The organism is Methylobacterium hispanicum (genome assembly GCF_022179285.1).
In the GTDB taxonomy this organism is placed as follows: domain Bacteria; phylum Pseudomonadota; class Alphaproteobacteria; order Rhizobiales; family Beijerinckiaceae; genus Methylobacterium; species Methylobacterium hispanicum.
In genome coordinates this window covers 1-110,329 of the sequence record NZ_BPQO01000015.1, presented here as the reverse complement: position 1 = coordinate 110,329, position 110,329 = coordinate 1, and the positions used below count along the sequence as shown (strand labels likewise).

Here is a 110,329-nt window from a genome sequence, read left to right as displayed (position 1 = left end):
CGCCGCTCGATCCGCTCCACCTCGAAGCCCTCCCCTTGGGCCTGCACCGAGAGGAAGAAGCGGTCCTCGCTCGCGCGCAGGAAGCCCGGGATGTTGAAGGCCGGGTGGTTCAGGCGCGGCAGCCGGTTCAGCACCAGCAGGGCGAGGTGGATCGCCACCACCCCGCTCATCATCGCGAAGGCGAAGCTCGGCACCACGAAGGAGGGCCAGGAGAAGCGCGGCCGCCCGCCGATCAGGAAGACGTAGTGGTAGGCGCTGGCGTAGACGCACATCCCGTAGAAGCCGAGCCCGCCGAGGAGGGCTCCGCCGAGCGCGTAGGGCCGGATCGTGCGCCCCTCCAGCCCGAGCGCGCGGGTGACGCGCGGCATCGGCACCGGTCCGTGCCCGTCGAGATGGACGTCGCCACCGTTGCGGGCGGCCGTGAGGCTGGCCACCGCCTGCGCGGCGGCGGCGAGTTCGGCTTCCGTGGCAAAGCGCGCGCTGATGCCCCAGAGCGGGGTGCCGGGCTCCATCGCCTCCGGGTCCGGCTCGGGCCGGTCCGAGGCGGTCTCGCGCCCGGTCCGGGCGCCGGCCGCGAGCGCGAGGCGGCGCGTCTCGGTGATCGAGACCGCGGGCAGGTAGCGCAGGAACAGCAGCAGCAGCACGAGGAACAGGCCGACCGAGCCCGCGAAGGTCGCGATGCCCCAGACCGTCTCCCGGAAGGGCTCGTGGGCGGCGGGTAGGAAGTTCTGGCCGAGGGTGACGAGCAGCACCATCACGTGGTCGGCATAGGCCCCGACCGCCACGAGGATGCCGACGCCCGCGACGGCGAGCGGCGCGCGCCGCGCCCGCGTCGACCAGAACACCTGCGCGGGCAGGAGCAGGCAGACGAGCACCGTCCAGAAGGCGGCGGCGTGCTCGCCGGTGACGCGGCGGGCGAGCACGCCGCGCTCGTAGGGATCGCCGTGCAGCGCGGTCGAGAAGAACTCGGTGGCGTAGCAGTAGAGGCTGGCGCAGCCGAGGCCGAGCAGGAGCCGGGCGATCAGGCCGAGATGGCGCTCCGTGACGAGCCCGTCGAGGCCGTAGACCGCCCGGATCAGCACCACGATCGCGCCGGTCAGCCCGACGCCGGAAAAGACCGCGTTCACCAGGAAGGTGACGGGCAGGATGGTGTCGTGCCAGCCCGGCATCACGGAGCCGGCGAACATCACCGAGGCGCCGGTCTGCACGCAGACCACCAGCATCACGCCGAGCAGCGCGATGGTGCGGTAGCCCTGCAGCCAGAGCTGCCAGTGGGCGGCCGAGCCCCGCCAGCCGGAGGCGAGCAGGCCGTAGGTCCGCGCCCGCATCATCGCGAGGCCGCGGGTCAGGGCGCGCGCCTCGCGCTGGCGCATCGCCTCCGTGAAGGCGCGGTCGCGCAGAGCCGCGAGATCGGGGAGCAGCCCGACATACCAGAGGCTCACGCAGACCACGAGGAACGAGACGATGTCGACAGCGTCCCAGACCAGGGCCGAGCGGAACTGCGGCCAGAGCGAGAAGGTGTTCGGGTAGGGCAGGTTCCAGTAGAAGTACCAGGGCCGGCCGAGATGGATGATCGGGTAGAGCCCGGCCGCGCAGGTGCAGAGCAGGGCGACCGTCTCGGCGACCCGGTTGATGGCGCCGCGCCACTCGGCCCCGAGCAGCAGCAGCGTGGCGGAGACGAGCAGGCTGCCGCAGGCCGCCCCGATCCACCAGTCGTAGCTCGCGATGTCGAGCGCCCAGACGACGGCGTTGTTGTTGCCCCAGACGCCGACCCCTTCGAAGAGCAGCCAGAACAGGGCGACGGCGAAGACCGCGAGCAGAGCCATCGCCCCCGCGAAGGCGATCCACCAGCGGCGGTTGAGCGGGTGGCGGATCGGCACGGCGGTGACCGCGCGGCCGATGCCGGCAAGGGTCTCGCCCGGGGGGATCAGGCTCGCGCCGGCCACGCCTCAGCCCTCCTTGCCGGGCGATTGCCCGGAGGACGCGGGTGCCTTCTGCCCGTCGGCGGGCGCGAGGCCCGCGAGGTAGGTGGTGCGGGGGCGCGTGTTGAGCTCGGCGAGCAGCGCGTAGTGCCGCCCCTCCGCGCGGGCCTGGGCCACGCGGCTCTCGGGATCGGCGATGTTGCCGAACACGATCGCCCGGGTCGGGCAGGCGTTCTGGCAGGCGGTCTCGACCGCGCCGTCGGGGATCGCGGCGTGGGCGTCCTTGGCCGAATCGATCCGCGCGGCCGCGATCCGCTGGATGCAGTAGGTGCACTTCTCCATCACCCCGCGGGCGCGCACCGTCACCTCGGGGTTGTTGCGCTGCTGCAGGATGGCCGGCTGGTCCTCGGTGTAGTCGAGGTAGTTGAAGCGCCGGACCTTGTAGGGGCAGTAGCTCTGGCACGTGCGGGTGCCGACGCAGCGGTTGTAGACCTGCAGGTTCAGGCCCTCGCTGTCGTGCAGCGTCGCCTCGACCGGGCAGCCGACCTCGCAGGGCGCCTGCTCGCAGTGCATGCAGGGCACCGGCTGGAAATGGGTCGCGGGCTCGTCGAGGCTGCCCGCGTAGTAGCGGTCGATCCGGATCCAGCCCATCCAGCGGCCGCGGGCGACCTCGTCGCGCCCGACCACCGGGATGTTGTTCTCCGACTGGCAGGCGGTGACGCAGGCGTTGCAGCCCGTGCAGGCGTCGAGGTCGATCACCATGCCCCAGGCGGCCTTCGCGCCCCGATCCTCGGAGGACGGGCCGTAGAAGCTCGGCGGCTTGTCGGCCTCATCGTCGCCCACGGGCCCGGCGCCCTCCGGCTGCACGCGCACGACGTCGTGCCCCTGCATCGTGCCGAGATCCTGCGTGGTCGCGGGCATCCGGCGCGCGCCGGTCTTGGCGAGCTTGGTGCCCTGGAGCCGCCAGGGCGTGGCGGCCGGGCGCAGGCGGTTGGCGTCGTAGCCGAGGCCGCGGGAGAGGTGGTCGGGCACGTTGCGGCCGTAGCCGAGGGTGAGCGTCACGGTCTCCTCGGCCTGCCCCGGCAGGATCCAGGCCGCGCCCTCGATCCGGGCCTCGCCCGCCGCGACCGCCACGACGTCGCCGGTGGCGATGCCCTCGCGCTCGGCGAGTGCGGGAGAGATCAGGACCACGTTCTCCCAGACCACCTTGGTGAGGGGCTTGGGCAGTTCCTGGAGCCAGCTCAGATCCGCGTGCGTCCCGTCCCACACGGTCGGGTCGGGCCGGAACACCACCTCGATCCCTCCGGCCGGCGCGGGCGCCGGGGCCGGCGCCGCCCCGGTGAGCGCGACGGTCTCGGGGGGGCTCGCGCTGTCGGGCAGGAAGCCCAGGCGCAGGGCTTCCGCGAAGCGGGCCTCGAAGGCGGCCTCGTCCTCGTCCGGGCGGCGCAGATGGGCCTTGAGGAGGCCGAGCCCGTCGCGCATCTCGCCTTCCAGCAGGAAGGAGAGCAGCTCGTGGACCGTGCGGCCCTCGTGGAGCGGCGCGATGGTCGGCTGGATCAGGCCGACCGTGCCGTCGAGGGAGCGCGCGTCGCCCCAGGATTCGAGCGGGTGGGCGAGCGGCAGGTGCCAGTCCGCGTGCGCGCCGGTCTCGTCGTAGTAGAGGCCGGCATGGATCTTGAGCGGGACGCGCTCCATCCGGCGGGCGAAGTCGAGGCCGCCGGGCGCCTCGTAGACCGGGTTGGAGCCCAGCACGATCAGGGTCTCGACCGCGCCCCGCTCCATCGCCTCGGCGAGGTCCGCGAGCGTGCCGGCGCCGCCGGGCGAGAGGGGCGCGATGTGGCGCAGCGTCGAGCCGGTATTGCCGAGCGCGCCGTTGAGGCGGTGCACCAGGGCGTGCAGCTCCGGCGAGGCGGCGAGCCCCGTCGTCACGATCGAAGCGCCCCGGTTCGCGTCGAGCGCGGCGGCGGCGCGGCGGAGCCAGTTGCCCGCCCGCGCGCCCGAGGCGCCGCCGCTGCCCCCGTCAGTGAGGCTGAGGAGGTCGCGGGCCAGCGCCTCGATCCCGCCGGCCGAGAGGCTGAGGCCGTAATCGGCCTTGGCGCTGGTCAGCGTCGGCGTCGGGGCGACCGCGTGGAGCGCGGGCAGGTGCCCGGCCGCGTGGCCGGCGCGGCGCGCCTCGATCCAGGCGCGCGACAGCCCGACCTGACCGGGACCGAGATCGAGGAAGTCGCCGTCGAGCGACACGACGGCCCTGGCACCCGCGAAATCCGGCAGGGTCTCGACCGGGCGGCCATAGGCCTGGGCCGCGCCCGCGTGGAGGCTCTCGCGCGTGGCGCCGGCCGCCTCGTACCAGCCCATCTCCGGGTAAAGCTCGCGCAGGCGCGCGACCATCGCGGCGAGCGCGGGCGAGGTCGCGGGGGCGGAGAGCAGGGCGAGGCCCCGCCCGCGTCCCTCGCGCCAGCCGGCCAGCCGCGCCAGCATCTGCCCGCGGAAGGCCGCCCAGGAACTCGGCCGCCCGAGATGCTGCACCGCCTGGGAGCGGAACGGGTCGTAGAGCCCGAGCACCGAGGCCTGGGCCAGGATGTCGGTGCCGCCGCGGCTGAAGGGATGGTCCGGGTTGCCCTCGACCTTGATCGGCCGCCCGTTGCGGGTGGTGACCAGGATGCCGTTGGCGAAGCCGTCGAACAGGGCCGAGCTGGCATAGGAGAGGGACGCGCCCGGCACGATCCGCTCGGGCTGGTTGACGTAAGGAAGCTCGTAGTCCCGCCCGCTGTCGGCACCGCAGGCGGTCAGCCCGGAGAGCGCGAAGGAGGCCGCCATCAGCCGGAGGAAGCCGCGCCGGTCGGGCGCCCCCGCCAGCCGGGCGGCGGCCGGAAATTCCGACTCGACGTAGGCGCGGAAGGCCGGCGTGTCGGCGACCGCCTCGAGGCTGCGCCAGAAGGTCGGGCCGTCGGCGCCGGAGAGGCGGGCGCGGATCTGCGCGATGTCGGGGTCGCGGCTCATCGGTGGCAGATCCCGCATTCCATCAGGCGCTGGCCGCCGCGGATGTGGTTCTGCGCCACGAGCTGCGGGCCGAGCGTCGCCTGGTTCGGGGGCGGGCTCCACGTCATGTTCCAGACCTGATCGGGGGTGCGGACGTACTTCTCCGGGTTGCGGTGGCAGTCGAGGCAGAAGCCCATCTCGAAGGCGTTGGCCCGGTAGGTCATCTGCATGGCCGTGACCTCGCCGTGGCAGGTGGAGCAGCCGATGCCCTTCGTCACGTGGACCGAGTGATTGTAGTACACGTAGGACGGCAACTTGTTCAGGCGCCGCCATTGCAGCGGCTCGCCGCTGGCATAGCTGTCGCGCACGGGCTTCAGCATGTCCGAGCCCGACCAGACCTGGGAATGGCAGGTCATGCAGGTATGGGTCGGCGGGAGGCCGGCGGTCGCCTCCTTCTCCACCGTCGTGTGGCAGTAGCGGCAATCGATGCCGAGCTCGCCCGAATGGTGCTTGTGGCTGAACGGCACCGGCTGCTGGGGCGCGATCCCGACGCCCGTCACGTAGTCCGAGCGCACGATGCCGGCCGCCACGATCGGCACACCCGCCAGGCACGCGACCCCGGTGAGGAGGACGAGGCGGTAGATCGCGTCCGCGCCGGGCGTGAAGAGCTGCGCCATCAGCCCTCCTTCCGCGTCGGGAACGCGCCCACCGTCGCGCCGGTCGGCTCTCCGGTCCAGGGTCCTGGCTGCGTCAAACGATCGGTCCGTTCTTCGACTGGCCGCGTACCGGTCGGCGGGGCAGTGCCGGCCCGCGCCGCAGCAGAAGAGAGGGCACGGGGGCCGGGCCGGCAATGCGACCGCGGCGCGCTGCGGCCTGGAATGCGAAAAATTCCAGCGCGCGGGCTTTCCCGACCCCTTCGCCTACTCCCTCTGCGCCCGAGGGTGTGCTGCCGCGCTTTGCCGCGCGCGCCGGGTCCACTATGCGCGGATCGGGGGACCGGAGGTTTGATCCGGCACCGTGGGCGGGCAGCAACGAGGCGGCATGGAATCGGACCCGATCCACCTGAGCTGGCGCGCCGCCCGGCGCCAGCACGCCGCGGCCCTGGCGCTCGGACTGGGGGCCGGCGCGCCGCTCTGCGCCCTGGCCCTGCTCTGCCTGCGCGACCTCTTGGCCACGATGCTGCGCGACGAGGCGGCCGTCCTCCCCTTCCTGCGCGTCGTGGTCCCGTTGCAGGATACGCGGCCGGACCTCGTCCTGGCGCCGGGCTGGCTCCTGACGCCGCCCCAGCTCGAACTCGCCGCCTTCCTGTCCCTCGCCGGCACGGCGCTGGCGCTCGCCGGGATCGGCTGGATCGTGGCACGGCTCTGCTTCTCCGCCCAGGCGCGGGCGACGGGGCGCCTGCGCGGGGCGGTGACCGAGGCCATCCTCGAGGCGCCCGCGGGCGCCCGCGAGGAGGCGCGCGGGCTCGCCGACCTCAGCGGCCGGACGCTCGCCCAGCTCGACGGGCTGCTCGCGGTCGGCCTGGTCCTGCCGGGATTCGCGGCGGGCGCGGCCCTGCTCAGCCTCGCCCTCGCGGCGCTCGCCGCCCCGCGCCTCGTGCCCGTGGCGGGGATCGGGCTCGTCGCGCTCGGCCTCGCCCACGCTCTGATCCTCGCCCGCACCCGGCGCCGCAGCGCCCTGCGCCAGGAGGCGGGCGCGACGGCGCAGCACACGCTCGTGGACCTCGTGCGCCGCCTGCCCGCGATCCGCCGGCACGGGGCGGCCTCGCTGGAGCGGGCGCGGCTCGCCGCCAAGGTGCGGCGCGGGCGCGACCGGCTCGGCGAGGCGGAAGCGCGCCTCGCCTACGCCCGCGCCCCCGCGGTGGCGCTCGCGGTGCTGCTGCCCGCACTCGCGGTCGGCACCGCGCTCTGGCGCGGCGGCGGGCCCGGCACGCCGCCCGCGCAACCCGTCGATCCGGCCGCGCTCGCGGCCGCCGTGGGCGGCTTCGCGCTCGCCGCCGTGCTGCTCGCCGCCGCCCTCGACCTCTGGGCCCTGCGCGACGCCCTCGTGCCGGCCTTCCGCGACATCGCCCGCTCGGTCGCCTCCCTGCGCACGCGGTCCGGGATCCGGCCGGCGGCCGAGCGGCCGCCGCTGCCCGGCTCCGGCCCGCTCGTGGCCCAGGGCGTCGGCGCCTTCGACGCGGCGACCGGCGAGCGCCTCGCGGGCGTGGACGTCGCGCTCGCGATGCCCGGCCACGTGGCGATCGCGGGCGGGCGCGGCGGCGGCGCCCGCGTGCTCGCGGCAGTTCTCGCGGGCCAGGTCGAGCCGAGCGCGGGCGCCGTCACCTTCGCGGGCCAGGACCTGCGCGCCTTCGACCCGGGCGAGCGGGCGCGCCGCATCGCCTACGCCTCGGGCGAGGCGATCCTGGTCGAGGGATCGCTCCGCCAGAACCTGCTCTACGGCGCGGAGCGGGCGCCGGACGCCGCCGGCTTCGCGGAGATCCTCGGGCTCACCGGGCTCGACGCCTTCGTGTACGCCCGCGGGCTGACCGGGCGGGTGGATTCCGCCGCCGACCCGGAGCTCGCCAGCGCCGTGGTGGCGGCGCGGGCGAGCGTGCGCGCGCGGCTGCGGGCCGAGCAGGCCGAGCGCCTCGTCGAGCCCTTCGACCCGGCGCTCTACAACCATCAGGCGGATCTGGCCGAGAACATCCTGTTCGGCGAGGCCGTCGGCCCCGCCTTCGCCCCGGCGCGGCTGGCGCGCCAGCCCTACCTGCGGGCGGTGCTGGAGGCGGAGGGGCTGACCCGCCCGCTCACCGAGATCGGGCTCGCGGTCGCCCGCAACTCGGTCGAGATCTTCGCCGACCTGCCGGCCGACCACCCGCTCTTCGACGCCTTCTCGCTCTTCCCGGCGGCCGAGCGCGGCTTCTTCGAGGATCTGGTCGCCCGCCAGACCGACGCCATCCTGCGCCGCGGCCCCGCGGGGCACCGCGACCGCGAGGCGCTGATCGGCCTGGCGCTGCGCTACAACGAGACCCGCCACCGCTTCGGCCTGATCGACGCGGCGCTGGAAGCGCGCATCGTGGGCGCGCGCCACGCCTTCGCGCGGATGCTGCCCGCCCCCTTGCGCGGCGCGGTGGAGTTCCACGACCCCGCCCGGGTCAACCCGGCCGCGAGCCTGGAGGAGAACCTGCTGTTCGGCCGGATCAGCTACGGCGAGGCCGGCGCCGAGCGGCGGGTGCGCGCGCTCGTGCGCCGCGTCCTGGCGGAGGAGGGCCTGGAGGACGCGGTCTACCGGCTCGGCCTGGACAGCCGGATCGACCCCGCCGCGACGGGCGCCCTGGCCGAGGGTGCGCCGGGCCCGCGCGAGCGCGTCGCCATCGATCTCGCCCGCTGCCTCGTCCGGGAGCCGGACATCCTCGTGGTGGCGATCCTGCTGGAGGAGCGCGCACCCGCCAACTTCGAGGAGCGCCTCGCCCACCTGCGGGCGGCGCGCGCCGGCCGCGGCCTCATCGTCTGCCTGCCCGAGGCCGCCGACCCGGCGGCGCTACCGCCCTTCGACGCGGTGGTCCGGGTGGCGGGGAACACGGTGGCGGCGTAGGGCGCGCGTCTCCCCTCCCCCCTCTGCGGGGGGAGGGAGAGCGCGGGTTCTACCGCGGCGGCTGGCCGCCCTGCCCCTGCCCTTGCCCCTGAGCCTGCCCCTGCTGGATCAGCGGCGTGATCCGCCGCACGGTCACCCGGCGGTTCTCGCGGGAGGCGTTCTGGGTGTTCACCTTGAGGTACTGCTCGCCGTAGCCCTGGGTCGTCAGGTTCTCGGGCGGCACCTGGAACTGCTGGGTCAGCACGGTGGCGACCGACTGCGCCCGGCGGTCCGAGAGCGAGAGGTTGTCCACGTCCGAGCCCACCGCGTCGGTGTAGCCCTCGATCAGGAACACCTCCTGGGGGTTGGCCCGGATCGCTTGGTTGATCGCCGCCGCGATGGTCGAGAGCCGCGCCGCCTGGTCCGGGGTCACCGTGAAGGAGCCGGTGTCGAAGGTGATGGTGTCGATGTCGACGCTGCGCATCCGGGCGCGCAGCTGCGGGCTGTAGCGCACCTGATCGAGCGTGTAGCGCCGCTCCACCGGCACCACCGGCGGGGCCGAGAGCGCCTCGTAGACGGTGCGCTCGTCGGCGCCGTCGTAATCCACCACGTAGCGGTCGCGCGGGATGCGGATGTCGGGCGGCGGCAGATCGACCACGTCCTCGTAGATCGGGCGGCGCGGCCCGAAGCCGTTGTCGATGATCACCACCTCGCGCCCGTCGCGGAAGCGGCGGGTGCGGCGCAGCAGCCGGCCGTCGTCGTCCACGATCGTGACGATCTGCTCGCCGCCCGGCCGGTCGAGGAAGGTGTAGGTCTCCTGGCCCCGCCGCTCGCTGCGGAAGCCGCGGCGGTCGAGATCGCGGAAACGCTCGTTCTCGTCGTGGCGGATGAAGTAGCCGTCGCGGTCGCGCACGATGATCCGGCCGGGCTCGCGGATGTAGGTGCGCCCGTCCTCGTTGAACTCGCGCCGGTCCCGGCGGACGCGCTCGTAGTCGCGCACGTCCTCGTCGTCCTCCCGGAACCCGCCCGGGATGTAGCCGGGGCGGCCCGGCACGTTGAAGCCCCGCCGGTCGCCGTCGCGGCGGTCATCGTAGCCGCGACGGTCGTCGGCGCGGCCGGGCGGCAGGTCGCCGCGCCCGTCCCGGTCGGCCCCGGGGGGCTGGACCGGACGGCCCGGGATGCCGGGCGCCTGGTTCGGCGGGGTCGGCGCGCCGGGCTGCACGGCACCGGGTGCGGGCATCTGGGCGGGCGGCGCGGCGGGCTGCGGCGCGGCGGGCTGCGGCGTGGCGGGCTGCTGCGCACCGGGTGCGGGCGTCTGCGCGGGCGGCGCGGCGGGCTGCTGCGCCCCGGGCTGGGGCGCGCCGGGGGACTGGACCGGGCGGCCGGGGACGCCCGGGGCCTGGTTCGGGGGGGTCGGCGCGCCGGGCGCGGCATCCGGGCGCTGGACCGGACGGCCCGGCACGCCGGGGGCTTGGTTGGGAGCCGGGGGTGCCGCCGGCTGCGGAGCGCCGGGCGCCGCGCGCGGGGCGCCGTCCGGACGGTCCTGCCGCTCCTGGCGATCCTGCCGCTCTTGGCGCTCTTGGCGCTCTTGGCGCTCTTGGCGATCCGGCCGATCTTTGCGGTCCTGACGATCCTGACGGTCCGGCTGCCCGGGCGAGCCGGGCTCGGGCCGCGGCGCCGGCCGCTGCGGCGTGTCGGCATCGGGTGCCCGACGCTCCGGTGCCGCGGGACGATCCGGCGCGGTCTGCCGCTCGGGCGCGGTCTGTCGCTCGGGCGCGGTCTGTCGCTCGGGCGCCCGCTCGCGGGCCGGCGGCGCCGCGCGCTCGGCCGGCTCGCGGTCCGGCCGCTGCGGGCGCTCGGGCTGGCGCTGGGCAGGTGCGCGCTCTTCGCGGGGCTCCGGGCGGGGTTCCGGGCGGGGCTCGGGCCGCTCGCGGGCGGCCGGCGGTTGCGGCCGCTCGGGGGGTGCGGCGCGCTCGGGGCGCGGCTCGGGGCGCTCGCGCTGGGCCGGGGGCGTGGCCCGCTCGGCGGGTGCCCGCTCGGCGGGTGCCCGCTCGGGACGCTCCGGACGTTCCGGGCGCTCAGGACGATCGGGGCGCTCCGGTCGGGGCGCTCCGCCCCGCGGACCGTCACCGCCGCCCCGCGGCCCCTCACCGCCACCCCTCGGGCCCTCTCCTCCGCCACGCGGGGCCCGCTCCATGTCCGGGCCGCCCTGGGCCAGGAGCAGGCGTGCGCCCGGGTCGTCCGGGCGGGCGGAGACGGGCGCGGCGAGGAGGCCGGGCATCACGGTCCCGGCGAGGAGGAGCAGGCGGAGCTTCCGCATCGATCGGCCTTCGCGGCGCGCGGACACCGGAGCGGTGGCGGCGCGTGAGAGGTTCGACCCGCGCCCGGCCGCGATCCGCTGGACCGCCGGGCAGGACGGGGCATTCGGCCGGTTCGAACTTTCGCAGGATGGGTTTGGTTCCCGGCGCCCTCAGCGCGCCGGGGCGACGCCCGGCGCCGGAGCGGCGGAGAGCGCGACCGGCAGCGCCGAGGCCGGCACCGCGATCCGGTCCGGCGCGATGATGCGCACGGTCGTCCGCTCGGCGACCGGCGGGGTCGCGCCGGCCTCGCCCGGCACGGCGCCGCTGCGCCCGGCGGCGTCGGCGGCGAGCTCGGCCGCGGTCTTGTCGGCCCGGCCGACCAGGGTCAGGCGGATCTTCGGGCGCGACAGGGCCTCGGCCTGCATCGGGGTGACGAAGATGTCGCCCTTGTGCCGCACCAGCATGCTCTCGGCCTTCACGAGCGACTGCGCCCAGGTCTTGTCGGCGGGCTTGCAGGAGCAGTTCGGCACGAAGGTCTTCTGGAACTTGAAGGCGTTGGCGAGCGACGCGTAGGCCCGGCTGCCCCGCACGGTCGCGGCGTGCTTCAGGGCGTCGTCGCCGTTCGGCATCGAGTAGGCCACGGCCTCGGTGCCGGGGCAGAGCGCCTGGCACATGTCGTCGGCGCTGGCGCGGCCCTCCGGCAGGTTCTTCATCGGGAAGTAGCCGCCGTCGCAGGTGCGCACGCAGATCACCTGGGCGCCGCCGCGGGCGTGGAGCTCGCCGCCCTCCGCCCGCGCCACCGTCGGGCAGGTCTGCGCCACCAGCGCCTGGAGTTGGCGGCGGCGGCCGGAATTGTCGTCGGTCGCCGCGCCCCCGTAGGTCGCGTTGAGCGCACGGATGCGCTGCTCGACCGCGCCGCACTGGGGCGGCCGGGTATCGAAGAACAGGAAGCGCCCGCCCTCGCAGTTCAGGCTGCGGTGATAGGCCTCCAGCCGGCCGATCTCGCCCTGGAGGGCGCGCATCACGCTCGCCCCGTCCGCCGGCAGGGCGGACAATTCGGCCCGGTAGCGCAGGCAGGCGGCGCTGGGCGCGGCCGGCGGGACCGGGGTGGCGGCCGGCTCCTGCGCCGCGGCGAGGCCGGGCACGAGGCAGGCCGCGGCCGCGGCGAGCGCGCGGACGGTCCGGCGGATCGAGGAACGCGACGGCAGCATGGGCGACCGGGGGCCTTGGGAACCGGGAGACATCGAGACGCGAGCGAACGCCCGGCGCGGCCTTGAGACTCGCGCCGGGGACAACATTTTTAAACGCCCTCGCGCCGCGGCGACACCCCCACTACATGCCCGGCACCGCTTCGACAGGGGAATGCGTGGACGATGTTGTTTCGGGGTCTCACAGCCGCCGCCCTCGCGCTGGCGGCGCTCGCCGCGCCGGCCTCCGCCCAGGAGCCGGACCGGATCTTCGACAAGTCGACGGTCTGGCGCCCGCTCACGCCCAACGACAAGCTGGTGGTCTACGGCGTCGATGACCCGGCGGTGTCGGGCGTGGCCTGCTGGTACACCCAGCCCGAGAAGGGCGGCATCAAGGGCACGCTGGGGCTGGCCGAGGACGTCTCGGACATCTCGCTCGCCTGCCGGCAGGTCGGCCCTGTCCAGTTCAAGGACAAGTTCAAGCAGGGCGAGGTGGTGTTCAGCGAGCGCCGCTCGCTGATCTTCAAGTCGATGCAGATCGTGCGCGGCTGCGACGCGAAGCGCAACACGCTGATCTACATGGTCTATTCCGACAAGGTCATCCAGGGCTCGCCGAAGAACTCGACCTCGGCGGTGCCGCTGATGCCCTGGGGCACGGAAGCCTCGCAGAAGTGCGGGGACTTCCTGCGGTAGCGCCGCTCAGTCCCGGCAGGTGATGCGCAGCGGGCGCTCGGAGGGCTTCGAGACCGGCAGGTCGACCGAGCCGGTATACTCCTCCGGCGCCGCGATGCCGAAGGAGCCGGCGGCGGCGAACCCTTGGGCCTCGCACCAGGAATCGGCCACCGTCTGGCCGCAGGCGCTGCCGGGGGTCGTCAGGCAGTCGGCGACGCCGTAGCCCTCGCTCGACGGGATCAGGAAGGTCTTCTCGACGGAGCGGGCCGGGGTCTCGCTGCCCGCCTGCGCGCCGAGCGCGAGCGTCGTGGCGAGGACGGTGGCGAGGAGGGCGCTGACGGCGGTCGAGGCGCGCATGAACGAATCCTTGGAGGCTCGGCGGGGCAAGCAGGAAGACCTGCGGCGAGGGTCCATCGGTGCGGTAAACAAAACCTTTCCGGTTCCGTCCGCGGGCCGGGCGCGGGCTTGCGCGTCCGGCGTTGTCGATTGCATCACGGTTTTGGGTTAGCCCGATCCGGCCGGCCGCACCGTCGCCGATCCGCAACAGGCCTGCGCGCCCGCGCCGCGGTGCAGCGAAGCTTGGCCGGAGGTCGCGCGGGGCCGCGCCGGCCGGCAGGTCCTTGAGGGGCCAAGCGAGTTTCCGGCCGGTCGCGGCACGCGACCGGGGCCGGCGCGGGGCTCGGACGGGGCGGGAGAGGATGGGTTTCATGGCGCCGATGTTGCGGCTCTACAACACGCTGACCGGCACCAAGGACGTGTTCGCGCCGATCGAACCCGGCAACGTGCGCATGTACGCCTGCGGCCCGACGGTCTACGACGCGGCCCATATCGGCAACGCGCGCCCGATCGTCGTCTTCGACCTGCTCTTCCGGCTGCTGCGCCACCTCTACGGGCCGGGCCACGTCACCTACGCCCGCAACGTCACGGACGTGGACGACAAGATCAACGCGCGCGCGGCCGAGCGCGGCATCACCATCCGCGAACTCACCGACGGCACCCTGGCGCAGTTCCACCGGGACATCCGCGACCTCGGCGTGCTGATGCCCGAGGACGTGAACCGGCCGGGCGAGCCGCCCCGCTTCGTCGAGCCGCGGGCCACCGATCACATCCGCGAGATGTGCGCGATGATCGAGGGCTTGGTGAAGGCCGGCCACGCCTACGTGGCGGCGGACCACGTCCTGTTCGACGTGCCCTCGATGCCCGATTACGGGAGGTTGTCGAAGCGGCCGCTCGACGAGATGGAGGCCGGCGCCCGGGTCGAGGTCGCGCCCTACAAGCGCTCGCCCCTCGACTTCGTGCTCTGGAAGCCCTCGAAGCCGGGCGAGCCCTCCTGGGACTCGCCGGCCGGCATCGCGGTACCGGGCCGGCCCGGCTGGCACATCGAGTGCTCGGCGATGTCGGCCAAGCACCTGGGGGAGACCTTCGACATCCACGCGGGCGGCATCGACCTGATCTTCCCCCACCACGAGAACGAGGTGGCGCAGTCCCGCTGCTGCTTCGGCACGCCCGTGATGGCCAACTGGTGGCTGCACAACGGCTTCCTGCAGGTCGAGGGCGAGAAGATGTCGAAGTCACTCGGCAACTTCATCACCATCCGGGACGTGCTCGAGGACTGGCCCGGCGAGGTCGTGCGCCTCAACATGCTCAAGACGCACTACCGCCAGCCGATCGACTGGACGGCGCGCGGGCTCGAGGAATCGAGCCGGATGCTGGAGCGCTGGTACGCCGCGGTCGGCGATGCGGCGCCCGCCGCGGAAGCGCCGCCGAGCGTGCTGGAGCCGTTGCTCGACGACCTCAACACCGCGGCGGCGCTCGCCGAGATCCACCGGCTCGACGACCCGGCCCGGCTGAAGGCGGGGGCGAACCTGCTCGGCCTGCTCGGCCAGACGGCGAGCGCGCGCGCCGAGGCCAGCGTGCAGGCTGCCGGGATCGACGTCGCGCGGGTCGAGGGGCTGATCGCCGAGCGCAAGGCCGCCCGCGCCGCCAAGGACTGGGCCGCCTCCGACCGCGCCCGCGACGCGCTCACCGCCCTGGGCGTGGCCGTGAAGGACAACAAGGACGGCACGACGACCTGGAGCGTGGCGCGCTGAGGCCGGCTCATCGCGCAGCGCCTCCGCGCGGCGCCTCACGGAAGGGCCCGACCACCCCGGCGCCGGCAGATCGCCGCGAGATCCGCCGGCACGGCGCCGCGACGGCACGTCGATGCTCCCGGGCCCATGCGCGCTCCCGGGTCGTCCACCCGATCCCGAAGGACCGAGACCGCGACGATCGGATGATCGGCCGGCGGAGCAGGACGGGCGGCCCGCCCCGAGCCCCTCAGGCCGCGGTGGGCGCGCCGGCCTGCCCCAGGATCAGGCGGGCGATCATCTCCGGCTCGACCGGCTTCTCGCAGTGGGGCGCGTCGGCGAAGCGCTCGGGGATCGTGGCCGCGCCGTAGCCGGTGGCGAAGATGATCGGGATGGCGCGGGCCCGCAGGGCGTCCGCCACCGGGAACGCCATCTCGCCGTGCAGGTTGATGTCGAGCACCGCGGCGTCGATGCGCGGCGCGCGCTCGACCAGCGCGAGGGCGTCCTCGACGCTGCCGACCGGCCCGAGCACCGTGGCGCCGCTCCGCTCGAAGCTCTGCCGCAGCTCGTCCATGATGAAGTAGTCGTCCTCGACCACCAGCACGTGCCGGCCGGTCAGGGATCGTGCCGCGTCCGCCATCGCCGCCTCCTTCGCGCCGCCGGAACGCCGTCCCGGCCGCGCTCCGCGCAACACCCCATGGACCCCATCACCCTCGTCGGCAAAGGCAACGCGCCGGAGCGGCCGTGGGTTCGTCCCTCGCAAGGCCGGCAGCGCCCCCGCCGCACCGGCCCGAACCGGCCGCGCGCGCACATGCACGCAGTAGACCGGAGGCAATTCCCAGTACATTCACAACATAGATCAGTCATTCCGATAGAAATCGGCCTTCCGGCGCCGGAACTTAGCCGTCCGAGGCGCGGTTCAGCCCAACGTATCTTCGACGTGCACCGAGCGGACGTACCGCGGGACGTACAACCTCCCGCGGCCGGCCCACGGTGACGTGCGGGGACAGGCTCCGACCATCCAAGATCCGGCCCCGACAGCGTCTTCAGGCGCGTCCGAGGGGAAGCCGGTGCGGGACGAGCCCCGAATCGCCTGCCTGCGTGCACCCGAGAGCTGAGGACCAGCCCATGTATTACCACGACAAGCGCCTGCAATATCCGGTCCGCGTCGAGAGCCCGGATCCCGTCTTCGCCCGCATGCTTCAGCAGGCGATCGGCGGCGTCGAGGGCGAGATCCGCGTCTGCATGCAGTACTTCTTCCAGGCCTGGGGCGCGCGCGGGCCGACCACGAAGTATCGCGACATGCTCCTCCATACGGCCACCGAGGAGATCGGCCATATCGAGATGCTGGCGACCGCGGTCGCGATGAACCTCGAGACCGCCCCGACCAAGGTCCAGGAGGCGGGCGCGGCCGACAAGGTGGTGGGCGCCGTGATGGGGGGCGAGAACCCGCGCCACATGGTCGAGGGCATGCTGCACCGGCACATCCTCTCCACCGGCATGGCGGCCTTCCCGGCCAACTGTGAGGGCGTGCCCTTCGACATGAGCCACATCTACGCCAGCGGCAACCTCGCGGCGGACATGTACTGCAACGTCGCCGCCGAGGCGACCGGCCGGACCCTGGCGGTCCGCCTCTCTAACGCCACCAACGACCCCGGCATGAAGGACATGCTGCACTTCATGATCGCCCGCGACACGATGCATCAGGAGCAGTGGCTCGCGGTGATCGAGGAACTCGGCGGCCCCGCGGGCGCGCTGCCGATCCCGAACTCCTTCCCGCAGAGCGAGGAGCACCAGAAGTTCAACTACAACTTCTTCGCCACGGCCCGCGACGGCACGCCCCCGCCCGCCGGGCGCTGGACCAGCGGGCCCTCCCTCGACGGCAAGGGCGAGTTCAGCGTGGTGCAGAACGAGCCGATGGGCGAGGAGCCGGTGCTCGGCCCGGCCCGGCCCGACAGCGGCGCCCAGAACGAGCAGATCGGCTGAGGCCCGCGACCGGGCGCCCCTCGGTGCCGGGCCCATCCGGAGCGGCTCTCCGGACCTGCCCTTCAGAAGACCGACGCCCCGCGCGAGGCCGGCCCCGGGACCGGGGCCGGCCCGTCGGGCGTCCCGCGGGAGGAGACGAACGGGATGAAGCGGGGAGTGGGGCTGCGTTTCGGCGACCTGGGCGAGCGGACGGCGCATGTCTGCGTGGACGTCCAGCGTCTGTTCCACGAGAAGACCGACTGGCACACGCCCTGGCTCGGCCGCATCCTGCCGCAGGTGGAGCGCATCACCGCGGCGCATCCGGGGCGCACGGCCTTCACGCGCTTCGTTCCGGCGGCGCGCGCGGAGGTCTGCTCGGGCACGTGGCGGCGCTACTACGAGCGCTGGCCGAACATGACCCTCGACCGGCTGGCGCCCGGGATGATCGACCTGCTGCCGAGCCTCGCCGCGCTGGCGCCGCCCGCCCGGGTCTTCGACAAGGCGACCTACTCCCCCTGGCTCGAGCCGGACCTCCAGGCGCACCTGCGCGACCTCGGAACCGACACGGTGGTGATCACGGGCGGGGAGACCGACGTCTGCGTGCTCGCCACCGTGCTCGGGGCGGTCGATCGCGGCTACCGGGTGGTGATCGCGGCCGACGGGGTGTGCAGCTCGGCCGACGAGACCCACGACGCGATGGTGACCCTCTACTGCAGCCGCTTCGGCGAGCAGATCGAGATCGCGCCGACCGACGCGATCCTGCGTGCCTGGCCCTGACGAGGCGACCGACGCCCGCGGGTGAACGGATCCACCGGGCGCCGGTTGGACGATCGTCCCCCGCCCCACGCAACCCGCCCGAGAGGATCCCTCCCATGTGGAAGTCCCGCCATCCGCTCGACCGTCAGGTCGTGGTCATCACCGGCGCGTCGAGCGGCATCGGCCTCGAGACCGCCCGCCGGGCGGCGCGCAAGGGCGCCAAGGTGGTGCTCGCCGCCCGCAACGGCGAGGCGCTGGCGCGGATCCGCCGGGAGATCGAGGCGGCGGGGGGCGAGGCCCTCGACGTGGTGGCCGATGTCGGCGACCGCGCCCAGGTCCAGCGCATCGCCGACCAGGCGGTGGGGCGATTCGGACGCATCGACAGCTGGGTGAACGATGCCGGCCTGTCGATCTTCGGGCGCCTGGAGGAGGTGAGCGAGGCCGACAACCTGCGCCTGTTCCAGACGAACTTCTGGGGCGTGGTGCACGGCTCGCTGGTCGCCGCGCCCCACCTCAAGCGCAGCGGCGGCGTGCTGATCAATCTCGGCAGCGTGGCGTCCGACATCGCCTTCCCGCTCCAGGGCATGTACTGCGCCAGCAAGCACGCCATCAAAGGCTTCACCGATGCCTTCCGGATCGAGCTGGAGGAGGAGGGCGCGGGCGTCGCCGTGACGCTGATCAAGCCGGCGGCGATCGACACGCCCTTCGCGAAGAACGCCAAGAACTACACGCCCCACGCGCCGAAGCTGCCGCCGCCGGTCTACCGCACCGAGGAGGTGGCGCACGCCATCCTGCACGCGATGGTGCATCCGCGCCGCGACATCTACGTGGGCGGGGGCGGCCGGCTGATGAGCCTCGCCAAGGAGCTGGCACCCCGCGCCTTCGACCTTGCCGGGCGCACGATGTCGGCCCAGCAGCAGACCGATGAGCCCGCCCGCGACCGGGCCGGCGCCCTCTACGAGCCGAGCCGGTCGGGCGGCGAGGTCGCGGGCGGCCATCCGGGCCACGTGATGCGCACGAGCCTCTACACCCGCGCCAGCCTCCACCCGCTGACCACGGCCGCGTTGGTGGCCGGGATCGGCCTCGCGGCGGCGGGGCTGATGGGCGCCCGCCAGGAGGGGCATTGGGCCAGCCATCGAGCGGGGTCAGGCCGATGACCCGCGCGGAGACGCTGCGGGTCTTCGAGGAGCTGCTCGCCGCCGAGCGGCCGGTCAACGCGGGCGAGGCGGACGCCGCGATCTGGGCGCGCCTCGACGCGGTCGAGGGCCTCGCGGCGCAGCGCGCGGCGCTGGCCGAGCTGGAGCGCGGCGCGGCCGGGCTCGACGCCGGCTCGGCCTTCATGCCGATCCTGCTCGACACCCTGGCGCGGCACCGGGCGCGCCTTGCCGAGCCGTAGGACCGAGGTATCTGGGGCCGGCTGCACGGTTCCCGCATCGGCACCGGTCCCCTCGACCATGCGAGAAGCCAGTGCAGCTCGCCTCAGATCTTTATGTACCCGACTTCGCAGGTCTGTCCCTGCAGTAAGGCGGGCTACGGACGTTCGCGCACACCGGTCGCTGAGCCGAATGCAACGCCAGCCGTGTTGCCCCTGGCACCTCCGACTGCCATCTAGCCGGATCAGAACGTTCTGCTCTAAGCTGCAAAGGGCATCGAACGTAGGACGACCGTGAGCGATTCGGACCAAAACGCTCTTTACCCATTCGAGGTCGTCGTCGAGGGCACGCCAATCTCGCTGCAGGGAAGCGGCACCTCCAAGGAGCGCTGGAAGGCGACCGTCAAGACCGCTGGTCAGAACCGCGCTCGCGCCACCGACGAAATCGGATTTCTATACTCGGCACCGGTCGCGCTCACGATCTTTTATCTCGCTGCAGCACCGATGGTCGGCGACGTCGATAATATCGTCAAGCCCATCATGGACGCCCTCATAAACGTGGCATACGCCGACGATAGGTTTGTCGAACGGGTCATCGTGCAAAAATTCGAGCCAGGCGTCGATTGGGAATTTATTGATCCGAGCGATCAGCTTGCCACCGCGCTGGAAGCGACACCGCCTGTGGTCTACATCAGAGTCATAGATGACTTGAGCTGGAGACAAGCGCAATGAGGTCGGCTCAATACTCCCAGGAGGCGGAGCGTCGCTTCATCGAAACGCTGCGTCCGCATTTCGAAAACAAGGGATATCATTTTCATCTCTATCCGGGGAAAAGCGATCTGCCGGAATTCATGAAGCAGTATACACCTGATGCCGTTGCAGTCAAAACAGACCACAAGGTTGCGATCGAGGTAAAAAGCAGAAACAATCGCGCGACCGACCTCAGCCTTCGGCTGATACGCCACCTGTTCGAAGGCCACCCCGAATGGCAACTTCGTGTCTTCTACATTGGTGACGACGAGCGGGACAGCGTCGACATCCCCCAACCCACGTCGAAACTGTTTCTGGAGAAGCTCGCGATGGCGGGAGATCTCCTGGCCCAGGGACAGACCCAAGCCGCGTTCCTCATATCGTGGTCACTGCTGGAAGCTGCGGCGCGGATGACCGAGACCGACCTGAATGGTCGCCCGCAACCGCCGGGGACGGTCATCCAGACTCTCGCGATGAGTGGAACAATCGAACCTGAGACCGAGCGCCATCTCAGAGCTCTCATCGACCTAAGAAACAAGGTCGTCCATGGCGACCTCGGAGCGGAGCCGACAGCGCAGGATGTGGAAACAATTTTGTTGGTTTCACGGTCTATTTTCGAGAAAAACAAATCTAATAACTAGTTTAAAAATCAGATCGAAAGACTTGCAGCATCGCCCTCGACCTCGCACGGAGGGCGATGCTCCGGGTTCCTGTCGCTGCATTGCCGCCGCAGAAAGCGGCAACTTTCTTTCGGGACGATGTCCGTCTAGGGCCGGCCGGTCTGCTTCAGGCGCGTCATGACCGCCTCGGGCGAGGCGTAGGCCTCCTGGCGGGCGGCGCTCCAGTAGCGCAGGGCGTCGAGCGGGATCGCCTCGCCGGTCACCGCGCAGCGCACGAAGCTGCCGGGCTTGACCACCCGCATGGTGCCGTCGCCGTACTCGACGACCGCCTCCCCGCTCGCACCCCGCTCGAAGCGTCCCAGCATCGCAGATGTCCCTGATTCCCCGGGCCGCCTGCATAGCACGGGCCGCGCCCGGCCGGAATCGGGAGAGCGTCAGGCGAGCATCGAGGGCGTGGCGTCGGCGGCCAGCCGACGGCGGGCCTCGGCTGCGTCGCGGTCCATCTGCACGACCAGCGCCTCGGCGCTGTCGAAGCGCGCCTCGCCGCGGATCCAGGCCACGAACTCGACCGCGATCTCCTGCCCGTAGAGGTCGCCCGCGAAGTCGAACAGGTTCACCTCGAGGAGGGGCGCGCCGTCGTCGAAGGTCGGGCGGCGGCCGTAGCTCGCCACCCCGTCCCGCAGGGTGCCGTCCGGAAGACGCGCGCGCACCGCGTAGATGCCGTGGGCGAGCCCGCAATCGGGCAGGGCCACGTTGGCGGTCGGGTAGCCCAGCACCCGCCCGCGCTTGTCCCCGTGCCGGACGGAGCCCAGCACGAACCAGCGGTAGCCCAGCAGCGCGTTCGCCCGGGCGAGGTCGCCGGCCTCCAGCGCCCGGCGGATGCCCGAGGAGGAGATCGGCTCGGCCTCGGTGCCGAGCGCCACCGGCGGCACGATGCGGCAGGCGAGCCCCGCCTCGCGGCAGAGGTCGGCCAGGATCGCGGGCGTGCCCTCGCGCCCGCGGCCGAAATGGAAGTCGTGCCCGATCACCACCCCCGAGAGGCCGAGGTCGCGCCGGAGGAGGTCGTGCACGAAGGCGCGCGCGCCGGTGCCGGCGAGCGCGGCGTCGAAGCGGCGGATCACCAGACCGTCGAGGCCGAGGCGCCGGAACACGATCTCCTTCGCCTCCGGCCCGGTCAGGCGGAACATCGGCTGGTCGGGGGCGAAGAAGGCGCGCGGATGCGGCTCGAAGGTCAGCACGATCGCGGGGGCCCGCCCCGCCGCCGCCCGCACGGCCTCGGCGAGCACCCGGTGGCCGCGATGCACGCCGTCGAAATTGCCGAGCGCCGCGACGGCGCCGGCGAGGTTTTGCGGCACGGGCTCGTCCGGCCGGCAGATCGTGAAGGGTCGCGCGGCCGTCTCGTCGCCTGAGGCCATCGGTGCTTGCGGTCTCGCTCGGAAGATACCGGAGTCGCGAGGCCCCGGAAAACGCGGCGGACCCTGTCGAAAACCACACCCCCGGTCAAGCGAAGCGCGCCGAAACCGGGGCGCGGCGGGCTCGCGCGCGGGTTAACCGGTTCGCAATCCGGTCAAGCCTATTTTCGCGGTCACGAGGCGCCGTCCGGGCACTGGCGCCTCCCGGGAATCGGATCGCGGGAGCCTTCGAAGCCGCTCCCCAGCCAAGGAATACACGGAGTCACGCGCTCATGGCCCTCGACCTCAGCATGCCGATCCTGGTCGTCGACGACTACCAGACCATGGTCCGCATCATCCGCAACCTCCTCAAGCAGCTCGGCTTCGAGGAGGTCGACGACGCCTCCGACGGCACCGCCGCGCTCGCCAAGCTGAAGGGCCGCAAGTACGGCCTCGTCATCTCCGACTGGAACATGGAGCCGATGACGGGCTACGAGCTGCTGCGCCACGTGCGCGCCGACGAGGGCCTGCGCACCACGCCCTTCATCATGGTCACCGCCGAGTCGAAGACCGAGAACGTCATCGCGGCCAAGAAGGCCGGCGTGAACAACTACATCGTCAAGCCCTTCAACGCCGCCACGCTGAAGTCCAAGATCGAGGCCGTCTGCGGCGCCTGAGCGCCGCACCCGTCCGACGCGAGGGGCAGGCGATCCGATGCCGTCCGGGGGGACCGGGCGGGTCGCCGCCCCGGCCCGAGCCCCGCGGGCTCGCGGGCATCTTCGAGGAATCGCCATGGGTCACTCCGCAACATCGGCCCCCGACACGGCCAACCTGTCCCCGCAGAAGATGGTCGCCGAGCTGATCCAGATCGCCGACTACATCAGCCACGTGCGCGGCGAGATCGCGGCCCTGCGGGCCAACGAGATCACCCGCGACCGCATCCCGATGGCGCACGAGGAACTCGGCAACGTGCTGGCCGCCACCGCGGGGGCCACCAACACCATCATGGAATCGGCCGAGGCGATCCTGGCGCTGCCCGACGACGCGGATTACCGCGCGGGCGTCGAGGCGCAGATCTACACGATCTTCGAGGCCTGCGCCTTCCAGGATATCACCGGGCAACGGATCTCCAAGGTGGTGGAAGCGTTGCGCCACCTCGAGCTGCGCCTCGCCCGCTTCGCCACCGCAGTACGCGCCCGCGACGACGCCGGGCTCGACCCGGCCGAGGCGGCGCGCAAGGAGCGGGCCGAGCGCCTGATCCTCAACGGCCCGCAATCCAAGGGCCCGGCCACCGCCCAGGACGACATCGACGCGCTCTTCGCCTGAGCCACGGCCCGCGTTTTCGCGGGCGCTGGCCCGGCATGCTAGAGCGGGCGGCCCCGCCGCCCGCGAGACACGCTCGATGCCCGCACGCCCCTGGTCCGAGCTGACCACCGAGGAGATCCGCACGCGCGGGATGGGCCGCGCGGTGGCCGTGCTGCCGGTCGCGGCGGTGGAGCAGCACGGGCCGCACCTGCCGCTCGCGACCGACGTGGTGATCGCCGAGGGTTATCTCGCGCGCGTCGCGGCCCTCGCGCCCGACGATCTCGACGTGCTGACCCTGCCGGTGCAGACCATCGGCAAGTCGGACGAGCACGACGCCTTCCCGGGCACCCTGACGCTCTCCGCCGAGACGGCGCTCCGAGCCTGGACCGAGGTCGGGGCGGGCGTGCACCGGGCCGGTTGCCGCCGGCTCGTCGTCGTCACTTCCCACGGCGGCAACAGTGCGCTGATCGACCTCGTGGCGGCGGAGCTGCGCGGACGGCTCGGCATGGTCGCGGTGACGACCGCCTGGGCCCGCTTCGGCTACCCGCCGGGCCTGTTCCCGGCGGACGAGGTCGCCTACGGCATCCATGCGGGCGGGATCGAGACCGCCCTGATGCTGGCGCTGCGGCCCGATCTCGTGCGCGCCGACCGGATCGCCGACTTCCCCTCCCGGGCTCTGCGGATGCGCGGGGATTTCACGCATCTGAGCGCCGGCCGCCCCGCGGCCTTCGCCTGGAAGGCCCAGGACCTGCACCCCTCCGGCGCGATCGGCGATGCGCGGCTCGGGCGCGCCGAGGCGGGCCACGCGGCCCTTGACCACGGCGCGCGGGCCTTCGTGGACCTGCTCGCCGACGTCGCCCGCTTCGATCTCGAGGGCTGAGCGGGCCGTAACCGCCGCCGCCCCGCGCGCGAAGAGTGCGGACCGGCCGCCCGTGCCGGCTCGTCATCTCGGCCAGGCCCATGCTGCTCATCCTTGCCCCGGAGACCCGCCCCGACGCGCTCTTCCCGCTGCGCCCGCGAACGTTAGAATCCCGCCCGCAGGCACGCGGCGGGGCGGCGATGGCGCTGGAGGAGAGGCTGGCTGCCGCGATGCGCGCGGCGCAAGGGGGCGACGCGGAGGCCTACCGCGCCCTCCTGCGGGCCTGCCTGCCGGTGGCCCGGGCCGCCGTGTGGGCACAGGGCCTGCGCGGCGAGGCCGTCGAGGACGCCGTCCAAGACACGCTCGTCACCCTGCACCGGGTGCGGGCGAGCTACGATCCGGCGCGGCCCTTCCTGCCCTGGCTGCGCGCCATCGCGCAGCGCCGGGCGATCGACGCCCTGCGCCGCGCCGGGCGCCGCCCGCGGGAGGTGCACGACCCGGCGGCCTACGAGGCCGAACCGGACGCCCGGCCCGCGCCCGGCGAGGGCCTGGAGGCGCGCGAGCGCGCCGCCGACCTCGCCCGCGCCGTGGCGGCGCTGCCCGCCGGACAGCGGCAGGCCGTCGAGGAGCTGGCGCTGCGCGAGCGCTCCCTGGAGGAAGCCGCGGCGCTGACCGGGCGCAGCAAGGGCGCCCTGAAGGTGAACCTGCACCGGGCGATCAAGGCCCTGCGCGCCAGCCTCGCCGGCCCGGGCGTCGGACGCCCGGGAGAGTAGCCGATGTCCGAGATCCAGCTCCGCCCGCACGACCGCCTCGTCGACGACCTCGTCGCCCGGCTCGAACCGGTCCGTCCCCTGCCCTCCCCGGGCCGGCGCGCCCTCGTCTGGGCCGGCGCCGTCCTGGCGCTCGGCCTCGGCCTCCTCGCCGTGTTGGAGCTGGAGGGCCTGCGGGGCCCGCACCCGGCCGAGGCGCCGCTCGTCCTGTTCGGCGCGGTGCTGACGGCGCTCTCCGCCGCCTACGCCGCCTTCGCCACCAGCGTGCCCGGGCGTCCGGCGCGCTGGGCCCTGCTGCCGCTGGCGCCCGCCGCCCTCTGGATCGGCGCGAGCGGGCCGGGCTGCCTGCGGGCGCTGGCCGGCCCCGGCCTCGAGGCCCCGCACGCGCCGCACGGCTGCTTCATCTTCCTGCTCGGCGTGTCGCTGCCGCTCTCCGTGCTGCTGGTGCTGATGCTGCGCCGGGCCTGCCCCTTGCGCCCGAACCTCACCGCGGCGCTCGGCGGCCTCGCGGTCGCGGCGGCGGCGGCCGCGCTCCTAGCGCCCTTCCACCCGCTGGAGACGACCGCGGTCGACCTCATGGTCCACGGGGCGACCGTGCTCGGGGTAATCGGGCTCAACGGCCTCGCGGGCGGGCGCCTGCTCGACCGGAGCCGGCGTTAGAGGACGCGGGCGAACCGGCCGTCCGCCCTACGCCTCCTCCGGCATGAGCCCCGGCCAGTCCACGATGCGCTCCGGGTACTCCTCGTCGAGGAACTCCTCCTCGTTGCCGGCCAGCCGCCCGCGCACCGAGATGCCGGCCTCGTGGACGCTGCCCGCGCGGCCGGAGACCAGGGGGTGCCAGTCGAAGAGCGGCTCGCCGTCGCGCACGAGGCGGTAGGCGCAGGTCGGCGGCAGCCAGGGGATAGTGCGCACTGCCTCCGGCGTCAGGCGCACGCAGTCCGGCACCCGCTTCTGGCGGTGGGCGTAGTCGCGGCAGCGGCAGCCGATCCCGTCGAGGAGCGTGCAGCCGATATCGGTGTGGTGGACCTCGCCCGTATCCTCGTCCTCGAGCTTGATCAGGCAGCAACGCCCGCAGCCGTCGCACAGGCTCTCCCACTCCTCGGAGGTCATCGCCTCCAGGGACTTGGTGCGCCAGAACTCGTTCGACGGCACGGCCGCACCGCGGCGCGGGGCCCTGGGGCTTCCCATCGGGAGCCTCTCGACAATCGGGGGTGGAGCCTCCGTCTGCCGCAAGGCAGGCCCGCACGCAAGCGTGGCGGGGCGCGGGTCAGGGCGTCCCGAGGTCCGAAACCTCTGGCGGGTCCAGGGCGGAGCCCTGGGAGAGCGGGACGCCACCGGTCCGCCCCATTCGGCGATCAAGGTTAAGCGGAGATTGCCGGGCTCCGGATCCGCCTCCCGGACGTTGTCCGCGAACAAGCCTCGCGGAAGGCCGTGGGGCTTGGTAAGGATGCCGGGCTCCCGACTGCCGTCCCTGGTGCCTTCGAAGCCGGATCCCTCGTCGTGCGTCTGCCGAACCTCACCGCGATCCGGACCCGCCTCCAGCGCGCCGCGCTGGGCTTCGATGCGTGGGTGAACGCGGGCCTCTACGACAGCGGTCAATCGACCGGAATCGTCTACGAGCGCTTCCAGGCCGTGATGAACCGGTTCTCGGTGCGCGGCTGGAAGCGCGTCGCGCTCGACCTCACGAGCGAGGGTGTCACGCTCGGCACCGTCGGCTTCCTCGGCATGCTGGCGCTGGCCCAGCCCGCCTTCAACCTGACCAGCGAGAACTGGCTGAAGCAGCAGGACCTCGCGGTCACGTTCCTCGACCGCTACGGCACCGAGGTCGGGCGGCGCGGCATCAAGCACGACGACTCGCTCAAGCTCGACGAGTTTCCCGACATCATGATCAAGGCGCTGGTCTCGACCGAGGACCGGCGCTTCTACGAGCACTGGGGCATCGACCCGATCGGCACGCTGCGCGCGCTGGTCAACAACTCGCGCGGCGGCGGCAACACGCAGGGCGGCTCGTCGATCACCCAGCAGCTCGCCAAGAACCTCTTCCTCACGAACGAGCGCTCCATCGAGCGCAAGGTCAACGAGGCCTTCCTGGCGCTGTGGCTGGAGTTCCACCTCAGCAAGAACGAGATCCTGAAGCTCTATCTCGACCGGGCCTATATGGGCGGCGGCACCTTCGGCGCGGTGGCGGCGGCGGACTACTATTTCGGCAAGCCCCTGAAGGACATCAGCCTCGCCGAGGCCGCGATGCTGGCCGGCCTGTTCAAGGCGCCGACGAAGTACGCGCCCCACGTCAACCTGCCGGCGGCCCGCTCCCGCGCGGTCGACGTGCTGCACAACATGGTGGAGGCGGGCTTCGTCACGGAAGGCCAGATCCAGACGGCGCTCCGCAACCCCGCGACGCCGGTGACCCGCACCCGCGACATCACGGCCGACTACTACCTCGACTGGGCCTTCGGCGAGATCAAGCAGATGGCCGACGCGGGCAAGTTCCGCAACGACCGCGTGCTCACCGTGAAGACGCCCCTCGACGTCGCGATCCAGAAGCGGGCCGACGAGGTGGTGGCCAACGTGCTGCGCAAGTCGGGCGACGCCTACGACGTGGAGGAGGCCGCGATGGTCATCCTCGATCCCGACGGGGCGCTGCGCGCGATGGTGGGCGGGGCCGATTACGGCGAGAGCCAGTTCAACCGCGCCACCGACGCGCTGCGCCAGCCCGGCTCCTCGTTCAAGCCCTACGTCTACGCCGCCGCGCTCGCCTCCGGCCAGTACAAGCCCGAGACCGTGGTGGTCGATCGCCCGACCTGTATCGGCAACTGGTGCCCGCAGAACTACGGCCGTTCCTACTCGGGGCGGCAGCCGCTCTGGCTCGCGGTGGCGAAATCGATCAACACTATCCCGATCCAGGTCTCGATCCAGCTCGGCAAGGCCATGGGCATCAACCACGAGGCGCGCGCCGCGGTGGCGGGCCGCAAGAAGATCATCGACACCGCGCATGCCATGGGCATCACCACGCCGCTCGTCGACTCGGTCTCACTGCCGATCGGCTCGGCCGAGGTCACGGTGATCGATCAGGCGGCGGCCTACGCGGTCTTCGCCAACGGCGGCAAGCGGGCCAAGCCCTACGCGGCGATGGAGGTGAAGAACTCCTCCGGCGAGGTGATCTACCGCCACGCGGACGAGCAGCCCGAGCAGGTGCTCTCGACGCAGGTCGTGGCCGGCATGAACTACATGCTCAACAAGGTGGTCGAGGAGGGCACGGCCCGGCGCGTCCAGATCGAGGGCGTGAAGATCGCGGGCAAGACCGGCACCACGAACGGCTACAAGGACGCGTGGTTCGTGGGCTACTCGGGCAACTACGTCGGCGCCGTCTGGTTCGGCAACGACGACAGCACCTCGACCAACAAGATGACCGGCGGCTCGCTGCCCGCCCAGACCTGGCACGACGTGATGGAGCCCGCCCACCAGGGCATCGAGATCAAGCCCCTTCCCGGCCTGAAGGTGCCGAACCCCGGCGCCCAGGCCGCGGCCCCGACCGCCCCGACCAACCCGGCGGCGAGCAATTTCGGCAAGCTCTCGCGCCGCTCCTTCGAGGTGATCAGCGGCGTGAACGGCCTGTTCCGCACCGTCGAGGCGCCTCCGAGGCCCGGCGCCCAGCTCGACACCAAGGGCGCTCCGCGCACGCTCGCGGAGGGCAACCGCCCCTCCGACCGGCCCGAGACCCGATGAGGCCGGCGTTGACGGCGCAGGCCACGGCCGCCGCGCGGGCCGGGGGGCGGATCGTGGGGGTGGGGCAGCGCCTGTGGCGCAGGAGCGCCTGGGTCGGGCTCGCTCTCTACGCGCTGGCGCTCGGCGCGGGGCTCGGCCTCGCCAGCGCCGACTGGGCGACGCGCGGCGGCTACCCGTTCGGCGGCGTCGCGGTCGGGGCCTGGACGATCTGGCCGCGGGCGGGCGCCACCAGCGCCGATCCCTACACCCGCGCCGTCAACGCGCGCCGGGGCGAGATCCCGCTCGCGGTCGGCGAGGGATTGCTGATGACGGCCGCGACCGACGATGCCGGCCGCGGTCTCGACGCCGCCTGCACCTACAGCATCACCGGCGCGACGCCGCCGGCCCGGGTCTGGACGCTGACCGTCTCCGGCCGGGGCGATCCCGACCCCGCCCGGCCGCCGATGCGCGAGGGTTTCACCGCGACCGAGATCCTGCGCGAGCTGGACGGCCGCTTCGCCGTCACGCTCGGTCCCGAGGCGGAACCCGGCAACTGGCTGCCGAGCCCGCGCGAGACCGGCCCCCTGCGACTCGCCTTGCGCCTCTACGACACGCCGGTGGCGGCGAGCGCGGGCAGCCTCGACCGCGACGCGGTGCCGGCGATCACCCGCCTGCGCTGCAGGACGTGAGCCCCGCGCGATGAGGCCCCGATGAGCCTGCGCCCATGAGCCCGTGCCGATGAATCTGCGCCTCGCCTACGCCACCCTGTGCGGCCTGACGCTCGCCGGCCTCGTGCACGTCGCGACCGTGCTGGCGATCCCCCTCCTGTCGGAGACGGACGCGCTCTCCCGCGCGCGCGGGAGCGAGAGCCTCGACCATCCGCAGCCGATCTACACGGTGGCCACGACAGCCAACCCGGCTCCGGCCGAGGCGTGGCTGCCGATCCCCGACCCGGCGGTGGCGGTCGGCGTCTGCGCCTACGACCTCGCGGACGGCCCCTTGCGCGTCTCGGCCCGCACCGGACCGCTGATGCTGACGCTGGCTGCGCACGGGCGGCGCGGCGCCTTCTACGCGGTGACCGACCAGGCGGCGGTGCGCGGCGCGCTCGACCTCGTGATCCTCACCCGCGCCCAGTACGACGAGGCGCTGGCCAGCGACGACGAGAGCGAGCCGAGCCGCGACGTGCGCATCGTCGCCCCCGACCGCCAGGGCTTCGTGGTGGTGCGGGCGGTCGCCGGCCTGCCGAGCCAGCGCGCGGCCGCCAACGCGGCGGTGCAGGCGGTCGCCTGCTCCATCGACAGTCAGAGCGAGGAGCCGCCCGCGCGGTAGGGGCGGGCCTCAGGCCGAGACATCGACGAGCTGTCCCGTCCGGCCGTCGGCCGACACCATCTTCCGGATGCTGTCCTTGATCGTGTCCTCGATCTTCCGCCGCTCGTCCTGCGGCAGGGAGCCGAGTTGCTCCTCCGTCAGGTCCATGCCCTTCAGGATGTTGGCGCGCATCCGCTCCATCGGGGACATCGACGCGTATTTCAGGAAGTCGGCCGCGATGTCGTCGGGCTTTCGACCGCCCGCGTCTCTCGCGGCGCTTCCGGCGGTGCCGATCGGCTTGGGGGTTGGCCAGTTGATGGCCGTGCTGGCGCTGGAAATGTTCATCGCGGAAAGTCTCGTGGTACCGAGCCTCCCGAGCAAGGACGGCGCCACTTGTGCGCCGGGACTTTGTACGGTTTTCCCAGCCCGTTAGGGCATCCGGGACCTGTCTTCAGGCGGCAGGGACTGCCGAAGCCCGGCGATTTCTGCCTAGTGGGGGCGAAGCGCCGACCTTTGCGTGGGGTGTCCGGCCGAAGAGGCCGGATTCTGGAAGCTCCTTCCCCGGCCGGATCGGGCGGATCTAGCGCCGGCCGCCGCCGAAGCCGCCCGGACCGCCGCCGAAACCCGGCCCGCTCCCTCCGGGACCGCCGAAGCCGCCTCCAGGTCCTCCGGGACCGCCCGGCCCGCCGAAGCCGCCGGGCGGACCGAAGCCGCCGGGACCGCCCGCGCCGCCGGGCGGCCGGGTGTCGATGCGGAAGCCCTGCCCGGATCCGGGGGCGTCCCGCCCGGGGACGCCCGCCGGACCGTGCCCCGGAAGGCCGCGCAGGTCGAGGCGGTCGCGCTGGAAGCCCGGCCGCTCGGAGCGGCCCGGCTCGCGCGCAGGTTCGCGCACAGGTTCGCGCACCGGCGCGAGGCGATCCTCGACGCGCAGGCGCTCGACCGTGAGGCGCCCGTCGCCCGCAACCTCCGTGGTGAGCACCGCCCGCACCGCGCCCGAGCGGGGCAGGCTCGCGGCCGGTGCGCCCGCGACGGGCAGGCCCGAGCCCAGGGTCACGCCCCCTCCTCGCCGGCCGATATAGGCCTCGATCGAGGCGGTCCGGATGCCCGGCGGCAGGCCGGCCTCGGCGGCATCGGTCACCGCGAGGGCGCCGTCCCGCATCTGGCCGGCGACCGCGGCGCGGTGCCCCGCGGACAGGTTCTCGGCGCCCGCGAGCCGCAGGCCGCCGATCCGCGCCGCGCCGTCGGCCCCGCGCCGGACCGGGCCGGCGACCCGGTCGGGGCCTGCGGCGCGGGGCTCGATCAGGCTCGCCACCACCACCCCGTCCGGGCGGCGCAGGCCGCTCACCGCGACGCGCTGGCCGACCGTCCAGGTGCCGCCCGCCGCGCCCGTCGCGACGCGCTGCCCCAGCACCGTGAGACTGTTCCGGCCGACCGCCTCGACCGGTCCCACCACCTCGCTCGTCACGTCGATGCGGCGGGTGGCAAGGCCCGCGCCCTCGGGCCGGGCCACCACCCGCACCACGTGCCCGACACGCAGGTCGGAAGCGCGGGCCGGGACGCCGTCGATGCGCACCGCGACGTCGTCGGGGTAGGCGATGCGCAGGTCGTTCACCACGATCGAACCGAAGCGCCGGATCGTGCCGATCACTCCCGTGCCGCCGATGCCGCGGTCGCCCTCGCCGGGCGCGTCGGTCGGGCGCGCGCCGGTGCCGCCGATGCCCTGGTCGCGGATCGGCGCGTCCTGGGCGGCCAGCCGCCCCGGCAGGACGGCGGCACCTGCGAGCAGGCCGAGGACGAGCCGGCGGCTCGGACGATGATCGCGCGCCACGCGCCCGCTCCCCTAAAGGCGTCCGGGAGGCGCGGGCGGGGGCGCCGCCTCGGCGTAGACGTAGAGGCCGAAGTTCCAGCGGTGGTCGCCGCCGGGATCGGTCTGGCAGGCGGCGTGGGCCTCGCGGTTGGCTTGGCTCAGCGCCTCCATGGCGATCTCGCGGGCCCGCGCCTCCAGGCGCCGGGCGAGATCCTCCGAGAGCCCGTCGTAGTGCACCGCCCGCTCGAGGAAGCGCGGGGTCTCACCCACGATGTTGGCCACGCTCGCCGCGATGTGGTCGTGCAGGTTGCGGCCGAAATAGTAGAGCTGCGGCTCGCCCCCGCCCCGCGGCACGTAGGCGGCCTCGGCCAGCACGACGCGGTCGGATTCGTCGAGGCTTGCGAGCCCCCGGTCGAGCCACTCGTCGAGCACGGCGCGCGGGCGGAGATCCCGGGTGATGCCGGAGACCAGCGCCTCGAAGGAGGGCGCCTCACCGGGCCCTGAGCGGGGCAGCGGGAGCGGCCGCCCCTGTCCGTCCGTGAATTTCGGGTCGGCCAGCCAGCGGGCGATGATCCGGCTCGTGCGCGAGACCACGGCCGGCACCGCGCTCACCGGGGCGCCCGCGCCGCGCAGGCGCCGCACCTCCTTGCGGTGGATGCCGGTGAGCAGCGAGACGCGGCTGTCCGTCTGCTCCTTGCCGGGGAGCGCGAAATCGTACTCGGCCACGTTCACGTAGAGTTCGCGCAGCAGGTTCGTCAGCGCCGGGAAGGTGATGCCGCGGGCCACGAACAGGCGCACCAGGGGGCGCAGCAGGCGCGCCACCGGCGCGTGCAGGGCCGTGCCCTCCGGAGTTGCGATCTCGTCCGACATGACGACGACCTTAGCCCGCGGATCGTGGGAGACAATCCCACACGGTGCGTCTGCGCACGCGTAACCCGGGATTCCTCGTTGACGTGGGATTTTTGCACACGTATCGATTTTGTGGTCAGATTTCCCACGCAGCTGGAGCACGGTGATGACCGAAAGGATCCGAATGGTCGCCCCGCCCGCGCTCCCGCCCCTGCGCAACGTCTGTCCCGCGGCCCCTCCGCGGAACGGCGCCCCCGATGCCGCGCGCCTCGCACGCCTCGCGCTGTGCTTGGCCGCCCTCGCACTGCCCGTGCTCGGAAGCGTCGCCGCGGACACGGTCCGACGCGACGCGCCGGGAACGAAGCAGACCGCCGTCCTGCCGATCCCCTCCGGCCGGACGGCGGTTTCACAGGCCTCCCGAGGCGTCCCGGTGCGTCGGGAGGCCGCCCTCGCGCACTTGGACATGGAGTTGCACCGATGACGACGCCGACGACCGTCGCGGGATTGGCCGGGCATCGATCGGCTCGCCCTGCCCTCGACGGCGCCGAGGGCTGCGGCGGCGCCCGGGTCATCGACCTCGCCATCTGCCTGATCCTGGCCGTCACAGTCGTCGGCCTGCTGCTCGCGGCGCTCTGAGGCCGCGCGCCTCCCGGCGGCGTCGCGCAGCCATCGGATCGGCGCGAATCAGTATCGGATGGGCGCACCTCCGCACAGGACCCCGAAAAATTCCATGCCGTAGCATTCATTCCAGATAGCCTGGCGGCTGGCACCAGTCGGTTCGGCGGCTAAGTCTTGTTTCGCGCAATGACACGGTTGCCGAATCGTCCGGCCGATCCATCTCGACGGACGGATGCTGGCCGACCGGAGCCTGTTCTTGCCCGCTTCGAGACTTCTGCCCCGCGCCGTGCTCGCCGGGGGCCTCGCCTGCGCGCTGGCGCCGGCCGCGCGGGCCCAGGATCTGCCGCGGGTCGATCCGGGCCGCGGCAGCGTCCTGATCCACGGCAATTTCTGCGGCCCCGGCAACCGAGGCCCGGGCCATCCGCCGATCGACGCGCTCGACCTCGCCTGCGCGCGGCACGACGCCTGCTCGCCCCCGCTCGCCTCGGGGCGATGGGCCACCTGCGCCTGCCACGACCGCCTCCACGCCGAGGCGGATCTTGTGGCCCGCGATCCCCGCACCTCGCCGCCCGTGCGCGACACCGCCCGGTTCGTCTCCGACTTCGCCCTGGCGCTTCCCTGCGATCCCTGAAAACGCCGGGAGCCCGGCGCCATCGGCACCGGGCTCCCGTCTCGACTGTGCTCGCCTGGATCGTGCCGGGACGATCAGGCGTCGGCGGGATTGGCACCCGCCTTCGGTCCACCCTTCGAGACGCCCACCAGCGCCGGGCGCAGCACCCGCTCGCCGATGACGTAGCCGGACTGCACCACCTGCACCACGGTGCCGTTGGGGACCTCCGCGTTCGGCACCTCGAACATCGCCTGGTGGCGGTTCGGGTCGAAGCGCTGCCCTTGCGGCTCGACCGCCTTCACGCCGTGCCGCTCCAGGGTCTTGCCGAGGTCGCGCTCGGTCAGCTCGATGCCCTCGATCAGCCCCTTCAGGGCGCCCTCCGCGGCGGCGCGGGCGTCGGCCGGCACGCTCTCCAGGGCGCGGCGGATGTTGTCGGCGACGTTGAGGACGTCGCGGGCGAAGTTCGTCACCGCGTAGGTGCGCGCGTCGGCGACCTCGCGCTCGGTGCGGCGGCGCAGGTTCTCCATCTCGGCGAGCGTGCGCAGCGCCCGGTCCTTGAACTCGTCGCGCTCGGCCGTCAGGGCGGCCACGGCCTCTCCCTGCGGGCTCGACTCGGGCTGCTGGGCCGCGTCGGCATGGGCGCCCGCATGCGCTCCGGCCTCGGCCCCGTTGCGGGGCCCGGCGCCGTCCGCGGCCTCGTTCCGGCGCGGGTCGTCCTGCTGCATGTCGTTGCTCGTCATGGCGTTTCAGTCGTGGCGTTTCAGTCGTGGTGATGTGCGGGATCGCCGCTGATATCAGGCCGGCGGCCCCTGAAATCAACCCGCGGCAGCGGCCCTCAGGCTTCCCGCGGCGGCGGCGCGGCGACCAGCGCCTCCAGCCCCTCCGCCTTCAGCGCCGCCACGTCGCCGGCGAAGATCTCCATCACGGCGGCGCGGATCGCGGCCAGGCGGTCGGGCTGGGTGACGCGGGTGCCGATGAGGTCGGTGATGTAGAACACGTCGACCGCGCGCTCGCCGAAGGTCGCGATATGCGCCGAGGTGATGTTGAGCGAGAGCCGGCTGAAGGCGGTCGTCAGCTCGTAGAGCAGGCCCGGCCGGTCGAGGCCGGTGACCTCGACCACGGTCTCGCGGCTCGAGAGCGCGTTGTCGATGGCCATGTCGGGCGGCACCAGGAAGGTCTTGGCCCGGGCGCTCGCCACCGGCGGGTGCTTGTCGGCGACGAGGTCGGCGATGCGGATCTCGCCCTTGAGCGCCCGCTCGATCGCCGCGGTGATGCGCCGGCCCCGCCGCAGCTCGTCCTCGTCCCGCTCGAAGGCGCGCGAGAGGTAGATCGAGTCGAGGGCGAAGCCGTCGGTGGTGGTGAAGATCTGCGCGTCCACGATGTTGCCGCCGGCCGCCGCGCAGGCGCCGGTGATGATGGCCAGGAGCCGCGGGTGGTCGGGCGAGTAGACCGTGATCTCGGTCACGCCGCGGACCGGATCGGTCTCGACGTCGGTGGCGCTGGTCCGGCCCGATTCGACGACGCCCCGGATGAAGTTCGCGTCCTTGAACTGGCGCACGCCCTCGACCTTGAGCCAGTAGGCCTGGTTGTGGCGGGCCGCGTAGGCGTCGAAATCCTCCGCCGACCAGTCCGGCAGCTTCTCGCGCAGCGCGATCTGGATCATCCGCACCCGGTCGGTGCGGGCGATCTCGGAGTGGCCGCCCGAGAGCCGCACCTCGGTCTCGTCGTAGAGGGTGCGCAGCAGCGTGCCCTTCCAGGCCGTCCAGACGCCGGGGCCCACCGCCGCGATGTCGGCGACCGTGAGGATGGTGAGGAGCTTCAGCCGCTCCAGCGTCTGCACCACGCCGGCGAAGCGCTCGATCGTCTTCGGGTCGGAGAGGTCGCGGCTCTGGGCCGTCATGGACATCAGGAGGTGGTGCTCGACGAGCCAGGCCACCGTCTCAGTCTCGGCCTGCGAGAGGCCGAGGCGCGGGCAGAGCTTCTGGGCGATGGCCGCGCCCGCCACCGAGTGGTCCTCGGGCCGGCCCTTGGCGATATCGTGCAGGAGGATCGCGACGTAGAGCGCGGTGCGGTTGTTGATGGTGTGGATCACCCGGGAGACCAGCGGGTGCGCCTCCTGTACCCGGCCCGCCTCGATCGCCGCCAGCACGCCGACCGAGCGCAGCAGGTGCTCGTCCACCGTGAAGTGGTGGTACATGTTGAACTGCATCATCGCCACGATGCGCCCGAAATCGGGCACGAAGCGGCCGAGCACGCCCGCCTCGTTCATCTGGCGCAGCACGGATTCGGGCGCGTTCTTCGAGGTCAGGATCTCGACGAACAGGCGGTTCGCCTCCTCGTCGGCGCGCAGCGTCGGGGTGATGAGGCGCAGCGAGCGGGTGGCGAGGCGCCGCGCGTCCGGGTGGATCGGCAGGTTGTGGCGTTCGGCCAGCCAGAACAGGCGGATCAGGTTGACGGGGTCGCGCTCGAAGGCGTCCTCGGCCCGCAGGTTCACGCGGCCGTGGTCGATCCAGAAATCCTCCGCCTCCATCGCGGTGGCGCGGAAGCGGTCGCGGAACCGGCCGATCCAGCGGTCGAGCACCGGCGTGCGCTTGGCGTGGCGCGCCTCCAGTTCGGCGCAGACGATCGCCGTGAGGTCGCCCACGTCCTTGGCGATCAGGAAGTAGGCCTTCATGAAGCGCTCGACGCCCGACAGCCCCCCGCGCGGGCCGTAGTTGAGGCGCTCGGCGACGCGGGGCTGCAGCCCGAAGGAGAGCCGCTCCTCCGGCCGGCCGGTGATGAAGTGCATGTGGCAGCGCACCCGCCACAGGAACTCCTCGCAGCGCTCGAACAGCCGGTACTCCTCCGGGGTGAACAGGCCCGCGTGGACGAGCTCGGCTTGGTCGCGCACCCGGTAGGTGTACTTGGCGATCCAGAACAGGGTGTTGAGGTCGCGCAAGCCCCCCTTGCCGTCCTTCACGTTCGGCTCGACGAGGTAGCGGGAGGAGCCCGCCTTCGCGATGCGCCCGTCGCGCTCGCGCAGCTTCGCCTCCACGAACTCGGCGGCCGAGCCCACGACGAGATCGGAATCGAAGCGGGTGATCAGCTCCTCGAACAGCACCCGCGATCCGAACAGGAAGCGGGCCTCGAGCAGCGCCGTGCGGATGGTGAAGTCCGCCCGCGCCTCGCGCAGACACTCCTCGACCGAGCGCGTGGCGTGGCCGACCTTCAGCTTGAGGTCCCAGAGCACGTAGAGCATCGCCTCGACGACGCTCTCCGACCACGCGGTCTGCTTGTAGGGCAGCAGGAACAACAGATCGATGTCCGAGCCCGGGGCCATCGTGCCCCGTCCGTAGCCGCCGGTCGCCACGATCGCGAGTTGCTCGCCGGTGGTCGGGTTGTCGTTCGGATAGAGGCGCCAGCAGACGGCGTCGTAGATCGCCCGCACCACCGCGTCGGTGAGCCGCGACAGGGCCTGCGCGCAGGCCATCCCGTCCCGGTCCTTCAGGAGCCGCGCCTCGGCCGCCGCGTGTCCCTCCGCGATCACCGCCTTGAGCTGCGGCACCAGGGCCGCCCGGAGCTTCGTGGGCTCCCGCGCCTCGCGGTCGAGCGTGTCCAGAACCCTGTCGAGTGCGGCGACGGCGTCGAACATGGATACCCGTTACAGCGGCTCGGCCGGACCGCGATCCACCGGACCGAGCGATACGGGCCCGGAGCCGCACGGGCCGGGCCTCGGCCAAGGTCTAGCACGATCCGGCGAGGCTGACAGGGGCGCCGCCCGCTTTCGGGCGCGGCCCGCCCCTCGGGCCGGCACTCAGCCGCGGCTCGGCTGCCCGGCATCGCGGGGCGGGGCCGCCTCTCGGGCGGTCGCTGCGGGCTGCTGCACGGGCGGGAACAGTTTCGCGAGGCCGTTCGCGACGCCGTGCAGCACGGGGTTCTGATTGGGCCTGTCCAGGGGTGGTCGTATCTTGGTCTTCAGCATCGATGCCGTGTTCGCCGCGGACGGCGCCTTTTCGTGCGCGGATGCTGGCACGAGGAGCAATCAGGTTCACGACAATGCGCCCGCATCTGCTTCGTTGCCTGAAGCCGCTCGAATTTTTCGGCGTTGCACAGGTTTGGAAACCGGGGCGTCACGGGCCGAAGACTGCTTTCGGCGGCCTGTGGGCTCAGCCGCGGCGGCGCAGCACCACGCGCACCGGCGGGGTCGGGATCGGGCAGGCCGTCGGCCGCACCGTCAGCACGGCCGAGGCGGGGCAGGCCGCCCGGCAGGCGAGTGCGGCGTCGATCTGGTCGCGCCCGCAACCTTCGGCGAAGCAGAACCGGCCGAGATCCTCGCAGGTCGCCAGGAAGCGTCCGGCGGCGACCGGCCGGTCCCGCATGTCGGCGGCCCCGGCCGCGGACGGGCCGAGGACGAGGAGCGCGAGGACGATGACGCTGGAGCGTGCCACGCTGCCCCCGGGGATGCCTGCCGAACCACCGCCCTCCCATAGCATCGGCCGCGCCCGCCCGCCGTGCCATTCGGGCGACAACCGGCGCCGTTCGGGGCCGGGGGCGACGGCGCGCCGGGCGCGAAGCATTGGCCGCGCGACGACGCCGGGGCTATACCGCGGGCAAGGGCGTGTCCGGCGCGGGGCGACGCCGGGGCCGACGCCGACCGGGAACCTCAAGTCATGCGTTACGTGCGGGACATGCGCGGCTACGGGGCGAACCCGCCCGATCCGGACTGGCCGGGCGGCGCGCGCGTGGCCATGCAGGTGGTGCTCAACTACGAGGAGGGCGGCGAGAACGCGATCCTGCACGGGGACGCGGCCTCCGAGGCCTTCCTCTCCGAGATCGTGTCGGCCGTGCCATGGCCGGGCCTGCGCCACTGGAACATGGAATCCCTCTACGAGTACGGCGCGCGGGCCGGGTTCTGGCGCCTGCACCGGCTGCTGACCGGACTGGAGATCCCCGTCACGGTCTACGGCGTCGCCACGGCACTGGCGCGCTCGCCCGAGCAGGTCGCGGCGATGCAGGCGGCCGACTGGGAGATCGCCTCGCACGGCCTGCGCTGGATCGACTACCGGGCTCACACGCCGGAGGACGAGCGCCGGGACCTAGAGGCGGCGATCCGCCTGCACACGGAGGTGACGGGCGCCCGCCCGACCGGCTGGTACACCGGCCGCTCGTCGGCCGACACGGTGCGGCTCGTCGCCGAGGAGGGCGGCTTCGCCTACGTCTCCGACACCTACGCCGACGACCTGCCCTACTGGCTCGACCACGACGGCCACGGGCGCCCGATCCGCCCGCAGCTGATCGTGCCCTACACCCTCGACGCCAACGACATGCGCTTCTCGACGCCGGCGGGCTTTGCCAACGGCGACCAGTTCTTCTCCTACCTGAAGGACACGTTCGACGCGCTCTACGCCGAGGGCGAGGCCGGCCGGCCGGGCATGATGAATCTCGGCCTGCACTGCCGCCTCGTCGGGCGCCCGGGCCGCGCGCTGGCGCTCCGGCGCTTCCTCGACTACGTGCGCGGCCACGACCGGGTCTGGTTCGCCAAGCGCATCGACATCGCGCGGCACTGGCAGGCGCGCCACCCCTACGCGGAACAGGCCGTCCGGCCGTCGCGGATGGACCGGGAGGCGTTCGTCGCCCGCTTCCGCGACGTGTTCGACGGCGGCGCCTGGGTGGCCGAGCGCGCCCACGCGCTGGAGCTCGGCAGCGCGCACGACACGGCGCTCGGCCTGCACAACGCGCTCTGCCGCGCCTTCCGCGCCGGCTCCGGGGCGGAGCGGGCCGCGCTCCTGCCCGCCGGCCGCACCCCGCAGGAGGCCGAGGCGCACGCCTTGCAGCGGCTCCGCGACATCCTGCCGGCCTGAGAGAGGATCCTTCCGATGACCGCCTCGCCCTACAACCCGCCCTGCGGCGGCCTCCCTCCCCAGACCGCCCTGATGACCGGCCGGGCCGTGTTCACCGAGGCCTACGCCGTCATCCCGCGGGGCGTGATGAGCGACATCGTCACCTCGGTCCTGCCCTTCTGGGAGGGCACCCGCGCCTGGATGCTGTCGCGCCCGCTCTCCGGCTTCTCGGAGACCTTCGCGCAGTCCCTCATGGAGGTCGCGCCCGGCGGCGGCAGCCGGCAGCCGGAGCCCGATCCGGAGGCCGAGGGCGTGCTCTTCGTCGTCGAGGGGCGCCCGAGCCTGACCCTCGACGGCCACGAGCACGGCCTGCGCCCCGGCAGCTACGTCTACCTCGCGCCCGGCGCCGCGTGGTCCCTGCGCAACGCGGAGGGCACCGCCCGCTTCCACTGGATCCGCAAGGCCTACGAGCGGGTGCCGGGGATCGAGGCGCCCGAGAGCTTCGTCACCCACGAGAGCCGCGAGGATCCGGTCGCCATGCCGGGCACGGACGGCGCCTGGGCCACCACCCGCTTCGTCGCCTCCGACGACGTGCGCCACGACATGCACGTCAACATCGTCGCCATGCGCCCCGGCGCCTCGATCCCATTCGAGGAGACGCACGTGATGGAGCACGGCCTGTTCGTTCTGGAGGGCAAGGCGGTCTACCGGCTCAACCGCGACTGGGTGGAGGTCGAGGCCGGCGACTTCATGTGGCTGCGCGCCTTCTGCCCGCAGGCCTGCTACGCGGGCGGGCCCGGCCCCTTCCGATACCTGCTCTACAAGGACGTGAACCGCCACGCCGCCCTCCGGCCCCGCGGGCTCGGCCGGTGAGCGACAGGATCCTCGTCGCGCAGGCCCTCAGCGCGGAAGCCTTCGCGCCCTTCGGCGCGGTGATCGACAAGTCCAGGGTTGCCCCGCGCCCGATGAACGCCGGCCGGGCGCGCCGCTTCCACGACCTCGCCACGGTGCCGGTGGTGGGCGCGGAGAGCACCGTGGTGATCGGCCATGTCGAGGCCGAGCCCTACCCGGTGCCCCTGGTGTTCAGCCTCGTCGAGCGCCACCCGCTGGGCGCCCAGGCCTTCGTGCCGCTCGACGCGTCGCCGTTCCTCGTCGTGGTCTGTCCCGACGAGGGGGGAAGGCCGGGCCGGCCCCAGGCCTTCCTCACCGCGCCGGGCCAGGGCGTCTGCTACGCCGTGGGCACGTGGCACGGCGTGCTCACGCCCTTCGGTGCGCCCCAGGACTTCCTGGTGATCGACCGCGGGGGCCCGGGCGTGAATCTCGAGGAACACGTCTACGCGGAGCCCTGGACCGTGACGCTGCCGGAGGGGCCTGAGGGCGCCTGACGCCTTCAGGCCGCCGCAGCGACCTCGACGCGGTTCCGGCCGGCCGCCTTCGCCCGGTAGAGGGCACGGTCGGCGGCCGAGAGCAGGGCCGGCAGATCGCCGCGCTCGGGCCCCGCCTCCGCCAGGCCGACGCTGACGGTCGCCCGGATGCCGGGCCCGTCGCGGTGCGCGGCGGCCTCCGCGAAGCGCCGCGCGATCTCCTCGCCGACCTGCCGCGCCGCGGGGGCGCCCCGACCCGGCAGGAGGGCGGCGAACTCCTCGCCGCCCAGGCGGACCACCAGAGCCTCCGGCCCCGCCGCGTCCCGGGCGACGCGGGCGAACAGGGCGAGCACCGCGTCGCCCGCGGCGTGCCCGTGACGGTCGTTGATGCTCTTGAAGTGGTCGAGATCGAAGGCGAGGAGCGCGGCCGGACGCTCCGCCGCCCGCTCCGCGAGCATCCGTGCGCCCTGCTCGAAGAATCCCTGACGGTTGGCGAGGCCGGTGAGGAAATCGGTCCGGGACGCCGCCAGGAGCTGTGCCTGCGCCTCCTCGCGCACCAGCACATCGTGACCTTGGCAAGGACCGGCAGCAGGCTCGGCCCGTAGCGCTCGACGAGAACGGGCGCGACCAGCCCGCGCAGGACGTAGAACACCCCGTGTCCGGCCGAGACCGCCACCGCGACCGGCCGCGAGCGCAGGCCCCGGACCGTGCGGCTGCGCAGGAGGGCCCAGGCGGTCAGCCCGCAGGCCAGGGCGATCGGCAGCGCGGAGACGTGGTTCCAGAACGCCGCCTCGAAATGCACGCCCGCGACCGCCCAGGCCAGGGCCAGGACGACCAGTGCCGCGGCCGAGCCCCGGAAGCGCGCCGGGCCGTCGAGGCTGACCACGCCGTGCCGCACCATCAGGTAGCCCAGCACCATCAGGAGGTTGGTCAGCGCTCCCCCGCCCGCACCGGGAAACCGGTGGCGGTTCATCGCGACGACGCAGCCCAGCGCGAAGACCGCGCAGGCCCCCGCCCAGACCCCGAGCTCGCGCGACCGCCGCGGATGGGCCTGCCGCTCCCACAGCGTCAGCGCCGCGGAGACGAGCAGCGTCCCGATGGTCAGATACCAGAGCGTCGCAAGGTCTATCTGCATGGCGGCGGCTCCCGACCCACGGGTCGGGCTTACAACTCCGGGACGAAGAGTTCCCTTATGACACGCGGCATCCCGCACACAGGGTTAAGGCTTTCCTGCCGGACCCGAACGCCGCGGTCGCGGCGGCCGCGGCTCCTCGGCCCCCGAGGGTCCCGCGGGCGGTGCGAGCCGGGCGAGGACGGGGCCGGCGGCCCGCTCGGCCGCGCGCTCGATCGCCCGGTAATCCGCCACGAGCGCGGCGCCGAGGGCCGAGAGCCGCGCCCCGCCGCCGGCCCGGCCGCCGGCCTGCGTCTCCACCACGGGCCGGCCGAACCCTGCGTTCAGTGCCTCGATCAGGGTCCAGGCGCGCCGGTACGACATGCCGAGCGCCCGGCCCGCGGCCGAGATGGAGCCGTGCTCGGCCACGGCCTCGAGGAGGCGCACCTTGCCGGGACCGACCCGGTGGTCGGGCCCGAGATCGATCCGGATGCTCAGACGGGCCATCGTGCCTCCGCGGTGCCCCTGGCCGAGGCTATGCTCGACGGTATATAGCGCAGGACGGCGGCCCGGCTGGACGCCGCTCCGGGATCTCGAGGACGGATCCGCATGCGTACGACAACCCGCGCCCGCTTCCTGGCCGGCCTCGTGTCCGGCACGCTCCTGGCAGCCATGCCGGCGCAGGCGGCCGAGCCCCCGACCGTCTTCGCCGCCGCGAGCCTGAAGAACGCGCTCGACGACATCGCGGGCTCCTACGCGCGGGAGGGCAAGCCGGCCCCGCGGATCTCCTACGCCGCCTCGAACACGCTCGCGAAGCAGATCGAGCAGGGCGCGCCCGCGGACCTGTTCTTCTCGGCCGACCTCGACTGGATGGACCATCTCGCCAAGCAGAACCTCATCCGGCCCGACAGCCGGGTCTCGCTGCTGACCAACAGCATCGTGCTGATCGCCCCGAAGGCCTCGCGGGCCGAGGTGCGGATGGGCCCCGGCCTCGATCTCGCGGGCGCGCTCGGACAGGGGCGCCTCGCCATGGGCAACGTCGCGGCAGTGCCGGCCGGCAAGTACGGCAAGGCGGCCCTGGAGAAGCTCGGCGCCTGGGCCGGGGTGAAGGACCGGGTGGCGCAAGGAGAGAGCGTGCGCGCCGCCCTGCTCCTCGTCTCGCGGGGCGAGGCCCCGCTCGGCATCGTCTACGCCACCGACGCGGCGGCGGACGCCAACGTCAGGATCGTCGCGACCTTTCCGGCCGACAGCCACCCGCCGATCGTCTACCCCGTCGCGCTGACGCGGGATTCGGCCAATCCCGACGCCGCGGGCCTCCTCGCCTACCTGCGCGGGCCCACCGCCAAGGCCGCCTTCGAGCGCCAGGGCTTCACGGTGCTGAACCGCTCCGCCACCGCCCGGCCGTGACCGATGCCGTGACGAACTGGCTGACACCAGAGGAGTGGCAGGCGCTGCGCCTCAGCCTGCTGGTGGCCGGCACCGGCACGCTGGCGAGCCTGCCGCTCGGGCTCGGCGTGGCCTACCTGCTCGCCCGAGGGCGGTTCTGGGGCAAGACGCTCCTCGACATGGCGGTCCACCTGCCCCTCGTCCTGCCGCCGGTCGTGACCGGCTACCTGCTGCTCCTCGCCTTCGGGCGGCGCGGACCCGTGGGCAGCGTGCTCGCCGAGTTCGGCATCGTCCTCGCGTTCCGCTGGACGGGGGCGGCGCTGGCCTGCGCGGTGATGGGCTTTCCCTTGCTGGTGCGCGCCATCCGCCTGTCGATCGAGGCGGTCGATTCCAAGCTGGAGCAGGCCGCGGCCACTCTCGGGGCCAGCCCGCCGCAGGTCTTCGCCCAGGTCACCCTGCCGCTGATCCTGCCCGGGATCCTCGCGGGGCTCGTGCTCTGCTTCGCCAAGGCGATGGGTGAATTCGGCGCCACCATCACCTTCGTGTCGAACATTCCCGGCGAGACCCAGACCCTGCCCTCGGCGATCTACGCCCTCACCCAGGTGCCGGGCGGCGAGGCCGGGGCGATGCGCCTGGCCCTCATCTCGATCGTCGTCTCGATGAGCGCCCTCCTCCTCTCCGAGATCCTCGCCCGCGGCGTCGCCCGCCGGCTCGCCGCGTGAGCGGCCTCGCGGTCACGGTCGCGCACCGCCAGGGCGCCTTCCGGCTCGACGCGAACTTCGAGGCCGAGGGCGGGGTCACGGCCCTGTTCGGGCGCTCGGGCTCGGGCAAGACCACGCTGGTCGACATCGTCGCGGGCCTCGTGCGCCCCGAGCGGGGCCGCGTCGTCCTCGACGGCGCGGTGCTGGTGGACACGGACGCGCGGCGCTTCGTGCCGCCGCACCGCCGCCGCATCGGCTACGTCTTCCAGGAGAGCCGGCTGTTCCCGCATCTCGACGTCTCCGCCAACCTGCTGTTCGGCCGCCGTCTCGCGCGCGCGGCCGACGGGATCGGCTTCGCGGAGGTGGTCGATCTGCTGGGCATCGGCCACCTTCTCGCGCGCCGCCCGGCCGGGCTCTCCGGCGGCGAGCGGCAGCGGGTGGCGATCGGCCGTGCGCTGCTGGCGCGGCCCCGCCTCCTCCTGATGGACGAGCCTCTGGCGGCGCTGGACGAGGCCCGCAAGGCCGAGATCCTGCCCTTCCTCGAGCGGCTGCGCGATCTCGGCCGCGTGCCGATCCTCTACGTCTCCCACGCCCTGCCGGAGATCGTGCGGCTCGCCGACCGGGTGGTGGTCCTGGAGGCGGGACGCGTCGTCGCCAGCGGGCCCGTGGACACGCTCAGCGCGCGCCTCGACGTCGCGCCGCTGCGCGCCGCCCGCGAGGCCGGGGCGGTGCTCGCCGGCCGGGTGGAGGCGCACGATCCGGCCTTCGCGCTGACGCGGCTCGCCACGGCGGCCGGCCCGCTCCACGTGCCGCTCCTCGACCGGGCCGTGGGCGCCCCCTTGCGCATCCTCGTCTCGGCCCGCGACGTGACCCTCAGCCTCGCCCGACCCGAGGGCACGAGCGCGCTCAACGTGCTGGCCGGCACGGTCGCGGAGATCGGCGCGGCCGCGCCCGGCGACCCCGGCACCGAGGTTCGCCTGGATTGCGGCGGCGCGGCCCTGGTGGTGCGGCTGACCCGCCGCTCGCTCGCCGAGATGGGCCTCAGGCCCGGACTGCCGGTCTTCGCGGCGGTGAAGAGCGTCGCCCTGGTCGAGGGCCCGCCCCACGGTGCGGCGGCCGCGCCCTGAGGCCCGGCCGGGTCCTCAGCGCCGGACGGCCGCCATGCGCAGGCCCTCGCCCGGCCGCACGGTCACGCGCTGCACCGGCGTGACCGGCGGATGGTCGGCGGGCAGGGCCAGGCGCACCGCCCGCACCATGTGGGCCAGCACGATCACCGCCTCCTGCAGGGAGAAGCTCTGGCCGATGCAGACGCGCGGCCCCGCCCCGAAGGGCAGGTAGGCGAAGCGCGGGATCGCCGCGCGGGCCTCTCCCAGGAAGCGCTCCGGCACGAAGGCGTCGGGGTCCTCCCACAGCGCCCGGTGGCGGTGGAGCACGTAAGGAGAGACCATCACCAGCGAGCCGCGCGGTATCTTCACGCGGCCGAGCCGGTCCTCCTTCAGCGCCTGCCGGCTGATGATGGCGGCGGGCGGGAACAGGCGCAGCGCCTCCTCGATCACCGCCTTGGCGAAGGGCAGGCGCTCGGCGGCGAAGTTGCCCTCCGGGTCGGCGGCGGCATCCACCTCCTCTTCGAGGCGCGCGAGCGAAGCCCCGTCCTGCGACAGGCAGTAGAGCGCCCAGGTCAGCGCGTTGGCGGTGGTCTCGTGGCCGGCGGCGATGAAGGTGACGATGTTGGCCTTCACCGTGAGGTCGTCGAGGCCCTGCCCCGTCTCCGGATCCTGCGCGGCGAGCAGCAGGGTGAGGAGGTCTTCCGGCGCCTCGCCCCGCGCCATGACGGCGCGACGGTGCTCGATCAGCCCGTCCACCACCTCGGCGAAGTAGCGTAGCGCCGGCCGCGCCCGCAGGCGCCCGATCCGCGGCACGAAGGCGGGCACGCCGAACACGTCGAGCGGGTCGATCGGCCCGACCGATTCGAGGAAGCGCGTGATGGCGCGGGCCAGCGCGTCCGGATCGTTCTGCGGCCCGTGGGTGAAGATCGTCCGCTCCAGCACGTCGAGGGTGACGCGGGCCATCTCCTGCGCGACGTCGACTTGGCTGCCGACGCGCCGCACGAGGCGCCGGGCCAGCCGCGCGCCGGCCGCGTTCATCGCCGCCTCGAAGCCCCGCACCGTGCGGGCGGAGAAGAGCGGGGCGAGCGTGCGCCGCTGCAGCCGCCAATCGTCGCCCTCCGCCGTCAGCAGGCCCTCGCCGAGGCCCGGCGCCAGCACGCGCCGCTGCAGGTCGTCCTTGCGGTAGGCGCCCGCGTTCTCGACCAGGACGTGGCGGATCAGGCCCGGCTCGCTCACCACGGTGACGCGCCCGAGCACGCCGTCCCCCGCCAACAGCGGCAGGGTGAAGTGCTCCTCCATCCAGGTGGTGAGCGGGTTGGCCCGCGCGGCCCGCAGGAAGTCGATGAGCCCCATCGGCGTGCGCCGCGGGCGGGGCACGGCGGGGCGGAAGCGGGTCCTCGGCGCCGTCTCCGGCGCGGTCTCGGCGATCGTCGGCATGGTGTCCCGTGAGGTTCCGGGGGCGCGGCGACAGCCCGCGCGGATTGTCAGGACGGCCGCGCGGCAGGTTCGCGTTTCGGCCCGGCCTTCGCTAAGTAGGTCCCGCACTGCACCAGACGTAGAGGCCACGATGTCGCCCACCGAGACCGCCACCCGCACGGAATCCGACACGTTCGGGCCGATCGAGGTTCCGGCCCACCGGTACTGGGGCGCGCAGACGCAGCGCTCGATCCAGAACTTCAAGATCGGCACCGAGCACATGCCCGCGCCGCTCGTCCACGCGCTGGGCATCGTCAAGCAGGCCGCCGCCCTGGTGAACAAGGATCTGGGCGCCCTCGACCCGAAGATCGCCGACGCGATCGCCCAATCCGCCGCCGAGGTGGTGGCCGGCCAGCACGACGACGAGTTCCCGCTGGTCGTCTGGCAGACGGGCTCGGGCACGCAGTCCAACATGAACGCCAACGAGGTGATCGCGAGCCTCGCCAACGAGCGGCTCGGCGGCCAGCGCGGCGGCAAGTCGCCGGTCCACCCGAACGACCATTGCAACCGCGGCCAGTCCTCGAACGACACCTTCCCGACCGCGATGCACATCGCGGTGGCCCGCGAGATCCAGGAGCGGCTGCTGCCCGCCCTCTCGCACCTGCACGGCGCGCTGGACGCCAAGGCGAAGGCTTTCGAGAGCATCGTCAAGATCGGCCGCACCCACCTGCAGGACGCGACCCCCGTCTCGCTCGGACAGGAATTCTCCGGCTACGTCGCCCAGGTCGCGCTCGGCGGCTCGCGCGTCGCGGCGACCCTTCCGGGCGTTCTGGCGCTGGCGCAGGGCGGCACCGCCGTCGGCACCGGCCTCAACGCGCATCCCGAATTCGCGGAAAAATTCGCCGCCAAGGTCGCGGAGCTCACGGGGCTCCCCTTCACCTCCGCCGAGAACAAGTTCGAGGCGCTGGCCACCCACGACGCGCTGGTGTTCACGCAAGGGGCGCTCTCGGCGCTCGCCGCCGGCCTGTTCAAGATCGCCCAGGACATCCGCTTCCTGGGCTCGGGCCCGCGCTCGGGGCTGGGCGAGTTGTCGCTGCCTGAGAACGAGCCCGGCTCCTCGATCATGCCCGGCAAGGTCAACCCGACCCAGTGCGAGGCGCTGACGATGGTCTGCGCCCAGGTGATCGGCAACGGCACCACCGTTTCGTTCGCGGGCTCTCAGGGCAATTTCGAGCTCAACGTGTTCAAGCCGGTGATCGCCAACGCGGTGCTGCAATCGGTGCGGCTGCTCGCGGACGCCGCGGTGAGCTTCGCCGACAACTGTGTCGTCGGCATCAAGGCCAACGAGGACAAGATCAGTGACCTGATGAGCCGCTCGCTGATGCTGGTGACCGCGCTCGCGCCCTCGATCGGCTACGACAAGGCCGCCGAGATCGCCAAGACCGCGCACAAGAACGGCACCACCCTGAAGGAGGAGGCGCTGCGCCTCGGCTACGTCACGGACGAGGAGTTCGAGCGCGTGGTGCGGCCCGAGACCATGCTGGCCCCCAGCGCCGAGTGATGGGCGCCGAGTAGTCCATACCGAGTGACAGGCACCGCATGATCGGCGCCCATTGACGATTCGACCGGCGCGGGGACGCTTCCCGCGCCGGCCCGATACCCCGGAGGCGGACGCGATGGCCGAGATCATCAACCTGCGTCAGGTCCGCAAGGCGCGGGAGAAGGCGGAGAAGGACGCCCGGGCCGCCGAGAACCGCGTGACCTTCGGCCGCCCGAAGAAGCAGAAGACCCTTCAGGAGAAGCGCAAGTCCCTGGAGGAGAGCCGCCACGAAGGGCATCGCCTGGAGCGGGACGACCCGCCGACGTGAGCGGCGTCCGCAAGCGCTCGGTGATGATCGCCGGCCACCCGACCAGCGTCTCCCTGGAGGAGCCGTTCTGGGAGGCGCTGCGCGAGATCGCGGGCGCCCGCGGGCAGTCGGTGCAGGCGCTGATCGGCGCGATCGACGCGGGCCGCGGGGCGCAGAACCTGTCCTCGGCGATCCGGGTGTACGTGCTGGCGGCCGTGCGGGCGCCGGGTGGTGCGGAGGTGGGGTCCGGCTGATCACGTCAAGGCGCGCATGTCCTCCCTCCCCCCTCTGCGGGCAGGGCGATTGCATATGGCAGGCATCCTGTCTCGGATCGGGTGAGAAGCGCGCCGCGCTCCCTCTCCCGTGCGGGAGAGGGTTGGGGTGAGGGATGAGAACTCTCCGGAAAGGACTGGTCCTCGCCGCGGAACCGCAACGTCCTCTCCGCAAGGCTCCGGGCCCCTCACCCTGTCCCTCTCCCGCACGGGAGAGGGGACCCGCGCCCTATCCGCATTGAGGCTCGCTCGGCATATGCGATGGCCCTACTCTGCGGGGGAGGGAAAGCGCGTCGCGAGACGCCCTCACGCCAGCATGTAGGTCAGCAGCGAGCGGAGCTGCGCCGGCTTCACGGGCTTGCGCATCAGTTCCACGCCGAGGAGGTCCGCCCGCGCCTCGATCTCCGGCGCGTAGTCGGCGGTGGTCAGGATCACCGGGAGCGGCGCGGGGCAGACGGCGCGGAGATACGCCGCCACGTCGAGGCCGCAGGCGCCGTCGTCGAGATGGTAGTCGAGGACGAGGATGTCGGGCTCGCGCAGGCCCGCGGCGAGCGCCGCCCGAACTCCGGCGAGGTCGCGGAAGGCCGAGACCTCGGCGTCCCAGTTCTGCAGCAGGCGGCGCAGGGCCTCGGCCGTGGAGGCGTCGTTCTCCACGATGAGCACGTGCGCCCCCGACAGGCGCGTCGCCACGGGCGGGGGCGCCGGAGCGGCCTCGACCGGCACGACGCTTACCGGCAGGGTCAGCGAGACCCGGGTGCCGTGGCCGGGCCGCGAGGCGAGCGCCAGCGGATGGTCGAGGGCCGCCGCCATGCGGCGCACGATCGAAAGGCCGAGGCCGAGGCCCGGCTCGCCCTGGCCATCGCCGCCCCCCTTGCCGCCGCCGCGGTAGAACTCGTCGAAGACGAGGCTCCGCTCCTCCGTGCCGATGCCGCAGCCGGTGTCGATCACGTCGATCCGGATCTCCCCGCCGCGGGGCCGGGCGACCAGCAGCACGCCGCCGGCGCCCGTGTAGCGCACCGCGTTCGAGACGAGGTTCTGCAGGATGCGCCGCAGCAGCACGCCGTCGCTCGCCACCGCGACGTCCGGGCAGCGCACCGCGAGCCGCAGGCCCTTGCGCTCGGCGAAGGGCCGGAAGCTCTCGGCCAGTTCCGCCAGGAGGTCCGGCAGGGCGAGCGCCCGCACCTCCGGCCGCACGATGCCCGCGTCGAGCTTCGAGATGTCGAGGAGCGTCTTGATCAGGTCCTCGATGGTCTGCAGCCCGCGCTCGACCTGGCCCGCGATAGCGCCGGCCTCGGGCGCGAGCGGCAGGTCGGCGAGCGCCGAGAGCGAGAGCCGGGCGGCATTCAGAGGCTGCAGCAGGTCGTGGCTGGCCGCGGCCAGGAAGCGCGTCTTCGAGCGGTTGGCGGTCTCGGCCTCCTCCTTGGCGGAGACGAGCGCGGCGTTCGAGCGCTCCAGTTCCCGCATCAGCCCGGTCAGCGCCTCGGTGCGGCTGCGGACCCGGCCCTCCAGGGTGATGGCCGTCTGGAACAGCGCGTAGGCGCCGCCCTGCTGGTCGGTGGAACGCTCGACATGGGCCATCAGAGCCGCGTTGATGCGCTCCAGCTTGGCGACGCGCCGCCTCAGGTCCGCCTCCGCCTCGTCTGCCCGGGGCGGGTCCTTGACGGGCGCGTCCTTGACGGGCGCGTTCATGGGACGCGCTTGCCGATGGCGATGCCGGTGAAGGTCTGGTTGAGGTGCATCGCCCGGTACTGCTCGCCGTAGGTCTCGAAGCCGATTACGTTGAAGCGGCGGTAGAGGTCGGCGATGCCCTGGCGCACCTGCCGGGTCTCGGCGTCGAGCCGGCGCAGCACGCACTCGAAGCCGATGATCAGGTCGATCCCGCCGAGCGCCTGATCGAGCCGGGTCAGCTCCGCGTGCGTCGCCGCCACGATGTCGCGAGGTTCCGCCAGCGTCAGCACCACCCCCTCGTCGATGGCGCAGAAGAAGCTCAAGCTGCCGTCCGGGTTGAGCCGCCGGATCGAGCGGCAGAAATACTCGCCCCCGACCTTCACGGCGAGCGGGTAGGCGGCGAAGCTCATCGGCGAGAGCCCCTCCGGATCGAGCCCGACCGCCATGGCGTATTCCCGCGCGGCGGGCTCGGCGTTCAATTCGTGCACGATGCGCCGCTCGCCGTCGGAAGCGGTGACGACGAACTTCTTCTCCGTCGGCTCGAAATTGTCGCTCTTGAAGATCTGGACCGGGAAATCGGTCTCGACCAGGATCAGCGCCGCGGCGCGCCGGTGGATCCGGCCGCCGTGCAGCACCACCGCGTCCCGGAAGGTGAGGTCGTCGCCCGCCGAGCCGCCGACGAGCGGGATCCCGTCGAGCGCCCAGGCGATGCCGGAGACCACCGTCTCCTCGGCGTTGGCGAGCCCGTCGATCAGCGAGACGGCAAAGCACCGCTCCGGCGCCGCCTCGCCGCGCGGATTGAGGCTGCGGCGCAGCGCTCGGACCGTCGAGGCCGTGCGCTCGACGTCGAGGTCGTCGATCCCGCCCAGCAGCGTCGAGACGATGCGGAATCCCCGGGTCGGGAAGGCGATCGCCACGAGCCCGCGGTCGAGCCCGCCCTCGGGGCTGATGTTGCCGGAGGTGGTGCAGCCGGTGATCGCGACCCCGGGTAATTCGCTCTCGAGAGCGCGCAGCAGGGTCTCGGGATCGTAGTCGGGCGAGAAGAACAGGACGAGCTGGGCGAGCCCGGCTTCCGCGTCGACGCCGACCGCGCGGGCGATCTCGGCCGCGGCGGCCGCGGGCGACGCGGCCTCGGTCCAGGCCGTCCTGATGCCGCACAGATGCGCGCGCATCCGCGTTCCCTGTCCCACGTCTCCACCCCGCTCGGTCGGCGGCAGGCGTTGTCCGCCCATTCTCGTCCCCGGAGTATGTCGCGCGCGACCGAAGCGTGCAACGGCGGCCGTCCGCGCGGGCCCCTCTCCGCCCAATGGCCAATCCGGCCGCCATTGTCCGGCCCTCGCGCTTCATGGACAATGGCGGCCGGCCGATCCCCGCGCGGGGGCGGCCGAGCGCGGTGGGAGCGCGCCCATGCAGCTGTTGATCGTCGACGACCATCCCCTGTTCCGCGACGCGCTCGCGGGCGCGATCCGGCTCGCCTACCCGGACGCGGACTTGCACGAGGCGGACGGGATCGCGGCGGCGGCCGCGCGCTTGACCCAGAACCGCGCCATCGACCTCGTCCTGCTCGACCTCTCCATGCAGGGCGTCAGCGGCTTCGACGGGCTCGTCACCCTGCGCACCCGATTCCCCCGGGTGCCGATCCTGATCGTCTCGGGCCACGAGGATCCGCGCATCATGCGCGAGGCGCTGCAGCACGGCGCGGCCGGCTTCGTGCCAAAGGCGGTCGACAAGGCGACGCTGACGCGCGCCATCAGCGACGTGCTGAGCGGCGCGCTCGTGATCCCACCGGGCCTCTCGGAGGCGCCGCCCGCCGCCGCGAAGTCGCGCAAGGCGCCGCTGCCCGAGCGCATCGCCCGGCTGACGCCGCAGCAGTTGCGGGTGCTGATGATGATCCGCCAGGGCAAGCTCAACAAGCAGATCGCCCACGAGCTGCAGGTCGGCGACTCGACCGTGAAGGCCCACGTCTCCGAGATCCTGCGCAAGCTCGAGGTCATCAGCCGCACGCAGATCGTGATCGACACGGCCGCGCTCGACTTCGAGCAGATCCACCACGCGCCGGTCGGCTAGGACTCTGCATCCAGCGCTGCCGACCGGTGCGCGCCGCGACCTGCCCCCATCAAGCCATCCCTTGGGCCGCGCCGCGGCAGCGCGTCGGTCCCCTGCTTTCTCGCGCCCCTTCGAAGGTCCGGCGCGCCTTTTCAGGCAGATCCGGCAGGCGCTTCCGGACGGACTTGCCCACAGTGTTAACCTTTTGTTAAGGCGCCGATTGCCGTGCGGCCGGACCCGTGCGAGCTTTCGTTAACGAGAGCTTAACGGGTTGGATCAAAAGCCATGCGGTTCCCGGTTTCGAAGCGGCGGGATGTGGCGACGGCCCGGGAGCGCGGCACCCGCGCGGGCATCCTGGCGGCGGGTCTCGCCCTGGCTCTCGCGGCGCCCGCGGGCGCCCAGACCTTCGCGGCGCTGCCTGCCGTGCCGAGCGTGGCCCAGCCGACCGGCGCGGCCAAGCCGATCGCGGCATGGGTGACGTTCTGCCAGGCCTACGCGGCGGAGTGCGCGGTGGACCGCTCGGAGCCGGCGCGGATCAGCCTGACGCCGGCGCTCTGGTCGACGATCGTCGCGGTCAACAAGCGCGTGAACAAGAGCGTGCAGGCGATGACCGACCAGGACCATCTCGGCACGCCCGACCGCTGGGACCTGGCCGAGGACGGCATCGGCGACTGCGAGGACTTCCAGCTGCTCAAGCGCCACCTGCTGGCCGCCGCCGGCCTGCCCAAGCGCGCCATGCGCATGACGGTGGTGATCGACGAGAAGGGCGAGGGCCACGCCGTGCTCACCCTGATCACCGACCGCGGCGACCTCGTGCTCGACAACAAGACCAGCCAGATCCTGCCCTGGCACCGCACCGGCTACGTCTTCGTCAAGCGCGAGAGCCAGGACGCCACCGCCTGGGTCTCGCTCGGCGGCGTCTCCTCCCCGGTCACCACGGCGAACCGCTGACCCCGGACGGGGCCCCATCCCCGATCCGGGACGGGCCCGGACGTGCGCCGGTTAGCGAGATCTTAAGGCTTCGCGCACGAAACTGCCGCTTAACCTGAGCGGCGCCTTCACCATGATCCGACACATCGTCCTCGCCGGATCCCTTCTGCTCGCTCTCCCAGGGGCGGCGCAGGCGAGCGATGCCGGCCGGCACTACGCGTCCTGGCGCGGATGCCTCGACCGGAATTTCGCATTGCAGGCGGCGCTCACCAGCCCCACGCTCGCCGCCGACGCGGCGCTGCGGATCTGCCGGGAGACGGAGACCGCCTATCTGGCGGCGCTGGCGGCCTCGCCCATGCTGGACGCCGACGAGGCGGACCAAGCCCGCCCGGCGCTGGTGGCACGGGCGCGCGGCTGGCTGCTCGGCCGGCGCGCCTCGCTCTGATCCCGCCCGCGATCGGCGTTCGGGACGCTTGCCGCCCTCGTTCGGGCGAGCCGGGGGCGATCCCGGGCTCCGCGGCCGAGGGGACCGGGCAAAACCGAGCCGATCGGCCGGGGACGACTGGCGCGCGAGGCTCGCCCGCGCGCCGCTTCCTCAGGCCGCCTCGGTCGCCTTGCGCGCCCGGCCCTTGGTCCCGGTGGCGCCCTTGCGGCGTCCGCGGGCGGTTTCCGGCTCCGGAGCCGGCTCGGGCTCCGGCTCGGGGGCCGCGGCGGCGCGGCCCGGCTGGCCCAGACCGAGGCTCTTGGCGAGCGCCGAGCGCTGGGCCGAATAGTTCGCCGAGGTGGTGGGGTAATCCGCCGGCAGGCCGTAGCGCTCGCGGTAGCTCTGCGGGTCGAGCCCGTGCTTGGTCAGGTGGCGCTTGAGGGTCTTGTAGGACTTGCCGTCGATGAAGCTGATCAGCCCGTCCGGGCGGATCGACTTGCGGATCTGGGCGGGCGTCGGCTTCTCGACCGCCTCGACCTCGGGCTTGGACGGCCCGGACGCGATTGCGTTCAAGGCGTCGTGCACGCTGGCGATGAGGGCGGGCAGCTCGGTCGTGGGGATCGAGTTGTTCGAGACATAGGCCGCGACGACATCGACGGTGCGCTCGATGTAGCTGGGTTGCGATGGTGCTGCGGTTTCCGACATTCGTGCGTCCCTCGTGCAATAACCCTTGGCGCAGGGCACCCCCAGCAATCCGAGTTATGTTATTTGCCTAGAAAAGCAAGGATCAAATGACGTTTCCTTGTGATTAGACCCGACATCACCGAGCAACATGCCGGCCGAGCTTCGAACGGGTGGCTTCAGTTGGTATCGGCACAGCCCTTTCCAGCCCTCACATCGCGGCGAATGTTAACCGCTTACGGGTGCCCCACTTTTCGTGGTCGGAGAGATTGTTAACTCCTTGCATCGGCTCGTTCTTGTAACCGACGCGACCGCATCCGGCCGGCCCGGGCGGGCGAAGACAGGCCCGCCTCCCCGATCCGGCGCCGCGTCGTCCGGCGCATTGCTGTTGAGGCTGCGTCCGCGCGGCCGGCCCCCGAGGGTGCTCCGGATCATGCCGAAGAGGCGCCCGCCCGCTCGCGCGGCCGTGGCGTCGCCGATACCCGCGGCGCGTCGTCAGGAGAAGGTCTTGCGCGGGTCGAAGGCGTCGCGCACCGCCTCGCCCGCGAAGACGAGCAGGCTCAGCATCGCGGCGATGACGAAGAAGGCGGTCAGCCCCAGCCAGAGGGCGTTGAGGTTGTCCTTGCCCTGCGCCAGCAGCTCGCCGAGCGACGGGGAGCCGGGCGGCAGGCCGAAGCCCAGGAAGTCGAGCGAGGTCAGGGTGGTGATCGAGCCGTTCAGGATGAAGGGCAGGAATGTCAGCGTCGCCACCATGGCGTTCGGCAGGAGGTGCACCGTCATGATGCGCAGGTTCGAGAGGCCGAGCGCGCGGGCGGCGCGCACGTACTCGAAATTGCGCGCCCGCAGAAACTCGGCCCGGACCACGCTGACCAGCGCCACCCAGGAGAAGAGCAGCATGATGCCGAGCAGCACGAAGAAACCCGGCGCGATGAAGGCCGAGATGATGATGATCAGGTAGAGGGTCGGGATGCCGCCCCAGATCTCGATGAAGCGCTGGAAGCTCAAGTCCACCCAGCCGCCGAAATAGCCCTGCACCGCGCCCGCGATCACGCCGATCACCGAGGAGACGGCCGCCAGGATCAGACCGAACAGCACCGAGATGCGGAAGCCGTAGATCACCCGCGCCAGCACGTCGCGGGTGGTGTTGTCGGTGCCGAGCCAGTGCCAGGGCAGGTCGCGGCAGGTGCTGCCGCCGCGCGCCTCGGCGGCCGCCTTGCACTGCTGGTCCGTCAGCATCCAGGTCGGGGGCGAGGGGGACGGCGTCGGCAGGTCGGTGTTGATGGTGTTGTAGGAGAACGGGATCGGTGGCCACAGCGCCCAGCCGTTCTCGGCGATCTCCCGGGCGATCTCGGGCGAGCGGTAATCCGTCTGCGCCAGGAAGCCGCCGAAGCGCTCCTCCGGATAATCGACGAAGACCGGCGTCAGCCACGCGCCCTTGTAGGAGACGAGGATCGGCCGGTCGTTGGCGATGAGTTCGGCGAACAGGCTGACGACGAACAGCGCCGCGAAGATCAGGAAGGACCAGTAGCCGAGCCGGTTGCCGCGGAAGTTGCGCAGGCGGCGGCGGTTTAGGGGCGAGAGGAAGCCGTGCCGGGCGGGGGCGGCAGGGGGCTCCACCGGCGGGCCGTCCAGGGGCTCCTCGCCCCCCGGCCGCAGCACCGGAGGTTGAGCGCCCGGCATCGGGGCGCCGAGCGCGGTGGCCTCGGGGGAACGGGCGGAGTCGGGCCGGGTGTATTCGTTCAACGGCTCCGCCCCTCCTCTCCGGAGGGTTCAGCCGTCGAGCCGGACGGCTGAGCCCTCGATCTCGTTCGGGCGCAGCTTGCCGCTGCGCTCCAGCCAGCGGCGCAGCAGGCGCACGTTGCGCCGGTTGGCCTTGAAGGCCGCGTCGAACAGGTCGCCGGCCAGCGGCACCACGCCGACCGCGCCGTCGAAGGCCACGTTCAGCGCCATGCGGCCGATCAGCCAGCGCGGGGCGCCGAGACGTCTCGCCTCGTAGACGATGTAGGACGAGATCACCATGCCGGCGATGTCGCCGATGACCGGCACGAGGCCGATCACCGCCTCCATGCCGACCCGCCGGTTGATGCCGGGGATCAGGAAGGCGGAATCGAGGAGGTGGGCCAGGGCCTCCAGCCGGACGAGGCTCGCCTCGGGCGAGGCGTCGGCGAGCGACAGCCGGCCGGCTCCTGGCCGGAAGGCACCTTCGAAGGCGCCCCGGCCGGAATCGCCGCGCGGGAAGTCGCCGCCCGGGGTCTGGGCCCGGGGCTTGGCCTCGGTGAAGTCCATCGCAGGGATCCGGGTCGCGCTCATGATCCGGGATGTGGCCCCGGCCCCGCGCGCCCGCAAGGATGCGGGGCCTTCAGGCGGCGCTCCGCATGGCATCCGCCATCCGCTCCAGCGCCGCGTCGAGGGTGGCGTCGGACTTGGCGAAGCACAGGCGCACGAGGCTGCGCACCGATCCGTCCGGGTAGAAGGCGCTCACGGGGATCGCCGCCACGCCGTGCCGCCGCACGAGATGCTCGCAGAAGGCGACGTCGTCGGTGCGGCCCTGCGCGCCGATATCGACGTTGAGGAACCACGTGGCGCCGGCCGGAAGCACCCGGTAGCCGAGGGCGCCGAGCCCCGTCGCCAGCCGATCGCGGGAGCGCGCGTAGCCCGCCCGCATCGTGCGGAAATAGTCGTCCTCCTTGGCGAGCCCGTGCGCCACCGCCGCCTGCAGGTTCGGCGGGGTGGTGAAGGTGAGGAACTGGTGCGCCTTGGCCAGCACCCGCATCAGGGCGGCGTCGGCCATCACGAAGCCGACCTTCCAGCCGGTGAGCGAGAAGATCTTGCCGGCCGAGCCGATCTTCACCGTGCGCTCGCGCATGCCCGGCAGGCCCATGAGGGGGACGTGGGCCGCGCCGTCGAAGACGACGTGCTCCCAAACCTCGTCGCAGATCGCCGTCACCTCGAAACGGCGGCAGAATCCGGCAAGCACCTCGAGGTCGTCCCGTCCGAACAGCGTGGCGCTCGGATTGAGGGGATTGTTGAGCAGGACCACGCTGGTGCGCTCGTTGAACACGGCCGCGAGCGCGGCCGCGTCGAGGCGGAAGCCCGGCGGCTGCAGGTTCACGATTCGCGGCACGCCGCCCGCGCGCCGCACCAGGGGCAGGTAGGCATCGTACATCGGCGCGAAGAGCACCACCTCGTCGCCGGGCCGGACCAGCGCGAGCAGCGCCCCGGCCAGCGCCTCCGTCGCGCCCGAGGTCACCATCACCTCGGAGGCCGGATCGAGCGCGAGTCCCTGGTGGCGGGCGTAATGGGCGGCCACCGCCTCGCGGAGCGCGGGCAGCCCCATCATCGGCGGGTACTGGTTGTCGCCCTCGACGAGCGCCCGCGCCGCGACCGCGCGGATATCGTCCGGCCCCGGGTCGTCCGGGAAGCCCTGCCCGAGATTGATCGCCCCGTGCTGGCGGGCCAACGCCGACATGGTCTCGAACACCGTGGTCGGCAGGTCGGCGAAGACCGGGTTGACGGGGCGGCTCATGGGGCGGGCGGCTCGTGAGCGGGGCGGCGGCGGGTGGCCCCGGCCTTATCACGGGCGTGCCGCAGCCGTGAACCGGAGCGCGAAGGTGCGCCACCGCACGTTGCACCGGCTGCCACCCGCCGGGCCCTGCTGACGATTGTTGACTTTCATCAGTCGTGAGCCAATTGTCCTGACACACGGCTGGGACGGCGCTTCTCGGGGCGGGACTTTGCCCCCTCGTCCAGCCTTGATGAAGCGCCGCTCCGGGCGTGGATAGGGCCGCCAATCCGTTGGCGGCCCTTTTCGCGTCCGCGCCGGATCCGGGCTAGAAGGGCGATGACCTGCAACCTTCGCGGACGCCGATGCGGATCTGCCTGCTCTTCGCCCTCGCGGCCGGCCTGCTGGGCCTCGCCCTGCGCCTTCTCCTGCCGGTGATTCCCGCCGACGCCTCCTTCCGCGAGGTGGTGCGTTACTACGGCGCGGACCGGCCGCCGGGTGAATCCGGCAATATGCGCGAAACGTCGGCGCCGTACTGACACCGTATTGGTCGGGCACCGCTCGCGTCGCGCCGGGCTGGGCGAGAGGATGAACCGGCCGCGACCCGCGGAGCGGTGAGAGCGACCGGGGCGTTCCGCGGGATGCAGGGTTCTTAGGCAGGCAAGTTCTCATCAGGCATGAACGAGAGTTCACCGATTCGCACCGACCGGGCGCGGGCCTTCCAGCCGGAGCCGCCCGCCTCCCCCACGCGGCGGCGCTTCCGCCCGCTGCGCTGGATGCTGCTCGTCCTGGCCCTGCTCGGCCTCAGCGCGGTCGGCCAGCGCTGGTACGAGGCGCGACAGCAAAAGCCCGAGGGCGAGGTGGCGGCGACTTCGGGCCGGGGCGGCGGACGCGGCGGGCGCGGCGCCCACGACATGCCGCAGGCGGTCGGCATCGCCGCGGTGACGACCGGCGACGTCCCGGTGGTGCTGCAGGGCCTCGGCACGGTGACGCCCTTGGCCACCGTCACCATGCGCTCGCAGATCAGCGGCTACCTCACCGAGATCGGGTTCCGCGAGGGCCAGATGGTCAAGCGGGGCGACTACCTCGCGCAGATCGATTCGCGCCCCTACGAGGCGCTGCTCGCCCAGTACCAGGGCCAGCTCGCCCGCGACCAGGCGCTGTTGCAGAACTCGCGGCTCGATCTGGAGCGCTTCCGGCGTCTCTCGCAGCAGGATTCGATCTCGAAGCAGAACGTCGATACGCAAGGGGCGCTGGTCAAGCAGAACGAGGGCACGGTAGCGGCCGACCAGGCGCTGGTCGATCAGCAACGGCTCAACATCACCTACACCCGCATCGTCTCGCCGGTGGACGGGCGCGTCGGGCTGCGCCAGGTCGATGTCGGCAACTACGTCACGGCGGGCTCCACAGCGATCGTGGTGGTGACGCAGCTCCACCCGATCTCGGTGGTGTTCACCCTGCCCGAGGACGACGTCGCCCGGGTGATGCGGCAGGTGCGGGCGGGCGCCAAGCTCACGGTGCGGGCCTACGACCGGGGCGACGCCCACGAGATCGCCACGGGCCGCCTCGACACGGTCGACAACCAGATCGACACGACGACCGGCACCGTGAAGCTGCGCGCCCTGTTCCAGAACGACGACGAGGCGCTGTTCCCGAACCAGTTCGTCAACGCCAAGCTCACCGTCGAGACGGTGAAGGACGCCCCCCTGGTGCCGAACGCCGCGCTCCTTCAGGGCACGCCCGGCACCTACGTCTACCTGATGGACGGGGACAGCAAGGTCACGGTCCGGCCGATCAAGACCGGCGAGACGGACGGAACCCGGACCGTGGTGCTCTCCGGCTTGAAGCCCGGCGACCGGGTGGTCACGGACGGCACCGATCGCCTGCGCGAGGGTGCACCCGTGCGGGTGACGAGCGGCGCGACGGCGCAGGGGGCACCGCAAGGCGAGCAGCCGGGCGAGGCCGGCCGCGCGTCCGAGGCGGCGCCGGCCCAGACGCCTGCCGGTTCGAGCGAGGGCGGGGAGCGCCGGACCCGACGGCGGCAGGCACAGTGATTCCGATGGGACGCGCGCGCATCGCCTGCGCCCCCGCCCTCCGCAGAGGGGGGAGGGAGAGCGTCGGGGGGAGGAAAGGCGTCGCGCCATGAACCCGTCCCGGCTCTTCATCCTGCGGCCGGTCGCCACCACGCTGCTGATGCTGGCGATCCTGATCGTCGGCGGGGTGTCCTACCTGAACCTGCCGGTCTCGGCCCTACCGTCCGTCGACTACCCGACGATCCAGGTCCAGACCTTCTATCCGGGCGCCAGCCCCGAGGTGATGACCTCGGCGGTGACGGCGCCGCTGGAGCGGCAGTTCGGGCAGCTCGCCAACCTCAACCAGATGACCTCGCAATCCTCGGCGGGCGCGTCCGTCATCACCCTGCAGTTCAGCCTGGATCTCGCGCTCGACATCGCCGAGCAGCAGGTGCAGGCGGCGATCAACGCGGCCGGCAACCTCTTGCCCTCGGACCTCCCCGCGCCGCCGATCTACGCCAAGGTGAACCCGGCCGACGCGCCGGTGCTGACGCTGGCGCTGACCTCCAAGACCCTGCCGCTGATCCAGGTGCGCGATCTCGCCGAGACCCGCCTCGCCCAGAAGATCAGCCAGGTCGCGGGCGTCGGGCTGGTGAGCATCTCGGGCGGGCAGCGCCCGGCCGTGCGGGTACGCTTCAACTCCCGCGCGCTCGCCGCCTACGGGCTCAACATCGACGACCTGCGCACCACCATCACCAACCTCAACGTCAACACGCCGAAGGGCAACATCGACGGGCCGAAGCAGTCCTACGCGATCAACGCCAACGACCAGATCCGCGACCCGGCCACCTACCGGGACGCCATCATCGCCTACCGCAACGGCGCGCCGGTCAGGCTCTCGGACGTGGCCGAGGTGGTCGACGCGCCCGAGAACACCAAGCTCGGCGCCTGGGCCGACGAGACCCCCGCCGTCATCCTGAACATCCAGCGCCAACCCGGCGCCAACGTCATCGCGACCGTCGACAAGATCAAGGCGCTTCTGCCCCAGCTCCAGGGCTCGATGCCGGCGGCCGTGCAGATCAGCCTGCTCACCGACCGCACCACCACGATCCGCGCCTCGGTGCACGACGTCCAGTTCGAGCTCGGCCTCGCCATCGCGCTCGTCGTGATGGTGATCTTCCTCTTCCTGCGCTCGCTCTCCGCGACGCTGATCCCGAGCCTGTCGGTGCCGCTCTCGCTGATCGGGGCGCTGCCGGTGATGGACCTCTACGGCTTCTCCCTCGACAACCTCTCGCTGATGGCGCTCACCATCGCGACGGGCTTCGTGGTGGACGATGCCATCGTGGTGATCGAGAACATCGCCCGCCACGTCGAAGAGGGCGAGTCGCCGCTGGAGGCGGCGCTCAAGGGCTCGCGCGAGATCGGCTTCACCATCATCTCGCTCACCGTGTCGCTGATCGCGGTGCTGATCCCGCTCCTGTTCATGGGCGACGTGGTCGGGCGCCTGTTCCACGAATTCGCCATCACGCTGGCGGCCACCATCGTGATCTCGGCGGTGGTCTCGCTGACGCTGGTGCCGATGCTCTGCGCGCGGCTGCTCAAGCACGAGCCGGAGCCGCGGGCGCACAAGCGCGAGGGCCGGCTCGCCCGCCTCGGCCGGCGGGCCACGGAGGGCACGATCGCGGCCTACGGCCGGGCTTTGCGCGTGGTGCTGGCCCACCAGGGCCTGACACTCATCGTCACCCTCGGCACGGTTGCGCTGACGGCCTACCTGTTCGTGGTCATCCCGAAGGGCTTCTTCCCCGTGCAGGACACGGGGGTGATCCAGGGCGTGAGCCAGGCCGACCAGTCCGTCTCCTACGGCGCCATGGCCGAGCGCCAGCAGGCGCTGGCTAAGGCGATCCTGCAGGACCCGGACGTGCAGAGCCTGACCTCGTTCATCGGGGTCGACGGATCGAACGTCACGCTCAATTCCGGCCGCTTCCTGATCAACCTGAAGCCCAGGGAGGCGCGCACGGCGGGCGCTTCCGAGATCATCCGGCGCATCAACCGAATGACCGCCGAGATTTCCGGCGTGCGCCTGTTCCTGCAGCCGGTGCAGGACCTCACCATCGACACCGCGGTCTCGGCCACGCAGTATCAGGTGATCCTGGAGAGCCCGAACCTCGACGCCTTCGAGACCTGGGTGCCGCGCTTCACCGAGGCGCTGGCGCGCTCAGCCACGGTGGCGGACGTGGCCAACGACTACCAGGGCCAGGGGCTGGCCGCCTACATCACCATCGACCGGCCGACCGCGGGCCGCTACGGCATCACGCCGGCCACCATCGACAACGCCCTCTACGACGCCTTCGGCCAGCGCATCATCTCGACGATCTTCACCCAATCGAACCAGTACCGGGTGATCCTCGAGGCCGACCCGGCGCTGCACCGGACGCTGGAGAGCCTCGACACGATCTACCTGCCCTCCTCGACGGCGACCAACGGGCAGGTGCCGCTCTCGGCGGTGGCGCGGGTCTCGGAGCGGCGGGCGCCCCTGCTGATCTCGCATCTCGGCCAGTTCCCGGCCACCACCGTGTCGTTCAACCTCGCGCCCGGCGCCGCCCTGGGGCAGGCGATCGAGGCGATCGACCGGGCGAAAGCCGAGATCGGCCTGCCGGATTCCTTCCGGGTGGTGCCGCAGGGCTCGGTCTTCGCCTTCGAGGCGGCGCTCGGCAACGAGCTGTTCTTGGTGATGGCCGCGATCGTGACCGTCTACATCGTGCTGGGCGTGCTCTACGAGAGCTTCATCCACCCGATCACGATCCTGTCCACGCTGCCCTCCGCGGGCATCGGGGCGCTGCTCGGCCTGATGCTGTTCGGGCTCTCCCTCGACATCATCGCGATCATCGGCATCGTGCTCCTCATCGGCATCGTGAAGAAGAACGCGATCATGATGATCGACTTCGCGCTCCAGGCCGAGCGCGAGGACGGGATGGACCCGCGCGAGGCCATCTACCAGGCCTGCCTGCTGCGCTTCCGCCCGATCCTGATGACGACGCTCGCCGCCCTCTTCGCGGCCCTGCCGATGATCTTCGGCACGGGCGTCGGTTCCGAGCTGCGCCAGCCGCTCGGCATCTGCATCGCGGGCGGGCTCATCGTCAGCCAGGTGCTGACGCTGTTCACGACGCCGGTGATCTACCTCGCCTTCGACCGCCTGGAGCGCCGCGTCACGGGCCGCCGCGGGCCGGATCTTGCCGCCGGCGAGGCGCTGCCGTGAGGCGCGACGCTTCCGCAGAACTCCCTCCCCCCTCTGCGGGGGAGGGTGGCCCCCACCCGAGCCGTAGCGTCCCGGACGACGCGCGGGTCCCCCCTCCCGTGCGGGAGAGGGACAGGGTGAGGGATCCGGAGCCATCCGGAGAAGCCGCAGCGTCTCCGCGGCTATGGCCAGACCTTTCCGGAGAGTTCTCGTCCCTCACCCCAACCCTCTCCCGCACGGGAGAGGGGGCGCGTTGCGGTTCCGGCGCCTTCATGGAAGAGCGCGCGGGTGTCGGCCCGTGAACATCTCCGAGCCCTTCATCCGGCGCCCGGTGGCGACCACGCTGCTGACCATCGGCGTGCTCTTGGCCGGCATCTTCGCCTTCCTGAAGCTGCCGGTGGCGCCGCTGCCGCAGGTCGATTTCCCCGTCATCCTCGTGCAGGCCCAGATGGCGGGCGCTTCCCCCGAGACCATGGCCACCACGGTCGCGGCGCCCCTGGAGCGCCGGCTGGGTGCCATCGCCGACGTCAACGAGATGACGTCCACGAGTTCCCTCGGCACGGTGCGCATCGTCCTGCTGTTCGGCCTCAACCGCGACATCGACGGCGCCGCCCGCGACGTGCAGGCGGCGATCAACGCCGCGCGCGCCGACCTGCCCTCCGCACTGCGCACCAACCCGACCTACCGCAAGTTCAACCCCGCCGAGTCGCCGATCATCATCCTGGGGCTGACCTCGGACACGCTGACGCCGGGCCAGCTCTACGATTCCGCCGCCACGGTCGTGCAGCAGAAGCTCTCGCAGCTGCCGGGGGTCGGCAACGTCGATATCGGCGGCTCGTCGCTCCCGGCGGTGCGCGTCGAGCTCGATCCGACCGCGCTGTTCAACTACGGCATCGGGCTCGAGGGCATCCGGGCGGCGCTGGCGTCGGCCAACGCCAACTCGCCCAAGGGCGACATCGACGTCGGCGACCGCCGCTACCAGCTCTACGCCAACGACCAGGGCCGCAAGGCCGAGGATTACCGCGACATCGTCGTGGCCTACCGCAACGGGGCTGCGGTGCGCCTCACCGACGTCGGCCAGATCCGGGACGGGGTCGAGGATCGGCGCAACCTCGGCCTCGTCAACGGCCGGCAGGGCGTGATCCTGTTCGTCTACAAGCAGCCGGGCTCGAACGTCGTCGAGACGATCAAGGGCGTGAAGGACGCCCTGCCGCAGATCGCGGCGGCGCTGCCCGGCGGCATCGAGATCAAGCTGACGGGCGATCGCAGCGCCACCATCCGGGCGACGCTGGCGGCCACCGAGGAGACCCTGCTGATCGCCGTCGCCCTGGTGATCCTCGTCGTCTACGCCTTCCTGCGCTCGGCCCGGGCCACGCTGATCCCGGCGGTCGCGGTGCCGATCTCGATCGTCGGCACCTTCTCGGCGATGTACCTGCTGGGCTTCTCGCTCAACATCCTGTCGCTGATGGCGCTGATCATCGGCACGGGCTTCGTGGTGGACGACGCCATCGTGGTGCTGGAGAACATCCAGCGCCACATCGAGATGGGCAAGTCGCGCGTCGAGGCGGCGCTGGCGGGGGCGCGCGAGGTCGGCTTCACGGTGGTCTCGATGAGCCTGTCGCTCGTCGCCGTGTTCCTGCCGATCCTGCTGATGGGCGGCCTCGTCGGGCGCATCTTCCTCGAATTCTCGCTCACCCTGTCGCTCGCGATCCTGATCTCGCTGGTGCTCTCGCTCACCACCACGCCGATGATGTGCGCGCGGCTCCTCCGGCCGGAGACCCGCGCCAAGCGCCCGAACATCGTGCTGCGCGCGTTGGAGGGCGGGTTCGAGGCGATGCTGCGGGCCTATGCCCGCACGCTCACCGTCGCGCTGCGCCATCCCCGCCTGGTGCTGCTCTCGCTGCTCGCGACCGTGGGGCTCAACGTCTACCTCTACGTCATCGTGCCGAAGGGCTTCTTCCCCGAGCAGGACACGGGGCAGATGATGGGCGGCATCCAGGCCGACCAGCGCATCTCGTTCCAGTCGATGGAGAAGAAGATGCGCGAGGCCGCGGCCATCGTGCAGGCGGACCCGGCGGTGGACAGCGTCGTCGCCTTCACGGGCGGGCGCGGCACGAACTCCGCCAACGCCTTCATCGGCCTGAAGCCCCGCTCCGAGCGCGACCCGATCTCCGCGGTGATGGCCCGCCTGCGCCCGAAGCTCGCGCGCGTGGCGGGCGCCAGGCTCTACGTCTTCCCGCGCCAGGACCTGCAGATGGGCGGGCGCCAGAGCTTCGCCCAGTACCAGTACAGCCTGCAGGGCGACACGGCGGCGGAGCTCTACGCAGCGGCGCCCAAGCTCGTCGCGATGCTGCAGAAGGACCCGACCTTCTCGGACGTCACCTCCGACCAGCAGGAGGGGGGCCTGGAGAGCCGCATCGTCATCGACCGGGCCACCGCCTTCCGGTACGGCATCACCCCCGACAAGATCGACAACACCCTCTACGACGCCTTCGGCCAGCGGCAGGTCTCGACGATCTACAACCCGCTGAACCAGTACCACGTCGTGATGGAGATCGACCCGCGCTACCTGGAGACCCCGGAGAGCCTGAAGCAGATCTTCGTCTCGACCTCGGGCGGCAAGGCGCGGGGCTCGGCCACCACCAACGCGGTCGCCGGCACGGTGGCGGCGGGCGGGACCGCCAACGTCAACGCGACCACGACGGGCGCGGCGACCACCACCGACACCGCCTCGGCCATCGCGGCCGATTCCGCCCGGAACGCGGCCGCCAACGCCATCGCGGCGTCCAAGGGCGGCGCCTCCTCGGCCGCGCCCGTCTCCTCCGCCAAGGAGACCATGATCCCGCTCTCGGCCTTCGCCCGCTTCGAGACCGGCAACGCGCCCGTGCAGGTGAGCCACCAAGGCCTGTTCGTGGCCACCACGATCTCGTTCAACCTCGCGCCGGGCAAGAGCCTGTCGGACGCGACCGCGGCGATCGAGCGGGCGATGGCGGAGCTGCGCCTGCCGGCCACCATCCACGGCTCGTACTCGGGCGCGGCGAAGAACTACCAGTCGAGCGCTTCGCGCCAGCCGCTGCTGATCCTGGCCGCGATCCTGGCCGTCTACGCGGTGCTCGGCATCTTGTACGAGAGCTTCGTGCACCCGCTCACCATCCTCTCGACGCTGCCCTCGGCCGGCATCGGCGCGGTGCTGGCGCTGCTGGTGACCGGCACCGAGTTCTCGATCGTGGCGCTTATCGCGGTGTTCCTGCTCATCGGCATCGTGAAGAAGAACGCGATCATGATGGTCGATTTCGCCCTCGATGCCGAGCGCACGCGCGGTCTCGCGCCGGCGGAGTCGATCACGGAAGCCTGCCTCTTGCGCTTCCGCCCGATCATGATGACAACCTTGGCCGCGCTCCTCGGGGCGGCGCCGCTGATCGTCGGCGGCGGCGAGGGCGCGGAACTGCGCCAGCCCCTCGGCATCGCCATCGTGGGCGGCCTGATCGTGAGCCAGATCCTGACCCTCTACACCACCCCCGTCGTCTACCTCGCCCTCGACCGGCTGCGGCACCGGGTCAACGCCCGGCGGCGGCGCCGCGGCGGGCCCGCGGTGCTGCAGGCGGGGGAGTGAGCGTGTCGGAGGTCATGAAGTTCCCCTCCCCGCCCCGCGGGGACGGGATCCCCCGGACTCGGCCGGATGCCGGGCACGGCACCCTCCCTCCCCCCTCTGCGGGGGAGGGTGGCCCCTGCGTCAGCAGGGGTCGGTCGGGACGTAGTCCCGCAGAGAGGGGACACCGCTTCAGGGTAGAGCGTGCCCTTCATGAAGGCTGCGCCTCTATCAGCACCGTCGCTCCCCTCTCCGCGGGACTTCGTCCCGACCCCCCTGCTTCGCAGGGTACCCTCCCCCGCAGAGGGGGGAGGGGGATCGCGCTCGCGCTGGCGCTGACCGCCCTCACCGGCTGCGTCGTCGGCCCGGACTATTCCCGCCCTTCGGTCGAGACCCCGCTCGCCTTCAAGCAGGGCGGCGCCCGCGAGGACAGCGTGGCGCAGGTGGCCGCGAAGAAGAACTGGCGCGCCGCCGCACCCAACGACCACGCCGAGCGCGGCGACTGGTGGCGGGTGTTCAAGGACCCGGCGCTCGACCGGCTGATCCGGCTCGTGGACGTCGACAACCAGAGCCTGCGCCAGTCGGTCGCCGCCTACCGGCAGGCCCGCGCCATCGTAGAGCAGGCCCGCGCCGCGCTCTACCCGACCGTCGTCGGCGCGCCCAGCATCACGCGACAGCGCATCGCCGGCACCGAGCGCACCAGCGTGGCGCTGCTCGGCCAGGCGAGCTGGGAGCTCGACCTGTTCGGCGGCATCCGGCGCAACCTCGAGAGCCAGACGGCCCTGGCCCAGGCGGATGCCGCCCAGCTCGCGCTGACCCGGCTGGCGATCCAGGCGGAGGTCGCGACGAACTACTTCTCGCTGCGCTACGCCGACTCGCTCCAGAAGCTGCTCAACGAGAACGTCGAGAACTTCAAGCGCACGCTCCAGATCACCGAGAACCAGTACAACGCGGGCGTCGCCGCCCGTTCCGACGTGATCACCGCGCAGACGCAGGTCCAGACCACCCAGGCCGCCGCGGTGGCGGTAGCCCTCACCCGCGCGACCTTCGAGCACGCCATCGCCACGCTGATCGGGCGCCCGCCCTCGGAACTGACGCTGCCGGTCGCACTCCTGCCGAACCGCCCGCCCGCGGTGCCGGTCGGCATCCCCTCCGACCTCTTGGAACGCCGTCCCGACGTCGCGCAGGCCGAGCGCCTCGTGCAGTCGCAGAGCGAGCAGATCGGCGTGGCGGTCGCGGCCTTCTACCCGACCGTGACGCTCTCGGCCTCGGGCGGCATCTCGGGCCTGACCCGCAACGGGCTCCTGTCGGCGGCGAACCAGGTGTGGTCGGTCTCGGCCGCCGGCACCGAGGTGCTGTTCGACGGCGGCGCCCGCTCGGCCGCGCTCCAGGCAACACGCGCCGGCTACGACGGCGCGGTCGCCAACTACCGCCAAATCGTGCTCGCGGCCTTCGCGGAGGTCGAGAACGGGTTGGCCGGCGTGCGCATCCTCGCCCGCCAGCAGGCCGCGCAGGACGAGGCCGTGACATCGGCCCGGCGCGCCGTCGAGATCACGCTCAACGAGTACCGGGCCGGCACCCAGAACTTCACCACGGTCGTGACCGCCCAGAACCTGCAGCTCACGAACGAGGTCGCCGCGCTGCAGATCCGGCTCAACCGCTTCACCACGGCGATCACCCTCGTGCGCGCGCTCGGCGGCGGCTGGGACGCGCGCAGCCTGCCCGGCGACGCCGAGCTGAAGGGTGCGCGCCTGCCGATCGACCTGAGCCCGGCGGTGCGGGTGGAGGAGTAGGCGGAACGCCCGCACCCGGGCCTTGTTGACGGTGCAGTTTGCTGCGCCGCGGCGCGTGCGGGAGCCCGACCATGCCCGAACCCGAGAACGAGGCCGAACTGAAGGACGATGCCGCCTGCGGCGTCGCGCCGGCGCCGCCCTGCACGCTGGTGATCTTCGGCGCGATGGGGGACCTGACCAAGCGCCTCCTGATGCCCTCGCTCTACAACCTCGCGGGCGGCGGCCTGCTCGACCGGGACTTCAGGATCCTCGGCGTCGATCACAACGACAACACCGACGAAGGCCTGCGCGCGGCGCTCTCCGAGGCGCTGGAAGCGTTCGCCAAGGACCCGGATTCGGAGTTCCACACCGACCGCATCGACCCGCAGAGCTGGGGCTTCGTGCGCGAGCGCATCCACTTCCTCAAGGGCGACTTCGAGGACCCGGCCCTGTTCGCGGCGCTCGGCGAGCGGGTCTCGGGCAACGCGGTGTTCTATCTCGCGGTCGCGGCCCGCTTCTTCGGAACCGTGGTGGAGGGTTTGGGGAAGGCCGGCCTGCTGAAGCAGACCGAGGACGCCTTCCGGCGCGTGGTGATCGAGAAGCCCTTCGGCCAGGACCTCGAATCGGCGAAGGCGCTCAACGCTCGCATCCTGAAATGCGCCGACGAGAGCCAGTTCTACCGGATCGACCACTTCCTGGGTAAGGAGACGGTGCAGTCGATCCTGGCGATGCGCTTCGCCAACGGCATGCTGGAGCCGGTCTGGCGGCGCGAGTACGTGGACAGCGTGCAGATCACCGCCGCCGAGACGGTGGGCGTCGAGGAGCGCGGCGGATTCTACGAACCCACGGGCGCGCTGCGCGACATGGTGCCCAACCACCTGTTCCAGCTGCTCTGCATGGTGGCGATGGAGCCGCCGAACTCCTTCGGCGCGGAGGCCGTGCGCAACGAGAAGGCGAAGCTGGAGGAGGCCGTCCGGCCGGTCACCCCGGACGACGCGGTGCGCGGCCAGTACACGGCCGGGCGGCTCGACGGGCAGGATCTCCCGGGCTACCGCGACGAGCACAACGTGGCGCGCGATTCCACGACCGAGACCTACGTCGCGCTGAAGCTCACGATCGACAACTGGCGCTGGGCCGGGGTGCCGTTCTACCTGCGCACCGGCAAGCGCATGGCGAGCCGGCGCACCGAGATCGCGGTGCTGTTCAAGCCCGCGCCCTTCCGGCTGTTCGAGGGCCACGGCGTCGATCCGCTGACGCCGAACGTGATGCGCATCACCATCGACCCGCAGCACGGCGCGACGACCGAGCTCAACGTGAAGGTGCCGGGCCCGAAGATGCGCATCGGCCGGGTGCGGACCAGTTTCCGCTACGCCGACTTCTTCGCGAACCAGCCGAATGTCGGCTACGAGACGCTGCTCTACGACTGCATGACCGGCGACGCGACCCTGTTCCAGCGCGCCGACAACATCGAGGCGGGCTGGGCGGCGGTCGATCCGCTGCTGAAGGGCTGGCCGCAGGCCGACGTCGCGTTCTATCCCGTCGGCAGCGACGGCCCGGAGGAGGCGGACGCGCTGCTCGCCCGCGACGGGCGCCACTGGCTCGGGCTCGACGGTGAGACGGATTGATACCGTTTCCGGTTGATGGGTTCGGTCTAACGCATCGTCTCGGAACGAAGCGCAAGCTGCCCTATGCGACAGCCCTGCTTCTGCGGGGGGAGGGAGAGCGTCGCGCCTCACGCCTCCACCAGCAGATCCTCGTCCGCCAGCGTCCCCAGCGCGTCGTGGTGCAGGAGCACGACGCCCGTGGCGGCGGCGAGCTTGCGGGCGGCGGGGGTGAAGCCCGCGTTCGAGACCACGGCCGCCGCCTGCGCCTCCCAGTAGCGGCGGGCGGCAGCCGCCTCCTGCACCGCGGCGTTGCCGACCGGCTTGCCGTAGCGCTTGCACTGCACGACGAGGCGGGTGCGCCCGCGCGTCGCCACGATGTCGGCGCCCTGGTCGCCGCTCGCGGGAGTCGGGTGGGCGCGCCAGCCCGCCGCCTTCAGCCTTCCCAGGCAGAATTGCTCGTAGCCGATCCCGTCCTCCGGGGCCTCGTCGGCCTCGGGGAGGTCGGCGGCCTCCGCCACCGCCTCGACGATCGCCAACGCCTCGGGTCGGCGCGTCACCACGTAGTCCGGAAAGCGCGCCTCCAGTTGCGGCAGGACCGTGCGGTCGAGGAAGTAGTCGCACTCGCGCAGCCAGCCGTCGCGGATCTCGTTGCCGTAGGCGTCCACGAAGCATTCCTGGCGCCGGCGCAGCGCTAGCGTTCCGGCGTGCCGGCGCGCGATCCGGCGCACGCGGGCCCGGAAGCGACCCGGCCGTCCGAGATGGCGCAGCAGGACGAGGCAGAGCCCCGCCACGGTCGCGCCGAGGGCGGGCGGGCCGTAGACGAGGCCGAGGCCGAGGCCCGCCACGCTCGTCCAGAACAGGCGGGCGACGAGGCTGGGCTGGCCGGACATGAAACCCTCGCGAGGAGACCGGGCGTGACCGCGTGACCGCGTGACCGGCCGGTCATCGCAGCCGGGCCTTGCCCGATCTCTAACGGGCGCGGCCCGGCGGCGCGGAGGCCCGCGATCCCTGTGGATCGCGCCGGCTCTACGCCTCGCCGCCCGCGTCCCGTCCCTTGCGGCGCTGCTGGCCGAGCCCCATCGCGCGGGCGAGGTCCGAGCGGGCGGCGGCGTAGTTCGGCGCCACCATGGGATAGTCGGGCGAGAGGTTCCAGCGCTCCCGATACTGCTCCGGCGTGAGGTTGTAGCGCGCGCGCAGGTGCCGCTTCAGGGATTTGAACGTCTTCCCGTCCTCGAGGCAGATCAGGTAATCGGGCCGGATCGAGCGGCTGACCGGCACGGCCGGCGCGCGGGCCGGCGCGGCCTCGGCCTCCGGGGGGCGCGCGAGTTGATTCAGAGTTGCGTGGACCGTGCCGATCAGGGCGGCCAGCTCGTCCGGGGAGACTGCGTTTCTGCTGATGAATGCCGAGACGATATCTGTCGTAATGACGACGTAATCCGGCTCAACACCGTTATCGGTCCGCATCACCTGTTCCTCCCCCTCGAAGACAACACTCGCTTCGCCTCTCGGCCGGCCGGCGATCGCGAGAGCGGCGGCACATTCAAGGTTGTCCGGCGCGGGGTACTATGGTTTCGGCTCTTTCAAAGCAACCGGTAAAATTGGGCCGTACTCTAGAGACACCCCGGTTGTTGCAGGAACGGCAGGACCAGACGCCGTGTCGCACCGGCACTTGCGGCTCCGGGCGGCGGACCGGGCGTGCATCGGGGGCAACGATGGGCTAAGTGCAGCACGCGAAACGCCACCTCGGCCAAAATCCCCGGGCCGAAACCCTGCGCCGAACACCCAGGGCCGACGGACCCGGCGTCGACAGACCCGGCGGTGCCGGCGATGACGGGGATTGGGCGCCGGGGCGGCCACCGGACCGGCCGCCGGAGCGGGCGACGACGGACAGGGCCTCGGCGGCGTTGCGTGCGCGGTCCGGGTGGCACGGGAAGCGGGTTTCGGCCCGCGGACGGGAGCGGCGGCCTTGAGCACCTACCGGTTCGACGCCTTGCTGAACCCGCGCACCGTCGCCCTGGTGGGCGCGGGCGAGCGCGAGGGTTCGCTCGGCCGCGCCGTGCTGGAGAACCTGCGGGCGGCCGGCTTTCCGGGCCGCGTCCTACCGGTCAACCCGAGCCACGCGAGTGTGGCGGGCTACCCGTGCGTCGCCCAGGTCTCGGACCTCGCCGAGGCGCCCGACCTCGTGGTGATCGCCGCGCCCCCCGCCGCCGTGCCGGACATCGTCGCGGATGCGGGCCGGATCGGGGCCCGCGCCGCCGCGATCCTCACCGCGCATCTCGGCACCGGCCCGGACGATCCGGGCCCGCGCGCGCGGGCCATCGCCCGCGCCCACGGCCTGCGCCTGCTCGGGCCCGACAGCGCCGGGCTGGTGGTGCCCTCCGCCCGCCTCAACGTCAGCCTGTTCGCCCACATGCCGCAGGCGGGCGACCTCGCGCTGGTCTCCACCTCGGGCACGGTCGCGGCCGCGATCGTCGCGTGGGCGAGCCGGCACGGGATCGGCCTCTCGGCGGCGCTGGCGCTCGGCAGCGCCTGCGACGTGGACGTCGCCGACTGCCTCGACCATTTCGCTGGCGACTACCGCACCCGGGCGATCCTGCTCTGCCTCGACCAGATCGACAACGCCCGCCGCTTCATGTCGGCCGCCCGCGCGGCGGCGCGCTCGAAGCCCGTGGTGGTGCTCCGCAGCGGGCGCCACCGGCCCGACCGCACCGCTTCCGGCGGCCACGCCCCGGAGACCCATACGGGCGCGCTCGCCAAGCCCGACGCCGTCTACGCCGCCGCCTTCCGCCGGGCGGGCCTGCTCGCCGTGCAGGACCTCGACGAGATGTTCTCGGCGGTCGAGACGCTCGGGCGCCAGCGGCCCTTCCCGGGCCGGCGGCTCGCCATCCTGACCAACGGGCGCGGCGTCGGCGAGCTCGCCGCGGACCGATTGGCCGAGCGCGGCGGGACGCTCGCCGCCGTGACGCCCGCCGACGGCCTCACGCCCGAGAACCCGATCGATCTCGGCATCGACGCGGACGGGCCGGCCTTCGCGGCGGCCCTGAAGCCGCTGCTCGCCGACCGGGAGAACGACGCGGTGCTGGCGATCCACGTGCCGACCGCCCGCTCGAACGCCGCCGCGGTGGCGGAGGCGGTCGCCGGGACGGTGCGGGAGGCGCGCGCCGGCACGACCCGGAAGAAGCCGGTTTTCGCGGTCTCCCTCGGTGCGGACGAGACGGAGGGCGCCGCGCTCTCGGCGGCCGGCATCCCGCGCTTCACGACGGATTCCGAGGCGATCGAGGGCTTCCTCCACCTCGTGCGCTACCGCGAGGCGCAGGACGACCTGATGCGCACGCCGGACTCGCTGCCGCGCGACTTCCACGCCGACACCCAGGCCGCCCGCGGCATCGTCGCCCGCGCGCTGCGCCAGGGCGCGACCTGGCTCGACCCGATCTCGGTGATGGAGCTGCTCGAGGCCTACGACATCGCCTCGGTGCCGCTGACGCTGGCCCCCGACATCGACGCGGCCGCCGCCGCCGCATGGCCGGTGATCGCCGCGGGCGGCGCGGTCGCCCTGAAGGTCGTCTCGCCGGACGTGGTGCACAAATCCGATATCGGCGGCGTGCATCTCGACCTCGTGAGCGAGGCCGACGTGCGCGGCGCGGCGCGCGCGATCCTGGCCCGGGCTCGGCGCGAGCGGCCGGAGGCGCGCATCACGGGCTTCGCGGTGCAGCCGATGGTGCGCCGGGGGCGCCGCCGCGAGCTGATCGCGGGGCTCGCCGAGGATCCGACCTTCGGGCCCGTCGTGGTGTTCGGGCGCGGGGGTACCGCGGTCGAGGTGATCGACGACCGGGCGCTCGGCCTGCCGCCCCTCGATCTCGGGCTCGCCGAGGACCTGATCTCGCGCACCCGGGTGGCGCGCCGCCTCGAGGCCTACCGCGACGTGCCGGCCGCCGACACGCGGGCGATCGCCCTGACGCTCGTCAAGCTCGCCCAGCTCGCCGCCGACCTGCCGCAGGTGCGCGAGCTCGACATCAACCCGCTCTTGGCCGACGAGACCGGCGTCGTGGCCCTCGACGCGCGGGTGCGGATCGGGCGCGGCTATCCCGATCGCCGGGTCGGGCGCGGCCATCCGCGCTTCGCCATCCGGCCCTACCCCACCGCCTGGATGAGGACGATGTCGCTGAAGGGCCGCGCCATCCACGTGCGCCCGGTCCGGCCAGAGGACGAGCCGCTGTTCCGCGCCTTCTTCGCCACGATCGACCCGGAGGACGTGCGCCTGCGCTTCTTCGCGCCGGTGCGCGAGTTCAGCCACGCCTTCCTGGCCCGGTTGACGCAGCTCGACTACGCCCGCGCCATCGCCTTCGTGGCGCTCGACGAGTCGGCCACCGAGGAGGGCCGCCGGATGCTCGGCGCCGTGCGCCTCCACGCCGACGCAAACGGCGAGAGCGGCGAGTTCGCGATCCTGGTCCGGACGGAGGCCCGCGGCACGGGACTCGCCTACGCGCTGATGCGGCTGATGATCGACTGGGCGCGCTCGGAGGGCATCGCCCGCGTCGAGGGCTCGGTGCTCGCCGAGAACCGCCCGATGCTCGCCGTCTGCCGCCGGTTGGGCTTCGGCCAGCACCCGGACCCGGAGGATGCCGGCATGGTCAAGGTGAAGCTGCCCCTGACGCAGGCGGGGTGAGCGCCGACGCTCTCCCTCCCCCTCTGCGGAGGAGGGAGAATGCGCGCTAGAACGGCCGCGAATCCGGCAGGCGCGCCGCGGCGATCTCCTCAGGGCTTGGCAGGCGGCGCAGAACCAGCGCCTCGCTGCGATCCGCCGCCACCAGCCCCAACCCCGCGAAGGCGTCGAGCCAGCCGTCCATCGGCCAGAAGCCGTGTCGGGCGTGGAAGCGGTTGGCGTTGCGCACGATGTCGGCGACGTGCTGCACCGGCGGGTCGTAGGCCGGGTGGTGCTGGTGCCAGGCACGGCCCTCGGCAGCGAACAGCACCGGCACCCCGGCCTCCGCCGCCCGGAAGGCGAGATCGGTGTCCTCGGCACCGTAGCCGTCGAAGCCCTCGTCGAATCCGCCGAGCCGGTCGTAGGTCGCGGCCCGTACCGCGAAGGCCAGCGACCAGAACAGGCCGGGCTGCGGCGCCGGCACGACGCCCGATTGGGGGAAGCTGCGCACCGGGTGGAGTTGCCCCGCCGCATCGAGATCCGCCGCCTGCCAGCCGTCCCGCACGGCGCCGGCCGGCAGGTACGAGATCGCGCAGCAGATCAGCGCGTCGTGCTCGGCCGCGCAGGCCCCGAGGCCCGCGACGAGGTCGGCCGAGGGGATGCAATCCACGTCGAGGAAGACCAGGATCTCGCCCGAGGCCGCGCGCCGGCCCGCGTTCCGGGCGGCGGCGAGCGGCAGGCCGTCGCCGTCGAGCAGGACCCGCCGCAGCGGGAAGCCGTGATCGGGCAGGGGCGCGTCGTCGCCGCCCATCTCGACCACCACGCACTCGGCCGGATGGTCGCCGCGCCCGAGCCCTTCGAGCAGGCGCAGCAGGTGGGCCCGGCGGCCCTTGTTCAGGGTGATGACGCTGGTGCGCATGGAATCCGCTCCGCCGTCAGACCGCGACGAAGCGCTCGTGCGGCCCGCACAGCCGCTCGATCATCTGCGCCTCCAGGCGAAATCCTTCGGGATCGTCGGAGATCAGGTCGGTGGTCTGCGAGGCGTGGGCGTTGACCGCCCGCACCTTGGCGTCCCGATGCGCGGAGACGTCGAGGCGGAAACCCCGCGGCTCGGGGCCCACCTCGGTCTCGGGCGGCAGGGTCCAGCCCCAGACCGGGTACTCGTAGAGGCGGCTCGCTCCGAGCTGAGGCCGGGCGAGCGCCACGATCGCGGCCGAGGCCTGATGGTCGCAGTGCGGGTCGTGCCGCCAGGTCACGAAGACCGCGCCCGCCCCGCAGGCACGGGCGGCGGCCGCCACCGCGTCCGCGGCGGCCTGGGCGGCCGGCCCCGCGCTCGGCACGTGCGCGTCGGGCAGGCGCAGGAAGGCCACGTCCCCGGGCGCCATGCCGAGTTCGGCCACGGCGCGCCGGGTCTCGTCCTCGCGCAGGCTGCGCAGGCGCTCCGGCGGATAGAGCTTCGAGTGGGTGTGCGAGCCGCAGCCGTCGCTGACCACGACGAGGCGGACGGGCCGTCCGAGGCGACGGGCCTCGGCGATCAGGCCGCCGCAGCCCAGGCTCTCGTCATCGGGATGGGGCGCGACCACCACGATCCCCCCCTCGCCCACCAGGGTCGCGAGATCCGCGACGGGGAGTCGATCGGCGGCGGAGAGGAAGTCGTCGACACGCATGGCGCACCCTCGAGACGAGATGCGCCGTCCTGTACGGCCCGCCAGATGAATGCGGCCTGAGAGCGGGCCGATTCCCGCTGCGGCCCGCTACCGATCGTTCTCGGTGGTCAGATCCTGCAACCGGGTGCCCTCGCCCTGGCCCTTGGCGTCGAGGCGCACGCCCGGCGTGGGCAGGTCGGTGAAGACGGCCCCGGCGGACGCCAGCGCGCTGCGCAGGGCCTCGATCTGCCCGGCCGGCGGATCGCCGTAGCCCGCCTCGAAGTCGCGCACGAACCGCTCGTCGAGGCCGACCTTGCGGGCGAGGTCCGCCTCCGACCAGCCGAGCAGCCCGCGGGCCGCGCGCGACTGCTCGGGCGCCATCGCCCGCGCGACCGCGCCGCTCTGAGCGCCCTCGTCCGATCCCGTCACGGCTCGTCCTCCGCCTCGATCCCGGCGCCGTGCCGGGTGCCTGCACGCGGGACAACGCCGATGCGGCGGCGTTCGGTTCCGCAGAGCGCGAGAGGGGGACGGATCCGGGCCCGTCGATCCCGGGGGATGGCGCCCCGCCCCGGCTCCGGCGCGCCTTGACCATAATTGTGCTGAAATCCTATCGGATTGGCGCTGGTGCACGTCCCGAATCCGAACCGGTCACCGCCGGCGTCCGATCCCCGGACAAGGCAAGGCGTGCGGCGGGCCCGCGCGGCCCGCTTGGCGAACCACTTGGCGAAACCACGTGCGGCTCGGCCCGTACCGCCGATGCAGGCGGGCAGGCGGCCGAGCAAGAGGGGCGTGAACGATGAGAACGATCCGGATCGCCGCGCTGGCCTGCGCGGTTCTGGCCGCCGACATGGCGACGGCGATCGAGGCCGGGGCGCAGAGCCCGAACATCTCCGGCTTCGGCCGCGCCAACCGCACGCCGGGCGGCGAGGAGAAGAAGCCGCAATACGTGCCCCCGACGAAGCAGACCGAGAAGATCTTTCCGCTCGACTCGACCTGGACCGCGGTGAGCATCAACGGCAAGCCCTTCGCGGGCGGTGACCGGCCGAGCTTCATCATCGACAAGCAGTACCGCGCCCGCGGCTACGGCGGCTGCAACACCTTCGCGGCCACCGCCTTCCCGCTGCGCGACCAGCACCTCGCGGTCGGCCCGCTCGCGCTGACCAAGAAGCCCTGCGACAAGGGGCTGGCCGCCACCGAGCAGGCCTTCTTCGTGGCGCTGCGCACCGCGGCCCAGTGGGATCTGGTCGGCTCGCAGCTCGTCCTGAAGAGCCCGAACGGCGAGCTGCGCTTCGACCGGGCGCTTTAACCCTTCGCTGACCATGCGGCCGGCTCGCCCGGCCCGATTCAGCCCCCGTTGACCGGTGGGGGCGCCTTCTCCCGCCCGTTGTCCACGGGTGGAGCGGCGTAGATGGCTGGCAGGATCTCGGCTGGCAGGATCGGCCTCGGGGGCCAAGCTCCCCTGCGGGCGGGCGCGCCGCGCGATCCCCGCTTCGTCGCGCCCCGCAGCTCGCATCCCGGCGCCCTCTGGCTCGCCGCCGCCGCCCCGTTCGCGGCGACGCTTATCCTGCTCGCGGCGCGCCTGGCCGCCTGAGGCGATTACCGCGGCGATTGCCCCCTCCCGGGGCCGATCGGCCCTTCGCAGCGCGGAGGGACCTCCCCTCCTCGCCCGGTGTCCCAACGGCCTCCGGATCCTGTCGGCCGCATATCGACGGCGACCGCGTGCGAACCGGGACCACCCGGGCACAAGAGAACGAACTTCCAAGTCCAACCGCGCGCGCAGCGATACTCTTCCCCTGACCGCGAGATCTCGCCGCGGCAGGGAAAAGATTTGTCGAATCCTCAAGTTAGCCCGATTGCCCGAGGCGAGGTGACGCGATATCGCCTGCCCTCACGGCGGGCAGCCCGGGGACGAGATCCGGCGCGCCCGCGTCCGAGACGGTTCGACGAAAGGGAGATCGCAATGGCCGGCAGCGCAGAGACGACCACCGGGACACGACAGGTCGGGCACGGGCGGGTCTACGGCTCGATCACCGAGACGATCGGCAACACCCCCCTGGTGCGCCTGAACCGGCTGCCGAAGGAGCGCGGCGTCGAGGCCGAGATCCTGCTCAAGCTCGAGTTCTTCAACCCGATCGCCAGCGTGAAGGACCGCATCGGCGTCAACATGATCGACGCGCTGGAGGCCTCCGGCCAGCTCAAGCCCGGCGGCACGCTGGTCGAGCCGACCTCGGGCAACACCGGCATCGCGCTGGCCTTCGTGGCCGCCGCCCGCGGCTACCGCCTGATCCTGGTGATGCCCGAGACGATGTCGCTGGAGCGCCGCAAGATGCTGGCCTTCCTGGGCGCTCAGCTGGAGCTGACCCCTGGCCCGCAGGGCATGAAGGGCGCGATCGCCAAGGCCGAAGAGCTCTTGAACACGATCCCCGGCGCCGTGATGCCGCAGCAATTCTCCAACCCGGCCAACCCCGAGATCCACCGCAAGACCACCGCCGAGGAGATCTGGGCCGACACCAACGGCCAGCTCGACGCCTTCGTGGCGGGCGTGGGCACCGGCGGCACCGTGACGGGCGTCGGCGAGGTGCTGAAGCCCCGCATCCCGGGCCTGAAGGTCTTCGCGGTCGAGCCGGAGGATTCCCCGGTCATCTCCGGCGGTCAGCCGGGCCCGCACAAGATCCAGGGCATCGGCGCCGGCTTCATCCCCGGCAACCTGCACACCGACATCCTCGACGGCGTGCTGAAGGTCTCGAACCAGACCGCCTTCGACACGGCGCGCGACCTCGCCAAGTTCGAGGGCATCCCGGGCGGCATCTCGACGGGCGGCAACGTCGCGGCGGCGCTCGAGTTGGCGAGCCGGCCCGAGTTCAAGGGCAAGCGCATCGTCACCGTCGCCTGCTCCTTCGCCGAGCGCTACATCTCCTCGGCGCTGTTCGAGGGCATCGGCTAGAGCCGACACGCGTCCGCGGCGGCCTGCCGCCGCGGACGCAACCTCGCTGCGCGGCATCTGTTGTCAGGCGACAGAGAGGAGCCGCCATGACAGCAGGCAACAGCGAGCGCCCGACGCTCAAGGATTTCGACGCCTACGCCGACCGCAACGGCCAGGATCTCGGGCAGGATTCGCCCCGCGACCTCGGCGTGCCGCAGCGGACGCAAGGCGATCTGAAGCGCGACCCGCAAGGGCAGGCCGAGACCGCCCGCATCGCCTCCGGCACGCCGGGTGAGGACGCCACCGACGCGACCGAGGCCGAGACGCCTCCCGAGAACCTCGCCCGCCTGCGCGGCGAGGGATCGAAGGGGGCCGCCGAGGAGGCGATCGAGCGGGCGACCGCCGCGGTCGGCCAGGACGACGGGAAGCGCTGATGAGTCCGCGCGAACCCGAGACCGTCACCCGCAAGCCCGACGACGATGTCGGCACGCCCGGCTCGAGCCCGGCGGGCGGAGGTCGCCAGACCGGGGATCAGGCCGCGATCACCGACATGGATGCGGGCGGGCGCAGCGACGCCGAGCGCAACGCCGGCTGGGAGGCGGGCGCGGCCGGCCAATCCCCGCCGGCGCTCGGCGGCTCGTCCGGCGGCCATTCCGACCAGAAGCCCGCACGGGGCCCCGACGCCGACCGCAAGGTCGCCGGCGGCCTGAGCAAGCCCGAGCGCGAGGAGGGCGCATGAGCGACGAGAAGAAGTCCGACGACAAGCCCGCCAACATCGCCCCGGACGCGGTGAAGGACCCGAACGAGAAGACGGACGGGCACCCGGGCGCCGGCCCGAAGGGCGGCGCCACGCAGCGCGACGAGACGGACCCGGGCGGAAGCTGAGGGCGTTTTCGGGGGCTCTCCGATCCGGGCCAGCCTGCGCGCCGCTCCCTCCCCCCTTTGCGGGGGAGGGTGGCACCCGAAGGGTGACGGGTGAGGGGACCCCAGCTTCAGGATTGAGCCGTGCCCTGCATGAAGGCCCCACCTTTTCCGTTCGCCGGGTTCCCCTCTCCCGACCCCTGCTAACGCAGGGGCCACCCTCCCCCGCAGAAGGGGGAGGGAGGGCGCGTGGATCAGCCCGACAGCTCGCCCGCGCGGCGCTTGGCTGCCGCGACGGCCTCGCCCATCAGGCGACCGAGGCCGTCCTCGCGCATCAGCACATCGAGAGCGGCGGCCGTGGTGCCGCCGGGAGAGGTGACGTTCCGGCGCAGTTGCGCCGCATCCTCGGGGCTCGCTTCGAGCAGGGCGCCGGAGCCGGTGACGGTCGCGCGGGCGAGCCGGGCCGCGACCTCGGGTGCGAGCCCTGCCGCCACGCCGGCCTCGGCCAGCGCCTCGACCAGCAGGAAGACGTAGGCCGGCCCCGAGCCCGAGACGGCCGTGACCGCATCGATCTGCGCCTCCGCGTCGAGCCACTCGGTGAGCCCCGCGGCAGAGAGCAGCGCCTCCGCGACGGCGCGCTGCTCGGCCGTAACCTCGGCGCTCGCCACCGCCCCGGTCGCGCCCCGCCCGACGCTCGCCGGCAGGTTCGGCATCGCCCGCACGACGGCCCGCGCCCCGGGCAGGCGCGCCTTCAGGTCCGCGATGGTCTTGCCAGCCAGGATGGACAGGACGAGCGTGCCGGGGCCGACGAGCGGCGACAGCGCGACTGCCGCGGCCTCCAGGCCCTGCGGCTTGATGCCGAGCACCATCACCGCGGCCAGCGCGGGATCGGCCGGGTTGAGCGCGATGCCGCGCTCCGCGCAGAGCGCGGCGATTGCACCGGAGGGGGCCGGATCGAGGATCGTGACGGCGCGCGGGTCGAGCCCGGCCTCGAGCCAGCCGGCGAGCATCGCCCCGCCCATCTTGCCGGCGCCGACGAGGGTGAGAGAGGCGGGCAGGCGTCCGATGGCGGTCATCGTGATCGAAAAATCCTCAGGCCTCGCCCTCGGTCTCGAACAGCACGGCGTCGAGGGCCTCGCGGGCCGTCTTGCCCGCCCAGAGCACGAACTGGAAGGCCTGATAGTAGCGCTCGCAGGCATCGACCGCCGACTTCATCAGCGTCGCGCATTGCGGATGGGTGGGGATGACGCCGCCCGTGAGCAGCAGCGCGTGGCGGAACATCACCACGTTGTCGCTCGACCAGAGGTCGAAATGGCCGATCCAGAGCTGCTCGTTGACCAGCGCGATCAGCCGCAACACCTCGACGCGCTGGCGCTCGGGCACCTTGAGATCGAACGCGCAGGCGACGTGCAGCGCCTCCATGTCCTCGATCCAGGTGAAGGCGAGATGGTAGTCCGTCCAGCGCCCGGGGCTGGTGACGGACATCTCGTCCGTCTCCGCCCGGTCGAAGATCCAGTCGCGCAGGGAGGCCAGGCGCTCGACCACGTCGAGCGGGTGCTCGATCCGGTCCTGGTCTTCGATGTCGACGTGAAGCTGGGGCATGACGATCCGGACTGGCGGCCGGGGTCTGGCCGCAGTGGCATGGTGTTGGTGAAGCAACCGGGCGTCCAAACGCGCCCCAACGCAGTAAAGCTCGACCATTCGGGGTCTTGAGCGATGATGCGAAGGATCACGTGTCGGCGGTCATCGGTGCGCTCGGGCGAATCAGAACCTGACCGACTATAGACCGGGCGGGAGTCGCGACACAAAGCGGGCCGCCCGCCCGGTGAACAGGAAACGGAACCGGCAGCTCCGCTTCCCTGTGCAAAAGCCGAAGCGCCCGGCCGCTCGGCTCAGACGCCCTCGCTCGCGCCCGCGGAGGCCGTTCCGGGCTTGTCGCCGAGCTTCGCCTCGAGGGCCGTGACGCGGGCGGCCAGCGCATCGTTCTGGGTGCGCAGCGTGCTCACGAGGTCGCGCAGCACATCAACCTCCTCGCGCGAGGCGATGTCCATGTCGCGGATCAGGCGCTCGAACTGGGCGCGGACCACAGTCTCGGCCTCCCGGCGCACGCCCTGCGCGGCCCCGGCCGCATCGGTCATCATCCGGGCGAAGTCGTCGAACAGGCGGTTGGAGGGGGGCATGGTCGTCTCCCGGAAAGCCAGAGATGCGGCGTGCATGTCACGCGGGCGGCCGTGAAGGGAATCCCGCGCGGCCGCGGCAATCTGCCTGCATCCACAGGCGCCGCTCCGCCAGCCCCCGAATGGAAACGGGGCCCCGAAGGGCCCCGATCCGACGCGCGAGCGCGCTGCTTACATGTTGCGCATCATGTGCCGCCGCATCATCCGGCGCTCCATGTGTCGACGCATGGCGCGGCGCTCCATCCGACGCTCGATGTGACGGCGTACCGCCCGACGCTCCATGCGCCGCTCCATCGGCGTCATCTGGACATGGGTGACGGCGTCGGGCGCGCTCACGCCCGCGGGCATCCCGGGAGCCGCGGAGGCCGGGCCGGCAAGGGCAGCGGCACCCATCGCGGCGGCGACGGCGAAGGCGAAGGTCAGTTTCCTCACGGGAGATTCCTGGTCTCGAATGTCCGGGCGCGGCACCCGGTTCATCCTCCCGTTCGGGAGGTTCGGAGCAGTTTCTCGCGCCCGAGCGGGCACGGCGGACCTCCGCAGGGGTCCGCCGTGCCCAACCCTTCAATCAGAGATTGGTTTCCTCGAAAGCCTTCACCCACTCCGCGCAGATGCCGGAGCGGACGATGTCGTCGCGGGTGAACTCAACCACCGGGATCGGCATCATCCGGCTCTTCACGAGGTGGATCACGGTGCGCAGGCCGGAGGTCTCGCGCAGGTCGGTCTGCGAGACGTCGCCGTTGATGATCACCTGGCAATCGTCGCCGATGCGGGTGAGGAACATCTTGATCTCGGCCGTGGTGGTGTTCTGCGCCTCGTCGAGGATCACGAGGCAGTTCTTGAAGGTGCGCCCGCGCATCACCTCGAAGGGCACGATCTCGATGTCGCCGGCCTTCAGCGCGATCTCGAAGGCGGCCTGGCCCATCCGCTCCTTCATGGCCTCCGTGAGCGGCGCCACCCAGGGAGCGATCTTCTCCTCGAGCGTGCCGGGGAAGAAGCCGAGCGAGCGGCCCGAGGGCACGTTCGGCCGCGTGATCACGACCTTGGCGATGCGGCGCTGGCGGAGCTGGTCGGCGGCTCGGGTTCCGGCGATGAAGGTCTTGCCCGTCCCGGCGGGCCCCAGAACGATGACTTGCGCGTGCTTGGCGAGGGCGTCGAGATATTCGCCCTGCCGGTCGGTCAGTGGTTGGATCGGACTTAAACAACGTTCCTCGTCGAACCGGGTCCGGTGCACCCGGGCACCGCGATCTTCCACCAGCTCGAGTCGTGCGCGCCGTCTTTTCATCGATCAACACTCCACCTGGACTTGCCAATCTGGAACTGTCACTGCGCTGTCGTCGTATACCTTTTATTCAGACCTGTTTTGCCTCTTGCACCTCAATGATGGACCATGTTCGTGGGTTCCATCTTGGCCCCAGATGCCTGTGCAAACCGGCACGAATCCGGCAAGCAACGACCGCACCAAGCCGGCGCAGACGCGCGAGCTTCAGCGCCGGCGTTGCATTTCGGAGACGATACTGAGGGAGGCGTCGGATCAGGCGCTCTGGCGCCGCGGGGTGGACACAGGATGACACCGCATCCGTCACGCCCTCGATCCTGACTCGCCGCGAGGCGATTCCGACCGGCCTTGCCGCCCTGAAAAGTCCGGGCCTGAACCGGCGGGACAGCTCACCCCGGCTGGAGGAAGCTGTCGAGCACCATCTTCCGGCCGGCCTTGTCGAAGTCAACCGTGAGCTTGTTGCCGTCGACGCCCGCGACGGTTCCGGGGCCGAACTTGGTGTGGAAGACGCGCTGACCGCCCTGGAAGGCGGAGGAACCGCCGGTGGATTTCGCCACCAGCTCGCCCTCGATCTGGCGGGGACCGCCGGAGCGCCCGCCGGGTGAAGCACCGAAGCCGCGCCCGCCGGTGGCGGCCTGCGCCCGCTGCCAGCCGGGCGTGCCGTAGGAGGACCCGAAGGGTGCCGGGTTGCGGTCGAAGCGCGAGGCGCCCGCCGAGAAATGCGCCGGGGCCTCCACCACGTCGACCGCGCTCTCGGGCAATTCGTCGATGAAGCGCGAGGGGATGGTCGAGGACCACAGCCCGTGGATGCGGCGGTTGACCGCGAAGGACAGCTTGGCGCGCTTGCGGGCGCGCGTCAGCCCGACATGGGCGAGGCGGCGCTCCTCCTCGAGCCCCGCGCGCCCGCTCTCGTCGAGCGCCCGCTGGTTCGGGAACAGGCCGTCCTCCCAGCCGGGCAGGAACACGGTGTCGAACTCGAGCCCCTTGGCGGCGTGGAGCGTCATCAGCGAGACGCGCTCGGCGCCTTCCGCCTCGGACGCCTCCATCACCAGCGAGACGTGCTCCAGGAAGCCCGCCAGATCCGGGAACTCCTCCATGGAGCGGACGAACTCCTTCAGGTTCTCCAGGCGCCCGGCCGCGTCCGCCGAGCGGTCCTTCTGCCACATCTCGGTGTAGCCGGACTCCTCCAGGATGGTTTGGGCGACCTCGGAATGGGGCTGGCTCTCGACGGAGCGGGCCCAGCGCGAGAAGCTCTCGGTCAGTGCCCGCAGCGTCGAGCGGACGCGCGGCTTCAATTCGTCGGTCTCGCAGAGGCGGCGGGCCGCGAGGAGCAGCGGCACCCGCTCGGCGCGGGCGTAGGCGTGGAGCTGCTGGAGCGTGGCATCGCCCAAACCCCGCTTCGGGGTGTTCACGATGCGCTCGAACGCGAGGTCGTCGGCCGGGTTGGCGGTGACGCGCAGGTAGGCCAGCGCGTCGCGGATCTCGGCCCGCTCGTAGAAGCGCGGGCCGCCGATCACCCGGTAGGGCAGGCCGAGCTGGACGAAGCGGTCCTCGATCTCGCGCATCTGGGCGGAAATGCGCACCAGCACGGCGATCTCGGAGAGCGGGTGCTTCCTGCCCTGCAGCCGCTCGATCGCCTCGGCGATCTGGCGCGCCTCCTCCTCCGAATCCCAGGCGCCTGTCACGGTGACGCGCTCGCCCGGCTCGTCGTCGGTGCGGAGCGTCTTGCCGAGCCGCCCCTCGTTCTTCGCGATGAGCCCCGAGGCGGCCGCGAGGATGTGCCCGGTCGAGCGGTAGTTGCGTTCCAGCCGCACCACCACGGCGCCCGGGAAGTCGTGCTCGAAGCGCAGGATGTTGTCGACCTCGGCGCCGCGCCAGCCGTAGATCGACTGGTCGTCGTCGCCCACGCAGGCGACGTTGCGGTGGCCCTGCGCCAGCAGCCGCAGCCAGAGGTACTGGGCGACGTTGGTGTCCTGGTACTCGTCCACCAGGATGTAGCGGAACCGGCTCTGGTAGGTCTGCAGGATGTCCGGGTTCTCGCGCCAGAGCTTGAGGCAGAGCAGCAGCAGGTCGCCGAAATCGACGGCGTTGAGCGTGGCGAGCCGGGCCTGGTAGGCGGTGTAGAGCGCGATCCCCTTGCCGAAGGCGAAGGCCTGCCCCTCGCCCGCCGGCACCTGCTCGGGGGAGAGGCCCCGGTTCTTCCAGCCGTCGATGGCGTGGCCGAGCGCGCGCGCGGGCCAGCGCTTCTCGTCCACGTTCTGGTCGAGAATGACCTGCTTCATCAGGCGGAGCTGGTCGTCGGTGCCGAGGATCGTGAAGTCGGATTTCAGCCCGACGAGCTCGGCGTGGCGGCGCAAGATCTTGGTGCCGATGGCGTGGAAGGTGCCGAGCCAGGGCATGCCCTCGCCCGCCGGCCCGATCAGCGTGCCGATGCGGTGCTTCATCTCCCGTGCCGCCTTGTTGGTGAAGGTCACCGACAGGATATCGTAGGGGCGCGCCCGGCCGGTCGCGATGAGGTGGGCGATGCGGGTGGTGAGCACCCGGGTCTTGCCGGTGCCCGCGCCCGCCAGCACGAGAACCGGCCCCTCCGTGGTCTCGACGGCGCGGCGCTGCTCGGGGTTCAGCCCGTCGAGATAGGCGGCCGCGTCGGGGCGCAAGGCCCCCATGGCGCGAGCCGAGATCGAGGTGGCGGCACCCTGGGACCCGACGGACCCGTCGGCTCTGGAAGCGGCGTGCGGAGGGTTCTGCATAGGTCCTCCCTGGACCAAAACGCGAACGGCGTCGAGGGCCGCGCCTGGGTCGTCGCGGGTTGGCCGGCCCATCCCACGGGATTTCGCGGGGGTCCCGCGGGTAGGCCGACGGCGAACGCGCCGGAACCGGGCCGGCGCTCGCACGTCGTCACCGCATACGATCACGGCAACAGGAGGATCGCCATGCGCCTCGCACACGTCACGCTCGCCGCCGCCCTCGCGCTCGCCGCCGGCCCGGCCGGCGCCCAGGTCCTGTCGAACCCGAACGCGACGAACCAGGCGCTCACCAGCGAGAGCACCGCGCGCGGCAATCAGATCGGTACCACGAGCCAGAACAACGCCGCCCGCATGGAGATGCAGCGCAGCCAGACCTCGCAGCCGCCCGCCCCGCCCACGGGCGCCGTGGGCGCGCCGCGGCGCTAGGACCGCAAATCCACCTCTCCCCGAACGGAGGCGGCGGTTGGCTCCGGTCATCACCGCCGCCTTCCCGGACGCCCGGTGCGTCAGCGGAGGGGAGCCGGCACCCCGCGCGAGAAGGCGCGCAGCGTCCGCCTCCTGCACCGTCGCTCAGGATCGAGCCGCTTCGCGGCACTTCCGTCTCTCGTTTCCGGATCACCCTCGACTGTGTTCCGGGCATCCGGGAAAAGGGCGCGCGCCATCGCTCGGGCGTGGTGCCCCGACGGCAACTGGCGCCGGGTGCCCCGCACCGTGCTATGTCCGCGCCGGGGCAAACGAAGCGCCCGCCTCCGGCGGTCCGCGAGCGGCTGTCCCGGAACCCGCCGCCGCGGGCGGGCCAGAAGCGGGACCAGACCGGTGCGTGACCTCCTGACCGCGCTCGCGGGCGCCGTCATCCTTGTCCTCGTCGCGGCGCTCGCCGTGCCGCCCCTCCTCGACTGGACGGCGCACCGCGCCCTGGTCGATCGGGCGATCGGCCGCTCGCTGGGCCTGCCCGCCCGCAGCGAGGGGCGGCTCGACGTGCGCCTGCTCCCCTCCCCGCGCCTGCGTCTCGACCGTCTGCGGATCGGCGGTGATGGCGAGACGCCGGGCCTCGACGCCCGCTTCGTGAAGGCCGAGATCGCGCTGACGCCGCTGCTCGGCGGCGAGATCCGCTTCACCGAGACCCGCATCGGCCGAGCCGAGGTGCGGCTGCCGGTCACCGGGGGCGAGGCGCTGCTGCTGCCCGCGGGCCTCGGCGAAACGTTGCCGGCGCGCGACCTCGCGATCGAGGACCTGCAGATCCAGCAGTTCCTGCTCACCACCACCGTGCCGGCGACGGGCCGCACCGACCAGCTCTACGCCGAGGACCTGCGGATCCAGGCCCCCGCGCTCGCCGGGCCCTGGCGGGTCGAGGGGACGAGCGCCGGGGTGCCGTTCCGGCTGGCGAGCGGCGAGGTCGGCGCCGACGGAAACCTGCCCGTCAAGCTCTCGGGCGGCGGCGACAGCCGCCCGCGCTTCGAGGCCGACGCGCGCCTCGGCCTCGTGCCCGCGCCCGGCCGCGGCACCGGTGGCCGGCAGGCGCTGTCGGTGCAGGCGGAGGGCACGGCCCGCCTCGTGGTCGGCCCGCCGACGCAGGCCGCGGGCGACTACCTGCCCTTCACGCTCGGCGGGCGCTTCAAGGCGCAGGGGTCGCAGGTCCGCTTCGAGGGGGTGAGCGCCGAGGTCGACCCGGCCGGGCGCGCGCTGCGCCTCTCCGGCAGCGGCCGGCTCGACCTGCGCCAGTGGCGCGCCGGCCTGCGCCTGGAGGCGCGCCGGCTCGACCTCGACGCCTTCCTGCTCTCGGGCGCGGGGCAGGCGCTGATCGCCCGCGGCCTGCCCAGGAAGGCCCCCGGCCTGCCGGTGCTGCTCGACCTCGACCTCGCGGTCGAGAGCCTCGCGCTCGGGCTGGAGGAATGGTCGGACCTCGCGCTCGCCGGCACCCTCGACCGCACCGGCGGTTTGGTCCTGCGCAGCTTCCGCGCGACCGCGCCGGGTGCGGCCGCGCTCACGGCGAGCGGGACGCTGGAGGTGGCGCCCGCGCCGCACTTCAACGGCCCGGTCACCCTCTCGGCGCCGCGCTCGGAGGAGTTCGGGCGCTATCTCGGCAAGCTCGAGCTGGATGGCCCGGCCGTCGCGGTGCTCGACGGGCGCCCGATATCAGTGAGCGCCACCGTCTCGGCCGCCGCCCAGACCCTGTCGCTGAGCAACCTCGACCTCACCCTCGGCAGCGCCCGGCTCACGGGGCTCGCCCGCTACACCGCCCCGGAGGGCACGGCGCGCGGGCGCTTTGAGGCGCAGATCGCGGCGCGCGGGCTCGACATCGCCGCGCTGCCGCCGCTCGGCGGCACCGTCGCGGCGCTCAGAGGCCACGATCTCGGCCTGACCCTGGAGGCAAGGGAGGTCCGCTACGGCCAGACCGGTTCGGGCGCGGGCACGATCGCGGCGCGCATCGCCTCGGACGGGCCGAGCCTCGTGGTGGACAGCCTGGAGATCCGCGATCTCGCGGGCGCCAGCGGCACGCTCGCCGGCCGGATCGGACCGGACGGGGCCGGAAAGGTCTCGGGTCGGCTCGCCGCCCCGGTTGCGGCCCCGCTCCTCACGCTGCTCGACCGGGTCTGGACCGGCGAGAGCCGGCTGATCCCGGCCTTCCTGCGGGCGGGCGCCCTCGACCTCGCGGTCGCCCTGGAGCGGGAGGCCGGCAGCAGCGACGCCCTGCGGGCGAGCGCCCGCGGCAGCGTGGCCGGAAGCAACCTCGACCTCGCGCTGACGAGCCGCGCCGGCCGGATCGACCGGGCCGAGATCGGCCTCGTCACGCCCCGGGCCGGCACTTGGTTCGCGCGGCCCGACATCGCCGGCCTGCAGCAGCCCGCGAGCCTGCGCATCCTCGCCACGCGCCAGCACGATTCGGGCTACGCCCGCGCGAGCGGGGAGGACGCGCTCCTCGCCTTGACCCTCGACGGCACCGTGGCGGGCCTGAGGCTCGCGACCACCAGCCCGCTCCGGCTCGACCCGGAGGGGCGGCCGGACGCGGGCGAGATCCGGGCGAGCGGCCCCGACCTCGCTCCCTTCCTGAGGCTCGCGGGCGCCACCGCCCTGCCGCCCGGTCCCTGGCCCGCCGACCTGACGCTGACGCTGGCGCACGACGAGGAGGCCCTGCGGGCGCGGCTCAGGGGCCAAGTCGCGGGGGCGGACCTGAAGGCGGACCTCCGGCGCGCGGGCGACGGGCCGGTGACGGGCAGCGTCGCGCTCGCGCGGCTCTCGCTGCCGCAACTCGCCGCCGCCCTGCCGGAGCCGGACCGGTCCGTGCCGGCGCCCCCCTTCGACCTCGACCTCCGGGCCGAGACGCTCGATCTCGGCCGCGGCCTCTCGCTCTCCGGTGCGGGCCTTAAGCTCGGCTTCGCCGACGCCGCGCTCGACCTGCGCGACCTCACCGGGCGCCTCGCCGACGGGCGGCTCACCGGAACGGCCACGCTGGCGCGGCGGACGGGCGGCCTCGCCGTCTCGGGCGAGGGCGCGCTGGAGGATGCGAGCCTGCCCGCTCTCTCCGGCGGCCCGCTCAGCGGCCGGCTCTCGGCCAAGCTCCGCTTCGGTACTTCCGGCGCGGATGCGGGCGCGCTCGCGGGCAACCTCGCGGGATCGGGCACGCTCACGCTGGCGGATCTCAGCGTGCCGGGGGCCGACCCGGGCGCGCTCGGGCGGGCGCTCGCCCGCGCGCTCGAGGCGGACGATCCCCTGCGCGAGGGCCGCCTCGCCCAGATCGTCGGCGAGGAGTTGAACCGGGCCGCCGCCCAGGCGCGCGAGCCCGTCTCGGCGCCCGCGACGATCATCGGCGGCGTGCTGCGGGCAGGCCCGCTCGACCTCGATCTCGGCCCGGCGCGCTGGAACGGCAGCCTCGCGTACGACCTGCGGAATGGCCGGCTCGACGCGCGCGGCACGCTCGCGGGCGGCGCGGTTCCCCGCGGCTGGAGCGCGGGCACGCCCGCCGCCGGGTTCGGGCTGACCGGACCGCTCGGCGCACCGGAGCGCGCGCTCGATACCGGCCCGCTCGCCACCGGCCTCGCCGCCGCAGTGCTGCAGCGCGAGTTGGAGCGGATCGAGCTTCTGGAGGCCGATCAGGTCGAGCGCCAGCGCCGCCGCGCCCGCATCGAGCTGGATCAGGCCCGCGCCGCCGCCCTCAAGGCCGCCGCCGAGGCCGAGGAGGCCGCGCGCCAAGCCCGGGTGAAGGCGCAGCAGGCCGCTGCGGAGGAGGCGGCCCGGCAGGCCCGGGCGCGCGAGGCCGAGGAGGCGACCCGGCGCAGCCAGTCGAGCCCGCCGGCCGAGGCCGCGCCCGTGGGCCCGCCGCAGGTTCAGCCGTGACGGCTCACGCCCTCCCCACCGCCATCAGCGCGAAGGCGTAGATCAGGCCAACCTCCTCCAGCCGGTCGAAGCGCCCGGCCGCACCCCCGTGGCCGGCCTCCATGTTGATGCGCAGGATCACGGGCCCGCCCCCCGTCATGGTCGCACGCAGGCGCGCCACCCACTTGGCCGGCTCCCAGTAGGTCACCCGCGGGTCGGTGAGCCCGCCGAGCGCCAGGATCGCCGGATAGGCCTTGGAAGCCACGTTCTCGTAGGGCGAGTAGGAAAGGATCGTCCGGAAGGCCTCCTCGCTCTCGGCCGGGTTGCCCCATTCGGGCCATTCGGGGGGCGTGAGCGGCAGGTCGCCGTCGAGCATCGTGTTGAGGACGTCCACGAAGGGCACGTCGGCCACGATTCCCGCGAAGAGTTCGGGGGCGAGGTTGGCGACCGCGCCCATCAGCATGCCGCCCGCGCTGCCGCCATGGGCCACGATGTTCTTCTCGGAGGTGTAGTTCGCCGTGACCAGCGCGCGCGCGCAGGCGACGAAATCCGAGAAGGTGTTGGGCTTCTTCTCGCGCTTTCCGTCCAAGTACCAGCGCCAGCCCTTCTCGGTGCCGCCGCGGATATGCGCGATCGCGTAGACGAAGCCGCGATCGACGAGCGAGAGCAGGTTCGTACGGAAGGCCGCCGGCATCAGCGTGCCGTAGGAGCCGTAGCCGTAGAGCAGCAGCGGCGCGCTGCCGTCGAGGGGCAGGTCGCGCCGGTGCAGCAGCGAGATCGGCACCTGCTCGCCGTCCGGCGCCGTCGCGAAGAGGCGGCGGGTGACGTAGGCCGCCGGGTCGTGGCCGCTCGGCACGGTCTGACGCTTGCGCAGCGTCCGCTCGCGGGTGGCGCAGTCGTAGTCCCAAGTCTCGGCCGGCGTCGTCATCGAGGAGTAGACGAAGCGGATCACCGGCGTGGCGAAGGCGTGGCCGGACTGAAGCCCCAGCGAGTACGCCTCCTCGGCGAACGCCACGGCGTGCTCCTCGCCGGTCCGCAGGTCGCGCACGATGATGCGCGGCCGGGCGTTCTCGATCTCCAGGCGGACGAGGTGGTTCTCCAAGAGGTGGAGGTGGCGGATCATCAGGCCGGCCCGGTAGGGGACGAGGTCGCGCCAGCGCGCGCGGCCGGGATCCGACAGCGGCGCGGTGACGATCTTGAAGTCCTCCGCCCCGTCCGCGTTGGTGAGGATGTAGAGCGCGTCGCCCCGGTGCTCGACCGAGTAGATGAGGAGCGGCTCGCGCCTCTGCACCACCCGCAGCGGCGCGTGGGCGGCGTGCCGGTCGAGCAGGTGGACCTCCGCGGTCTCGTGGTCGCTCGCCGTCACCGTGAGGAAGGCGCCGGACTGCGTCTGCCCGATATGGACGAAGTAGCCGGAATCGGCCTCCGCGTAGACGGTCTCGTCCGCGCTCTGCGCGGTGCCGAGCCGGTGGCGCATCACCTTGGCGGGGCGGTGGTTGGCATCGACCGCGACGTACCAGAAGCTCTGGCCGTCGCCGGCCCACACGGCCTCGCCCGAGGTCGCCTCGACCCGGTCGTCGAGATCCCGGCCCGAGGCGAGGTCGCGCACCCGGATCGTGTAGAGTTCGGAGCCCTTCGTGTCCGCGCTCCAGGCGAGCCGCCCGTGGTCGTCCGCGTGGACGGCGGCGGCAATCTCGAAGAAGGCGAGCCCCTCGCCCTCGCGGTCGCCGTCGATCAGCACGACCTCGTCGGCCTCGGCGCCGAGGTCGTCCGGCCGGGCCGGATCGCGCGGGCGCCGGCAGACCAGCGGGTGCTGCCCGCCCTCGCGGTGGCGGGTGTAGTAGCTCCACGGCCCGTCCGGGTCCGGCACCCCGCTGTCGTCCTCGCGGATACGCCCGCGCATCTCGGCCACCAGCGTCTTCCGCAAGGCGGCGGCGTCGGCCAGCATCGCCTCCGCGTAGGCGTTCTCGGCGTCGAGGTAGGCGGCGATGTCGGCCGGCAGCGCGCCCGGGTCCTTCAGCACCGCCTGCCAGTTCCCGGCCTTGAGCCAGGCGTAGTCGTCGGTGATCTGGCGGCCGTGCACCGCGTAGGCGTGCGGCCGGCGCTCGGCGACCGGCGCGCCGGAGATCTGCGGGAAGGCTGGGGTCGTCGGGGCCATGCTGGGCTGTCGCTCACCGGATCCGGATGCGGGAAGAGAGAGGTGAACCCGTCCGCGCTCGAGGACAAGGTGCGAGCGGGCCCACTCACCCGGGACCGTGTCGTACGTCCCGCACCGATTCACGCACGCTCCGACCCGCCGTACGTATCGCTCAAGTTGCCATCGATCGGCGGACGGAACGGTCGGCAGGCGCCCAAACGACCCGCATCGACACGGCCCGGGCTCACAACTCCAGATACCGATCCTGCAGCGCGCCTGTGCATAACCGAAATGCGTCAAGTCTTGACTTGGGACGACCTTCCGGCAACCTACGGTCGCTCACGTGGCGCGTTCTGCTTTGGAACAAAACATGAACAAAAATTTCCCCGGATCCGGCTCTCCGACCGCGCAGCGTACCGGCCGGACGGCCGAGCGCGCGCTCACGCCGGCGGCTGGGCGGCTGCTCGCGGCCCTCGCGCGGCCCGGCGCTTACGCCTTTCAGGACCCGATCGACGGGTCGATGCTGCTCGTGCGGACGGGCGGGGCGGGCGTGTCGCTCGGCGGCGGGCGCTTCCCGCGCGATGCCGGCGAGCAGCTCCTGGCGCTGGACCTCGTCCGGACCGAAACTTCGGGACGCCGCCGGATCGTCCTCGGCCCGGCCGGTCGGGCACGCCTGCGGCGGCAGGGGGCGCCCGAGGCGAGCGCTTTCCTGGCCCAGCACCTCGACCTCGTGGCGGAAGAGGCGGACGATGGGGGGCGGGAGGAAGCGCGGGACGGGACGGCCGAGGCATCGCACCTGCGCGACGCGTCCGAGAGCCCGGTCGCCTGGATGGCCCGGCGCCGCGGCAGCGACGGGCGGCCGCTGATCGAGCCGGCCGCCTTCGAGGCGGGCGAGCGCCTGCGCCGGGACATCACGCTCGCCCGGATGACGCCGCGGCTCGGCGTAAACTGGGGCGCGGAGCGGGTCGACGGCTCCGGTCCGCGCGACCCCGCCTCGGCCTCCGACGCGGTGGTGGCAGCCCGCCAGCGGGTGCGCGGCGCCCTCGACGCGGTGGGCGGCGACCTCGCCAACCTCTTGATCGACCTCTGCGGCGAGCTGAAGGGCCTGGAGCGCATCGAGGCCGAGCGGCGCTGGCCGGCCCGCTCCGCCAAGGTCGTGGCGCGCATCGCCCTCGGGCGGCTCGCCGAGCATTACGGCCTGGAGCGCGCCGCCACCGGCCCGGACCGCGCACGGATGCGCCTGTGGCGGGAGAGCGCCTGAGGTTGCGGCCCGTCCCGGGTATCGGCAGGGTCCGGGGCGGGGCCCCGGGCGGCGAAGCCGGAACGCGACGCTCAGGCTGCGAGACGCGCCGCGTCGCGGTTGATGCGCTCGACCATCGCGCGCACGCCATTCGAGCGCTTCGAGGTGACGTGGGCACCGAAATGCAGCTGCCGGAACAGGTCGAACCCGTCCGTCTCGGCGGCCTCGCGCGGGCTCTTGCCAGTGTAGAGCGCGACCATCAGCGCCACGAAGCCCTTGACCACGAAGGAGTCGCTGAAGCCGTGCAGGGCGAGGCGGGGCCCCTCCGGCGTCTGCGCGACCGCGGTGTCGATCCAGACCTGGCTCTCGCAGCCGTGGACGCGGTTCTCCTCCCGGCGCAGCGACTCCGGCATCTCCGGCAGGGCGCGACCGAGCTCGATCAGGTATTCGAGGCGCATGTAGTCGTCCTCGATGAACTCGAAATTCTCGATGATGGTCGCGATCGGGGGCAGCATCCGGGCCTGCGTCGTGGTGCGGGGGTCAGGCCCTATATAGGCGCGGCGCGGCGGCTGCGAGCGGGCTCAGTTGCGCACTCGCGCCTCGGGCAGGTGCAGCAGGAGCGGATCCGCCGCCGTCGCCGTCCCGGTCACGGCGATCTCGGCCTGGGCCGCGTAGGCCGCGATCAGGCGCGGCCCGAGCTTCGGCACGTTGGGCCGGCCGGGCTCGTCCCCCTCCCCCGCCCCCGAGACGATCGAGAGCCGCACCGGGCCGCCCGCCTCGGCGTGGATCTCGATGGCGATCGCGCAGGCGACCGATTCCGCCGTGGCGTCCAGGCACTCCGCCACGATCTCGGCCACGATCATGCCCAGCGCGTTGGCGGTGCGCGGCTCCACGAGCCCCGTTCCGCCGCCGCCGACCTGCACGCCGATCCGCCCCGCGCGCCGGAGCTGGCCGAGGCCCGAGGCTAGGCGGTGGAGGTAGTCCTTGAGGTCGATGCTGGCGATGTGGGGGGCCTCGTGCAGGTGCTGCTGCACCAGCGCGATCGCCCGGACCCGCTGGCCCAGCGCCTCGAAGGAGCCGCGGCAGGGATCGGGCGCGGCCCGGCCGTAGAGGCCGATCAGGCTGACCATCACCTGGAGGTTGTTGCGCACCCGGTGGTAGACCTCGGCCAGCAGCGCCTCCTTCTCGGCCAGCGCGTGCTCGATATGCTCCTCGGCGTGCTTGCGGTCGGTGATGTCGAAGCAGGAGCCGAGATAGCCCCGGAAGCCGCCCTCCTCCACCAGGGGGCGCGCCGTGTCGAGGAGCCAGCGATAGGCCCCGTCGTGCCGGCGCAGGCGGAACTCCACCGTGAAGGGCTTGCGCGCCGCGAAGGCGTCGGCGACCACGCGGGCGTGGCGCTCGAAATCGTCCGGATGCAGGCCCTCGCGCCAGTCCCGGGCCAGCTCCTCGTCGAGGCTGCGGCCGGTGAATTCCAGCCAGCACTCGTTGTGGTGGATCGCCCGACCGGCAGGATCGGAGCGCCACATCATCAACGGCACCGCGTCGGCGAAGCGCCGGAAACTGTCGCTCAGTGCGGCGGCCTCGCCCGGCCCCGCGCCTCCTAGTGTCTCGACCGCCATGCTGTTCCCGACCCGGACGCCCGCGCCCAGACCGGCATGCGCGGGGTGGGCGCCGGTCAACGTGCCGGGATGAGCGCCGTTCCCCCCGCCGACGGCACCGCCCGGGACGAGCCCGGATCCAGGCGGAAAGTCTCCGGCCGCTCGGGGGCACACGTCCCGCATCCCAGATTTTTAGCCTAGAATCGGTTTTTTATCATTGACAGCGCAACGCTCCCGGGTTAGGGTTCAGGCATTCTCCAGAAGTGTGACGAGAGGCGGGGATGGCCTGGCCAAGCCCTTACACGCCGGAGCAGCGCGCCGAGGCGGCCCGCCTCCTGCGCGAGACCGACCGGCCGATCTGCGCCATCGCGGCGGAACTCGGGATCCCGGCCGGCACGGTGAGCGGCTGGAACCTGCGGGAGGGCTGGCGCCGGGCGCGGCCGCGGGTCTCGCAGCTCAGCCCGGCGACCTGGCCGCAGGCGCGCCGCGAGGCGGTGGCGCGCATCTACTACGAGCCGCGGGTGGCGCCCCAGGATCTCGCCGAGGCGATCGGCGTGGGGCGAACCTCGGCGACGGCCTTCTACCGGGCGCTGGGCATCACCCTGCGGCGCCGCGGCGCCGGCCCGGCCACGCCGCCGCCCCTCCCGCTCGACGCCGCCTCCGCGGCGGACGGGCCGGCCCTGCGGGCGGCCCTGCGCGGGCACGTCGCCCGCCAGATCGCGGCCTTCGACGCCGCGCTCTCGGGCGCGGGGGCCGCGGTGGTCGATTCGGCCCGGGTCCTGCGCGACCTCGGCGGGCTGAAGCGGCTCCTCGACGAACTGGCGCAGGCGCGGGAGGGGGGCGATGGCGAGCCGGGGCGCGACGACCTTGCCCGCGAGGACGCCGAGGACGGCGCCGGGAACCTCGCCGACGACCTGCCGGCCCTGCGCGCGGCACTCGCGCGCCGCCTGGCCGGCGCAGCTCGGCGAGGCGGCGCTCGCCCGCGCGCTCGGCGGCCTGCCGGCCCCGGCGCTGCGGGCGCTGGCGCGTGACTGGCTGTTCCAGGCCCGGCCCGACCAGCTGCCGCCCTGCCTGCCGCCCTGCCCGGAGGCGGAGCCCTGGACGCTCTGGGCCGTGGTCGGCGGGCGCGGCTGCGGCAAGACCCGCACGGGGGCGGAGTGGGTCGATGCGCTGGCCCGGGGCGATCCGGCCTTCACGGCCGAGCCCGTCGGGCGCATCGCCCTGGTGGCCGAGACCTTCGCGGACCTGCGCGAGGTGATGGTCGAGGGCCCCTCGGGGCTGCTGGGCATCCCGGCGCGGGGCCCGAGGCCCCGCTGGTCGCCGAGCCGGCGCCGGCTCACCTGGCCGAACGGCGCGGTGGCGCAGGGCTTCTCCGCGGAGGACCCGGATTCGCTCCGCGGCCCCCAGTTCGGCGCCGCGTGGTGCGACGAGCTGGCCAAGTGGCCCCGGCCCGAGGCCGCCTTCGACATGCTGCAGTTCGGCCTGCGGCTCGGGCGCCACCCGCGCGCCCTCGTCACCACCACGCCGCGGCCGATCCCGCTGCTCCGGCGGCTGCTGGCGGCCCCCCGCACGGCGGTGAGCCGCGCCCGCACCCACGACAACGCCGCGCACCTCGCCCCCGCCTTCCTGGAGACCGTGACGGCGCGCTACGGCGGCACCCGTCTCGGCCGGCAGGAACTCGACGGCGAGTTGATCGAGGACCGCCCCGACGCGCTCTGGAGCCGGGCCGGGATCGAGGCCGCCCGCGTGGCGGCCGCGCCCGCGCTCGCCCGGATCGTGGTCGCGGTCGATCCGCCGGCGACCTCCGGCGCCCGCTCGGACGCCTGCGGCCTCGTCGCCGCGGGGGTGGCGGGCGAGCACGCCTACGTGCTGGCCGACGCCAGCCTGCCCCGCGCCACCCCGGAGGCCTGGGCCGGCGCCGCGCTCGCGCTCTACCACCGCCTCGCGGCGGACGCGCTGGTGGTCGAGGTGAACCAGGGCGGCGAGATGGCCAGCGCCGTGCTGCGCCAGTGCGACCCGGCCGTGCAGGTCACGCCCGTGCGGGCCACGCGCGGCAAGTTCCTGCGGGCCGAGCCGGTCTCGCTGCTCTACGCGCAGGGGCGGGTGCACCATGCTGGGGCGTTCCCGGCGCTGGAGGACGAGCTCTGCGATTTCGGGCCGGATGGGCTGAGTGGTGGCGGTTCGCCGGACCGGCTCGACGCGCTGGTCTGGGCGGTGACGGCGCTTCTGCTGGACGGGGGCGGGGCGCCGCGAATCCGGGGGCTGTGAGCGGGCGGTCTAGGAGCTTGAGGTTGAGCCTCGAGGACCGATCTCTCCGGTATTATGCAGCAACCTCACCCAAAAGCGTTGAGGTTGAGGATTGATAAAAGTTAATGCATTTTAACCTTTTGTTGCCCGGTCGGCAGGTAGCCTCTATCTTGTTGGGGCGGGTTGTCCCCGCTTTCCTGCCATAGCCGATCATGTCGTAGGCGCTGCGCGCTTATGGCATCGCGTTATTATGCAGCACGCTCACGCAGAGCGCCGGGACCACCATCGATCCATGTCCCGGGGAGGAGCGGAGCAGTAAAACGCCGCACTAACCCAACCGCTCCGCCGCCGCCCGCGTCGCCGCCAACCGCTGCTCCTGCCGCCCCCTCGCCCGCGCCTTGGCCTCGGCCACGAGCGCCGGCCCGGCGCCCTCCGGCGAGCCGGCCGAGAAGGGCGGGGCCGGGTCGTATTCCAGGCCGAGCTGGACGAGCTTGGCGGCCTCGGGGCCGCAGAGCTCGGCCACGACCGCGAGGCCGAAATCGATGCCCGCCGTGACGCCGCCGCCGGTGATCCGGTCCCGGTCGCGCACCACGCGCTCGGCCACCGGGATCGCGCCGAGCAGCGCGAGCTGGTCGCGCGACATCCAGTGGCAGGCCGCCCGGTAGCCGCGCAGCAGCCCGGCCGCGCCGAGCACCAGCGAGCCGGTGCAGACCGAGGTGGTGAAGCGCGCGCCCGCCGATTGCAGGCGCAGGAAGCCGAGCGTCTCGTCGTCGTCCATCAGCGCGACCTGGCCGCGCCCGCCCGGCACGCAGATCACGTCCAGCGGCGGGCAGTCGGCGAAGGTCGTGGTCGGCACCATGCGCCAGCCCGCGCTGTTCGTGACGGGCGCGGGCGTCTTCCAGATCAGGTGCAGCTCCGCGCCCGGCACCGCGCCGAACACCTCGGCCGGCCCCGCGAGGTCGAGCTGCATCAGGTCCGGAAACATCAGAATGCCGAAGCGCATCGCCGCTCGCCTCACCCCTGTCTGGCCGCGGGCATTATCCGCCCTCGCCGGCCGGAGGACCAGGGGTTCGGCGCGGGATCCGGCGAGGGGCGCGGCGAGGGCCGCGCCCGCCGGGCTCAGCGACCGCCGCCGCCGCCCTGGGGCGCGACGCGCGAGGGCTGGCCGGCATTGCCGGCCGCCGCCGAGTCGTTCGAGATCACGTCCGCCGCCCGACCGGTCGGCGAGTAGCTGAGCGCGCCCTCGTCGCCGGTCGATCCGGTCTGGGGCGTCAGCACGCCCGGCGCGCCGGGCGGCACCACGACCGTGGTGCTGGTCGGGGTCTCGATCACCGCCTGCGCCGAGGCCGGCAGGGCGAGGGCGGCCACCGCGGCGGCGGCCAGGAGGATCGTCTTCATCGGATGGCATTCCCGTCTGCGGCGACAGAGGAATTCTGTCCCCGTACCCGGACACACAAACACCGCGCCCGCGCAAAGGATCCGTCGATCCCGCACCGCACCCGTCACGGCTGCGAGATCGGCCCCCGCCTCCCCCCAACCGACGAGATCGAGACCCGCCATGCCCACCCTGCTCACCCGGCTGGCGCGGGCCGCCGGCTACGTCCCGGCGCGGCCGGACCCCGCCGCCGGCCTCGACCGGAAGGGCGCGGCCCTCGCCGGCCCGCAGGTCGCCCTCTACGGCGGCGGCCGCGCCTCCTGGACCGCGCGCGACGCCACCGCGCTCGCCCGCGCCGGCTACGGCCGCAACGCGGTGGTGCACCGCGCGGTGCGGCTCGTGGCCGACAGCGCCGCGAGCGTGCCGCTGGTGCCGTCGGGTGCGGGCGGGGACGCGCTGGCCGCGCTGCTGGCCCGGCCGAACCCCCGCGAGGACGGCACCCGGCTGCTGGAGACCCTCTACGCGCGGCTGCTGCTGGGCGGGAACGCCTACCTGGAGCAGGTCAGCCTGGACGGCACCCCGCGCGCGCTGTTCGGCCTGCGCCCCGAGCGGGTGCGCCCGGTGCCGGGGCCGGACGGCTGGCCGGTCGCCTACCTGTACGGCGACGGCGCGCGGGCGCGCCGCTACGAGCAGGCCGGCCCGGTGCCGCCGATCCTGCACCTCGCCCTGTTCAACCCGGAGGACGACCTCGCCGGGCTCGCCCCGATCGAGGCGGCCGCGACCGCGCTCGACATCCACAACGCCGCCGGCGCCTGGAACAAGGCGCTCCTCGACAACGCCGCCCGGCCCTCGGGCGCCTTGGTCTTCGGGGGCCAGGCCCACCTCTCCGAGGCGCAGTTCGACCGGCTCAAGGGCGAGCTCGAGGCGAACTACCAGGGTGCCGCCAACGCCGGCCGCCCGCTGCTGCTCGAGGGCGGGCTCGACTGGAAGCCGCTGGCGCTCTCGCCGCGCGAGATGGACTTCGTCGAGGCCAAGCACGCCGCCGCCCGCGAGATCGCCCTGGCCTTCGGCGTGCCGCCCCTGCTGCTGGGCCTGCCCGGCGACAACACCCACGCGAACTACGCCGAGGCCAACCGCGCCTTCTACCGCCAGACCCTGATCCCGCTGGTGCGGCGCACGGCCGAGAGCCTCGCGCACTGGCTCGGCCCCGCCTTCGGCGAGGCCGCCCTGGAGCCCGACCTCGACCGGATCGAGGCGCTGGCCGCCGAGCGGGAATCGCTCTGGCGGCGGGTCGGCGCGGCCGACTTCCTCTCGGCCGCCGAGAAGCGCGAGGCCGTGGGCTACGGCCCGGGCGCCTGAGGGGAGGAGCCGACATGGTGCCGCACACGGACGGTCTCGTCACCGGCTACGCCAGCCTGTTCGGGCAACCCGATCTCGGCCGCGACGTCGTCGCGCCGGGTGCCTTCGCGCAGAGCCTGCGGGCCCGCGGGGCGGCCGGCGTGCGCATGCTGTTCCAGCACGACCCGGCCGAGCCCGTCGGCGTCTGGCTCGAGATCCGGGAGGACGCCCGCGGCCTGCGCGTCGCCGGCCGGCTCAACCCGGCGGTCCGGCGCGCCCGCGAACTCGACGCGCTGATCCGCCAGGGGGCGCTCGACGGGCTCTCGATCGGCTTCCGCCCGGTGAGCGCCGCGCCCGACCGGGCCGGCTACCGCCACCTGCGGGCGGTCGATCTCTGGGAGATCTCGCTCGTCACCTTCCCGCTTCTGCCGGGGGCGCGGCTCGACCGCCCCCTCGGCCTCAAGATGCGCGACCTCGCCCGGCGGATCGCGCCCGCCAGCCTCACCGGAGAGAGAGCATGACGCACGCCGAACCCACCTACGAGACCAAGGCCGGCACCGGCGCCGAGGCCCAGGGCGCGCTCGAGGACCTCGCCCGCGCCTTCGACGCCTTCAAGGCCGAGAACGATGCCCGCCTCGGCCGGATCGAGCGCCGCTCCGGCGCCGACCCGCTGACCGAGGAGAAGCTCGCCCGCATCGACGCGGCCCTCGAGCAGGCCCGCACCCGGCTCGACCGGCTCAGCCTCGACCGGGCGCGCCCGCCGCTGCTGGCCGGCCCCGCCCCCCGCGACGGCCTGGCCGAGGAGCACAAGGCGGCCTTCGACCTCTACGTCCGGGCCGGCGAGAGCGGCGGCCTCAAAGGCCTGGAGGCCAAGGCGCTGTCGGCAGGCTCCGGCCCCGACGGCGGCTACCTCGTGCCCGAGACCGTGGAGCGCGCGGTGCTGCGCCGCCTCGCCGAGCGCTCGCCGATCCGCGCGATCGCGGGCCAGCGCACCATCTCGGGCGGGCTCTACAAGCGCGCGGTCGCGACCGCGGCGCCGGGCGCGGGCTGGGTCGCCGAGACGGCCCCGCGCCCCGAGACCGCCGGGCCGGGGCTCTCCGAGATCGCCTTTCCGGCGATGGAGCTCTACGCCATGCCGGCGGCGACCCAGACGCTCCTCGACGACGCGGTGGTCGATCTCGACGCGTGGCTCGCCGACGAGGTCGAGACGGCCTTCGCCGAGCAGGAGAGCGTGGCCTTCGTCACCGGCAACGGGGTGAGCCGGCCCAGGGGATTCCTGGCCTACGACACGGTCGCCAACGCCGCCTGGGTGCCGGGCAAGCTCGGCTGCGTCGGCACGGGCGCGGCCGGCGCCTTCCCGAACGCGGCCCCGGCCGACGTGCTGATCGACCTCGTCTACGCGCTCCCGGGCGGCTACCGCCAGAACGCCGGCTTCGTGATGAACCGGCGCACGCAAGCCGTGATCCGCAAGCTGAAGGACGGCGACGGCAACTACCTCTGGCAGCCGCCCGCCGCCGCCGGCACGCCCGCCACCCTGATGGGCTTTCCGGTCACCGAGGCCGAGGCGATGCCCGACATCGCCGCGGGCAGCCTCGCGGTGGCCTTCGGCGATTTCCGGCGCGGCTACCTCGTGGTCGACCGGGCGGGCCTCAGGGTGCTGCGCGACCCCTACTCCGCCAAGCCCTACGTGCTGTTCTACACCACGAAGCGCGTCGGCGGCGGGGTGCAGGACTTCGCGGCGATCAAGCTGCTGAAGTTCGCCTGACGGAGGCGCCGCCGCCTCAGTGCGAGCGGCGGCGCACCAGGAGGCGGCCGATCTCGAGGAGCAGCGCGTCGATGAGGAGGCGCAGGAACGGCTTGCCGCTCCGGTCGATCGCCTCGCGGGCCGCGATGCAGTGGTCGGCCGCGACCTCCAGCCAGTCGCGCCGCTCGGCGTCCGGCCCCTCGGCCGGGTCCCGGTGGCGGTGCGTCGTGTCGATGTAGGTCCCGTAGCCCAGGCCGCCCGCGCCCTCCTCGGGCAGGCGGCCCTGGTTGAGCACCCAGCGCACGCCGTCCGGCCCGTGCACGCGGAACTCCGCCGCGAACGGGCCGCCCGCGCGCCGGGCCCGGCGGATCTGCGCGAACACCCAGTCGCGGTCGTCCGGGTGGATGCGCCCGAGCGCCACGTCGAGGGTGAGCGGCTTGCCGGCGAGCCCCGCGTCGCCCGCCATCAGCGCCGCGGCCCCGTCATCGAGGATCGAGCGGCCGGCCGCGACGTCGGTCTGCCATGTGCCGATGATGCCCGCCGCCTCCAGAGCGGGGGGAAAGGATCGGTCGGTCATCAGGGCACGTCGTCCGGGACTACTCACGCCGCCCGGAAGAGCCGGGGCACACGCGTGAAAGTGCCATGGGACGCGACGGGCGACTAGCCCAAAATCTCAGGCTAGCGCCGCAGCCTCGCGCATCGATCATGGACTTTAGATCATGCTTTTCAGATCAGGGCTGCCGTTTCGCCACAGCTTCGACCGTCTGGCTGCATGCGCACGTATCTGGAGAGACACTTTCTTTGTCCGGCAGGATACATCCGCGGGCGGCGGTGGCCGCCGGGCGCGCGGGCCCGGTCTCAGCGCCGGCGGGGCGGCCGGGCGGCCCAGTCGGCGCGGCCGCCGCGTGCCGGCTCGGCGGCGCCGACCTGCATCTGCGCGAGTTCGGCCGCGCGCGCCGCGATCCAGCCCGTGTGCTCGGCCACCGGCGTCACGGCGGTGAAGCCGCCGCAGGCGGTGCGGCGGCGGCCGTTCTGCTGCAGCGCGCCGCTCGACCAGCTCACCACGCCGACGATGCGGTAGCCGCCGGGGCCGCCGCTGAGGATCGGCCCGCCGGAATCGCCCAGGCAGGCGCCCGCGCCCGCGGTCTCGGCAAAGCGGCGCCGGTCGGTCACCACCGTGACCCGGTTGGCGACCTGCAGCGAGCCGATCGAGACGAGATGCGCCTGGCGCAGCGTGCGGGCGGTGTTGCGCCGGTTCTCGGCCACGACGCCGAAGCCCGCGATGTCGACGGCGTCCCCGGTGCCGATCGCGCCGCCGCCGCGCGGGTCCAGCGGCGCGTAGTCGGGCCCGAGCGGCTGGGCGAGCTTCACCAGGGCGAGATCGACGCCCGGCTGCTCCTCCGGCGTGGTGCCGGGCACGAACTCGGGATGCATCGTGGCGGCGGCCACGGCCACGCGGCGCTGGCGGAAGGCGCGATCGACCGCGACCACGCTGTAGCCCGCCCGGTGCATCACGCAGTGGGCGGCGGTGAGCACGAGGTCGGGCGCGATCAGGGTGCCCGAGCAGATCTCGCCCTGCGTGCTCTCGATGCGCACCACGAAGGCGCGGGTGCCGTTGGGATCGCGCGAGACCTCGCCCTGGATCACCGCCTGGGCCGAGCCCGGGAGCAGACCGAGCAGGGCGCCGAGCGCGGCCGTGCGAAGGGTGGTGGCGAGCATCAGGCGTTCCCCGGGGATCGGCTGTCGAGCCTAGCCGAAGCCAATTCGTCGGCCAAGCTGCGGTTCCGTGCGGGGCCCCCTCCGGATCGCCGCGGGCGCCCTCACTCCTGCCAGCGCGCGGCGAGGCCCCAGCCCTGGAGCGTGCGGTCGATCCAGGCGCGCTGGGGGCCGAGCAGCACGCCCTGGGTGAGGCCGCCGCAGGCACCGCCGATCCAGGCGCTCACCGCCACGACCGCGCCGTCGGGCCCCGCGATCGGCCCGCCGGAATCGCCCGCGCAGGCCCCGGCCCGCGCGCCCGCCGCCCGGAGCCAGACCAGGATGCGGCTCGGGCCGTGGGGCTCGACCACCGGCAGCGCCACGCTGCGGAAGGTGCCGGTGGTGCGCGGGTCGCCGGCCTTGGCGGCGCCGTAGCCGGCGAGATCCAGGCTCGCGCCGGCCCGCGGCATCGCGGCGCTCAAGGCGGCGGGCGCGAAGCGGTCCGGCAGCGGCGCGGCGGTGCGCACCAGCGCGAGGTCGATCGAGCGGCGCCGGCCCGCGATCGCGCCCGCGTCGTAGCCGGGATGGACCGCGCGGGCCCTGAGTTCGGCCAGCACCGGCTGCCCGGCCGCGTCCCGGTAATGCACCCGCTGCTCCAGCCCCGGCGCCGCGCAATGGCCCGCGGTCAGCACCGCGTCGGGCGCCACGACCACGCCGGTGCAGAGGCTGCCGTTCGAGGACAGCACCATCACGGCGCTGCCCGGCGGCACCTCGGCGCCCCCGACCACCGCCGCGGCGGGCCAGGAGGCCAGCGCGGCGATCACCAGTCCTGCCGCGATTCCTGGGCTGAGCGGCCGCGCGAGGCGGCGCGTGGTCCGGGCCATTCGACAAACCCTGTGCAAGCTGAACCGAGGGAGCGGCCCGATGGTCCCGATACGCGTGGAGGCCGGCGGCGTCGAGGCGGCCGAACCGGCGACGCTCGCCGAGATGCGGCTCTACCTGCGGCTCGACCCCGAGGACGCGAGCGAGGACGCCCTCGTGGCCGGCCTCGTCGCCGCCGCCCGCGCCAGCCTGGAGGCCGAGACGCGGCGCCTCCTCAAGCCCGCCCGCTTCCGGGTGGTGCTCGCCGCCTGGCCGCGCGACCGGCGGATCCCGCTGCCGCTGAGCCCCCTCGTCGGCGTCCTCCGCCTCGGCCTCGCGGGGGCGGACGGCGCGGTCGAGACGCTGGATTCCGGCCTGCTGCGCCTTGGGCCCGACCCGGTCGAGGCGCCCTGCCTGCTGGTCGATCCGGCCGCCCCCGAGCCCGGCGGGCGCGGCATCCTGATCGAGGTCGCGGCGGGCTACGGCGGCGACGGCCCGGCGCTGCCCGCGCCGCTGCACCTCGCTGTCCTGCGGCTCGCCGCCGCCCGCTACGAGCACCGCGGCGACGAGGCCGACCCGCCCGATCCCGCCGCCCTCGCCGCACCCTTCCGGCGCCTGCGCCTCTGACACCCTGGAGCGACCCATGGCCCATACCGAGGCACGCCCGCCCCTCGGGGCGCGGCGGCGGCGCTTCGTGCTCGAAGTGCCGGTGGAGACGCCCGACGGCTTCGGCGGCGTGCTGCGCCGCTACGTCGCCGGGCCGGTGCTCTGGGGCGCGATCAGCCCCGTGGGCGCCGTCGAGCGCCTGCAGGGCGGCCGCGCCGACCGGCTGCCGACCCACCGCATCACCCTGCGGGCGCGCCCCGGCGTCACGCCGGCCGCACGGCTCGTGGCCGGCCCGCGCCGCTTCGCCGTGCGGCACGTGGAGACCGGCGCGCGCGACCTCGTCTGCCACGTCGAGGAGCTGGCCAGATCGGAAGAGGCGCCATGAGCGGCCCGCTCCTGGCCCTGCGCGCCGCCCTGCTCGGGCTGTTCGCGGCCGACGCGGAGCTCGCCCGCCTGATGGGCGGCCGGGTCCGCATCCACGACGAGCCGCCCGCCGGGGCGCCGCCGGTCTACGCCCTGTTCGGCGAGGCGGAGGTGCGCGACGATTCCGTGGACGGCGCCCCGCGCCACCGGCACAGCCACGCGCTGGTCGTCGTCGCCCGGCCGGGCTCCGCCCGCACGGCGCTGGACGCCGCCGACCGCATGGCGGCCCTCGCCGCGGAGCGCCCGCCGACGCTCGCTGGCCACACGCTGGTCCTGCTGCGGCCGGCCGGCATCGCGGTCCGTCGCGACGAGCGCTCGGGCGACGCCCGCGCGACGCTGACGCTCGAAGCCGTGACGGAGACGCCCTGAGGCTGGCGCCCGTCCCGGTTTCGAAAGGCCCGAGGCCTTTCGCGGGTGCAGGGCAGAGCCCTGCATTTGGAACCGCCGGCCCGGCGAAGCCGGGTCGGAGGTTCCAACCCCGGGGCCCCGCCCCGAACCCTGCCCAAGGGCCTGAGGCCCTTGGGGATCCCCCTGACTTGGAGACATCGATGAGTGCGCAGAGGGGCAAGGACCTGCTGATCCGGGCCGGGGACGGCGCGGGCGGGTTCGCGGCGGTGGCGGGCCTGCGCGCCCGGCAGATCGCCTTCAACGCCGAGACGGTCGACGTGACCAACGCCGACTCGGCCGGGCGCTGGCGCGAGCTGCTGGCCGGGGCGGGCGTGCGCCGCGCCGCGGTCTCGGGCGCGGGCGTGTTTCGCGATCAGGCCTCGGACCTGCGCCTGCGCCAGCTCTTCTTCGATGGCGCGGTCGAGACCTTCCAGGTGGTGGTGCCGGGCTTCGGCACCATCGAGGGCCCGTTCCAGATCACCGCGCTGGAATACCGCGGCGACCACGCGGGCGAGGTCACCTTCGACATGAGCCTGGATTCGGCGGGCCTCCTCGCCTTCACGGCGGCCTGAGCCATGGCCAACCGCCGCCGCGGCGAGGTGCCGCTCGATCTCGGGGGTGAGCGCTTCACCCTCTGCCTCACCCTCGGGGCGCTCGCCGAGTTGGAGGACGCCCTGCAGGCGGGCGACCTCGCCGGCCTCGCCGAGCGCTTCTCGGGCGGGCGTCTCGCCGCCCGCGACCTGATCGCGCTGCTGGGCGCCGCGCTCCGGGGCGGCGGCCACGACCTCGACGACCGCGCGGTCGCCCGCCTGCCGCTCGCCGGGCGGCTGGAGGCCGTCACGGGGGCGCTCGGCGCGGCGCTGGTCGCGGCCTTCGGGGAGCCCGCGGAGGATTCCGCGCGCCCCTGAACCCCACGGGCGGGAGCGCGCCGGGCCCCGGGTCCGCCCCTGGGCCCGCCTTCCCGTGGGACGCGGCGCTGGCGCTGGGGCTCGGGCGCCTCGGCTGGCGCCCGCGCGACTTCTGGGCGGCCACCCCCCGCGAGCTGGCCGCCGCGCTGCCGCGGCCCCCGGCGTCCCTCGACCGGGGCGATCTCGACCGGCTGATCGCCGCCCATCCGGACAGCCGGGACGACTGAGCAGGATCGCCGGACTTCCCACCCCACCACCGCTTTCCCGGACGCTCGGAGCGCCAGCGGAAGGTGATCCGGGACCCAGCACAAGAAGACGCGCAGCGTCCGCTCACTGCACCGTTGCCGAAGATCGAGCCGCTTGGCGGCGCTTCATCCTCTGGATCCCGGATCACCTTCCGCTGGCGCTCCAGGCGTCCGGGAAAAGGGCGGTGCTTGATTCGCAATCGTCGGCGGGCGCCGCAGCAGCGGGCGAGCCGGACGTCATAGGAGGAAGCCGACCCATGGCCGAGGACGACACCGACCGCGCGACCACGACCCGCATCCGGCAGCTCGAGAAGCTCGACGGTCTGGCCAAGACCTTCGGGCGCAGCCTCTCGACGGCGCTCTCCGGCAGCCTCGGCTCGGGGCGCCAGCTCGACAGCCTGCTGGGTTCCCTCGGCGGCAAGCTCGCCGGGGCCGCCGTGAAGGCGGCGCTCAAGCCCGTGGAGGGCGGGGTGACGAGCCTCGTCAACCAGTTGCTGAGTTCGTCCGCTACCGCCTTCACCCGGGGCGGGGTGGTCGAGGGGGCCCGGGTCCGCCCCTTCGCGGAGGGCGGGATCGTGGCCGCGCCCACCTACTTCCCGATGCGCGGCGGCACCGGCCTGATGGGCGAGGCAGGCCCTGAGGCGATCCTGCCGCTCCGCCGGGGTCCCGACGGGCGCCTCGGCGTCGCGGGCGGCGCCTCCGCCCGGCCGGTCTCGGTCAACGTCACCATCGCGACGCCGGACCCGGGGGCCTTCCGCCGCTCCGAGGCGCAGGTCGCCGCCCAGCTCGCCCGCGCGGTCGCCCGTGGCCAGCGCGCGCTCTGAGGGGATCCGCCATGCCCGTCGATTTCCACGAGGTGCTGTTCCCCCTCGACGTCGCCTTGCGCGGCAGCGGCGGCCCGGTGCGGCTCACCGAGATCGTCACGCTGGCTTCGGGCCGCGAGCACCGCAACAGCCGCTGGGCCGACTCGCGCCGCCGCTACGACGCCGGCTTCGGCGTGCGCAGCCTCGACGCGCTGCACGCGGTGCTGGCCTTCTTCGAGGAGCGCCGCGGCCGGCTCCACGGCTTCCGCTACCGCGACCGGGTCGATTGGCGATCCGGCCCGCCGAGCCGGGCGCCCACGCCCACCGACCAGCCGCTCGGCCTCGGCGACGGGGCCCGCACGGCGTTCCCCCTCGCCAAGACATACGGCGGCGGCGCGTCGGCCTACCGCCGGGCCATCGCCAAGCCGGTCGCCGGCAGCGTGCGGGTGGCGGTGGCGGGCCGCGAGATCGCGGCCTTCGCCTGCGACCCCGCCACCGGCCTCCTCACCCTGGCGACCGCGCCCGCGCCCGGCGCCGCGGTGACGGCCGGCTTCGCCTTCGACGTGCCCGTCCGCTTCGACACCGACGACCTCACGGTGAACCTCGAGGCCTTCACGGCGGGCGAGATCCCGCGGATCCCGCTCGTCGAGATCGTGCCCTGAAGGAGGCTCCGTTGCGCGACCTACCCCCCGCCTTCGCGGCCCACCTCGCGGAGGGCGCGACCACGCTCTGCCGCTGCTGGACGCTCGCCCGCCGCGACGGCGCGCGCCTCGGCTTCACCGACCACGACCGCGACCTCGTCCTCGACGGCCTGACCCATCTGGCCCGCACCGGCCTGGAGGCGGCCGAGGCCAGCGCCGAGCTGGGCTTTGCCGTCTCGGGCGGGGACGTGGCGGGCGCGCTCACCGCCCTGGGGCTGACCGAGGCCGACATCGCGGGCGGCCTCTACGACGGCGCCGCCGTCGAGACCTGGCTGGTGGACTGGCGCGCCCCGGAGACGCGCCTCCTCCTCGACGTGGGCACCCTGGGCGAGATCCGCCGCGCGGGCGAGGCCTTCGTGGCCGAGCTGCGGGGCCTCGCCGACCGGCTCGAGGCCGAGCGCGGCCGCAGCTTCCGCGCCACCTGCGGGGCGGATCTCGGCGACGCGCGCTGCCGGGTGGATCTCGCCGGGTTCCGCACCACCGGCACGGTGGCGGGCTCCCCTGAGCCCGGCACCCTCGCGGTGGCGCTCGCGGCCACGTTCCCGGACGGCCTGTTCGCGGGCGGGCGCCTCGCCTGGACGGGGGGCGCCAACGCGGGCGCCGTGGCGGACGTGCGGCGCCAGGAGGGCGCGCGCCTCGAACTCTGGGAGGCGCCGGCCCGCGCGATCGCGGCGGGCGACGCCTTCCGGCTCACCGCCGGCTGCGACAAGCACCTCGCCACCTGCCGCGACCGCTTCGCCAACGCGCTCAACTTCCAGGGCTTCCCCCACATGCCGGGCAACGACTTCGTGGTGGCGGGCATGGCCCAGTCGGGCCTCGACGGCGGGAGCCTGTTCCGATGAGCGCCACGGTCACGGTCACGGTCACGGGCGCCGCCGCCGCCGCCGAGGCCCGGCTCTGGCTCGGCACGCCCTACCGGCACCAGGCCGCCCTGCGGGGCGTGGGCTGCGACTGCCTCGGGCTGGTGCGGGGCGTCTGGCAGGGGCTCTACGGCTCCGAGCCGGAGGCGCCCCCGCCCTATTCGGGCACCTGGGCCGAGTCGGCGCCCTCAGGCAGCGAGCCGCTCATGGAGGCGGCCGCGCGCCACCTCGTCCCCGTGCCGGGACCGCTCGCCGACTACCGGGCCGCGCCCGGCGACGTGCTGCTCTTCCGCTTTCGCGCCCACCTGCCGGCCCGGCACTGCGCCGTCGCGACGGGGCCGGACCGGATGATCCACGCCCACGACCGCGCCCGCGTCGCCGAGGTCGCGCTCACCCCCTGGTGGCGGCGCCACTGCGCGGGCGCGTTCCGCTTCCCCCCGATCCGTGGCCTCACGCAGCCCTGACGGTGGCGAGGAAGCGCTCGACCTCCGCCGAGAGATGCTCGGACTGGCGCGACAGCTCGGAGGCGGCGGCGAGCACCTGAGAGGCGGCAGCGCCCGTCTCCTCGGCCGCCCCCGCCACCCCCGCGATGTTCGCCGTCACCGCGCCGGTCCCCGTCGAGGCCTGCGAGACGTTGCGCACGATCTCCTGGGTCGCCGCGCCCTGCTCCTCCACCGCCGCCGCGATCGAGGTCGCCACGCCCGAGATCTCGCGGATCCGGCCC

At 73.1% G+C, this 110,329-nt stretch carries 107 protein-coding genes and 2 pseudogenes (1 of these 109 cut by a window edge); 63 read left to right on the top strand and 46 right to left on the bottom strand.

The features are described from left to right. The 3 genes in view from MFF56_RS17710 to MFF56_RS17700 are tightly spaced (at most 3 nt apart) and all read right to left on the bottom strand, a layout consistent with a single transcriptional unit that may run on beyond the window. Nucleotides 1-1,946, bottom strand: partial view of a quinol:electron acceptor oxidoreductase subunit ActD gene (locus tag MFF56_RS17710; protein ID WP_066919335.1) — the 5' portion only. It extends 61 nt beyond the left edge of the window; the window shows 1,946 of its 2,007 coding nt (coding positions 1-1,946); it begins with the start codon at nt 1,944-1,946; its stop codon lies beyond the left edge, outside the window. 3 nt (nt 1,947-1,949) lie between these two features. Next, entirely contained in the window at nt 1,950-4,922 is a 2,973-nt protein-coding gene (locus MFF56_RS17705; protein ID WP_066919337.1) for a TAT-variant-translocated molybdopterin oxidoreductase, read from the bottom strand. Then, nucleotides 4,919-5,578 carry a cytochrome c3 family protein gene (locus MFF56_RS17700; RefSeq protein WP_066919339.1) on the bottom strand — a complete coding sequence of 220 codons (660 nt, stop codon included), beginning with the start codon at nt 5,576-5,578 and terminating at the stop codon, nt 4,919-4,921. The genes MFF56_RS17705 and MFF56_RS17700 overlap by 4 nt, the downstream gene beginning before the upstream one ends. A 364-nt stretch (nt 5,579-5,942) precedes the next feature. On the opposite strand from MFF56_RS17700, the gene MFF56_RS17695 reads away from it, so the two are divergent. After that, a complete protein-coding gene (locus tag MFF56_RS17695) occupies nt 5,943-8,477 on the top strand; it encodes an ABC transporter ATP-binding protein (RefSeq protein WP_238230507.1) in 2,535 nt (844 codons plus the stop codon). Nucleotides 8,478-8,526: 49 nt separating this feature from the next. On the opposite strand, the gene MFF56_RS32220 is transcribed toward MFF56_RS17695, so the two are convergent. Further along, nucleotides 8,527-9,918: an OmpA family protein gene (locus tag MFF56_RS32220; protein ID WP_308445278.1), complete on the bottom strand. Its 1,392-nt coding sequence runs from the start codon at nt 9,916-9,918 to the stop codon at nt 8,527-8,529. Between the two features lie 9 nt (nt 9,919-9,927). On the opposite strand from MFF56_RS32220, the gene MFF56_RS32215 reads away from it, so the two are divergent. Then, on the top strand, nt 9,928-10,824 hold the full coding sequence (locus MFF56_RS32215) for a hypothetical protein (RefSeq protein WP_308445277.1): 897 nt from the start codon (nt 9,928-9,930) through the stop codon (nt 10,822-10,824). Nucleotides 10,825-10,926: 102 nt separating this feature from the next. On the opposite strand, the gene MFF56_RS17685 is transcribed toward MFF56_RS32215, so the two are convergent. Then, nucleotides 10,927-11,967 (bottom strand): DUF2865 domain-containing protein, encoded by a 1,041-nt coding sequence (locus MFF56_RS17685; RefSeq protein ID WP_066925790.1) that lies wholly within the window; start codon nt 11,965-11,967, stop codon nt 10,927-10,929. A gap of 162 nt (nt 11,968-12,129) precedes the next feature. Here MFF56_RS17685 and MFF56_RS17680 point away from each other — a divergent pair, with 162 nt between their 5' ends. Beyond that, nucleotides 12,130-12,636, top strand: coding sequence for a CreA family protein (locus tag MFF56_RS17680; protein WP_066925788.1), 507 nt, complete (start codon nt 12,130-12,132; stop codon nt 12,634-12,636). A 6-nt stretch (nt 12,637-12,642) separates the two neighbouring features. Here the strand turns inward: MFF56_RS17680 and MFF56_RS17675 are convergent, their stop codons facing one another. Next, nucleotides 12,643-12,972, bottom strand: coding sequence for a hypothetical protein (locus MFF56_RS17675; RefSeq protein WP_238230503.1), 330 nt, complete (start codon nt 12,970-12,972; stop codon nt 12,643-12,645). Between the two features lie 350 nt (nt 12,973-13,322). Between MFF56_RS17675 and cysS the strand changes: the two genes are divergently transcribed. Further along, on the top strand, nt 13,323-14,705 hold the full coding sequence (cysS, locus tag MFF56_RS17670; protein ID WP_066928188.1) for a cysteine--tRNA ligase: 1,383 nt from the start codon (nt 13,323-13,325) through the stop codon (nt 14,703-14,705). Nucleotides 14,706-14,931: 226 nt separating this feature from the next. On the opposite strand, the gene MFF56_RS17665 is transcribed toward cysS, so the two are convergent. Beyond that, a complete protein-coding gene (locus MFF56_RS17665; RefSeq protein ID WP_066928190.1) occupies nt 14,932-15,321 on the bottom strand; it encodes a response regulator in 390 nt (129 codons plus the stop codon). A gap of 488 nt (nt 15,322-15,809) precedes the next feature. On the opposite strand from MFF56_RS17665, the gene MFF56_RS17660 reads away from it, so the two are divergent. From MFF56_RS17660 to MFF56_RS17635, 6 genes are all read left to right on the top strand, one after another. Beyond that, a complete protein-coding gene (locus MFF56_RS17660) occupies nt 15,810-16,667 on the top strand; it encodes a manganese catalase family protein (RefSeq protein ID WP_066928192.1) in 858 nt (285 codons plus the stop codon). Nucleotides 16,668-16,811: 144 nt separating this feature from the next. After that, on the top strand, nt 16,812-17,423 hold the full coding sequence (locus MFF56_RS17655) for a cysteine hydrolase family protein (protein WP_066928194.1): 612 nt from the start codon (nt 16,812-16,814) through the stop codon (nt 17,421-17,423). Nucleotides 17,424-17,518: 95 nt separating this feature from the next. Next, on the top strand, nt 17,519-18,559 hold the full coding sequence (locus tag MFF56_RS17650) for an SDR family oxidoreductase (RefSeq protein ID WP_066924521.1): 1,041 nt from the start codon (nt 17,519-17,521) through the stop codon (nt 18,557-18,559). Beyond that, nucleotides 18,556-18,798: a hypothetical protein gene (locus tag MFF56_RS17645; protein WP_238230501.1), complete on the top strand. Its 243-nt coding sequence runs from the start codon at nt 18,556-18,558 to the stop codon at nt 18,796-18,798. Before MFF56_RS17650 ends, MFF56_RS17645 begins: the two co-directional genes overlap by 4 nt. A 270-nt stretch (nt 18,799-19,068) precedes the next feature. Then, nucleotides 19,069-19,506, top strand: coding sequence for a RusA family crossover junction endodeoxyribonuclease (locus MFF56_RS17640; protein ID WP_066924518.1), 438 nt, complete (start codon nt 19,069-19,071; stop codon nt 19,504-19,506). After that, nucleotides 19,503-20,165, top strand: coding sequence for a hypothetical protein (locus MFF56_RS17635; protein WP_066924516.1), 663 nt, complete (start codon nt 19,503-19,505; stop codon nt 20,163-20,165). Before MFF56_RS17640 ends, MFF56_RS17635 begins: the two co-directional genes overlap by 4 nt. A gap of 125 nt (nt 20,166-20,290) precedes the next feature. Here the strand turns inward: MFF56_RS17635 and MFF56_RS17630 are convergent, their stop codons facing one another. Then, a complete protein-coding gene (locus MFF56_RS17630; protein ID WP_066924514.1) occupies nt 20,291-20,509 on the bottom strand; it encodes a DUF2093 domain-containing protein in 219 nt (72 codons plus the stop codon). 69 nt (nt 20,510-20,578) lie between these two features. Next, entirely contained in the window at nt 20,579-21,559 is a 981-nt protein-coding gene (locus tag MFF56_RS17625) for a bifunctional riboflavin kinase/FAD synthetase (RefSeq protein ID WP_238230499.1), read from the bottom strand. Between the two features lie 269 nt (nt 21,560-21,828). Between MFF56_RS17625 and MFF56_RS17620 the strand changes: the two genes are divergently transcribed. The 5 genes from MFF56_RS17620 (at nt 21,829) to MFF56_RS17600 (ending at nt 25,129) form a co-directional block, all read left to right on the top strand. Next, nucleotides 21,829-22,212, top strand: coding sequence for a response regulator (locus tag MFF56_RS17620; protein ID WP_066921441.1), 384 nt, complete (start codon nt 21,829-21,831; stop codon nt 22,210-22,212). Nucleotides 22,213-22,327: 115 nt separating this feature from the next. Further along, on the top strand, nt 22,328-22,861 hold the full coding sequence (locus tag MFF56_RS17615; RefSeq protein ID WP_066921439.1) for a protein phosphatase CheZ: 534 nt from the start codon (nt 22,328-22,330) through the stop codon (nt 22,859-22,861). Nucleotides 22,862-22,937: 76 nt separating this feature from the next. Then, entirely contained in the window at nt 22,938-23,720 is a 783-nt protein-coding gene (locus tag MFF56_RS17610; protein WP_238230497.1) for a creatininase family protein, read from the top strand. A gap of 80 nt (nt 23,721-23,800) precedes the next feature. After that, entirely contained in the window at nt 23,801-24,472 is a 672-nt protein-coding gene (locus tag MFF56_RS17605; protein WP_373324101.1) for an RNA polymerase sigma factor, read from the top strand. A gap of 3 nt (nt 24,473-24,475) precedes the next feature. Continuing rightward, a complete protein-coding gene (locus tag MFF56_RS17600) occupies nt 24,476-25,129 on the top strand; it encodes an NrsF family protein (RefSeq protein WP_238230495.1) in 654 nt (217 codons plus the stop codon). A 27-nt stretch (nt 25,130-25,156) separates the two neighbouring features. Here the strand turns inward: MFF56_RS17600 and MFF56_RS17595 are convergent, their stop codons facing one another. Continuing rightward, nucleotides 25,157-25,657, bottom strand: a complete 501-nt coding sequence (locus tag MFF56_RS17595) for a YcgN family cysteine cluster protein (protein ID WP_066927964.1) — start codon at nt 25,655-25,657, stop codon at nt 25,157-25,159. Nucleotides 25,658-25,969: 312 nt separating this feature from the next. Here MFF56_RS17595 and MFF56_RS17590 point away from each other — a divergent pair, with 312 nt between their 5' ends. Genes MFF56_RS17590 through MFF56_RS17580 form a run of 3 tightly spaced genes read left to right on the top strand, consistent with a single transcriptional unit; the run spans nt 25,970 to nt 29,503 of the window. Continuing rightward, nucleotides 25,970-28,195 carry a transglycosylase domain-containing protein gene (locus MFF56_RS17590; RefSeq protein ID WP_238230494.1) on the top strand — a complete coding sequence of 742 codons (2,226 nt, stop codon included), beginning with the start codon at nt 25,970-25,972 and terminating at the stop codon, nt 28,193-28,195. After that, on the top strand, nt 28,192-28,863 hold the full coding sequence (locus tag MFF56_RS17585; protein ID WP_238230492.1) for a DUF1214 domain-containing protein: 672 nt from the start codon (nt 28,192-28,194) through the stop codon (nt 28,861-28,863). The genes MFF56_RS17590 and MFF56_RS17585 overlap by 4 nt, the downstream gene beginning before the upstream one ends. A gap of 49 nt (nt 28,864-28,912) precedes the next feature. Beyond that, nucleotides 28,913-29,503 carry a DUF1254 domain-containing protein gene (locus MFF56_RS17580; protein WP_066926931.1) on the top strand — a complete coding sequence of 197 codons (591 nt, stop codon included), beginning with the start codon at nt 28,913-28,915 and terminating at the stop codon, nt 29,501-29,503. A gap of 9 nt (nt 29,504-29,512) precedes the next feature. On the opposite strand, the gene MFF56_RS17575 is transcribed toward MFF56_RS17580, so the two are convergent. The 3 genes from MFF56_RS17575 to MFF56_RS17565 form a co-directional block, all read right to left on the bottom strand. Further along, nucleotides 29,513-29,827: a hypothetical protein gene (locus MFF56_RS17575; protein WP_066926933.1), complete on the bottom strand. Its 315-nt coding sequence runs from the start codon at nt 29,825-29,827 to the stop codon at nt 29,513-29,515. Between the two features lie 235 nt (nt 29,828-30,062). Beyond that, nucleotides 30,063-31,310: a DUF5666 domain-containing protein gene (locus MFF56_RS17570; protein WP_066926935.1), complete on the bottom strand. Its 1,248-nt coding sequence runs from the start codon at nt 31,308-31,310 to the stop codon at nt 30,063-30,065. A 12-nt stretch (nt 31,311-31,322) separates the two neighbouring features. Next, the gene (locus MFF56_RS17565) at nt 31,323-32,159 is read right to left on the bottom strand and encodes a DUF6502 family protein (protein ID WP_066926937.1); all 837 of its coding nucleotides are present in this window, start codon (nt 32,157-32,159) and stop codon (nt 31,323-31,325) included. 456 nt (nt 32,160-32,615) lie between these two features. Between MFF56_RS17565 and MFF56_RS17560 the strand changes: the two genes are divergently transcribed. Continuing rightward, complete coding sequence (locus MFF56_RS17560; RefSeq protein WP_156453991.1) at nt 32,616-32,774, top strand: hypothetical protein; 159 nt, start codon at nt 32,616-32,618, stop codon at nt 32,772-32,774. A 238-nt stretch (nt 32,775-33,012) separates the two neighbouring features. Beyond that, on the top strand, nt 33,013-33,387 hold the full coding sequence (locus MFF56_RS17555) for a phospholipase A2 family protein (protein WP_066926943.1): 375 nt from the start codon (nt 33,013-33,015) through the stop codon (nt 33,385-33,387). Nucleotides 33,388-33,461: 74 nt separating this feature from the next. Here MFF56_RS17555 and grpE read toward each other — a convergent pair whose 3' ends face one another. The 4 genes from grpE to MFF56_RS17535 form a co-directional block, all read right to left on the bottom strand. Next, complete coding sequence (gene grpE, locus MFF56_RS17550; protein ID WP_156453992.1) at nt 33,462-34,106, bottom strand: nucleotide exchange factor GrpE; 645 nt, start codon at nt 34,104-34,106, stop codon at nt 33,462-33,464. A 95-nt stretch (nt 34,107-34,201) separates the two neighbouring features. Next, complete coding sequence (locus MFF56_RS17545) at nt 34,202-36,997, bottom strand: [protein-PII] uridylyltransferase (protein ID WP_066926941.1); 2,796 nt, start codon at nt 36,995-36,997, stop codon at nt 34,202-34,204. A gap of 162 nt (nt 36,998-37,159) precedes the next feature. Further along, complete coding sequence (locus MFF56_RS17540) at nt 37,160-37,327, bottom strand: hypothetical protein (protein WP_238230490.1); 168 nt, start codon at nt 37,325-37,327, stop codon at nt 37,160-37,162. A gap of 184 nt (nt 37,328-37,511) precedes the next feature. Further along, the gene (locus MFF56_RS17535; protein ID WP_238230487.1) at nt 37,512-37,793 is read right to left on the bottom strand and encodes a hypothetical protein; all 282 of its coding nucleotides are present in this window, start codon (nt 37,791-37,793) and stop codon (nt 37,512-37,514) included. Nucleotides 37,794-38,015: 222 nt separating this feature from the next. Here MFF56_RS17535 and puuE point away from each other — a divergent pair. From puuE to MFF56_RS17520, 3 genes and pseudogenes are all read left to right on the top strand, one after another. Beyond that, nucleotides 38,016-39,140 (top strand): annotated as a pseudogene (gene puuE / locus MFF56_RS17530) (allantoinase PuuE); the annotation flags it as partial. An 81-nt stretch (nt 39,141-39,221) separates the two neighbouring features. Further along, complete coding sequence (locus tag MFF56_RS17525; protein WP_238230485.1) at nt 39,222-40,058, top strand: bifunctional allantoicase/(S)-ureidoglycine aminohydrolase; 837 nt, start codon at nt 39,222-39,224, stop codon at nt 40,056-40,058. Then, a complete protein-coding gene (locus MFF56_RS17520) occupies nt 40,055-40,570 on the top strand; it encodes an ureidoglycolate lyase (protein ID WP_066927171.1) in 516 nt (171 codons plus the stop codon). Before MFF56_RS17525 ends, MFF56_RS17520 begins: the two co-directional genes overlap by 4 nt. Nucleotides 40,571-40,575: 5 nt before the next feature. On the opposite strand, the gene MFF56_RS17515 is transcribed toward MFF56_RS17520, so the two are convergent. Together MFF56_RS17515 and MFF56_RS17510 are read right to left on the bottom strand one after the other, a co-directional pair. Continuing rightward, nucleotides 40,576-41,106: a GGDEF domain-containing protein gene (locus MFF56_RS17515; RefSeq protein ID WP_238230484.1), complete on the bottom strand. Its 531-nt coding sequence runs from the start codon at nt 41,104-41,106 to the stop codon at nt 40,576-40,578. A 662-nt stretch (nt 41,107-41,768) separates the two neighbouring features. Next, nucleotides 41,769-42,167: a winged helix-turn-helix domain-containing protein gene (locus MFF56_RS17510; RefSeq protein ID WP_066927169.1), complete on the bottom strand. Its 399-nt coding sequence runs from the start codon at nt 42,165-42,167 to the stop codon at nt 41,769-41,771. Nucleotides 42,168-42,269: 102 nt separating this feature from the next. Between MFF56_RS17510 and modA the strand changes: the two genes are divergently transcribed. Genes modA through modC form a run of 3 tightly spaced genes read left to right on the top strand, consistent with a single transcriptional unit; the run spans nt 42,270 to nt 44,874 of the window. Next, nucleotides 42,270-43,067 (top strand): molybdate ABC transporter substrate-binding protein, encoded by a 798-nt coding sequence (gene modA / locus MFF56_RS17505; RefSeq protein ID WP_066927167.1) that lies wholly within the window; start codon nt 42,270-42,272, stop codon nt 43,065-43,067. A gap of 8 nt (nt 43,068-43,075) precedes the next feature. Next, nucleotides 43,076-43,768 carry a molybdate ABC transporter permease subunit gene (gene modB / locus MFF56_RS17500; RefSeq protein WP_066927175.1) on the top strand — a complete coding sequence of 231 codons (693 nt, stop codon included), beginning with the start codon at nt 43,076-43,078 and terminating at the stop codon, nt 43,766-43,768. Next, the gene (gene modC / locus MFF56_RS17495) at nt 43,765-44,874 is read left to right on the top strand and encodes a molybdenum ABC transporter ATP-binding protein (RefSeq protein ID WP_066927165.1); all 1,110 of its coding nucleotides are present in this window, start codon (nt 43,765-43,767) and stop codon (nt 44,872-44,874) included. Before modB ends, modC begins: the two co-directional genes overlap by 4 nt. 15 nt (nt 44,875-44,889) lie before the next feature. Here modC and MFF56_RS17490 read toward each other — a convergent pair whose 3' ends face one another. Then, nucleotides 44,890-46,290 carry a cytochrome P450 gene (locus MFF56_RS17490; protein ID WP_066927163.1) on the bottom strand — a complete coding sequence of 467 codons (1,401 nt, stop codon included), beginning with the start codon at nt 46,288-46,290 and terminating at the stop codon, nt 44,890-44,892. A 130-nt stretch (nt 46,291-46,420) separates the two neighbouring features. Between MFF56_RS17490 and fumC the strand changes: the two genes are divergently transcribed. From fumC to MFF56_RS17475, 3 genes are all read left to right on the top strand, one after another. Next, nucleotides 46,421-47,830 (top strand): class II fumarate hydratase, encoded by a 1,410-nt coding sequence (gene fumC, locus MFF56_RS17485; protein ID WP_066927162.1) that lies wholly within the window; start codon nt 46,421-46,423, stop codon nt 47,828-47,830. 115 nt (nt 47,831-47,945) lie between these two features. Beyond that, nucleotides 47,946-48,137: a DUF4169 family protein gene (locus tag MFF56_RS17480; protein WP_066927161.1), complete on the top strand. Its 192-nt coding sequence runs from the start codon at nt 47,946-47,948 to the stop codon at nt 48,135-48,137. After that, nucleotides 48,134-48,370 (top strand): ribbon-helix-helix domain-containing protein, encoded by a 237-nt coding sequence (locus MFF56_RS17475; RefSeq protein ID WP_280949106.1) that lies wholly within the window; start codon nt 48,134-48,136, stop codon nt 48,368-48,370. Before MFF56_RS17480 ends, MFF56_RS17475 begins: the two co-directional genes overlap by 4 nt. Before the next feature lie 324 nt (nt 48,371-48,694). On the opposite strand, the gene MFF56_RS17470 is transcribed toward MFF56_RS17475, so the two are convergent. Both MFF56_RS17470 and MFF56_RS17465 read right to left on the bottom strand, forming a co-directional pair. Next, on the bottom strand, nt 48,695-50,077 hold the full coding sequence (locus MFF56_RS17470) for an ATP-binding response regulator (protein WP_082772824.1): 1,383 nt from the start codon (nt 50,075-50,077) through the stop codon (nt 48,695-48,697). Continuing rightward, nucleotides 50,074-51,228, bottom strand: a complete 1,155-nt coding sequence (locus MFF56_RS17465) for an FIST N-terminal domain-containing protein (RefSeq protein WP_066918567.1) — start codon at nt 51,226-51,228, stop codon at nt 50,074-50,076. Before MFF56_RS17465 ends, MFF56_RS17470 begins: the two co-directional genes overlap by 4 nt. Before the next feature lie 235 nt (nt 51,229-51,463). On the opposite strand from MFF56_RS17465, the gene MFF56_RS17460 reads away from it, so the two are divergent. From MFF56_RS17460 to MFF56_RS17450, 3 genes are all read left to right on the top strand, one after another. Beyond that, nucleotides 51,464-52,123, top strand: coding sequence for a response regulator (locus MFF56_RS17460; protein WP_066918569.1), 660 nt, complete (start codon nt 51,464-51,466; stop codon nt 52,121-52,123). A 264-nt stretch (nt 52,124-52,387) separates the two neighbouring features. Next, nucleotides 52,388-53,053, top strand: a complete 666-nt coding sequence (locus MFF56_RS17455) for a transglutaminase-like cysteine peptidase (protein WP_238230482.1) — start codon at nt 52,388-52,390, stop codon at nt 53,051-53,053. Nucleotides 53,054-53,165: 112 nt separating this feature from the next. Beyond that, a complete protein-coding gene (locus MFF56_RS17450) occupies nt 53,166-53,477 on the top strand; it encodes a hypothetical protein (RefSeq protein ID WP_066919365.1) in 312 nt (103 codons plus the stop codon). 150 nt (nt 53,478-53,627) lie between these two features. On the opposite strand, the gene MFF56_RS17445 is transcribed toward MFF56_RS17450, so the two are convergent. The 4 genes from MFF56_RS17445 to MFF56_RS17430 all read right to left on the bottom strand — a co-directional run bounded on the left by MFF56_RS17445 (nt 53,628) and on the right by MFF56_RS17430 (nt 57,663). After that, complete coding sequence (locus MFF56_RS17445) at nt 53,628-54,161, bottom strand: Ros/MucR family transcriptional regulator (protein ID WP_066919367.1); 534 nt, start codon at nt 54,159-54,161, stop codon at nt 53,628-53,630. Between the two features lie 471 nt (nt 54,162-54,632). Continuing rightward, nucleotides 54,633-55,880 carry an ABC transporter permease gene (locus MFF56_RS17440; protein WP_082772881.1) on the bottom strand — a complete coding sequence of 416 codons (1,248 nt, stop codon included), beginning with the start codon at nt 55,878-55,880 and terminating at the stop codon, nt 54,633-54,635. 27 nt (nt 55,881-55,907) lie between these two features. Continuing rightward, entirely contained in the window at nt 55,908-56,423 is a 516-nt protein-coding gene (locus MFF56_RS17435) for a DUF4112 domain-containing protein (protein ID WP_066919369.1), read from the bottom strand. 73 nt (nt 56,424-56,496) lie between these two features. Then, on the bottom strand, nt 56,497-57,663 hold the full coding sequence (locus MFF56_RS17430) for an aminotransferase (RefSeq protein ID WP_082772882.1): 1,167 nt from the start codon (nt 57,661-57,663) through the stop codon (nt 56,497-56,499). Between the two features lie 341 nt (nt 57,664-58,004). Here MFF56_RS17430 and MFF56_RS17425 point away from each other — a divergent pair, with 341 nt between their 5' ends. From MFF56_RS17425 to zwf, 6 genes are all read left to right on the top strand, one after another. Continuing rightward, nucleotides 58,005-58,178, top strand: coding sequence for a hypothetical protein (locus MFF56_RS17425; protein ID WP_197430452.1), 174 nt, complete (start codon nt 58,005-58,007; stop codon nt 58,176-58,178). A 138-nt stretch (nt 58,179-58,316) separates the two neighbouring features. After that, a complete protein-coding gene (locus tag MFF56_RS17420; protein ID WP_066919183.1) occupies nt 58,317-59,693 on the top strand; it encodes an MdtA/MuxA family multidrug efflux RND transporter periplasmic adaptor subunit in 1,377 nt (458 codons plus the stop codon). 88 nt (nt 59,694-59,781) lie between these two features. Next, nucleotides 59,782-62,907, top strand: a complete 3,126-nt coding sequence (locus tag MFF56_RS17415) for an MdtB/MuxB family multidrug efflux RND transporter permease subunit (RefSeq protein ID WP_238230480.1) — start codon at nt 59,782-59,784, stop codon at nt 62,905-62,907. Nucleotides 62,908-63,184: 277 nt separating this feature from the next. After that, nucleotides 63,185-66,499, top strand: a complete 3,315-nt coding sequence (locus MFF56_RS17410) for an efflux RND transporter permease subunit (protein WP_066926669.1) — start codon at nt 63,185-63,187, stop codon at nt 66,497-66,499. 293 nt (nt 66,500-66,792) lie between these two features. Continuing rightward, nucleotides 66,793-68,268, top strand: a complete 1,476-nt coding sequence (locus MFF56_RS17405; protein WP_156454070.1) for an efflux transporter outer membrane subunit — start codon at nt 66,793-66,795, stop codon at nt 68,266-68,268. Nucleotides 68,269-68,339: 71 nt separating this feature from the next. Continuing rightward, nucleotides 68,340-69,872, top strand: coding sequence for a glucose-6-phosphate dehydrogenase (gene zwf / locus MFF56_RS17400; RefSeq protein ID WP_082773393.1), 1,533 nt, complete (start codon nt 68,340-68,342; stop codon nt 69,870-69,872). Nucleotides 69,873-69,979: 107 nt separating this feature from the next. On the opposite strand, the gene MFF56_RS17395 is transcribed toward zwf, so the two are convergent. Together MFF56_RS17395 and MFF56_RS17390 are read right to left on the bottom strand one after the other, a co-directional pair. Beyond that, nucleotides 69,980-70,741: a restriction endonuclease gene (locus MFF56_RS17395; RefSeq protein WP_066928017.1), complete on the bottom strand. Its 762-nt coding sequence runs from the start codon at nt 70,739-70,741 to the stop codon at nt 69,980-69,982. Between the two features lie 136 nt (nt 70,742-70,877). Beyond that, nucleotides 70,878-71,315 carry a Ros/MucR family transcriptional regulator gene (locus MFF56_RS17390; RefSeq protein ID WP_066928016.1) on the bottom strand — a complete coding sequence of 146 codons (438 nt, stop codon included), beginning with the start codon at nt 71,313-71,315 and terminating at the stop codon, nt 70,878-70,880. 502 nt (nt 71,316-71,817) lie between these two features. On the opposite strand from MFF56_RS17390, the gene MFF56_RS17385 reads away from it, so the two are divergent. Further along, nucleotides 71,818-74,517, top strand: a complete 2,700-nt coding sequence (locus MFF56_RS17385) for a bifunctional acetate--CoA ligase family protein/GNAT family N-acetyltransferase (protein WP_238230479.1) — start codon at nt 71,818-71,820, stop codon at nt 74,515-74,517. A gap of 46 nt (nt 74,518-74,563) precedes the next feature. Here the strand turns inward: MFF56_RS17385 and MFF56_RS17380 are convergent, their stop codons facing one another. The 3 genes from MFF56_RS17380 to MFF56_RS17370 all read right to left on the bottom strand — a co-directional run bounded on the left by MFF56_RS17380 (nt 74,564) and on the right by MFF56_RS17370 (nt 76,568). Next, complete coding sequence (locus tag MFF56_RS17380; RefSeq protein ID WP_066919564.1) at nt 74,564-75,412, bottom strand: galactosyltransferase-related protein; 849 nt, start codon at nt 75,410-75,412, stop codon at nt 74,564-74,566. A 16-nt stretch (nt 75,413-75,428) separates the two neighbouring features. Continuing rightward, the gene (locus MFF56_RS17375; RefSeq protein ID WP_066919562.1) at nt 75,429-76,160 is read right to left on the bottom strand and encodes a PIG-L deacetylase family protein; all 732 of its coding nucleotides are present in this window, start codon (nt 76,158-76,160) and stop codon (nt 75,429-75,431) included. Nucleotides 76,161-76,247: 87 nt separating this feature from the next. Further along, the gene (locus tag MFF56_RS17370) at nt 76,248-76,568 is read right to left on the bottom strand and encodes a helix-turn-helix domain-containing protein (RefSeq protein ID WP_238230477.1); all 321 of its coding nucleotides are present in this window, start codon (nt 76,566-76,568) and stop codon (nt 76,248-76,250) included. 367 nt (nt 76,569-76,935) lie between these two features. Here MFF56_RS17370 and MFF56_RS17365 point away from each other — a divergent pair, with 367 nt between their 5' ends. From MFF56_RS17365 to MFF56_RS17340, 6 genes are all read left to right on the top strand, one after another. Next, nucleotides 76,936-77,445, top strand: coding sequence for an META domain-containing protein (locus MFF56_RS17365; RefSeq protein WP_066919182.1), 510 nt, complete (start codon nt 76,936-76,938; stop codon nt 77,443-77,445). Nucleotides 77,446-77,547: 102 nt separating this feature from the next. After that, nucleotides 77,548-77,730 (top strand): hypothetical protein, encoded by a 183-nt coding sequence (locus tag MFF56_RS17360; protein WP_066919181.1) that lies wholly within the window; start codon nt 77,548-77,550, stop codon nt 77,728-77,730. Between the two features lie 369 nt (nt 77,731-78,099). Continuing rightward, nucleotides 78,100-79,083, top strand: a complete 984-nt coding sequence (gene cysK / locus MFF56_RS17355; protein WP_066919180.1) for a cysteine synthase A — start codon at nt 78,100-78,102, stop codon at nt 79,081-79,083. Between the two features lie 86 nt (nt 79,084-79,169). Further along, nucleotides 79,170-79,496 (top strand): hypothetical protein, encoded by a 327-nt coding sequence (locus MFF56_RS17350; protein ID WP_066919178.1) that lies wholly within the window; start codon nt 79,170-79,172, stop codon nt 79,494-79,496. Further along, a complete protein-coding gene (locus tag MFF56_RS17345; protein WP_066919176.1) occupies nt 79,496-79,801 on the top strand; it encodes a hypothetical protein in 306 nt (101 codons plus the stop codon). Before MFF56_RS17350 ends, MFF56_RS17345 begins: the two co-directional genes overlap by 1 nt. Continuing rightward, nucleotides 79,798-79,947: a hypothetical protein gene (locus MFF56_RS17340; protein ID WP_197430451.1), complete on the top strand. Its 150-nt coding sequence runs from the start codon at nt 79,798-79,800 to the stop codon at nt 79,945-79,947. Before MFF56_RS17345 ends, MFF56_RS17340 begins: the two co-directional genes overlap by 4 nt. 230 nt (nt 79,948-80,177) lie before the next feature. Here the strand turns inward: MFF56_RS17340 and proC are convergent, their stop codons facing one another. The 6 genes from proC to MFF56_RS17310 all read right to left on the bottom strand — a co-directional run bounded on the left by proC (nt 80,178) and on the right by MFF56_RS17310 (nt 86,126). After that, on the bottom strand, nt 80,178-80,999 hold the full coding sequence (gene proC / locus MFF56_RS17335) for a pyrroline-5-carboxylate reductase (RefSeq protein WP_238230474.1): 822 nt from the start codon (nt 80,997-80,999) through the stop codon (nt 80,178-80,180). A gap of 16 nt (nt 81,000-81,015) precedes the next feature. Continuing rightward, nucleotides 81,016-81,525: a type III secretion system chaperone family protein gene (locus tag MFF56_RS17330; RefSeq protein ID WP_066924356.1), complete on the bottom strand. Its 510-nt coding sequence runs from the start codon at nt 81,523-81,525 to the stop codon at nt 81,016-81,018. A 290-nt stretch (nt 81,526-81,815) separates the two neighbouring features. Then, complete coding sequence (locus tag MFF56_RS17325; protein ID WP_066924355.1) at nt 81,816-82,103, bottom strand: accessory factor UbiK family protein; 288 nt, start codon at nt 82,101-82,103, stop codon at nt 81,816-81,818. Nucleotides 82,104-82,271: 168 nt separating this feature from the next. Continuing rightward, a complete protein-coding gene (locus tag MFF56_RS17320; protein WP_066924358.1) occupies nt 82,272-82,532 on the bottom strand; it encodes a hypothetical protein in 261 nt (86 codons plus the stop codon). 133 nt (nt 82,533-82,665) lie between these two features. Then, complete coding sequence (locus tag MFF56_RS17315; RefSeq protein WP_066924354.1) at nt 82,666-83,382, bottom strand: PhoH family protein; 717 nt, start codon at nt 83,380-83,382, stop codon at nt 82,666-82,668. Between the two features lie 383 nt (nt 83,383-83,765). Further along, nucleotides 83,766-86,126: an ATP-dependent helicase gene (locus MFF56_RS17310; RefSeq protein WP_066924353.1), complete on the bottom strand. Its 2,361-nt coding sequence runs from the start codon at nt 86,124-86,126 to the stop codon at nt 83,766-83,768. Nucleotides 86,127-86,309: 183 nt separating this feature from the next. Between MFF56_RS17310 and MFF56_RS17305 the strand changes: the two genes are divergently transcribed. Together MFF56_RS17305 and MFF56_RS17300 are read left to right on the top strand one after the other, a co-directional pair. Further along, nucleotides 86,310-86,549 (top strand): hypothetical protein, encoded by a 240-nt coding sequence (locus MFF56_RS17305; RefSeq protein WP_066924352.1) that lies wholly within the window; start codon nt 86,310-86,312, stop codon nt 86,547-86,549. 390 nt (nt 86,550-86,939) lie between these two features. Next, nucleotides 86,940-90,458, top strand: a complete 3,519-nt coding sequence (locus MFF56_RS17300; RefSeq protein ID WP_238230472.1) for an AsmA-like C-terminal region-containing protein — start codon at nt 86,940-86,942, stop codon at nt 90,456-90,458. 4 nt (nt 90,459-90,462) lie between these two features. Here the strand turns inward: MFF56_RS17300 and MFF56_RS17295 are convergent, their stop codons facing one another. Further along, the gene (locus MFF56_RS17295) at nt 90,463-92,595 is read right to left on the bottom strand and encodes a S9 family peptidase (protein ID WP_066921796.1); all 2,133 of its coding nucleotides are present in this window, start codon (nt 92,593-92,595) and stop codon (nt 90,463-90,465) included. A 349-nt stretch (nt 92,596-92,944) separates the two neighbouring features. Here MFF56_RS17295 and MFF56_RS17290 point away from each other — a divergent pair, with 349 nt between their 5' ends. After that, nucleotides 92,945-93,835, top strand: coding sequence for a DUF6456 domain-containing protein (locus MFF56_RS17290; protein WP_238230470.1), 891 nt, complete (start codon nt 92,945-92,947; stop codon nt 93,833-93,835). Nucleotides 93,836-93,906: 71 nt separating this feature from the next. Here MFF56_RS17290 and MFF56_RS17285 read toward each other — a convergent pair whose 3' ends face one another. Both MFF56_RS17285 and MFF56_RS17280 read right to left on the bottom strand, forming a co-directional pair. Then, a complete protein-coding gene (locus MFF56_RS17285) occupies nt 93,907-94,329 on the bottom strand; it encodes a SufE family protein (RefSeq protein ID WP_066921794.1) in 423 nt (140 codons plus the stop codon). 66 nt (nt 94,330-94,395) lie between these two features. Beyond that, nucleotides 94,396-95,433, bottom strand: a complete 1,038-nt coding sequence (locus MFF56_RS17280; protein ID WP_066926637.1) for a PAS domain S-box protein — start codon at nt 95,431-95,433, stop codon at nt 94,396-94,398. Between the two features lie 260 nt (nt 95,434-95,693). Here MFF56_RS17280 and MFF56_RS17275 point away from each other — a divergent pair, with 260 nt between their 5' ends. Both MFF56_RS17275 and MFF56_RS17270 read left to right on the top strand, forming a co-directional pair. After that, nucleotides 95,694-96,443, top strand: a complete 750-nt coding sequence (locus MFF56_RS17275) for a hypothetical protein (RefSeq protein ID WP_066926635.1) — start codon at nt 95,694-95,696, stop codon at nt 96,441-96,443. Further along, nucleotides 96,409-97,680, top strand: a complete 1,272-nt coding sequence (locus tag MFF56_RS17270) for a DNA-packaging protein (protein WP_066926641.1) — start codon at nt 96,409-96,411, stop codon at nt 97,678-97,680. The genes MFF56_RS17275 and MFF56_RS17270 overlap by 35 nt, the downstream gene beginning before the upstream one ends. A 307-nt stretch (nt 97,681-97,987) precedes the next feature. On the opposite strand, the gene MFF56_RS17265 is transcribed toward MFF56_RS17270, so the two are convergent. Both MFF56_RS17265 and MFF56_RS17260 read right to left on the bottom strand, forming a co-directional pair. Then, the gene (locus MFF56_RS17265) at nt 97,988-98,662 is read right to left on the bottom strand and encodes a DJ-1/PfpI family protein (RefSeq protein WP_066926633.1); all 675 of its coding nucleotides are present in this window, start codon (nt 98,660-98,662) and stop codon (nt 97,988-97,990) included. A 116-nt stretch (nt 98,663-98,778) separates the two neighbouring features. Next, a complete protein-coding gene (locus tag MFF56_RS17260) occupies nt 98,779-99,057 on the bottom strand; it encodes a hypothetical protein (protein WP_156453975.1) in 279 nt (92 codons plus the stop codon). A 160-nt stretch (nt 99,058-99,217) separates the two neighbouring features. On the opposite strand from MFF56_RS17260, the gene MFF56_RS17255 reads away from it, so the two are divergent. Genes MFF56_RS17255 through MFF56_RS17245 form a run of 3 tightly spaced genes read left to right on the top strand, consistent with a single transcriptional unit; the run spans nt 99,218 to nt 102,137 of the window. Next, complete coding sequence (locus MFF56_RS17255; RefSeq protein WP_238230467.1) at nt 99,218-100,393, top strand: phage portal protein; 1,176 nt, start codon at nt 99,218-99,220, stop codon at nt 100,391-100,393. A gap of 14 nt (nt 100,394-100,407) precedes the next feature. Then, nucleotides 100,408-100,893, top strand: a complete 486-nt coding sequence (locus MFF56_RS17250; RefSeq protein WP_066922720.1) for an HK97 family phage prohead protease — start codon at nt 100,408-100,410, stop codon at nt 100,891-100,893. Further along, on the top strand, nt 100,890-102,137 hold the full coding sequence (locus MFF56_RS17245; RefSeq protein ID WP_066922722.1) for a phage major capsid protein: 1,248 nt from the start codon (nt 100,890-100,892) through the stop codon (nt 102,135-102,137). Before MFF56_RS17250 ends, MFF56_RS17245 begins: the two co-directional genes overlap by 4 nt. A 16-nt stretch (nt 102,138-102,153) precedes the next feature. Here MFF56_RS17245 and MFF56_RS17240 read toward each other — a convergent pair whose 3' ends face one another. From MFF56_RS17240 to MFF56_RS17230, 3 genes are all read right to left on the bottom strand, one after another. Continuing rightward, nucleotides 102,154-102,693, bottom strand: a complete 540-nt coding sequence (locus MFF56_RS17240) for a PAS domain-containing protein (protein WP_066922724.1) — start codon at nt 102,691-102,693, stop codon at nt 102,154-102,156. Between the two features lie 281 nt (nt 102,694-102,974). Further along, nucleotides 102,975-103,835 (bottom strand): S1 family peptidase, encoded by an 861-nt coding sequence (locus tag MFF56_RS17235; RefSeq protein ID WP_238230466.1) that lies wholly within the window; start codon nt 103,833-103,835, stop codon nt 102,975-102,977. A gap of 101 nt (nt 103,836-103,936) precedes the next feature. Then, nucleotides 103,937-104,695: a S1 family peptidase gene (locus MFF56_RS17230; RefSeq protein WP_066919946.1), complete on the bottom strand. Its 759-nt coding sequence runs from the start codon at nt 104,693-104,695 to the stop codon at nt 103,937-103,939. A 40-nt stretch (nt 104,696-104,735) separates the two neighbouring features. Here MFF56_RS17230 and MFF56_RS17225 point away from each other — a divergent pair, with 40 nt between their 5' ends. The 10 genes from MFF56_RS17225 (at nt 104,736) to MFF56_RS17180 (ending at nt 110,069) form a co-directional block, all read left to right on the top strand. Further along, nucleotides 104,736-105,299 carry a head-tail connector protein gene (locus MFF56_RS17225; RefSeq protein WP_066919948.1) on the top strand — a complete coding sequence of 188 codons (564 nt, stop codon included), beginning with the start codon at nt 104,736-104,738 and terminating at the stop codon, nt 105,297-105,299. Nucleotides 105,300-105,315: 16 nt separating this feature from the next. After that, nucleotides 105,316-105,663, top strand: coding sequence for a head-tail adaptor protein (locus MFF56_RS17220; RefSeq protein WP_066919950.1), 348 nt, complete (start codon nt 105,316-105,318; stop codon nt 105,661-105,663). Then, on the top strand, nt 105,660-106,070 hold the full coding sequence (gene gp17 / locus MFF56_RS17215) for a tail completion protein gp17 (protein WP_066919952.1): 411 nt from the start codon (nt 105,660-105,662) through the stop codon (nt 106,068-106,070). The genes MFF56_RS17220 and gp17 overlap by 4 nt, the downstream gene beginning before the upstream one ends. Before the next feature lie 179 nt (nt 106,071-106,249). Beyond that, nucleotides 106,250-106,660 carry a phage major tail protein, TP901-1 family gene (locus MFF56_RS17210; RefSeq protein WP_066919268.1) on the top strand — a complete coding sequence of 137 codons (411 nt, stop codon included), beginning with the start codon at nt 106,250-106,252 and terminating at the stop codon, nt 106,658-106,660. 3 nt (nt 106,661-106,663) lie between these two features. Continuing rightward, nucleotides 106,664-106,996, top strand: a complete 333-nt coding sequence (locus MFF56_RS17205; RefSeq protein WP_066919266.1) for a gene transfer agent family protein — start codon at nt 106,664-106,666, stop codon at nt 106,994-106,996. Beyond that, on the top strand, nt 106,993-107,223 hold the full coding sequence (locus tag MFF56_RS17200; protein ID WP_082772879.1) for a phage tail assembly chaperone: 231 nt from the start codon (nt 106,993-106,995) through the stop codon (nt 107,221-107,223). Before MFF56_RS17205 ends, MFF56_RS17200 begins: the two co-directional genes overlap by 4 nt. A gap of 275 nt (nt 107,224-107,498) precedes the next feature. Beyond that, nucleotides 107,499-108,065 carry a phage tail tape measure protein gene (locus MFF56_RS17195; protein ID WP_066923880.1) on the top strand — a complete coding sequence of 189 codons (567 nt, stop codon included), beginning with the start codon at nt 107,499-107,501 and terminating at the stop codon, nt 108,063-108,065. An 11-nt stretch (nt 108,066-108,076) separates the two neighbouring features. Continuing rightward, complete coding sequence (locus MFF56_RS17190; protein WP_066923878.1) at nt 108,077-108,706, top strand: DUF2460 domain-containing protein; 630 nt, start codon at nt 108,077-108,079, stop codon at nt 108,704-108,706. Nucleotides 108,707-108,717: 11 nt separating this feature from the next. Beyond that, nucleotides 108,718-109,587 (top strand): phage/gene transfer agent baseplate hub protein, encoded by an 870-nt coding sequence (locus MFF56_RS17185; RefSeq protein WP_238230463.1) that lies wholly within the window; start codon nt 108,718-108,720, stop codon nt 109,585-109,587. Further along, complete coding sequence (locus MFF56_RS17180) at nt 109,584-110,069, top strand: C40 family peptidase (protein WP_066924119.1); 486 nt, start codon at nt 109,584-109,586, stop codon at nt 110,067-110,069. The genes MFF56_RS17185 and MFF56_RS17180 overlap by 4 nt, the downstream gene beginning before the upstream one ends. Here the strand turns inward: MFF56_RS17180 and MFF56_RS17175 are convergent. Beyond that, nucleotides 110,056-110,329: pseudogene (locus tag MFF56_RS17175) on the bottom strand (methyl-accepting chemotaxis protein); the annotation flags it as partial. The gene MFF56_RS17180 and the pseudogene MFF56_RS17175 overlap by 14 nt on opposite strands.

What these genes read in the sequence shown, in the direction of transcription:
- MFF56_RS17705 (WP_066919337.1), bottom strand. Translation starts at nt 4,922, where the DNA reads ATGAGCCGCGACCCCGACATCGCGCAGATCCGCGCCCGCCTCTCCGGC.
- MFF56_RS17700 (WP_066919339.1), bottom strand. Translation starts at nt 5,578, where the DNA reads ATGGCGCAGCTCTTCACGCCCGGCGCGGACGCGATCTACCGCCTCGTC.
- MFF56_RS17695 (WP_238230507.1), top strand. Translation starts at nt 5,943, where the DNA reads ATGGAATCGGACCCGATCCACCTGAGCTGGCGCGCCGCCCGGCGCCAG.
- MFF56_RS17685 (WP_066925790.1), bottom strand. Translation starts at nt 11,967, where the DNA reads ATGCTGCCGTCGCGTTCCTCGATCCGCCGGACCGTCCGCGCGCTCGCC.
- MFF56_RS17680 (WP_066925788.1), top strand. Translation starts at nt 12,130, where the DNA reads ATGTTGTTTCGGGGTCTCACAGCCGCCGCCCTCGCGCTGGCGGCGCTC.
- MFF56_RS17675 (WP_238230503.1), bottom strand. Translation starts at nt 12,972, where the DNA reads ATGCGCGCCTCGACCGCCGTCAGCGCCCTCCTCGCCACCGTCCTCGCC.
- cysS (WP_066928188.1), top strand. Translation starts at nt 13,323, where the DNA reads ATGGCGCCGATGTTGCGGCTCTACAACACGCTGACCGGCACCAAGGAC.
- MFF56_RS17665 (WP_066928190.1), bottom strand. Translation starts at nt 15,321, where the DNA reads ATGGCGGACGCGGCACGATCCCTGACCGGCCGGCACGTGCTGGTGGTC.
- MFF56_RS17660 (WP_066928192.1), top strand. Translation starts at nt 15,810, where the DNA reads ATGTATTACCACGACAAGCGCCTGCAATATCCGGTCCGCGTCGAGAGC.
- MFF56_RS17655 (WP_066928194.1), top strand. Translation starts at nt 16,812, where the DNA reads ATGAAGCGGGGAGTGGGGCTGCGTTTCGGCGACCTGGGCGAGCGGACG.
- MFF56_RS17650 (WP_066924521.1), top strand. Translation starts at nt 17,519, where the DNA reads ATGTGGAAGTCCCGCCATCCGCTCGACCGTCAGGTCGTGGTCATCACC.
- MFF56_RS17645 (WP_238230501.1), top strand. Translation starts at nt 18,556, where the DNA reads ATGACCCGCGCGGAGACGCTGCGGGTCTTCGAGGAGCTGCTCGCCGCC.
- MFF56_RS17635 (WP_066924516.1), top strand. Translation starts at nt 19,503, where the DNA reads ATGAGGTCGGCTCAATACTCCCAGGAGGCGGAGCGTCGCTTCATCGAA.
- MFF56_RS17630 (WP_066924514.1), bottom strand. Translation starts at nt 20,509, where the DNA reads ATGCTGGGACGCTTCGAGCGGGGTGCGAGCGGGGAGGCGGTCGTCGAG.
- MFF56_RS17625 (WP_238230499.1), bottom strand. Translation starts at nt 21,559, where the DNA reads ATGGCCTCAGGCGACGAGACGGCCGCGCGACCCTTCACGATCTGCCGG.
- MFF56_RS17620 (WP_066921441.1), top strand. Translation starts at nt 21,829, where the DNA reads ATGGCCCTCGACCTCAGCATGCCGATCCTGGTCGTCGACGACTACCAG.
- MFF56_RS17615 (WP_066921439.1), top strand. Translation starts at nt 22,328, where the DNA reads ATGGGTCACTCCGCAACATCGGCCCCCGACACGGCCAACCTGTCCCCG.
- MFF56_RS17610 (WP_238230497.1), top strand. Translation starts at nt 22,938, where the DNA reads ATGCCCGCACGCCCCTGGTCCGAGCTGACCACCGAGGAGATCCGCACG.
- MFF56_RS17605 (WP_373324101.1), top strand. Translation starts at nt 23,801, where the DNA reads ATGCTGCTCATCCTTGCCCCGGAGACCCGCCCCGACGCGCTCTTCCCG.
- MFF56_RS17600 (WP_238230495.1), top strand. Translation starts at nt 24,476, where the DNA reads ATGTCCGAGATCCAGCTCCGCCCGCACGACCGCCTCGTCGACGACCTC.
- MFF56_RS17595 (WP_066927964.1), bottom strand. Translation starts at nt 25,657, where the DNA reads ATGGGAAGCCCCAGGGCCCCGCGCCGCGGTGCGGCCGTGCCGTCGAAC.
- MFF56_RS17585 (WP_238230492.1), top strand. Translation starts at nt 28,192, where the DNA reads ATGAGGCCGGCGTTGACGGCGCAGGCCACGGCCGCCGCGCGGGCCGGG.
- MFF56_RS17580 (WP_066926931.1), top strand. Translation starts at nt 28,913, where the DNA reads ATGAATCTGCGCCTCGCCTACGCCACCCTGTGCGGCCTGACGCTCGCC.
- MFF56_RS17575 (WP_066926933.1), bottom strand. Translation starts at nt 29,827, where the DNA reads ATGAACATTTCCAGCGCCAGCACGGCCATCAACTGGCCAACCCCCAAG.
- MFF56_RS17565 (WP_066926937.1), bottom strand. Translation starts at nt 32,159, where the DNA reads ATGTCGGACGAGATCGCAACTCCGGAGGGCACGGCCCTGCACGCGCCG.
- MFF56_RS17560 (WP_156453991.1), top strand. Translation starts at nt 32,616, where the DNA reads ATGACGACGCCGACGACCGTCGCGGGATTGGCCGGGCATCGATCGGCT.
- grpE (WP_156453992.1), bottom strand. Translation starts at nt 34,106, where the DNA reads ATGACGAGCAACGACATGCAGCAGGACGACCCGCGCCGGAACGAGGCC.
- MFF56_RS17545 (WP_066926941.1), bottom strand. Translation starts at nt 36,997, where the DNA reads ATGTTCGACGCCGTCGCCGCACTCGACAGGGTTCTGGACACGCTCGAC.
- MFF56_RS17540 (WP_238230490.1), bottom strand. Translation starts at nt 37,327, where the DNA reads ATGCTGAAGACCAAGATACGACCACCCCTGGACAGGCCCAATCAGAAC.
- MFF56_RS17525 (WP_238230485.1), top strand. Translation starts at nt 39,222, where the DNA reads ATGACCGCCTCGCCCTACAACCCGCCCTGCGGCGGCCTCCCTCCCCAG.
- MFF56_RS17510 (WP_066927169.1), bottom strand. Translation starts at nt 42,167, where the DNA reads ATGGCCCGTCTGAGCATCCGGATCGATCTCGGGCCCGACCACCGGGTC.
- modA (WP_066927167.1), top strand. Translation starts at nt 42,270, where the DNA reads ATGCGTACGACAACCCGCGCCCGCTTCCTGGCCGGCCTCGTGTCCGGC.
- MFF56_RS17490 (WP_066927163.1), bottom strand. Translation starts at nt 46,290, where the DNA reads ATGCCGACGATCGCCGAGACCGCGCCGGAGACGGCGCCGAGGACCCGC.
- fumC (WP_066927162.1), top strand. Translation starts at nt 46,421, where the DNA reads ATGTCGCCCACCGAGACCGCCACCCGCACGGAATCCGACACGTTCGGG.
- MFF56_RS17480 (WP_066927161.1), top strand. Translation starts at nt 47,946, where the DNA reads ATGGCCGAGATCATCAACCTGCGTCAGGTCCGCAAGGCGCGGGAGAAG.
- MFF56_RS17470 (WP_082772824.1), bottom strand. Translation starts at nt 50,077, where the DNA reads ATGAACGCGCCCGTCAAGGACGCGCCCGTCAAGGACCCGCCCCGGGCA.
- MFF56_RS17465 (WP_066918567.1), bottom strand. Translation starts at nt 51,228, where the DNA reads ATGCGCGCGCATCTGTGCGGCATCAGGACGGCCTGGACCGAGGCCGCG.
- MFF56_RS17460 (WP_066918569.1), top strand. Translation starts at nt 51,464, where the DNA reads ATGCAGCTGTTGATCGTCGACGACCATCCCCTGTTCCGCGACGCGCTC.
- MFF56_RS17455 (WP_238230482.1), top strand. Translation starts at nt 52,388, where the DNA reads ATGCGGTTCCCGGTTTCGAAGCGGCGGGATGTGGCGACGGCCCGGGAG.
- MFF56_RS17450 (WP_066919365.1), top strand. Translation starts at nt 53,166, where the DNA reads ATGATCCGACACATCGTCCTCGCCGGATCCCTTCTGCTCGCTCTCCCA.
- MFF56_RS17445 (WP_066919367.1), bottom strand. Translation starts at nt 54,161, where the DNA reads ATGTCGGAAACCGCAGCACCATCGCAACCCAGCTACATCGAGCGCACC.
- MFF56_RS17435 (WP_066919369.1), bottom strand. Translation starts at nt 56,423, where the DNA reads ATGGACTTCACCGAGGCCAAGCCCCGGGCCCAGACCCCGGGCGGCGAC.
- MFF56_RS17430 (WP_082772882.1), bottom strand. Translation starts at nt 57,663, where the DNA reads ATGAGCCGCCCCGTCAACCCGGTCTTCGCCGACCTGCCGACCACGGTG.
- MFF56_RS17425 (WP_197430452.1), top strand. Translation starts at nt 58,005, where the DNA reads ATGCGGATCTGCCTGCTCTTCGCCCTCGCGGCCGGCCTGCTGGGCCTC.
- MFF56_RS17420 (WP_066919183.1), top strand. Translation starts at nt 58,317, where the DNA reads ATGAACGAGAGTTCACCGATTCGCACCGACCGGGCGCGGGCCTTCCAG.
- MFF56_RS17415 (WP_238230480.1), top strand. Translation starts at nt 59,782, where the DNA reads ATGAACCCGTCCCGGCTCTTCATCCTGCGGCCGGTCGCCACCACGCTG.
- zwf (WP_082773393.1), top strand. Translation starts at nt 68,340, where the DNA reads ATGCCCGAACCCGAGAACGAGGCCGAACTGAAGGACGATGCCGCCTGC.
- MFF56_RS17395 (WP_066928017.1), bottom strand. Translation starts at nt 70,741, where the DNA reads ATGTCCGGCCAGCCCAGCCTCGTCGCCCGCCTGTTCTGGACGAGCGTG.
- MFF56_RS17390 (WP_066928016.1), bottom strand. Translation starts at nt 71,315, where the DNA reads ATGCGGACCGATAACGGTGTTGAGCCGGATTACGTCGTCATTACGACA.
- MFF56_RS17380 (WP_066919564.1), bottom strand. Translation starts at nt 75,412, where the DNA reads ATGCGCACCAGCGTCATCACCCTGAACAAGGGCCGCCGGGCCCACCTG.
- MFF56_RS17375 (WP_066919562.1), bottom strand. Translation starts at nt 76,160, where the DNA reads ATGCGTGTCGACGACTTCCTCTCCGCCGCCGATCGACTCCCCGTCGCG.
- MFF56_RS17365 (WP_066919182.1), top strand. Translation starts at nt 76,936, where the DNA reads ATGAGAACGATCCGGATCGCCGCGCTGGCCTGCGCGGTTCTGGCCGCC.
- MFF56_RS17360 (WP_066919181.1), top strand. Translation starts at nt 77,548, where the DNA reads ATGGCTGGCAGGATCTCGGCTGGCAGGATCGGCCTCGGGGGCCAAGCT.
- cysK (WP_066919180.1), top strand. Translation starts at nt 78,100, where the DNA reads ATGGCCGGCAGCGCAGAGACGACCACCGGGACACGACAGGTCGGGCAC.
- MFF56_RS17350 (WP_066919178.1), top strand. Translation starts at nt 79,170, where the DNA reads ATGACAGCAGGCAACAGCGAGCGCCCGACGCTCAAGGATTTCGACGCC.
- MFF56_RS17345 (WP_066919176.1), top strand. Translation starts at nt 79,496, where the DNA reads ATGAGTCCGCGCGAACCCGAGACCGTCACCCGCAAGCCCGACGACGAT.
- MFF56_RS17340 (WP_197430451.1), top strand. Translation starts at nt 79,798, where the DNA reads ATGAGCGACGAGAAGAAGTCCGACGACAAGCCCGCCAACATCGCCCCG.
- proC (WP_238230474.1), bottom strand. Translation starts at nt 80,999, where the DNA reads ATGACCGCCATCGGACGCCTGCCCGCCTCTCTCACCCTCGTCGGCGCC.
- MFF56_RS17330 (WP_066924356.1), bottom strand. Translation starts at nt 81,525, where the DNA reads ATGCCCCAGCTTCACGTCGACATCGAAGACCAGGACCGGATCGAGCAC.
- MFF56_RS17325 (WP_066924355.1), bottom strand. Translation starts at nt 82,103, where the DNA reads ATGCCCCCCTCCAACCGCCTGTTCGACGACTTCGCCCGGATGATGACC.
- MFF56_RS17315 (WP_066924354.1), bottom strand. Translation starts at nt 83,382, where the DNA reads ATGAAAAGACGGCGCGCACGACTCGAGCTGGTGGAAGATCGCGGTGCC.
- MFF56_RS17310 (WP_066924353.1), bottom strand. Translation starts at nt 86,126, where the DNA reads ATGCAGAACCCTCCGCACGCCGCTTCCAGAGCCGACGGGTCCGTCGGG.
- MFF56_RS17305 (WP_066924352.1), top strand. Translation starts at nt 86,310, where the DNA reads ATGCGCCTCGCACACGTCACGCTCGCCGCCGCCCTCGCGCTCGCCGCC.
- MFF56_RS17295 (WP_066921796.1), bottom strand. Translation starts at nt 92,595, where the DNA reads ATGGCCCCGACGACCCCAGCCTTCCCGCAGATCTCCGGCGCGCCGGTC.
- MFF56_RS17290 (WP_238230470.1), top strand. Translation starts at nt 92,945, where the DNA reads ATGAACAAAAATTTCCCCGGATCCGGCTCTCCGACCGCGCAGCGTACC.
- MFF56_RS17285 (WP_066921794.1), bottom strand. Translation starts at nt 94,329, where the DNA reads ATGCTGCCCCCGATCGCGACCATCATCGAGAATTTCGAGTTCATCGAG.
- MFF56_RS17280 (WP_066926637.1), bottom strand. Translation starts at nt 95,433, where the DNA reads ATGGCGGTCGAGACACTAGGAGGCGCGGGGCCGGGCGAGGCCGCCGCA.
- MFF56_RS17275 (WP_066926635.1), top strand. Translation starts at nt 95,694, where the DNA reads ATGGCCTGGCCAAGCCCTTACACGCCGGAGCAGCGCGCCGAGGCGGCC.
- MFF56_RS17265 (WP_066926633.1), bottom strand. Translation starts at nt 98,662, where the DNA reads ATGCGCTTCGGCATTCTGATGTTTCCGGACCTGATGCAGCTCGACCTC.
- MFF56_RS17260 (WP_156453975.1), bottom strand. Translation starts at nt 99,057, where the DNA reads ATGAAGACGATCCTCCTGGCCGCCGCCGCGGTGGCCGCCCTCGCCCTG.
- MFF56_RS17255 (WP_238230467.1), top strand. Translation starts at nt 99,218, where the DNA reads ATGCCCACCCTGCTCACCCGGCTGGCGCGGGCCGCCGGCTACGTCCCG.
- MFF56_RS17250 (WP_066922720.1), top strand. Translation starts at nt 100,408, where the DNA reads ATGGTGCCGCACACGGACGGTCTCGTCACCGGCTACGCCAGCCTGTTC.
- MFF56_RS17245 (WP_066922722.1), top strand. Translation starts at nt 100,890, where the DNA reads ATGACGCACGCCGAACCCACCTACGAGACCAAGGCCGGCACCGGCGCC.
- MFF56_RS17240 (WP_066922724.1), bottom strand. Translation starts at nt 102,693, where the DNA reads ATGACCGACCGATCCTTTCCCCCCGCTCTGGAGGCGGCGGGCATCATC.
- MFF56_RS17235 (WP_238230466.1), bottom strand. Translation starts at nt 103,835, where the DNA reads ATGCTCGCCACCACCCTTCGCACGGCCGCGCTCGGCGCCCTGCTCGGT.
- MFF56_RS17230 (WP_066919946.1), bottom strand. Translation starts at nt 104,695, where the DNA reads ATGGCCCGGACCACGCGCCGCCTCGCGCGGCCGCTCAGCCCAGGAATC.
- MFF56_RS17225 (WP_066919948.1), top strand. Translation starts at nt 104,736, where the DNA reads ATGGTCCCGATACGCGTGGAGGCCGGCGGCGTCGAGGCGGCCGAACCG.
- MFF56_RS17220 (WP_066919950.1), top strand. Translation starts at nt 105,316, where the DNA reads ATGGCCCATACCGAGGCACGCCCGCCCCTCGGGGCGCGGCGGCGGCGC.
- gp17 (WP_066919952.1), top strand. Translation starts at nt 105,660, where the DNA reads ATGAGCGGCCCGCTCCTGGCCCTGCGCGCCGCCCTGCTCGGGCTGTTC.
- MFF56_RS17210 (WP_066919268.1), top strand. Translation starts at nt 106,250, where the DNA reads ATGAGTGCGCAGAGGGGCAAGGACCTGCTGATCCGGGCCGGGGACGGC.
- MFF56_RS17205 (WP_066919266.1), top strand. Translation starts at nt 106,664, where the DNA reads ATGGCCAACCGCCGCCGCGGCGAGGTGCCGCTCGATCTCGGGGGTGAG.
- MFF56_RS17195 (WP_066923880.1), top strand. Translation starts at nt 107,499, where the DNA reads ATGGCCGAGGACGACACCGACCGCGCGACCACGACCCGCATCCGGCAG.
- MFF56_RS17190 (WP_066923878.1), top strand. Translation starts at nt 108,077, where the DNA reads ATGCCCGTCGATTTCCACGAGGTGCTGTTCCCCCTCGACGTCGCCTTG.
- MFF56_RS17180 (WP_066924119.1), top strand. Translation starts at nt 109,584, where the DNA reads ATGAGCGCCACGGTCACGGTCACGGTCACGGGCGCCGCCGCCGCCGCC.